This is a genomic window from Flavobacterium ustbae (genome assembly GCF_003946915.1).
In the GTDB taxonomy this organism is placed as follows: domain Bacteria; phylum Bacteroidota; class Bacteroidia; order Flavobacteriales; family Flavobacteriaceae; genus Flavobacterium; species Flavobacterium ustbae.
Genome location: NZ_RPOC01000004.1, coordinates 1 through 115,343 on the forward strand (window position 1 = coordinate 1; position 115,343 = coordinate 115,343).

At 34.3% G+C, this 115,343-nt stretch carries 91 protein-coding genes and 1 tRNA gene (1 of these 92 running past the window's edge); 51 read left to right on the plus strand and 41 right to left on the minus strand.

What is annotated here, in order from left to right; genetic code table 11:
- Nucleotides 1-309: 309 nt before the first annotated feature.
- On the plus strand, nt 310-1,332 hold the full coding sequence (locus EG814_RS07320) for an LLM class flavin-dependent oxidoreductase (RefSeq protein ID WP_125720435.1): 1,023 nt from the start codon (nt 310-312) through the stop codon (nt 1,330-1,332).
- Nucleotides 1,333-1,438: 106 nt separating this feature from the next.
- On the opposite strand, the gene EG814_RS07325 is transcribed toward EG814_RS07320, so the two are convergent.
- Nucleotides 1,439-2,227, minus strand: a complete 789-nt coding sequence (locus EG814_RS07325) for a polysaccharide lyase (protein WP_125720437.1) — start codon at nt 2,225-2,227, stop codon at nt 1,439-1,441.
- A gap of 317 nt (nt 2,228-2,544) precedes the next feature.
- Here EG814_RS07325 and EG814_RS07330 point away from each other — a divergent pair, with 317 nt between their 5' ends.
- The 3 genes from EG814_RS07330 (at nt 2,545) to EG814_RS07340 (ending at nt 6,300) form a co-directional block, all read left to right on the plus strand.
- On the plus strand, nt 2,545-3,903 hold the full coding sequence (locus EG814_RS07330; RefSeq protein ID WP_235830925.1) for a DUF3108 domain-containing protein: 1,359 nt from the start codon (nt 2,545-2,547) through the stop codon (nt 3,901-3,903).
- A 272-nt stretch (nt 3,904-4,175) separates the two neighbouring features.
- On the plus strand, nt 4,176-5,465 hold the full coding sequence (locus EG814_RS07335; protein WP_125720439.1) for a hypothetical protein: 1,290 nt from the start codon (nt 4,176-4,178) through the stop codon (nt 5,463-5,465).
- Between the two features lie 136 nt (nt 5,466-5,601).
- Nucleotides 5,602-6,300, plus strand: a complete 699-nt coding sequence (locus tag EG814_RS07340; protein WP_125720442.1) for a DUF1826 domain-containing protein — start codon at nt 5,602-5,604, stop codon at nt 6,298-6,300.
- 85 nt (nt 6,301-6,385) lie between these two features.
- Here EG814_RS07340 and EG814_RS07345 read toward each other — a convergent pair whose 3' ends face one another.
- Both EG814_RS07345 and EG814_RS07350 read right to left on the minus strand, forming a co-directional pair.
- A complete protein-coding gene (locus EG814_RS07345) occupies nt 6,386-6,922 on the minus strand; it encodes an NAD(P)-binding domain-containing protein (protein WP_125720444.1) in 537 nt (178 codons plus the stop codon).
- Between the two features lie 136 nt (nt 6,923-7,058).
- The gene (locus EG814_RS07350; RefSeq protein WP_125720446.1) at nt 7,059-7,301 is read right to left on the minus strand and encodes a hexameric tyrosine-coordinated heme protein; all 243 of its coding nucleotides are present in this window, start codon (nt 7,299-7,301) and stop codon (nt 7,059-7,061) included.
- A 292-nt stretch (nt 7,302-7,593) separates the two neighbouring features.
- On the opposite strand from EG814_RS07350, the gene EG814_RS07355 reads away from it, so the two are divergent.
- The 4 genes from EG814_RS07355 (at nt 7,594) to EG814_RS07370 (ending at nt 9,824) form a co-directional block, all read left to right on the plus strand.
- Nucleotides 7,594-8,094, plus strand: a complete 501-nt coding sequence (locus EG814_RS07355; RefSeq protein WP_125720448.1) for a cupin domain-containing protein — start codon at nt 7,594-7,596, stop codon at nt 8,092-8,094.
- 45 nt (nt 8,095-8,139) lie between these two features.
- Nucleotides 8,140-9,024, plus strand: coding sequence for a dihydrodipicolinate synthase family protein (locus EG814_RS07360; RefSeq protein ID WP_125720450.1), 885 nt, complete (start codon nt 8,140-8,142; stop codon nt 9,022-9,024).
- Between the two features lie 127 nt (nt 9,025-9,151).
- Nucleotides 9,152-9,385, plus strand: coding sequence for a thioredoxin domain-containing protein (locus tag EG814_RS07365; RefSeq protein WP_125720452.1), 234 nt, complete (start codon nt 9,152-9,154; stop codon nt 9,383-9,385).
- A 169-nt stretch (nt 9,386-9,554) separates the two neighbouring features.
- Entirely contained in the window at nt 9,555-9,824 is a 270-nt protein-coding gene (locus EG814_RS07370) for a DUF2024 family protein (RefSeq protein ID WP_125720454.1), read from the plus strand.
- 7 nt (nt 9,825-9,831) lie between these two features.
- Here EG814_RS07370 and EG814_RS07375 read toward each other — a convergent pair whose 3' ends face one another.
- Nucleotides 9,832-10,584 (minus strand): SDR family oxidoreductase, encoded by a 753-nt coding sequence (locus tag EG814_RS07375; RefSeq protein ID WP_125720456.1) that lies wholly within the window; start codon nt 10,582-10,584, stop codon nt 9,832-9,834.
- Nucleotides 10,585-10,864: 280 nt separating this feature from the next.
- Between EG814_RS07375 and EG814_RS07380 the strand changes: the two genes are divergently transcribed.
- The 3 genes from EG814_RS07380 to EG814_RS07390 all read left to right on the plus strand — a co-directional run bounded on the left by EG814_RS07380 (nt 10,865) and on the right by EG814_RS07390 (nt 14,438).
- On the plus strand, nt 10,865-11,584 hold the full coding sequence (locus EG814_RS07380) for an imm11 family protein (RefSeq protein ID WP_125720458.1): 720 nt from the start codon (nt 10,865-10,867) through the stop codon (nt 11,582-11,584).
- A 219-nt stretch (nt 11,585-11,803) separates the two neighbouring features.
- Nucleotides 11,804-13,228 (plus strand): amino acid permease, encoded by a 1,425-nt coding sequence (locus EG814_RS07385; protein WP_125720459.1) that lies wholly within the window; start codon nt 11,804-11,806, stop codon nt 13,226-13,228.
- Between the two features lie 661 nt (nt 13,229-13,889).
- Nucleotides 13,890-14,438 carry an REP-associated tyrosine transposase gene (locus tag EG814_RS07390; RefSeq protein WP_125720461.1) on the plus strand — a complete coding sequence of 183 codons (549 nt, stop codon included), beginning with the start codon at nt 13,890-13,892 and terminating at the stop codon, nt 14,436-14,438.
- Nucleotides 14,439-14,683: 245 nt separating this feature from the next.
- On the opposite strand, the gene EG814_RS07395 is transcribed toward EG814_RS07390, so the two are convergent.
- Complete coding sequence (locus tag EG814_RS07395; protein ID WP_125720463.1) at nt 14,684-15,055, minus strand: winged helix-turn-helix transcriptional regulator; 372 nt, start codon at nt 15,053-15,055, stop codon at nt 14,684-14,686.
- Nucleotides 15,056-15,178: 123 nt separating this feature from the next.
- On the opposite strand from EG814_RS07395, the gene EG814_RS07400 reads away from it, so the two are divergent.
- The gene (locus tag EG814_RS07400; RefSeq protein ID WP_235830926.1) at nt 15,179-15,973 is read left to right on the plus strand and encodes an SDR family oxidoreductase; all 795 of its coding nucleotides are present in this window, start codon (nt 15,179-15,181) and stop codon (nt 15,971-15,973) included.
- A 43-nt stretch (nt 15,974-16,016) separates the two neighbouring features.
- Nucleotides 16,017-16,337: a nuclear transport factor 2 family protein gene (locus EG814_RS07405; protein WP_125720464.1), complete on the plus strand. Its 321-nt coding sequence runs from the start codon at nt 16,017-16,019 to the stop codon at nt 16,335-16,337.
- 129 nt (nt 16,338-16,466) lie between these two features.
- On the opposite strand, the gene EG814_RS07410 is transcribed toward EG814_RS07405, so the two are convergent.
- The 6 genes from EG814_RS07410 to EG814_RS07430 all read right to left on the minus strand — a co-directional run bounded on the left by EG814_RS07410 (nt 16,467) and on the right by EG814_RS07430 (nt 20,932).
- On the minus strand, nt 16,467-18,185 hold the full coding sequence (locus tag EG814_RS07410) for an FAD/NAD(P)-binding protein (protein ID WP_125720466.1): 1,719 nt from the start codon (nt 18,183-18,185) through the stop codon (nt 16,467-16,469).
- Nucleotides 18,186-18,283: 98 nt separating this feature from the next.
- Nucleotides 18,284-18,805 carry a DUF421 domain-containing protein gene (locus EG814_RS07415; protein ID WP_125720468.1) on the minus strand — a complete coding sequence of 174 codons (522 nt, stop codon included), beginning with the start codon at nt 18,803-18,805 and terminating at the stop codon, nt 18,284-18,286.
- Between the two features lie 127 nt (nt 18,806-18,932).
- Nucleotides 18,933-19,097: a hypothetical protein gene (locus EG814_RS20970; RefSeq protein ID WP_164515290.1), complete on the minus strand. Its 165-nt coding sequence runs from the start codon at nt 19,095-19,097 to the stop codon at nt 18,933-18,935.
- A 30-nt stretch (nt 19,098-19,127) separates the two neighbouring features.
- Complete coding sequence (locus EG814_RS07420; protein WP_125720470.1) at nt 19,128-19,439, minus strand: hypothetical protein; 312 nt, start codon at nt 19,437-19,439, stop codon at nt 19,128-19,130.
- Between the two features lie 149 nt (nt 19,440-19,588).
- A complete protein-coding gene (locus EG814_RS07425) occupies nt 19,589-19,990 on the minus strand; it encodes a VOC family protein (protein WP_125720471.1) in 402 nt (133 codons plus the stop codon).
- A 189-nt stretch (nt 19,991-20,179) separates the two neighbouring features.
- Nucleotides 20,180-20,932 carry an SDR family oxidoreductase gene (locus EG814_RS07430; protein ID WP_125720473.1) on the minus strand — a complete coding sequence of 251 codons (753 nt, stop codon included), beginning with the start codon at nt 20,930-20,932 and terminating at the stop codon, nt 20,180-20,182.
- A gap of 149 nt (nt 20,933-21,081) precedes the next feature.
- On the opposite strand from EG814_RS07430, the gene EG814_RS07435 reads away from it, so the two are divergent.
- The 4 genes from EG814_RS07435 (at nt 21,082) to EG814_RS07450 (ending at nt 27,179) form a co-directional block, all read left to right on the plus strand.
- Nucleotides 21,082-21,495, plus strand: coding sequence for an AraC family ligand binding domain-containing protein (locus tag EG814_RS07435; protein WP_125720475.1), 414 nt, complete (start codon nt 21,082-21,084; stop codon nt 21,493-21,495).
- An 11-nt stretch (nt 21,496-21,506) separates the two neighbouring features.
- Nucleotides 21,507-21,980 (plus strand): helix-turn-helix domain-containing protein, encoded by a 474-nt coding sequence (locus EG814_RS07440; RefSeq protein WP_125720477.1) that lies wholly within the window; start codon nt 21,507-21,509, stop codon nt 21,978-21,980.
- A 134-nt stretch (nt 21,981-22,114) separates the two neighbouring features.
- Entirely contained in the window at nt 22,115-22,855 is a 741-nt protein-coding gene (locus EG814_RS07445; protein ID WP_125720479.1) for an SDR family oxidoreductase, read from the plus strand.
- Nucleotides 22,856-23,156: 301 nt separating this feature from the next.
- A complete protein-coding gene (locus tag EG814_RS07450; protein WP_125720481.1) occupies nt 23,157-27,179 on the plus strand; it encodes a PAS domain S-box protein in 4,023 nt (1,340 codons plus the stop codon).
- Between the two features lie 117 nt (nt 27,180-27,296).
- On the opposite strand, the gene EG814_RS07455 is transcribed toward EG814_RS07450, so the two are convergent.
- Nucleotides 27,297-28,565: a DUF4374 domain-containing protein gene (locus EG814_RS07455; RefSeq protein ID WP_125720484.1), complete on the minus strand. Its 1,269-nt coding sequence runs from the start codon at nt 28,563-28,565 to the stop codon at nt 27,297-27,299.
- A gap of 24 nt (nt 28,566-28,589) precedes the next feature.
- Entirely contained in the window at nt 28,590-30,731 is a 2,142-nt protein-coding gene (locus tag EG814_RS07460; protein WP_125720486.1) for a TonB-dependent receptor plug domain-containing protein, read from the minus strand.
- A 130-nt stretch (nt 30,732-30,861) separates the two neighbouring features.
- Between EG814_RS07460 and EG814_RS07465 the strand changes: the two genes are divergently transcribed.
- Together EG814_RS07465 and EG814_RS07470 are read left to right on the plus strand one after the other, a co-directional pair.
- On the plus strand, nt 30,862-31,899 hold the full coding sequence (locus EG814_RS07465; protein WP_125720489.1) for a helix-turn-helix transcriptional regulator: 1,038 nt from the start codon (nt 30,862-30,864) through the stop codon (nt 31,897-31,899).
- 319 nt (nt 31,900-32,218) lie between these two features.
- On the plus strand, nt 32,219-34,216 hold the full coding sequence (locus tag EG814_RS07470) for a BCCT family transporter (protein WP_125720491.1): 1,998 nt from the start codon (nt 32,219-32,221) through the stop codon (nt 34,214-34,216).
- 126 nt (nt 34,217-34,342) lie between these two features.
- Here EG814_RS07470 and EG814_RS07475 read toward each other — a convergent pair whose 3' ends face one another.
- Nucleotides 34,343-34,804, minus strand: coding sequence for an Lrp/AsnC family transcriptional regulator (locus tag EG814_RS07475; protein WP_125720493.1), 462 nt, complete (start codon nt 34,802-34,804; stop codon nt 34,343-34,345).
- 155 nt (nt 34,805-34,959) lie between these two features.
- Here EG814_RS07475 and EG814_RS07480 point away from each other — a divergent pair, with 155 nt between their 5' ends.
- Nucleotides 34,960-35,952: a bile acid:sodium symporter family protein gene (locus EG814_RS07480; RefSeq protein ID WP_125720494.1), complete on the plus strand. Its 993-nt coding sequence runs from the start codon at nt 34,960-34,962 to the stop codon at nt 35,950-35,952.
- Nucleotides 35,953-36,122: 170 nt separating this feature from the next.
- Here the strand turns inward: EG814_RS07480 and EG814_RS07485 are convergent, their stop codons facing one another.
- Together EG814_RS07485 and EG814_RS07490 are read right to left on the minus strand one after the other, a co-directional pair.
- Complete coding sequence (locus tag EG814_RS07485; protein ID WP_125720496.1) at nt 36,123-37,151, minus strand: methionine synthase; 1,029 nt, start codon at nt 37,149-37,151, stop codon at nt 36,123-36,125.
- Nucleotides 37,152-37,181: 30 nt separating this feature from the next.
- Nucleotides 37,182-38,234, minus strand: coding sequence for a DUF1852 domain-containing protein (locus tag EG814_RS07490; RefSeq protein WP_206430293.1), 1,053 nt, complete (start codon nt 38,232-38,234; stop codon nt 37,182-37,184).
- 510 nt (nt 38,235-38,744) lie between these two features.
- Here EG814_RS07490 and EG814_RS07495 point away from each other — a divergent pair.
- On the plus strand, nt 38,745-39,335 hold the full coding sequence (locus EG814_RS07495) for an MEDS domain-containing protein (RefSeq protein ID WP_125720498.1): 591 nt from the start codon (nt 38,745-38,747) through the stop codon (nt 39,333-39,335).
- 106 nt (nt 39,336-39,441) lie between these two features.
- Here the strand turns inward: EG814_RS07495 and EG814_RS07500 are convergent, their stop codons facing one another.
- Nucleotides 39,442-40,500, minus strand: a complete 1,059-nt coding sequence (locus EG814_RS07500; protein WP_125720500.1) for a cadherin repeat domain-containing protein — start codon at nt 40,498-40,500, stop codon at nt 39,442-39,444.
- A 170-nt stretch (nt 40,501-40,670) separates the two neighbouring features.
- Between EG814_RS07500 and EG814_RS07505 the strand changes: the two genes are divergently transcribed.
- From EG814_RS07505 to EG814_RS07520, 4 genes are read left to right on the plus strand one after another with little or no spacing between them, the layout of a single operon-like run.
- Entirely contained in the window at nt 40,671-42,929 is a 2,259-nt protein-coding gene (locus EG814_RS07505) for a TonB-dependent receptor domain-containing protein (RefSeq protein WP_125720502.1), read from the plus strand.
- Nucleotides 42,926-43,072: a hypothetical protein gene (locus tag EG814_RS07510; protein ID WP_164515291.1), complete on the plus strand. Its 147-nt coding sequence runs from the start codon at nt 42,926-42,928 to the stop codon at nt 43,070-43,072. Before EG814_RS07505 ends, EG814_RS07510 begins: the two co-directional genes overlap by 4 nt.
- 51 nt (nt 43,073-43,123) lie before the next feature.
- On the plus strand, nt 43,124-44,320 hold the full coding sequence (locus EG814_RS07515; RefSeq protein ID WP_125720507.1) for a GTP-binding protein: 1,197 nt from the start codon (nt 43,124-43,126) through the stop codon (nt 44,318-44,320).
- A 27-nt stretch (nt 44,321-44,347) separates the two neighbouring features.
- The gene (locus EG814_RS07520; protein ID WP_125720509.1) at nt 44,348-44,710 is read left to right on the plus strand and encodes a DUF1214 domain-containing protein; all 363 of its coding nucleotides are present in this window, start codon (nt 44,348-44,350) and stop codon (nt 44,708-44,710) included.
- Between the two features lie 355 nt (nt 44,711-45,065).
- Here EG814_RS07520 and EG814_RS07525 read toward each other — a convergent pair whose 3' ends face one another.
- Nucleotides 45,066-45,374 (minus strand): hypothetical protein, encoded by a 309-nt coding sequence (locus tag EG814_RS07525; protein WP_125720511.1) that lies wholly within the window; start codon nt 45,372-45,374, stop codon nt 45,066-45,068.
- Between the two features lie 345 nt (nt 45,375-45,719).
- Here EG814_RS07525 and EG814_RS07530 point away from each other — a divergent pair, with 345 nt between their 5' ends.
- Nucleotides 45,720-46,838 (plus strand): alkaline phosphatase, encoded by a 1,119-nt coding sequence (locus tag EG814_RS07530; RefSeq protein WP_125720513.1) that lies wholly within the window; start codon nt 45,720-45,722, stop codon nt 46,836-46,838.
- Nucleotides 46,839-47,146: 308 nt separating this feature from the next.
- On the opposite strand, the gene EG814_RS07535 is transcribed toward EG814_RS07530, so the two are convergent.
- Nucleotides 47,147-48,652, minus strand: coding sequence for a S41 family peptidase (locus EG814_RS07535; RefSeq protein ID WP_125720515.1), 1,506 nt, complete (start codon nt 48,650-48,652; stop codon nt 47,147-47,149).
- A gap of 56 nt (nt 48,653-48,708) precedes the next feature.
- On the opposite strand from EG814_RS07535, the gene EG814_RS07540 reads away from it, so the two are divergent.
- Nucleotides 48,709-49,086, plus strand: a complete 378-nt coding sequence (locus EG814_RS07540; RefSeq protein ID WP_125720517.1) for a hypothetical protein — start codon at nt 48,709-48,711, stop codon at nt 49,084-49,086.
- Between the two features lie 115 nt (nt 49,087-49,201).
- Here EG814_RS07540 and EG814_RS07545 read toward each other — a convergent pair whose 3' ends face one another.
- Both EG814_RS07545 and EG814_RS07550 read right to left on the minus strand, forming a co-directional pair.
- Nucleotides 49,202-49,993, minus strand: coding sequence for a glucose 1-dehydrogenase (locus EG814_RS07545; RefSeq protein WP_125720519.1), 792 nt, complete (start codon nt 49,991-49,993; stop codon nt 49,202-49,204).
- Nucleotides 49,994-50,048: 55 nt separating this feature from the next.
- The gene (locus tag EG814_RS07550; protein WP_125720521.1) at nt 50,049-50,627 is read right to left on the minus strand and encodes a TetR/AcrR family transcriptional regulator; all 579 of its coding nucleotides are present in this window, start codon (nt 50,625-50,627) and stop codon (nt 50,049-50,051) included.
- A 229-nt stretch (nt 50,628-50,856) separates the two neighbouring features.
- Here EG814_RS07550 and EG814_RS07555 point away from each other — a divergent pair, with 229 nt between their 5' ends.
- Entirely contained in the window at nt 50,857-51,576 is a 720-nt protein-coding gene (locus EG814_RS07555; RefSeq protein ID WP_125720523.1) for a hypothetical protein, read from the plus strand.
- Nucleotides 51,577-51,694: 118 nt separating this feature from the next.
- Here the strand turns inward: EG814_RS07555 and EG814_RS07560 are convergent, their stop codons facing one another.
- The 3 genes from EG814_RS07560 to EG814_RS07570 all read right to left on the minus strand — a co-directional run bounded on the left by EG814_RS07560 (nt 51,695) and on the right by EG814_RS07570 (nt 55,364).
- Nucleotides 51,695-51,892, minus strand: a complete 198-nt coding sequence (locus tag EG814_RS07560; protein WP_235830928.1) for a PepSY domain-containing protein — start codon at nt 51,890-51,892, stop codon at nt 51,695-51,697.
- Nucleotides 51,893-51,944: 52 nt separating this feature from the next.
- Complete coding sequence (locus tag EG814_RS07565; RefSeq protein WP_125720525.1) at nt 51,945-52,982, minus strand: succinylglutamate desuccinylase/aspartoacylase family protein; 1,038 nt, start codon at nt 52,980-52,982, stop codon at nt 51,945-51,947.
- A gap of 1,317 nt (nt 52,983-54,299) precedes the next feature.
- A complete protein-coding gene (locus EG814_RS07570) occupies nt 54,300-55,364 on the minus strand; it encodes a mechanosensitive ion channel family protein (RefSeq protein WP_125720527.1) in 1,065 nt (354 codons plus the stop codon).
- A gap of 627 nt (nt 55,365-55,991) precedes the next feature.
- On the opposite strand from EG814_RS07570, the gene EG814_RS07575 reads away from it, so the two are divergent.
- From EG814_RS07575 to EG814_RS07600, 6 genes are all read left to right on the plus strand, one after another.
- Nucleotides 55,992-56,438, plus strand: coding sequence for a hypothetical protein (locus tag EG814_RS07575; RefSeq protein WP_125720529.1), 447 nt, complete (start codon nt 55,992-55,994; stop codon nt 56,436-56,438).
- A gap of 36 nt (nt 56,439-56,474) precedes the next feature.
- Nucleotides 56,475-57,773 (plus strand): leucine-rich repeat domain-containing protein, encoded by a 1,299-nt coding sequence (locus EG814_RS07580; protein ID WP_125720531.1) that lies wholly within the window; start codon nt 56,475-56,477, stop codon nt 57,771-57,773.
- A 62-nt stretch (nt 57,774-57,835) separates the two neighbouring features.
- The gene (locus EG814_RS07585; protein WP_125720533.1) at nt 57,836-58,933 is read left to right on the plus strand and encodes a TlpA family protein disulfide reductase; all 1,098 of its coding nucleotides are present in this window, start codon (nt 57,836-57,838) and stop codon (nt 58,931-58,933) included.
- Between the two features lie 300 nt (nt 58,934-59,233).
- Nucleotides 59,234-60,706 carry a DUF1254 domain-containing protein gene (locus EG814_RS07590; protein ID WP_125720535.1) on the plus strand — a complete coding sequence of 491 codons (1,473 nt, stop codon included), beginning with the start codon at nt 59,234-59,236 and terminating at the stop codon, nt 60,704-60,706.
- Between the two features lie 175 nt (nt 60,707-60,881).
- The gene (locus EG814_RS07595; RefSeq protein ID WP_125720537.1) at nt 60,882-61,265 is read left to right on the plus strand and encodes a response regulator; all 384 of its coding nucleotides are present in this window, start codon (nt 60,882-60,884) and stop codon (nt 61,263-61,265) included.
- A 355-nt stretch (nt 61,266-61,620) separates the two neighbouring features.
- A complete protein-coding gene (locus EG814_RS07600; protein ID WP_125720539.1) occupies nt 61,621-63,984 on the plus strand; it encodes an arylsulfatase in 2,364 nt (787 codons plus the stop codon).
- 515 nt (nt 63,985-64,499) lie between these two features.
- Here the strand turns inward: EG814_RS07600 and EG814_RS07610 are convergent.
- The 4 genes from EG814_RS07610 to EG814_RS07625 form a co-directional block, all read right to left on the minus strand.
- Nucleotides 64,500-64,862: a Dabb family protein gene (locus EG814_RS07610; protein ID WP_125720541.1), complete on the minus strand. Its 363-nt coding sequence runs from the start codon at nt 64,860-64,862 to the stop codon at nt 64,500-64,502.
- A gap of 4 nt (nt 64,863-64,866) precedes the next feature.
- A complete protein-coding gene (locus EG814_RS07615) occupies nt 64,867-65,322 on the minus strand; it encodes a VOC family protein (RefSeq protein ID WP_125720543.1) in 456 nt (151 codons plus the stop codon).
- Between the two features lie 69 nt (nt 65,323-65,391).
- Nucleotides 65,392-65,961: a Crp/Fnr family transcriptional regulator gene (locus EG814_RS07620; protein WP_125720545.1), complete on the minus strand. Its 570-nt coding sequence runs from the start codon at nt 65,959-65,961 to the stop codon at nt 65,392-65,394.
- A gap of 1,415 nt (nt 65,962-67,376) precedes the next feature.
- A complete protein-coding gene (locus EG814_RS07625; protein WP_125720547.1) occupies nt 67,377-68,024 on the minus strand; it encodes a hypothetical protein in 648 nt (215 codons plus the stop codon).
- Nucleotides 68,025-68,207: 183 nt separating this feature from the next.
- Here EG814_RS07625 and EG814_RS07630 point away from each other — a divergent pair, with 183 nt between their 5' ends.
- The 6 genes from EG814_RS07630 (at nt 68,208) to EG814_RS07655 (ending at nt 86,870) form a co-directional block, all read left to right on the plus strand.
- Nucleotides 68,208-68,909: an outer membrane beta-barrel protein gene (locus tag EG814_RS07630; protein WP_125720549.1), complete on the plus strand. Its 702-nt coding sequence runs from the start codon at nt 68,208-68,210 to the stop codon at nt 68,907-68,909.
- A 10-nt stretch (nt 68,910-68,919) separates the two neighbouring features.
- The gene (locus tag EG814_RS07635; protein WP_125720551.1) at nt 68,920-69,651 is read left to right on the plus strand and encodes an outer membrane beta-barrel protein; all 732 of its coding nucleotides are present in this window, start codon (nt 68,920-68,922) and stop codon (nt 69,649-69,651) included.
- Nucleotides 69,652-69,681: 30 nt separating this feature from the next.
- A complete protein-coding gene (locus EG814_RS07640) occupies nt 69,682-71,649 on the plus strand; it encodes a T9SS type A sorting domain-containing protein (protein WP_125720554.1) in 1,968 nt (655 codons plus the stop codon).
- A gap of 79 nt (nt 71,650-71,728) precedes the next feature.
- On the plus strand, nt 71,729-81,622 hold the full coding sequence (locus EG814_RS07645) for a SpvB/TcaC N-terminal domain-containing protein (RefSeq protein WP_125720556.1): 9,894 nt from the start codon (nt 71,729-71,731) through the stop codon (nt 81,620-81,622).
- Nucleotides 81,623-81,624: 2 nt separating this feature from the next.
- A complete protein-coding gene (locus EG814_RS07650) occupies nt 81,625-82,197 on the plus strand; it encodes a hypothetical protein (RefSeq protein WP_125720558.1) in 573 nt (190 codons plus the stop codon).
- A 1,547-nt stretch (nt 82,198-83,744) separates the two neighbouring features.
- The gene (locus EG814_RS07655) at nt 83,745-86,870 is read left to right on the plus strand and encodes a P-loop NTPase fold protein (RefSeq protein WP_125720560.1); all 3,126 of its coding nucleotides are present in this window, start codon (nt 83,745-83,747) and stop codon (nt 86,868-86,870) included.
- Nucleotides 86,871-87,180: 310 nt separating this feature from the next.
- On the opposite strand, the gene EG814_RS07660 is transcribed toward EG814_RS07655, so the two are convergent.
- Together EG814_RS07660 and EG814_RS07665 are read right to left on the minus strand one after the other, a co-directional pair.
- Nucleotides 87,181-89,229 (minus strand): UvrD-helicase domain-containing protein, encoded by a 2,049-nt coding sequence (locus EG814_RS07660; protein WP_125720562.1) that lies wholly within the window; start codon nt 89,227-89,229, stop codon nt 87,181-87,183.
- Between the two features lie 4 nt (nt 89,230-89,233).
- On the minus strand, nt 89,234-90,898 hold the full coding sequence (locus EG814_RS07665; protein ID WP_206430294.1) for an ATP-dependent nuclease: 1,665 nt from the start codon (nt 90,896-90,898) through the stop codon (nt 89,234-89,236).
- Nucleotides 90,899-91,089: 191 nt separating this feature from the next.
- Here EG814_RS07665 and EG814_RS07670 point away from each other — a divergent pair, with 191 nt between their 5' ends.
- Together EG814_RS07670 and EG814_RS07675 are read left to right on the plus strand one after the other, a co-directional pair.
- Entirely contained in the window at nt 91,090-91,341 is a 252-nt protein-coding gene (locus EG814_RS07670) for a hypothetical protein (protein ID WP_125720566.1), read from the plus strand.
- Entirely contained in the window at nt 91,328-91,492 is a 165-nt protein-coding gene (locus tag EG814_RS07675; protein WP_125720568.1) for a PTS sugar transporter subunit IIBC, read from the plus strand. The genes EG814_RS07670 and EG814_RS07675 overlap by 14 nt, the downstream gene beginning before the upstream one ends.
- 189 nt (nt 91,493-91,681) lie before the next feature.
- Here EG814_RS07675 and EG814_RS07680 read toward each other — a convergent pair.
- Nucleotides 91,682-91,755 (minus strand) — tRNA-Arg (locus EG814_RS07680).
- A gap of 114 nt (nt 91,756-91,869) precedes the next feature.
- On the opposite strand from EG814_RS07680, the gene EG814_RS07685 reads away from it, so the two are divergent.
- The gene (locus tag EG814_RS07685) at nt 91,870-92,382 is read left to right on the plus strand and encodes an adenine phosphoribosyltransferase (protein WP_125720570.1); all 513 of its coding nucleotides are present in this window, start codon (nt 91,870-91,872) and stop codon (nt 92,380-92,382) included.
- Between the two features lies 1 nt (nt 92,383).
- Here the strand turns inward: EG814_RS07685 and EG814_RS07690 are convergent, their stop codons facing one another.
- Genes EG814_RS07690 through EG814_RS07705 form a run of 4 tightly spaced genes read right to left on the minus strand, consistent with a single transcriptional unit; the run spans nt 92,384 to nt 94,858 of the window.
- The gene (locus EG814_RS07690; RefSeq protein WP_125720572.1) at nt 92,384-93,034 is read right to left on the minus strand and encodes a response regulator transcription factor; all 651 of its coding nucleotides are present in this window, start codon (nt 93,032-93,034) and stop codon (nt 92,384-92,386) included.
- Nucleotides 93,018-93,806 (minus strand): sensor histidine kinase, encoded by a 789-nt coding sequence (locus EG814_RS07695; RefSeq protein WP_125720574.1) that lies wholly within the window; start codon nt 93,804-93,806, stop codon nt 93,018-93,020. The genes EG814_RS07690 and EG814_RS07695 overlap by 17 nt, the downstream gene beginning before the upstream one ends.
- Nucleotides 93,779-94,426: a hypothetical protein gene (locus EG814_RS07700; protein WP_125720576.1), complete on the minus strand. Its 648-nt coding sequence runs from the start codon at nt 94,424-94,426 to the stop codon at nt 93,779-93,781. Before EG814_RS07700 ends, EG814_RS07695 begins: the two co-directional genes overlap by 28 nt.
- Before the next feature lie 6 nt (nt 94,427-94,432).
- Nucleotides 94,433-94,858 (minus strand): hypothetical protein, encoded by a 426-nt coding sequence (locus tag EG814_RS07705; protein ID WP_125720578.1) that lies wholly within the window; start codon nt 94,856-94,858, stop codon nt 94,433-94,435.
- Between the two features lie 250 nt (nt 94,859-95,108).
- On the opposite strand from EG814_RS07705, the gene EG814_RS07710 reads away from it, so the two are divergent.
- The 3 genes from EG814_RS07710 (at nt 95,109) to EG814_RS07720 (ending at nt 100,170) form a co-directional block, all read left to right on the plus strand.
- Entirely contained in the window at nt 95,109-97,124 is a 2,016-nt protein-coding gene (locus tag EG814_RS07710) for a hypothetical protein (protein ID WP_125720580.1), read from the plus strand.
- A gap of 74 nt (nt 97,125-97,198) precedes the next feature.
- Nucleotides 97,199-99,346 (plus strand): hypothetical protein, encoded by a 2,148-nt coding sequence (locus EG814_RS07715; RefSeq protein ID WP_125720582.1) that lies wholly within the window; start codon nt 97,199-97,201, stop codon nt 99,344-99,346.
- Entirely contained in the window at nt 99,346-100,170 is an 825-nt protein-coding gene (locus EG814_RS07720; protein WP_125720584.1) for an N-acetylmuramidase domain-containing protein, read from the plus strand. Before EG814_RS07715 ends, EG814_RS07720 begins: the two co-directional genes overlap by 1 nt.
- Nucleotides 100,171-100,460: 290 nt before the next feature.
- On the opposite strand, the gene pheT is transcribed toward EG814_RS07720, so the two are convergent.
- The 5 genes from pheT to EG814_RS07745 all read right to left on the minus strand — a co-directional run bounded on the left by pheT (nt 100,461) and on the right by EG814_RS07745 (nt 109,520).
- Nucleotides 100,461-102,881, minus strand: coding sequence for a phenylalanine--tRNA ligase subunit beta (gene pheT / locus EG814_RS07725; RefSeq protein ID WP_125720586.1), 2,421 nt, complete (start codon nt 102,879-102,881; stop codon nt 100,461-100,463).
- Between the two features lie 135 nt (nt 102,882-103,016).
- Nucleotides 103,017-103,880, minus strand: coding sequence for a bestrophin family protein (locus tag EG814_RS07730; RefSeq protein WP_125720588.1), 864 nt, complete (start codon nt 103,878-103,880; stop codon nt 103,017-103,019).
- Nucleotides 103,881-103,906: 26 nt separating this feature from the next.
- On the minus strand, nt 103,907-105,217 hold the full coding sequence (locus tag EG814_RS07735) for a TolC family protein (protein WP_125720590.1): 1,311 nt from the start codon (nt 105,215-105,217) through the stop codon (nt 103,907-103,909).
- Between the two features lie 37 nt (nt 105,218-105,254).
- On the minus strand, nt 105,255-108,353 hold the full coding sequence (locus tag EG814_RS07740) for an efflux RND transporter permease subunit (protein ID WP_125720592.1): 3,099 nt from the start codon (nt 108,351-108,353) through the stop codon (nt 105,255-105,257).
- Nucleotides 108,354-108,461: 108 nt separating this feature from the next.
- Nucleotides 108,462-109,520, minus strand: coding sequence for an efflux RND transporter periplasmic adaptor subunit (locus tag EG814_RS07745; RefSeq protein ID WP_125720594.1), 1,059 nt, complete (start codon nt 109,518-109,520; stop codon nt 108,462-108,464).
- Nucleotides 109,521-109,984: 464 nt separating this feature from the next.
- On the opposite strand from EG814_RS07745, the gene EG814_RS07750 reads away from it, so the two are divergent.
- From EG814_RS07750 to EG814_RS07765, 4 genes are all read left to right on the plus strand, one after another.
- Nucleotides 109,985-110,584 (plus strand): TlpA family protein disulfide reductase, encoded by a 600-nt coding sequence (locus EG814_RS07750; protein ID WP_125720596.1) that lies wholly within the window; start codon nt 109,985-109,987, stop codon nt 110,582-110,584.
- Between the two features lie 29 nt (nt 110,585-110,613).
- A complete protein-coding gene (locus tag EG814_RS07755) occupies nt 110,614-111,468 on the plus strand; it encodes a hypothetical protein (RefSeq protein ID WP_125720598.1) in 855 nt (284 codons plus the stop codon).
- Between the two features lie 82 nt (nt 111,469-111,550).
- Nucleotides 111,551-111,895 carry a hypothetical protein gene (locus tag EG814_RS07760; protein WP_125720600.1) on the plus strand — a complete coding sequence of 115 codons (345 nt, stop codon included), beginning with the start codon at nt 111,551-111,553 and terminating at the stop codon, nt 111,893-111,895.
- Nucleotides 111,896-111,959: 64 nt separating this feature from the next.
- Nucleotides 111,960-112,565 (plus strand): PAS domain-containing protein, encoded by a 606-nt coding sequence (locus tag EG814_RS07765; protein WP_125720602.1) that lies wholly within the window; start codon nt 111,960-111,962, stop codon nt 112,563-112,565.
- A 258-nt stretch (nt 112,566-112,823) separates the two neighbouring features.
- Here EG814_RS07765 and recG read toward each other — a convergent pair whose 3' ends face one another.
- Nucleotides 112,824-114,932, minus strand: a complete 2,109-nt coding sequence (recG, locus tag EG814_RS07770; RefSeq protein WP_125720604.1) for an ATP-dependent DNA helicase RecG — start codon at nt 114,930-114,932, stop codon at nt 112,824-112,826.
- A gap of 318 nt (nt 114,933-115,250) precedes the next feature.
- On the opposite strand from recG, the gene EG814_RS07775 reads away from it, so the two are divergent.
- On the plus strand, nt 115,251-115,343 hold the start of the coding sequence (locus tag EG814_RS07775; RefSeq protein ID WP_125720606.1) for a hypothetical protein. The gene runs 333 nt beyond the window's last position; the window shows 93 of its 426 coding nt (coding positions 1-93); it begins with the start codon at nt 115,251-115,253; its stop codon lies beyond the right edge, outside the window.

Consider the following 115,343-nt stretch of genomic DNA (forward strand, 5'->3'; position numbering starts at 1 on the left):
TGGAATCTGCTTCATTCTTGAAACATGTCCATCTGAATAATGCTTCTTTAAAACCAATTCTACGCATTCTAACTTAAATGCATAGTCATACTTTACTTTTCTTTCCATAAAAATGCCCCAAATAGTGTCTAACTTTTTGGGGCATGTTCATAACTGTTCGGCTTTCTTTTTTATATCAAAAGTCAACTATTTTTCTGCCTACTTTGGTATCAATTTTCTTGATTGTTGTATATACAAATATTGTAGTGAAATATAGCATTTATTCAATTTTGATGCGTATCTTTGAGAGAATAAAAAAATAAGCCATTTATGAAAAAAATAGGATTTTTATCATTTGGACATTGGAATAATAATCCAGCATATCAGACTCGTACAGCGGCAGATACTTTATTGCAGTCTATCGATTTAGCAGTAGCTGCAGAAGAAATCGGAGTAGATGGCGCTTACTTTCGAGTGCATCATTTTGCACAGCAATTAGCATCACCTTTTCCGTTGCTTTCGGCTATTGGTGCTAAAACGAGCAAAATTGAGATCGGAACAGGCGTGATCGATATGCGGTATGAAAATCCAATGTACATGGTAGAAGACGCTGGATCTGCCGACTTAATTTCGGGAGGGCGTTTACAGTTAGGTATAAGTAGAGGATCACCAGAACAAGTTATTGACGGCTGGAGCTATTTTGGTTATGAACCAGAAAAAGGAGAAACCGATGCCGATATGGGCCGTAAAAAAGCCTTAGAATTTTTGGATAAACTGAACGGAGAAGGATTTGCAGAACCAAATCCGTACCCGATGTTTCCAAATCCTCCTGGATTGCTGCGTTTAGAACCACATTCTGAAGGATTGAGAGAACGAATCTGGTGGGGCGCCGCGTCTAATGCAACAGCGATTTGGGCTGCCGAAAACGGAATGCATCTTCAGAGTTCTACGCTTAAATACGATGAAAACGGAAAACCTTTTCATGTGCAGCAAGCAGAGCAGATTAGGTTATACAAAGAAGCTTGGAAAAAAGCAGGACATGATCGTGAAGCAAGAGTTTCGGTAAGCCGTTCTATTTTTGCCATAGTAAACGAACAAGATCGATATTACTTTGGAGGACAAGGAAGAGGCGCCGATAGTTTTGGTTATATCGAACAGGATAAAAGAGCCATTTTTGGTAAAAGTTATGCTGCCGAACCTGATAAACTAATTGCAGAATTGGCTCAAGACGAAGCAATTCAGGAAGCAGATACAGTATTGCTTACGATTCCGAATACTTTGGGTGTCGATTACAATGTGCATGTATTGTCTTCTATTTTAGAACATGTTGCTCCTGCGTTGGGTTGGAGATAGGTTTTAAAAAAAAACTGTAAACTAAAACAACTTCGATGCTTTTACTAAACATCGAAGTTGTAGGGTTTATTTTTCGGTTCAAATTGTTTTAAAAATTTATATTATGCTATAATGCATCCCAAGAGGCACTTGGGTAATAGATAGAACTTGTTACTGGAGCTTTCCAATATTCTTGGCTACCGCCACGGAAAGTATGAAGACTTACAGCATTTACATTTCGTTTTGCATTATTAGTCACCCAGCGAATTTTTTCATTCAATATTTCTGTACCATTTACATAATATTTCACGTATCCGTCTGTATTAGATCCAGTATTTAGTTTTACAGATATCTGGCAGTTGTAGGTTACATTTTCTTGTATGTAGTACTTTTTGCCAAAATCATTACCGTATTGTCCAGGCTGATCTCTGTAATACACGTAAGGCTGAAGATACGCGCCACTTCCTTTAGAAGAATTAGATCCATTAGGGCAATACCACATAAATCGGGCACTTCCACCATTTCCGTCCCATGCTGCGTCGCCACCGGTATTCTGGTCTCCAATTAAGATTCCGTATCCGCATTTACCGCCACGGCTCCAATAAAATCCAGAATTAAATCGCATTTGAAACCAAACGGTATAAACGCCAGTAGACCAAACTCCATACGAAGTGCATAATCCTCCCGGACATGATAGCGTATTCGTTTGCAGTGTGATCGTTCTTGCTCCGGCTGTACCCCTTGCTGTAGCACCGCCTTCTAAAGCAGAATTGGCAGAAATAGTATCTTGGGCAGCAACTTGAGGCACTTCTTTTTTAGCAGTTTGAGGCACTTCTAAATCTTGTTCCTTTTCGCAGGAATTAAATACTAGTGCTATGGTAAATAGCAGACTAGTTAATTTTAAGATTCTTTTCATCTTTTAAATTTTAAGGTTAGTAAACAATTAATAGTTAGTAAAATAGTAGTAGTAAGGATTTGATACCGAAAGATGTAAAGTTGATTATTATAAATTTATCGGAGGGGCAATTAAGTACGATTTTACGTATACAATAATCCGCGAAATGAAAAATTTGAAGAAAGTGTCTTGATTTTAGCTTAATTGCTTAATTTTCAATAAAATGGAATTTTTTACAAATAAAAGCGAAGAAAAATTTTTATGAAAATACCAATGAAATCAGGTATTGTTTTCTCTATTTGACATCAGTAAATTTGTCCCAACCAAAAAAGTCAATAATGAGAGAAAATACCACAAATAGTTCTTTATTAACGAAATTGCGATTTTTAAAAAATAAAAGAGTAAGCTTAGTAAAACAAGTTTTTGTCGTAATAATGCTGGTTCCGTTTGCTGCATTTTGCCAAAAAGCAATTGTTCCTGGCAGTAAAGACATCAATACAAAATACATCAAACCGGGAAAATCATTATATACGGTTTATTATGTTAAAGATACCAGCTGGACAAAACAGGGATCATTAACGTATGATTTTACATTAGAGAACAATCAGTTGAAATTGTCGAATGTTTATACGCCAAAAGACAATAGTAGAACTACTTCACACATTTCTGTAGCAGATGCTCAAACGCTGAAACCCATTAGTTATAATGGAGACAGAAAAGAAACAAAATTGAACCTCAGTTTTGATGAGATAATTTCAGGAAATTTTTATTCGAAGAAAACCAAAAAGGATAAAAAACTGAAATTGAACGGTAGCGAGCCTTATTTTGATTTCAACTGGACCGACCATCTAATTGGCACATTGCCATTAGACGTAGGATATAAAGCCCGTTTTCCACAATTCTATTATAATGATGAGTCCAAAGTTTATGTAGAATATTATACGATTAAGGAAGTAAAAAGTTTTAGTTATTACTCTCCAAGAACAGGAAAGCACGATTCTTGGCTGGTAACCGTTTTAGAAGAAGCTTCAGGAGGTATTTATAATTATATCATAAACAAAAAAGACCATCGTCTTTGGCGTCGCGAAATGTCGATGGGCAAAAACATGTGGGAAGTTACAGTTGATGAAGAACTGGATTATCAGCCTATTAAAAATAAATTTGATAAAGAACTTGCAGTTCAACAGATTTCGAAAGGAAACAGTGTTGTCATAGGTACGGCTTATGCACGAGCAGATTCGGGAAAGAGACTAGGTGGTTTGGTTAATATGGCTAAGAAACAATATGCTCCAAGAGGTACCGAAATTACACTTTTTCCAAGTTCTGAGTATTACGAAGAATGGGTAGAAGTCAACAAGAAAATTCGCAAACAAAATAAAATGCCAGAAGTTCCTTTGAACCGTGATTTTGGTTATTCTGTAAAAAAAACCAAAGTGTATGATGACGAAGGACATTTTGAATTCGCAGATCTAATGCCAGGAACTTATGTTGTAATGGCGAGTTTCGATTTTTCTAATTCTTACAATTATTCGTATGTGAGCGGTTATACCAATTATTATAACTATTACGGGTACGCAGGCTCGACTACCAATTATGGTTCGGCAAGACAATACTACACAGACAAAGCAAGAATTGAGAAACGTGTAACTATTGACAAGGATGGAGAAAAAAAAGAAGTCAATTTAAAAGAAATGTAGCGCTTTTTTTGGATCAAAAAATAATATCTACGATTGGTAAAATCCCATTAGAAAGCATTTCCTACAAGTAAACAGTTTTTATTTTAACTCTAAGTAATTAGACCGCGTTCAAAGCGTTTTTATTGTTAATTCACGGTTATTAATTGTTAAAATGCAAAAAAAGTTATGGATTTTAAAACTAATGTAGTTAAATTTGTAGAAGACGCTTTAATGATAAGTGAAAATGTATTTAATGCGTCAAAGATTTTAATAATATCATAAGCCCCAAGATTATGAAAAAAATTACTTTAATGATATGCTTGCTGCTTACAGCTGCTGGTGTACAAGCACAACAAGAAAAAGGAATCATTGGTTATAACAACTGGTTAGACAACTGGACTGAATTTAAACCTCACAAGTCTGATTCTAAAGAAGCAAATCAAATTTTAGCAGGTAACATTACCGTGAATACAAAATTGCTGAAAAGAAATGTCTACATTCTTCAGGGAAATGTTTATGTTACAAATAATGCTGTTCTTACTATTGAACCAGGAACTGTGATTATTGGAGATGCCGCTACTAAAGGTACGTTGGTTATCACCAAAGGAGCACAGATTATGGCCCAAGGACAAGAAACAGATCCTATTGTATTTACCTCAAACAGCAGTATGAGAAAAGCTGGAGATTGGGGTGGATTGGTAATCTTAGGAGATGCTCCAATTAATAAATTTGGTAGTGTAGGATCTTATAATATGGATCTTGAACCTTCTCTTACTGTATACGGCGGAAATAATGAGGCTGGTAATTCGGGTGTGTTGAAATATGTGCGAATTGAGTTTGCTGGTAAAAAAGTAAAAGGAGCAGATAGTTTCAATGCGTTAACAGTGGCAGGTGTAGGAAATAAAACTGTTATTGAGAACATTATGGTGAGCTACTCAGGAGGTGATTCTTTTGCGTTTTATGGTGGAGATGTAAATGCTTCTCAACTAGTTTCTTACAAATCAATTAATGACGATTTCAAATTCACGCAAGGCGCTCAATGCCGTTTATTCAATTCTCTTGCTGTAAGATCTTCTTATTTGTCAAGTAATAAGGATGGTTCTAGATGTCTTGAGGTTAAAGGATATGAAAAGAAAAGCGAAACAGATTTTACTAAAAAATCTACTTTAGTTTCTGCTTCAAACGTTACGATGCTTAACGATAGCGAAAATATTAAGGCTGATATTCAGTCTGGATTAGTAAAAGAAGCTGTATATGTGGCTGAAAATGCTTCTCTAGAATTAAAAAGAAGTGTTGTTTCTGGATTTAACCCTGCAGTTTTACTAGACACTAAAACAGAAATCAATGGAGAAAATCTAAAGAAAATTAAATTTGAAGAAATGTTTTTTAATCAGTGCAGCGGTAACATCTTTAAAGAAGGTACTACTGATAATGCAGATTTAGAAAACTGGTACGGTAACAGCATTTTCTCAAATGTATATTCTCACACAGATAATAAAGAAACTTTTGTTGATGCCTACAACCCAAAAAGACCAGACTTTAGACTTCAATTAGGAAAAATTACTGCTTCAAGTGGTAAATAAAAAATCAAGCCGAAGCTACAGCTTCGGCTTTTTCATTTAAAATTAAATAACGGATAAAAAGACATTCTTTTTGTCTTTTATAAAACCACTCTTTTATTAGCAGTGGTTTTTTTATTTTTGAACTAAATTAAATATTATGAACTCTATATTTTCTGAAAGTAGCCAAATTGGTGTCGTATCTACTTTTTCTGAACTCATTCATACCAATTTCCATGGAGAAATGAATGCCCTTTGCTGGCACAGAAATCTGGATGGCGATTTTAATGAAATTGTAGCTAAGCTGTCTTTAAAAGAAAATATAACAGAAATTTCTACTGAGGATTTAATTGCGCTTCAACTCTCAGAAAAGGGAAATTCAGCAAGAGAAGTAATTTTAAACGATTTGCAATTATTAACAGATTTTGGAGCTTCGCCGTCTCTTAATTTATTGAAATGTTATGAGCGTGATACCGAATTTGATTTCATATCTACCGATGTGTATTCCTTTCATGTAGATCGTTCGCCTATTGCAACAGATACTTTTTTATGTACTTACCACGGAGCGGCAAGTGATATTATTCCTAATTCGCAGGCAAAACAGAAGGTTTTAATTCCAGAAGTACGAGCAAAGTTAAAAGAGCTTCATGATGGACCAGATGAAGAATTTGAAGACTTTTTGAAGGAGAATTATTTTGATTTGCATTATCAAGTAAATGAAGATGCAGAAATTATTAATTTAGAAAAAATGCATTTATGGCGTTTGGCTGTAGATCATCCAAAACAAAAAGTGCTACCTTGTATTCATAGAGCGCCAGTGGAAAATTATGGAGAATATAGACTGTTGTTGATTTGTTGAATGTAATTATATTTTTTGTTTTTCGAAATTGAATTTTTTAGGTAAGTTTTTAAGAAAGTAGTCTCAATACTGCTTATTGAATAAACTACATATTAAAGTTATATTCAACAAGTTCGGTACTGGAAAATCCGAGTTTATCCAAAAAACTACGCACTTTCTTTTTTACTTCTATGTTACCTCCGCTGAATAATATTCGTGTATTTTTACTCAATTTACTTTCTTTAGCAGTGCTAAAATTAAAGATAGAAAATAATTTAATAATATGTGCTTGCGGAAATAAGGCACTAATAATTTGAACAGCCGTTTTTTTAGCAGGCTCTACATCAGACATTTCGTTGCTAAATAAATAATTATTAGTATGAAGAATAATTTTATTATCTATTTTACGGAGTGGCTCTAAGGTTTTCTGAAGATGCTCCCAAGGTAAAGATACAATAAGTATATCTGCATCTGCTGTTTGTTCTAGTATCGATAGTTTTATGTTGCCATCGAGAGTGCCAATTAAGTCTAGAAAGAGCGCATGACCTCTCGGATCGGTTATTGACACTTCAAATCCTGCCTGAGCTGCTCTTGTTCCTAAGTCAAGTGTTGCAGTACTGATTCCAATAATTCCTACTTTCATATATTTCTATTTTTTAAAGTATTTTTTGATATCTAAACAGTCTGTCAAATTCTTCTTAAATGAATTAAGTGAAAATATTAAAAATGTGCCGTATGGAGATAAGTATAATTACCTGTTTTTCTAATCTTTATAATTTTTATTTGTCTAGCCAAAAATTATTTGCCTTTGCAATTGTAGCAAATTCCATTGCGACTGTTTGTCCAATGGCAATAAGCATTCCTGCATCATAAGCATATTCTGAACGCAGCTTTTCTCTTATTTCTGCATCAGGTTGAGTGACTTTAATTATAAGGCGTGCCATTTTGATTGCCAATGCTCTTCCTTCCTCAGGAGTTTTTGTAAGTAATGTATTGCCAGGTATTAAATGAATTGTTTCCATTATTTAGGTTTTTTAGAAGTTAATAAATTGAAATACGATTGGTAAATAATATGGTAAGCGAATTTTATGCCTTAAAAATAAATGTGTCATTAAAGTCTATTTATGATGCATTAGACTATTTCAGTTGTTATATATAGAGAATGTTTTTTCGATTTTACCATATTTCAAGAATATATAAAGTTTAATTTCTTTTAATCTGGACTAGTTATTTTAATAAAAACTGTATCAGTTATAAGATCCAGTTCAAATCTATTTTTGCAGAGCAATAATGCACTAACATAAATAGATAAGCATGTCAAAATTAGATGAAAAAACAGAAGCCGTTAGAGCTATTCACGGCGAACAAAAGAATTTTAGTTCAAAAGATTTCCACCAGACTTTTGCAAGACCGCAATACCACAGACCTTCACATCTTATTCATAAGAATGTAGAAACTGCCGGAGTGCATGACCAATTTTCTACAGAACGCAAACATCCCGTATTTTTTGTAGATCTGCCAAGCAAAAACGTAAGTCTTACGATTGGCGGATTGCTTCCTGACCAAATGACAAACCGACACCGTCATACCTACGAAACGGTGCTTTATGTGATTGAAGGCGAAGGATATACAGAAGTAGAAGATGAGCGTGTAGAATGGAAAGCTGGCGATGCCGTATATATTCCTTCATGGGCTTGGCACAGACATAAAAATCTAAGCAGCACAGAATCTGCTAAATATATTGCCTGCGAAAATGCACCTCAGCTTCAAAACTTGGGCGTAGCACTTCGTGAAGAAGAAGGAAGAGATCTTTAATCTGTACTAATAAGAATTGCAGAAGTCATTACAAAATCCATAAAAATGAAAGAAATACTTTTTAAAGGCGTGATTGCCTATCCGATAACTCCATTTGATAGTAATGAGAGAGTTGATATTACACTTTTTAAAAATCTTGTAGAACGTTTAGTACAAAGCGGTTCTCATGGAATTGCCCCTTTGGGTAGTACAGGAGTACTTCCTTATTTGAGTGATGAAGAAAAAGAAAATATCACCGAAACTACTATTAAACAAGTTGCTGGCCGCGTGCCAACATTGGTTGGTGTTTCAAATCTTACGACAGAAAAAACAATTTATCATGCACAATTTGCCGAAAAATCTGGAGCCGATTCTGTAATGATAATACCGATGAGCTACTGGAAATTGACTGACGATGAAATAGTACAGCATTATGATGCAGTGGCTTCAAAAATTGGTATTCCGATTATGGCCTACAACAATCCAGCAACAGGAGGTGTCGATATGTCTCCAGCACTGCTGAAAAGATTATTAGAAATTCCAAATGTTACCATGATCAAAGAGAGTACTGGTGACGTACAGCGTATGCATTATCTAAGACGGGAACTAGGAGAGGAAGTTGCATTTTATAACGGATCGAACCCTTTGGCTTTAGCTGCTTTTACCGCTGGCGCTACAGGTTGGTGTACTGCCGCTCCAAACCTAATTCCTGATTTAAATATTGGTTTATACAATGCCATTCAAGAAAATGATCTTGAAAATGCACGCGAGCTTTTTTATAAACAGTTAGATTTATTAAAATTTATTGTAGCAAAAGGGCTTCCTCGGGCTGTTAAGGCGGGTCTGAATATTCTTGGAGAAGACGGAGGACATTTGCGAAATCCGCTTAAACCATTAACAGAAGCAGAAACAGCCGAACTGGCTCGAATGCTGCTTAAGGGTAAAAATTAAAACCAAATTACAGCATTAGAAATGATCCAGATTAGGATGATTTAACTCCATTCTGGATCAGCTGCCCGTTAGTAGTCCTAACTAAATTTGTCGTGACAATAAAGTCAAAAATTTAAAAACAAAAAAAATGAAAAAATCTGTTTTTTACCACGCAGGATGCCCTGTTTGTGTAAGTGCTGAGCAAGATATTATTGCTCTAATTGGAGAAGAAAATGTTGATGTAGTACATTTCGGTAACGACAAAAGCCGAATTGGAGAAGCTGAAAATGCTGGTGTAAAATCTGTTCCAGCTTTGGTTACGCCAAACGGAAACGTGCTGCATATTAACTTCGGAGCATCAATGGAAGAAGTTAAAGCTTAATTATATTGCCTAAAGGCATATGTCAATACTGAGGATGGGATGGAGGTGTTAATTAGATATAGCTTGTAGAACCGAAGGCCATCTGAAAGGAAACAATAATAGAAATCGAATTAGGAAATAAAAGAGTCAAACCTATTGATTTGGTTTGGCTCTTTTTATAATAAAAAATATGAAAGTAGCAATTTGGGATACTTACGTCCAGAAGAAAGATGGCAGTGTAATGCATTTTGACATTATTGTGCCGCATTTTGTAACCGATGAATTGGTTATTATAGACAAAGGAAAACTTTATCTTAGTAAAAAAGGGCAGGAAGGCCAGCCGCTCACATCAAAAGAATGCCATTATTGCCATATGGGCATAGCAACAGATGTTATGAAATCTGCTATAAATGCTCAAGGTTATTATATTCTAGAACTTGAAAATTGCAGTCAGTTTTAGAAAAAGGCTATTTTGCTCCGTTCATAACCTGTAGCGCTGTTTCGGGAGATGACAAATATAATTTGTAAAAATCTGCTGTCGCTCCCACATGAATTTCATACGTTTCGCTTTCAAGTGCTTTTTTTAGTTCCAAAGCAACTTCTTGCGGACTAATCCCGTTTTGACCGCCAATATCTTTAGAAAATGATGTATTTACTAAAGGAGGCATTAGTTCAAAAACTTTTACAATAGGTTTTTTATCTTGTTTTTCGAGCGAAATACGCAAAACCTGCGAGTAAGAATGAAGCGCCGCTTTACTGACTGCATATCCGGGTACTGCCATTCCTGGAGAAAATGCCGCTATAGAAGAAACATTGACAAACGCAGCTTCTTGTTGGCGTTGCAACAACGGAAGAAGTTTTTCTGTCAGCCTCACAATGGAAAGGCAATTGGTCATGATCTCTTCGCTTGCTTTTTCGAAAGCACCCGCATTTTCATCTGTAAGCTTAAAAGAATAAGCTAGTCCAGCATTATTAATCACAATGTTTAAATCGGGAAATTTATCATTAAGCTCTGCAGTCAAATTATTTACATCATTAGCATTATTAATATCAGCTACAATTGGAGTTACATTGGGCAGTTCTTTAGCTGCTTTCTGGAGTTTATCGGCTGTTCTTCCCGTGATTATTACTTTATTATCTGCAGAAAATAATCGCGCCATTTCTAAGCCAATTCCTGATCCTCCGCCTGTTATAAGAATTGTGTTGTTTAATGTTTTCATAATTCTAAAAATTAATTAGTTATTTAAGAAATAAGAGTAAAACTTTCAAAGTTTATTAATGTATTCTTTTTGAGTTGCAATCTTTATACCTCTATAATGAAGTGGTGAAAATCGTGGGGTTTCTGGCTTTGAAGGAAATGAAATTTTGTTTAATGTCGTAAATGGCGTTTTTTTTGGCGATATTTAGCGAAAGTCGGCGTTGATAGGCTTTGAAGTTAAGGGTGTCAAAATTTGCTTATATTCGTAAGAGAATCGGAGTTTTAACCAATTAAATTTTTAAATGAAATTTTACCGCATAAATAATTCATTGAATTCTAATGTATTGGGGCATTATCCACAAGTTAAAGATATTCATTATAAATGTGATGTTTGGGACGAACCTAAATTTATAGAGCATAATCAGTTTATACAAATGGACTTTGAACCAATAACAGCAAATGCGGTTTTACATGAAAAATCAAAGATAACAGATTTAATTAATGTCTCAGGAATGGGATTCACTAACAGATTATTAGTAAGCGAAAAGTTAAAAAATATCCTTGAAAGCTATAGAAAAACAGGCATACAATTTTTTGAATCAAATTTAATTTATAAAAATAAAGAAATTGATAATTACTGGATTTTGAATTTTTTTGAGTCTGATATGCATTTTCTAAATTTCAACAAATCTAAGGTTTATTTGACAGAAAACATTTTTGATAAAATAAGAGAGTTGGAAATAAAAAATGTGAATGACTTTCTTAATATGAAAGAAATTATCGAGGATGAGGGGCTTCCGAAAGGTATATTTATTGAGACCTTTACACTAGAGAATACTATAGATGAAGATTTTTTCTTTTTAACAAATGTGCAGGGAGGAGTCACTTACATTGTTTCAGAAAAAATTAGAAATAACGTAGAACAAGAAAATTGTACTGGAATTGAGTTTATGCCAATAGAAATACAATTATCTCAATGGTTACAGGGAGGAGAACGTGAAAAGTTTTATGGAAAGGTTTAATTTTTTTAATTAAAAAAACTTAGCAAAAATAGAATTACTTTAAAATTGAAATTATATCAAGATTGGTCTGTTTTTTATGATATTTAAATTTGAAACTTAAATTTTTATATTGGGATTTTGGCAGATACAATAGAACGAAGCTTTGTGCGATTCCTTTTTTAACTTATCTTCGCTGATTATACATTTCCAAATACATTTAATTCCTTTAAAACCTAATCTGTGAAAGAAAATCATAATGCTGCAGACGAAAATCAGCTAAAACGTGGACTAACTAATCGACACATTCAGTTAATTGCCTTAGGCGGATCGATAGGAACGGGTCTTTTCCTTGGCATCGGTCCAGCGGCCGTATTAGCAGGACCCTCTGTTATTTTAGGATATGCTATTGCCGGAATTATAGCTTTTTTTATTATGAGACAGCTTGGCGAAATGGTGGTTGAAGAACCTGTATCTGGAAGTTTTAGCTATTTTGCCTATAAATATTGCGGTTCTTTTGCGGGTTTTGCATCGGGTTGGAATTATTGGATTTTGTATATTTTGGTCAGTATGGCCGAACTTACAGCTATTGGTGTTTATGTTCAGTTTTGGTGGCCCGAGATTCCGCTTTGGGCATCCAGTTTATTTTTCTTTTTGGTTATTAATGCTTTAAATTTTGCCTCTGTCAAAGTGTACGGAGAAACAGAATTTTGGTTTTCAATCATAAAAGTTGTCGCGATTATTGCGATGATTCTTTTTGGAACTTATTTACTATTAAGTGGAACGGGCGGAGAACACGCTACCATTCATAATTTGTATAACGATGGAGGTTTCTTTCCAAAAGGCTTCTTCGAAAAAGCGGCAAATGGAAATTATCAAGGTTTATTGTCCGCAATGGCTTTAATTATGTTCTCTTTTGGTGGTTTAGAACTTATTGGAATTACCGCTGCTGAAGCCGAAAATCCAGAAAAAAACATTCCGAAAGCAACCAATCAGGTTATTTACAGAATCCTTATATTTTATGTAGGTGCATTGGTTATTTTATTTGCTTTGTCGCCGTGGCAGCAAATTACGACAGACAGCAGTCCGTTTGTAATGGTTTTTCAAAACTTAAACGGAATGGAATTTGAGCTTTTTGGCCACAAGATATTCTTTACAAGCCTTATTGCCAATGTGCTGAATTTAATTGTGTTAACCGCCGCTTTATCGGTATACAATAGTAGCGTTTACAGTAATTCACGTATGCTGTTTGGTTTAGCAGATCAGGGCAGTGCGCCAAAGTTTCTAAAGAAATTGAACAAACATTCGGTACCCGTAAATGCAATTTTAATTTCTTCTTGTTTTGCGGCTATCTGTATTTTAATCAATAAAGTAATGCCAGAAGAAGCGTTCGGTATTTTAATGTCTTTAGTAGTTTCTTGTCTGGTTATTAATTGGGTAATGATTTCGTATACTCACCTTCAATTTAGACGTGCAAAAGATGCAGAAAACACCATAACGAAGTTTGCTTCTATATTTTATCCCGTAAGCAATTATATCTGTTTCGTCTTTTTATTAGGCATTTTAGTCATTATGTGGATGACGAATATGGAAATATCTGTAGAATTGATTCCGATTTGGCTGGGGATTTTATTTGTGTTTTATAAGGTTTTTAAAAAGAAGCAATAAGATAAATTTTAATCAAAATATTTTTAAACGAAAGATAATGCAGTATCGCTTAGAAGTTCCAAAGACTTTACATTTTAGTTCTTTTCGTTACATCAACTTGTTGTATGCTGTTCCTATAATTTTCTTTTTAATTATAGGTTTTGTAAAGTTTTGTTTTTATCTGGATCCCATATTGCAATTACGTTTGCCGGTGTGGCTTTATATGACTACCATAATTATTAGTCTTTTGTTTTTTATCGTGCTTGCTGTAAAGTTGTTTTTTGTGCTGAATCTACGCAGAATAAGTTTGCAAATCGATCACGAAGGATTTGTTATTAACAATAAAAAAAACGATAAAAAGTATTGGAGCGAGGTAAAGTCGTATAATTTCACAAAAGACAAATATGAATCCGGATCAAATAGTGCCGCTTCTACAGTGATTATTTCTTTCGGATTTATGAAAATTTGTATTATTAATTGTTCTACATGGACTTTGTTTAGTAAATCACGCAGAAAAGAAGAAGAGGATGCTTTTTTACAATTTAAACAAGCTGTTGTTTATTTTTGTGATTGAAATGACTGAAGTCTTTTCTAAAGCTATGAAAACCGAATGATCCTTTGCTAGCGCGAGCGTCCCGCTCGTGAACGTAAAGTATTTCTTATATTTGTTCAAAATATATAAATGAGCAGAAAATATAAGTTTGGAGAAAAAATGGGAGCATATTTTATAAGCTTTGCTACTGTTTATTGGATAGATGTATTTACAAGAGAAGAATATTTTGGAAAAATAATTGAGTCATTAGATTATTGTCGTAAGCATAAATCTATGGAAATTTACGGCTATTGTATCATGCCAAGTCACATCCATTTAATTTTCAGATCCAGCAATGGAGATCCTTCAGGTCTCATTCGCGATTTTAAAGGGTTCACTTCCCGAAAAATGCTCAAAACAATTGAAGAGAATCCGCAAGAAAGTAGAAAAGAATGGATGCTATGGATGTTTGAAAGAGCTGGCAAAAAAAACAGCAATGTAAAATTTAGACAATTTTGGCAACAGAATAATCATCCTATCGAAATTTGGTCTCTAAAAGTTTTTGAGCAGAAATTAAATTATATTCATAATAATCCTCTGGAAACAGGTTTCGTTACTAATCCTGTAGATTGGAAATATAGTTCAGCAAGGAATTATGGCGATAATGATCAAACTGTTTTAGAAATTGATATTAATTGATAATCGTTGCGGGCACGAGCGGGACGCTCGCGCTAGCGTAGTGATTGAAATTTACTGAAGTCTTTTCTAAAGCTATGAAAGTCGAATGATCAAACTGTTTTACCCCGCTAGCGCGAGCGTCCCGCTCGTGAACGTAAAGTATTTCTTATTCATAATCGTTGCGGGCACGAGCGCGACGCTCGCGCTAGCGGAGGAGACGATTGCGCTAGCGGAGTCAGCTTACATATCAACTAAAGCTAATTAATCTAAACATCATCGTATCCTGGGAATTTTTTAATTATCAAAGCCCTTAATCTTTCCTTATTTGAGTCTCCCCATTGACCTAAAGAGCCAATTATAGGAATTAAACTTTCGCCAAATTCTGTTAAGCTGTATTCTACTTTTGGTGGCACTACAGGATATATTTTCCTTACAACAAGTTCATGTTCCTCCAGTTCATTAAGCTGAATATTCAATACTCTTCGCGAGGCATCTGGAATTTTTCGCTGTAATTCGCTTGGTCTTTTATGCCCTTCATTGATAAACCATAGCAGGCGTATTTTCCATTTACCGTATAATACTTCACCTATCAGGTCAAGTCCACAGTTTAAATTTGGTATTGTTTTTCGTTCGTACATATTGTAAAAGTACTAGTATGTATTGATTTGCACAATAGGGGAAAAATTTTTCCCTATGTGAATCGTATTTCCGTACTTGTGAGAAAGTTCCTTAGTCCTGAAATTTGTACAAAACAAATTAAGATGAAACAAGAAATAAATTATCAGAACGAGTTATCGGGCAAAATTGCTCTGGTAACAGGAGGAACAAAAGGAGCGGGCAGAGCTATTGCCCAGCGTTTAAAAGATGCAGGTGCTACCGTTATTATCATTGCAAGAAACCAGCCAGAAATACCCGATGCGGGTTTGCATTTTATTTCGGCAGATTTAAGTAAAGGCGATACAGCTGATAAAACAGCTGCCGAAGTATTCGAAAAATTTGGCAGACTTGATATTCTTGTAAACAATCTTGGAGCATCTGAAACTCCTGGCGGTGGATTTGCTGCTCTAACCAACAAAGACTGGGAAGAAACGCTACAGGCAAATTTATTAGCTCCAGTTCGATTAGATCGAGCATTTTTGCCTAAAATGCTAGAAAACAAAAACGGCGTTATTATCCACATCGCATCGATTCAAGGAAAACTGCCTTTATATGATTCCACTCTTCCTTATGCCGCCGCAAAAGCAGGGCTAATAAATTATAGTAAAGGTCTATCAAAAGAGGTTTCATCAAAAGGTGTACGTGTGCTGACTGTTTCTCCCGGATGGATTATGACCGAGGCATCAGTAAGAATGATGGAGCGTATTTCTGAAAGCAGCAATGTATCTCTTGAAGAGGCAGAAAAAAGTGTCATGGATGCTTTGGGAGGAATACCATACGGAAGACCTGCAAAACCTGAAGAGGTTGCTGAATTTGTAGGTTTCTTGGTTTCTCCCAGAGCTGGCTACCTTACAGGTACGGAATATGTGATTGACGGAGGTACAATTCCAACAATTTGATTAGAGAAAACTGCTAAATTATTAATATTAAAATAGACAGATTATGAACTTACCATTAGTAATACAAGATTTAGTAAACGCACAGAATAGTTTTAACAGCACTCATTTTGCTGATTGTTTTTCAGAAACAGCAGTAGTTTTTGATGAAGGAAAAAATTATACAGGAAAAGCGGAAATAAGAAACTGGATAGAAAAAGCCTCTAAAGAATACAAAGCGGTAATGAAACCCATTAGTTTTGAAGGTGATTTTAAAAACGCGAGTTTGAAAGCCGAAGTATCAGGAACATTTCCTGGAAGTCCTTTAGTTTTGACCTATAATTTTGAGCTTGAAGCAGAGCATATCCAATCATTGGAGATCCATTAAAAAACTGAAAAGTTATATATCTTTACTCAGCTTTCTGAGTTAAATTAGGATATATTAAACCATGATAAAAAGAGCTTTCTATAAAGCTCTTTTTTTATGTTTTCAACCTTACTGATTTTATTATGAATATTACAATTCACTAAGAATAGATTGAGTGATAAAAAGTGAAGCTGCTTCACAGAAATCAAGCCCCGAATAATCTGGATTGAATCCTCCTATATAAGGTACCGCCATGATATAAATATTAGGGTTGTATGCGCCATACTGATCAATAATCTGGTAATTGTCATTAATCGCAATTCCAGAAACTTGTAAGAAGCTATTGCCATCATTATCCCTTTCAACAACATGACCGTTTTTTTCTGCTTGCTCCGCCATATCGTTAGACTTGAATTTTAATCGGGCAGGGCTAACGGCCTTTTGAGAAAGAAGAGTCTTAAACGGAAAATCGTCAAAAGACAAATGTGGCTGTCCGATACAATCAACAAAAGTGTTGAAATATACAGATTGGAGATCTCCGTTTTCATTTTCATACTTGTACAGTATACCGCCGCCGTTCTGAGGTTCAACGGTGCTGTTATTACCAACAGAAACCATATCCAGTACATCAGCATGATAAAGCGCCAGAAGTTCTTCACATGATTTCTGTGGCACAAAGGCTATAACAATTGAAATTAGAGGCATCAGTACTTTCTGTAGTCGTTGCATATCTTCTGCAGAAAGATACTTGGCGGGATGATTCATTGCAAAACTCAGTACGGCAAGCATTTCTTTCCAGTAAATAGATTCCTGTCTTTTTATCGATTTCTCTGCCTGTGCATATTCTGCTTTTAAAAGCTGAAAGGGATCTAGACGTTCTCGTAGTTCCATCATTTCTTCTACAAATTCTTCAATGGAAAGATTTTTGATTCGCTCATAAAATTCTGGATCTTTTTCGCGAAAAACTTCTTTAAAATTGTTTTTGAAAACAAAATCAAGTGATAAGAAGCCATCATTATTTTTGCGATGTTCTTCTATTTCTTCATTGGTCAGCAAAGAATCATTGGATAAATGTGAATCTTCTAAATGAAAACGCACCGCTGGAAGCATCCCATTTCTGGAGTGAATAATTAATTTAAAATCTGGACAATCTTCTGCTTTTTCGTAAATAATAATTCCATCTTCTTTTTTAATGAATTTTCCATTATTTCGTGCAAGTGTCCTAATGGCATCAATTGCAGTAAGCGATGAACCTCTGACCGCAATGGGGTGATTCAATTTAATGGCTAGCTTTGATGGTGGGTAAGGTGCATCAAAATAACCTTTTACCTTACCTTCGTAACGTTTCGGCCAGTTATGACCAGTACATATTACCGCAAAATCAAATTCAGTTTTGTAATCTGGAGTTTCTATAGTAACACTTTCATCATCTTTATTGTAGATAATGTCGTTTACATTAGTATTATAATAAATAGTTGTAGAAATTCCTTTCAAAGCAGCGATTTCCTGAAGGAGTTCAAATTGAGAAGAAAGATAATAGCCAAATAAGATTCTAGGCAGTACTTTATATTCGTTAAAATTATCTGGATTTATATTAAATCTTTCTAATAAATCTGCAGGTGCGGTTTGAATCCACTCCTCAATTGAATTTACAATCTGCGGAATTTCATTGTCTGACACATTCGTTACATGTTCTTCATTTGAGCCTTCGCTACTGTATGGCATTCCTGCACCAAGCATGCTTTTTCTTTCATATATAGTAATTTCCAGATCTGTACTGCCAGATTCTACCAATCTTTTATAAAGAAATAATCCGCTTGGTCCGCCTCCTATAATAGCAATTTTTTTCTTGTATGTATTTTTCTGCATGAATATATTTTTAAGATCGAATTTAATTTTCTTTTATGCAGGATACTTATAAAATTATTAAGTATTTGTTGTAAAATTTCCCTTTGAAACAAAAGCTTTTACTCTATTTTAATATTTAAAGTGTCTAGTGAACTTGGACCTTTGCTATCTCCTTTCTTTATAACAGACATAGTGCCGTTTATTTCCATGATCACAGCTTTTACATCGTGGATTTGATCAATGCCCGCAACTCTTATCGCCGCGTAAATTTCATCTTTCGTAATAGCTTCCTTTTTCATTGTTTCTTCAATAAATTTATTATTATAGAAGACGGGGTGCGGAACTGCATTCATTATTTTCTCCATTTTAGAAGAGGATCTTGCAAGCCATGCAAAAACATACTGCAGGATAATGATCAGTAATAAAACAGCAACTCCCTCTGTCATAGGAATTATTGCTAGCATAATATCTGAAAGGGTAGATCCCAGTGCAATTGAAACAATGAAATCAAAAGCACTTAGTTTAGCAAGTGTTCTTTTGCCCGAAATACGTACAAAAATAAAAAGAGTAACAAAAGCTGTTACTGTGGTAATGGTAACTCTGCCAATGCTTTGCCAGTCTTCAAAAAATAAATCTGCCATCGTATAATTTTTAAATCTTTAAACATTTGATTTTTTTATCTAAATGCAATTAAATTTAGCTTATAATTCAAAAAAAATAGGGCCTGAACGATTTAGTTACAGGCCCAATTCTTTTCTATCTCACTGATCAGTCAATTTTATAACCGTCGTCACTGAAAGTGTCTGGTTCGCCTTGTGCTAGGCCATTATCTTCCTCAGAGTTATTTTCATCATATTTTCTGTCGGCTTCTTTCTCGCGATTTTCTTCTTTTAAATCATTTTGATATTTGCTGATTGAATTGTCTGCTATCATAACTATTATCTTTTAAGTGCTTGTAAATTTTTAACTATTCAGGATTGGAGTGTGAGTAGTAATGTCCTGTTTAACTTCTTTAGTATCATCAGATTCCAAATGGTTTTCAATACTAGATTTAATCACATCTTTATATTTTGCCAATCCGATTCCGATAATGGGAATAGAAAGTTTCCCAACAAAAGAAGCTAAATCTTTTTTCCCAATATTATCTAGATAAGTCGATAACAATAACGATCCTAAAGCACCGTATAAAATATAATGACCTGGTATATTAGCAATTTTGTCTTCGATTAAATTTCTGATTTCCTCTAGATTTTCTTCATTAATTAAATTTTCCATAATGTAAATTTTAGCTAGTTAATAATGAAGATAAAGCTACTTTTTTTAGCCATCTAAGTCTTATATAATTCTTATTAGGTATTATATAATTATTTTTTATTTCATTTTAAAAATGAGTCATTTTGTTTGATAATTAATAGATAGGCAACTTATTCCTGAATATTGTTTTTTAATGCATAACCAATCTCCCAAACATGCCCAAAAGGATCTTTTAATTTTCCAATTCTCCAATCTTCTTCGGTTCTTATCGGACAAATTTCTGTTGCGCCAAATTGTAGTGCATTTTCAAATATTAAATCTGCATTTTCAGTTTCTAGAATAATTTTAATTGGCGCATTAAAGGTATGATTGATATTAACATTATCATTATCGCCACAAGGTTCTTCATCGCTAAGATAAAATTCAGCGCCCTCGATTGTAATTACCGAGGATATTTTGTTGTTTTCCAAGTCAAATCTTTCCGATTCGATAGCTCCAAATGCTCTATTATAAAATTCAACCGCTTTTATTCCGTCAGTTACTGTTAGGAAGGGCTTAATACTTGTTTTCATTTTTGTCATTTTAAATGCACACTAAACAATTTATTCTATGATTTTATAAATGTAAAGAATTGTTATTCATTAATTTAATTATTACTGAATAATAAACCTTGTTCCATGAAATTAGTTTTTCATAGAATAAACTGTTTGTAAAATTCGAATCTGTATTAAAGTACATCTTGTATTTCACCTTGATCAAGATTATCTTAAATTTCCTGAAATTAAAATCCAATCTTCATAAGAAATCTTTCCATTTGTAAAAGCATGTTGTGCCACTAGTGTTTCCGATTCAATTGCTGCACCCGAATATGTAGCTGTCACATCTTTTACTACTTCTGTTGGATCATTTTTTTGGGTTAAATAGTGACCAATCCATTCGTTGATAGGCCATTTTTTAGGCCCGCCGATTTCTAAAATGCCCATTTGAGGTTTTTCTGTAACTCTAGATGCTACAAACGAAGCTACTTCTGAACTGGCAATAGGCTGAATTAAATTTTCTGATAAATATATTTTGCCGTCCACCGTACTCATTGCGGCAATTCCTCCTGCAAATTCATAAAACTGTGTAGCCTGAATAATGGTGTATGGAATATCTGATGCACTTATTAAATCTTCCTGAAGCTGTTTGGCACGAAAATAACCGCTTTCTTGCAGTTGGCTTGTTCCAACAACAGAAAGTGCAATAATGTGCTGTACACCGCTTTTTTTTGCTGCGTTTAGTATATTTTCGCTAGAAGTTTTGAAAAAATGCATTACATCTTCATCTGCAAAAGAGGGAGAATTTGATACATCAATAACAACATTTGCATTTTTAAGTGCCTGATCTAGTCCTTCGCCTGTGAGTGTATCTACTCCAGTTTTTGGAGATGCTACAATAACTTCATGCTGCTCTTTTAAAAGATTGGTAACCTGACTTCCAATTAAGCCTGTTCCTCCGATAATAACTATTTTCATTGTTTTGATTTTTAAATGATTACAAAGCAAAGTTAACGGTTTGAATGGAGCAGAATCTTGAAGTAGTTCAAGAAATAAAGTATAATACAAGGAAGAGAATTTTTATTTCTTAATTTTAAAATTCGTATTTCTATAAATTGGAATGAAACATGGCAAATTTTTCTACAGTTTTGAATAAAACCGATCAAGGCATGCAAATAATTTTGCGTAAGTTGGAAGGTATTGAGGGGTTTATAATTAAAGCCTTTGATGAATCATCCGATGATTTTAATGATGCTATTCATCCGCACAGGCATGATCATTATACTGGTATGCTCGTTGAAGAGGGTGAGGTAGAAGTGCTTTTAGATTTTGAACCTTTTAAAATGCCTGCGAAAACCCTATTTATTTCTCCGCCCTGGCAGGTGCATCAGGTTCATAAGTCATCTCGAGCCAGCGGATGGTATTTTTCTTTTGAAAATGATCTTATAGAACAATCTGTGCGAACAACTTTGGATAAGTCTTTAGAAGAAATCATATCTATTGAGCTTACAGAAAGCGAATTCAACTGGTTTAAGTCTTAGTACTTTTAATAATGTCACTCGATAAGTTGAATCAGGCTACATATAAGGACGTTTCTCATCCGCTTCTTTCAGCATTTGTTGCTCAGGCTGGATTAAGCTATCAAAGTAAACAGCAGATTAATATAGCTACTACTGCATCACGCTCTGTTATTATAACAAAGAAGTTCATGAATCTAGTGCGGCATAATTATCATCATTTAAAAAAACCGGCAGATTATGCTTTTAAACTTCATATCAGTGTGACGTATTTGAATGATACTGTAAAAAAAACAACGAATCTCTCAACCTCTTTGATTATCCAAAAAGAAGTTTTGAGAGAAGCACAGCGATTGCTTTATTATACTGATAAAAGCATAAAGGAAATATCAGATTTGCTTGGTTATGAAGATGAAAAATACTTTATGCGCATTTTTAGAAAAAAAACTGGTTTTTCACCTACTGAATATCGAAAACATAATGCTCCTCCAATCGATTATTTATTCTAGAGTTGGCATTAAGTTGTTTTTTTTAGTTAATGCTGTTTGTCCACCTTATACAGCTATTCATGTATTTTTTGGTTATTACAAATTATTCAACTTTGCAATTATAAATAATTTTTAAACTCATAAAAGCATATAAAATGAAAATTCTAGTTATAGGAGGGACAGGCTTAATAGGAGCTAATGTTGCAGAAAAATTGATAACAAAAGGGCATGAGGTTATAATTGGCTCGCCTTCAAGAGGAATTAATATCATAACGGGAGAGGGACTTTCTGAATCTCTAAAAGGAACTGATGTTGTAATTGACCTTTCAAATTCTTCATCGCCAGAAGAAGAGAATGCACTTAATTTTTTTAAAACAGCAGGAAAAAATTTAGTCGAAGCGGAACAAGTGGCAGGTGTTAAGCACCATTTAGTTTTATCAATTGTAGGAATAGATCATGTTCAATACATAGGTTATCTGCGTGCTAAAAAAAAACAGGAGGATATTATTAAAAACTCTGGCATACCCTACACCATTATTCGATCGACACAATTTCATGAGCACCTTTCAACAATTATAGCTGTTCAAGGAGAAGATGATAATGTATATGTTTCTACTCTAGATTTTCAACCAATAGCAGCTGAAGATGTTGCCCGATATGTGGTGCAGCTGGCTTTAGAAAAAGCTAAAAATGACACAATTGAAATTGCTGGCCCCGAGCTTGCTCCTATGGACGAATTTGTTTCCAGATATATAGATTTTACCGGACAGAGTAAAAAGGTAATTTCAGATAATGATAATAAATATATGTTTTTCGATTTTCCAAAGTCAGTTTTGGTACCTGAAGGAACTTACAAAAAAGGAGAAATTTATTTTGATGATTGGGCTCAGAATTAAAATTATTTTTTTTACCTCATTAACCAATTTGAAAGTAAAATGCAGGTTTACTATAAGCCTCATTTTACTTTGAAAATTGATTCACGACCATTTTCTTTTATTCTTTTAATTTAGGCTGTTTTTATTGTAATGTAAGTTAAAATTGAACTTCAAAAATCATATCATATTCTTACTATATTTTGTTTTTTTTAAGCCTTTTTTAGCCTGTTATTTTTTTTAGCGGTCATCATTTTTTTGATTAGGCTGCTGATTAAATAAATCTTACCTTTCCCACTGAAAAAACAAATAAAGAAGTAGTAGGGTGGCGTCATTAGATTTTAAGGAATATAAGCATGCATTTTTGAGAACGGGCGGTGAGGTTGCAAGACTTATAAATAATTTTGAATGGCACAATACCGCCTTAGGATCTATTGATTCATGGAACGAAAACTTCTGTTCGGCATTGAGCATTATGCTTGGTTCAACAGTTCCTTCATTTATAGTATGGGGTGATGAGCATTATTTCTTTTATAATGATTCTTTTGGCCCTTTTTTAAAAAATATTGCTGATACTTCTGTTTTAGGAAATCCCGCAGAAGAAGTACTTTATAAGGATTGGCAGAAAGCCGCTCAAAAATTAAAAGAGATGGCTTCTGGTCAGATAGCTAAATCTGAAGATAATATTACTACATCGCTCATTCATAATGCTCTTGTAAGAGATGTTTATTTAACACTTAGTTACAGTACTGTTTTTAATAAGGAAGGTGTAGCACAAGGAATTTTTGTAACCTGTATTGAAAGTTCGGCAATTATGCCTTCATTAATAAAATCCGGAAGTGCGAGATCACAGCTTAATAGTGTCTTGATGCAGTCGAATGCTGGAATTGCACAGGCCAATACAGAAGGGCGTATTGTTGAAGTCAATGAGCGTTATTGTCAAATGCTGGGTTATAGCCGTGAAGAAATACTGCAAATGAATTTAGGAGAGCTTACACATCCTGATGATTTGAAGCTCAACATGGTATTATTGCAGGACTGTATTGCTTATGGAAAGGATTTCTTGATGACAAAACGTTATATCTGTAAAAACGGACAAGAAATTTGGGTCAATAATAGCGTTTCATTAGTTATAGATTCTAATAATGAAAAGTATATAACGGCAATTGCCATAGATATTACAGAACAAAAGGAAAAAGAAAAAAAGCTTGCATCCAGCGAAAATCGTTTTAAAAGTCTAGTTGAAAAAGCACCAGTTGGAACCGCTTTATTTCGTGGCAGCGAATTTTACATCGATCTTGCCAATGATGTTATGCTGGACTATTGGAAAAAAAGTAAAGACATTATTGGCAAGCCCATAACAAATGTCCTTTCTGATATTACCAATAATGAGTTTTTTGAACGTCTGCAACAAGTATACCTTTCAGGTACTGGATATAAAGTTACAGGAGCTTTGATTGTCAATAAAAAAAATGGCAAAAAGAATTATTTCGATTATTCGCTAACACCGCTTTTTGATGAAAAAGGCACTGTTTATGCAATTCTTCATATGTGTTCAGATGTAACATTAACTGTTAAAACACAACAGCAGATTGCTGAAAATCATAATGAATTGGCTTCTATTTTTGAACAGTCTCCAGTAGGAATTGCTACTTTGAGTATTGCTGATGATTTAGTTTTTCAGAGCGCAAATGCTTTTTACTGCGAATTGGTTGGCCGCAATAAAAAAGAGATTATAGGTAAGCCTCTTTTAGAAGCGCTTCCAGAGATAAAAGGGCAGGGTTTTACCGAGCTCCTAAGAGAAGTTATCAATACAGGCAAAGCTTTTATTGCTAAGGAAGTTGAAGTACAAATGCTTCGTAACGGCAAACTCGAAAATATTTATGTGGATTTGACTTATCAGCTTCATCATAATCTGGAAGGCTTGCCTAATATAGTTCTCGTAATAGCTATAGACGTAACAAACCAGGTCTTAAGCCGCCGTAAAGTAGAACAGAGCGAAGCCAAAATGCAAAGCCTTATTGCTGCTGCTCCAGCAGGTATTGGACTTTTTGTAGGTCGCGATCTTGTAATAGAGCATCCAAACCAGACTTTTATTGATATTGTTGGAAAAGGACCTCACATTGAAGGGCTTCCATTAAGAGAAGCTATGCCTGAACTTATCACAGAAGGGCAGGAATATCTGAAAATTCTAGACGATATTTTTACTACTGGTGTTCCGTTTATTTCTCCTGCATCGCTTGTCAAAATAAATCAGAATGGGGTTTTAAATGATAATTATTATAATATATCTTATACTCCTATTTATAATACTGAGGGTGAAATATATGCGATTTTGGATATCGCTATTGATGTAACAGCTCAGGTAAAGGCGCAACAATCTAAGGAAGAAAGTGAAGCGCATCTGGAATTGCTTAGAGATACTGTTCCAGCAATGATTTTTTATCTGGATAAAGATATGCGTTACCGTTCCTATAATTCTGTTTTTATGGAATGGTTTTCGGTTGGCAAACAAGAGGCAATAGGAAAAACAGTTCGAGAATTTATTGGCGAAGCTGCTTTTGCCAAAACACTTCCGCATCTTATGGTGGCCTTTGGAGGAGAACAAGAACGATACGAAATGTTTGCGCCTTCAAGAATGGGGGTAGCCAGATGGTTGAGTATCGTATATACACCGCACAAAAACAAACAAGGAGAGGTAATTGGTCTTATTGTACACGCAACAGATGTTACCCATAGCAAACAAACAGAAATGGCACTGCGTGAAAGTGAATCTAAACTGCGTACAGTACTGGAAGCAGCTCCAGTAGCGATTTGTATGTTTGTCGGTGAGCAGTTGCGAATAGAGAATCCTAATCATCCTTTTATTATAAGTATAAATAAAGGAAGTAATATTCAGGGTTTATCACTTAGAGATGTACTGGCAGAGACTAATTCACAAACATTGCTTCAGGATGTACAAAATGTATATCGTACAGGAAAAAGTTTTAGCGCAGACGGAATTCCCGGAATTCACTTTAAAGAAGGAGAACCAACCTATTACAATATTAGCCTTACACCATTATTAGACGAAAATAATCAGGTTTATGCTGTACTTTATGTAAGTTCAGATGTTACAAAAGAAATTGCATCTATAAAGAAAATAGAGCAGGCAGAAGAGGCTCTGCGATCAGCAGTTGAAATTGCAGAAATGGGAACATGGTCAACAGATATTGCGACGGGCATAACGACCGTTTCAAAACGCCATGCAGAAATGTTTGGCTTTAAACATACTACCCTGCATATTGAAGAAGCAAGATCGGTTATAAAAAAATCAGATTACAATAGAGTTACTACAGCATTTGCTGCCGCACAACAGAAAAATACAGGCGGAAAATACGAATCGGAATATAAAATTATAAATGGTATTACTGGTCAGGAGCACATTATACATTCTGTGGGACAAACTCATTTTAACGAAGAAGGTATTCCTCTTAAAATTAGCGGGACAGCAAAAGATATTACGCTGCAGCGCGAATTACAATTAGCGCTTGAAAATGAGGTAAAGTTAAGGACTAGTGAACTTGCTAATGTACTTGAAAAATTAAAAGATTCAAATAAAGAATTAGCCCAGTCCAACCATGCCCTCAAACATTCTAATGAAGAACTTGCGCAGTTTGCTTATGTAGCCAGTCATGATTTACAGGAACCTCTTCGTAAAATCAGATTTTTTGCTGACATGCTAGAAAATGGCAGTTCGTCGCTTAGTGCAGAAGACATTATAAAAAAAATTGGAACATCGGCAGAGCGCATGCGACAGCTTATTGGTGATCTGCTTGCTTTTTCTCGTCTTATCCAGCCAGAAAAAAGCTATCAGTCGGTAGATTTAAACACGGTTATAGAAAATGTTTGGACAGATTTTGAATTGATGATTCTGGAGAAAAACGCTTCGATTACTATTGAAAATCTGCCGATCATTCAGGCTTCAGGTCTACAGATGAACCAGTTGTTTTACAACTTAATCAGCAATTCGCTAAAATTTACCAACCCAGCAGTTGCTCCAGAAATTAAGATTAGTTCTTCTGTTGTTACGCACGAGTACGCAAGCAGTTTTACAAATAGTCCATTGCAACCCGTTGACTATCATCATATCATTTTTAAAGACAATGGAATAGGCTTTGAAAAAAGCTTTCAAAATCAGATTTTTGAAATCTTTAAAAGACTTCATCCACAAAATATTTATCCGGGATCGGGAATTGGTCTAGCATTATGTAGAAGAATTATAATGAATCATCAGGGTGTCTTATATGCAGAATCTGAACCAGGAAAGGGAAGTATGTTTCATGTTTTTATTCCAGATATGAAATAGAAAGGTCTGCTAAAGATGCCTATTCATTTTTTGATTTTTCTTTATAAAAAAACTATATATTTTAAAGTACAGATTAATTTCGGAACTTTAAAATATATAGTTTTTAAGGGAAAAAAATTATTTAGTTACAGGAAGCCAGTCTAAGCTTGTAAATCCTCCTGGTGTATCTAGAGTTAGGGCTTTAGTCATTGTAGCAGTTTCTGCATCAAATTTATAGATCGAACCACTAATAGAGAAAGTAGCCATATCAATAATATTAATTCCTAAATATCCTGTTTTACCATCCAAAGGAGAATAGTTATTGCTGTATTCAGTAGTACGGTAAATTGATGCTGGATCTGGTGCTCCAGTTACCGCTTTGTAAGTAGAATTATAAACATTTACAATAGCAAAGCTGATAGGATTGCTCAATCCCATTGTGGTACCGTATGTATCTGGATTGTCACCCATTGTTAGTAAGAAATTACCTTTTCCAAGATATAATTTTTGGAAAACATATTTACCTCCTGAAGCCGCTGTTATATTAAAAAAGTATGACTTATCGTATTCTGTTGTTCCTTTTTTAATTTTCATAAAAGCTACTGGTGTTTTAGTGCTGTGTGCTCCAGTTTTATCTGGACCAAGTTTTGTACCTAAAACATAAACATCTCCAAGTTCATCTACTTCAAGACCGCTTCTAAAATAAGCACCGATAGATCCTGTACGCGCATCTCTAATTACTTTTTCGAATTTCATATCAGGATAACTGTACACCGCAATCATGGTACTGTCTGTATACGAACTTCTAAATGTTCTCGCACTTTCAATATTCCAGTACGATGCAAAAACTTTATTTCCTACTTTTTTAAGATCAGTAAAAAATGCTTTTCCTCCGTTACCTGCTAATTTGTTAGCATTAATCTCACCTCTAGCAACAATTTGTTGGGTTTTAGTATCTAAGCGGTACCAGTTGTTGAATTCTTCTTCTGGCTGCCATGCGTTTTTCATCATCAAAATATCGTCTCCAATTGTGCCAAAAACGTGCATGGTTTCTGTTTGAAAATCGGTTACTTTTTCAAGTTCTTTTAACGCATTAACTTTATAAGCTGTAACAGCTCCCGGTGCAGACCCTCCAAACATAAAGCTGTAAATAAAACCATTATGTGTTAAATAGGTGCGAGAAGCTCCGTTTTGCTCTATTCCTTTTCCTGTTGTTGTCAGTGTACCGTCTAGAGTAGAATTGGTATACAATAAATCAGCTCCGGCAAGACCTTTTTTTGCAGTTAAGACAAACATACCTTCTACAGGCTCATTTATTACTGGCTCTTCGTCTGAGTTATCATTGCTGCTGCAGGCTCCTAAAAATAGAGAAGCGCATAGTAAAGCTAAAAGTTTAGTTGTTTTCATATTTGTAAATTTGTTAATGGATAATTAAGATTTATTAATAAAATATCTAAGCTTGAGGAAAAAAGCTCTGCCAGGTTTCTGAAGGCTGAAATTGTCGTACAATTTGTTGTCAGTAAAATTTCTGCATTCTAAACCAATATTAAATCGGCCGTTTTTTAAGGTGTACAGCAAATTAAGATCGTGTGAGAGCTGTTCTGGAACCATATATTTGGTTTTAGCATCACCTTGACTTTCCCAATAGAGATAAAAATCATGTACATAAAGCAAATTGTAGCCTATGCTAAATTTGTCATTGGTTTTTAATACATTTTTAAAAAACAACGATGCATCTGCATTGCCAAATAAATAAGGAATATTTGGAATTCGTTCTCCATAAGTTTCGCTTTTAATCTGAAAAGAAGCAGGAAGATCAGCACGATAGCGCTGTTTGTCGCGAATATCCTGATAGCTTGCATTTAATCCCATTGTAAAAAATTGTCCGTAAGAATATCTGGCTTCTGCTTCTAGACCTGTATTAGAAACATCCATAAGATTTCCTGCAACCAATTTATTTTCCACATTATTAAAAGTGTAATAAATGAAGTCTTTTGCATAATAATATACCGCCGCTCCACTCACATAGAAATTATGATTATTTATTGGCAGGGTATAATTAAATCCGACGTTGAAATTGTCGCTTGTTTCGGGTTTAATGTTCCAGTTTCCTTCCTTGTTTACAAAGTCACCAAAGAGATCTTCGCTTTCAGGCAGTCTATTGGTTTTTTCGTAAGAAAACTTGATTTGCAATTCGGGTTTGATTTGATAGGAAGTTGCTAGACCATAACCCATTTTGTTGATATTCGAACTAACATTTCTATATATGGTATCCAGCGGATTAAGAATAGTGGTCTCTATCAAGGTCGTATTGGCCTTTTGATTGAGGTTTTTGGCAAATACGGTAGCATTCCATTTTTCTGAAATGAGGTACTGATAACTCAAACCTGCTATATTCTTATCTGTTCGCTGCGGAATGTTGTAAGGTTTTTGGTCAAAAGCCACTAAGTTTTCGGTTTTTCGGTTAAAATGGCTGTAAACATTATTCAGCGCCAAAGAATGCTTATCGTTAATTTTGTACGATACCGTTGCCGAAGCATTGGCTGCGTTGTTTTTAAATACGTTATGCGCATACCATAATTCACCGCCTTTTCCTTTATATTGTATAGAATCTCCGAGCCATCCGTAACGCGCATGTACGGTGTCAATACTTTGCTCTTTGCCCAAATTGTAATTGGCATTTATGATAACATCCAAATCTTTGGCTAGAAAATCTTTCTTTAGGTATTTTAACGAAGGCATTAAAATATCTCCTTTGGTGTGCCAGGCGCCAAAAACTGTACGCAATTGCGCACCGGTCTGGATTTCTTTATAATATTGCCCTAATGTGATTCCGAATAGAAGCTGGTCTGCCCATTTTTTATCTAACAGTCCTATTTTCAAAATAGCAGTTTCGTTGTGATACTGATCGTGAAAACGTTTAACCACAGTATTTGGATAATATTTTCCAGTATGAACATCTGCGGCATCTACTGTAACTTTGAAATTGTTGTCGGAATAGTTTTGAAAAGCATTCAACTGCACCGTAAATCCTTTTTTTGTGGTAAATGCAGTATTTAGATTCGTACGATGTGTGTTAAAAGAACCGTAAGAATAAGAGAAGTCAAGATAATTCTTCAGTCTGCTTCCCGTAACAATATTAACAGCACCTCCTAAGGCATCACTTCCCAGCCATACCGGAACTACTCCCTTATAAATTTCAATGCGCTCAGCAAAGTTTACAGGAATATTATTGATCTGAAAAGAAGAACCAAAGTTGTCCATTGGCACGCCATCGAGAAAAAATCTAATTCTTTTTCCCGAAAAACCATTAATCGAAAGATCAAATCCAGAACCAACACCTCCTGTCTGACGGAGACGAGCACCAGAAACGCGATCTAAAACACTAGATATATCTAATGACGAATTGTGTAGCTTTTTCGCATCAACGGCAGTTACATTAAAAGCTTGCTGATTTACTTTTTGAGTAATAGATTTGCTGATAATAGTGGCAGTCTTGAGCTTTAAGGTATCTGAAGAAGACGAGGCGTTCTTTTTACTATGATTCTCGGATTGTCCGTGTAATGATAGCATATTAAAAAATGAGAAAAAAAGTATCGATATTCTTACGTATCGAACGAAATGATTAGGTTTCAAAATAAATGCGATAACTAATTTTATTTATACTGAATATAAATTATATTTGAAGCGTAAAATTATATTGGTGACCAAGTATAATAATTATGAATATGGAAATATTAATTATGAATGCGGAATTATTATGGCTTACAAGTTTCTAGGTACAGATTTTAGTGATTTTATTACTTCTAGTGAAGAAGTAAAGGTTTCTTCGATTCAAAAAAACATTCATAATGTTGAACTGTCTACACCGAAAGGCAACATGTATTACAGAACTCAAAATCTTCAGGAAGACTTTTTTATACAAGAGAGCACTTATCGTATGCAGGAAGATATTACCATAAATGGAAGAGGAGATGACGCACTTCTAGAAATGCAGTTTAATTTATCTGAAAATGGAATTTATTATAAAGACAATTCTAACAAAGATCAATTTACGCCAGCAAGATCAGGGAATATTATGTTTCTTTCTGCTGAAGAAAATCAAGCGGAGATTTTATTTCAAAAAGAAGTACAATACAATACTTTTGACATCCATCTTCCAATCCATTCTTTAAATCATTTTGCTGGCGAATCAAAGTTAATGGACAGTTTCATTTCTCAGATTCAAAAGGATACCAGTGGCCCCCTTACTCAAAAGTGGGTCTCTATAAATTCATATATTTTCAATATCATTCAAGAGATCAAAGGGTGTTTGTTTGAAGGTCTTTCAAGAAAAATATACTTAGAATCAAAAGCGTATGAGTTGATTGCGCTACTTTATGAAGGCACTCAAAAACCAGCACAACTCTCCGAATTGTCAAATGTAGATAAAGAAAGACTGCACGAAGCGGCATCTATTATCCGTGATAATTTAGAAACTCCGTTTAGTATTATTGAACTTGCGCGTAAGGTTGGTATCAATCAGACTAAATTGAAAACAGGTTTTAAATCATTGTTCGGCAGTACTGTTTTCGAATATATGCAAGATATCAGAATGAATCAGGCAAAAAGATATTTGCTAGATACTCAAAAGCCTATTCATGAAATCAGCGTCTTGGTTGGTTATCATAATACATCAAACTTCACTACAGCTTTTAAAAATACATATGGTTTTACGCCTAAAATGTTTAGAGGTAAGTAAATTTTTATAAAGATTTTATTTATTAGAGAAAAAACAAAAAATAAAGCATTCTTTTTAGAGTGTTTTTATATTTTTGGATTTGTAATGACATAAGTCAAGATTCTTTAATGAATAAACAGTAATCAAAATCAAAATTTTGAATGCTGTGATGCCGCTTTATTACTTAATTGAAATGTTTTGTATCTTTAGGTGAATTTTTAATGGCCATTATTAATTAGGTGGCATTTTAGCTTCATGTTTCTTCTTCATTTTCCATTCGGTTTACGATCTTAAATTCGGTATAAACCTATTTATAATTATATTTTAAATTTAAATAAATATGAATCATACATTCAGTAAAGGTGTTACGATACCGAGTTTGATTTTCATTTTAGGCGTCTGCCTTCTTGCTGCTACTTTTCCTTCCGCAACAGAAGATGTTTTAAACTCGATTAAAAATTTCATTTTTATAAATTTAAATTGGGTTTATATATGGGTTGTAACGATCATTGTATTATTTCTGATTTATTTGATGTTCAGTAAATTTGGAAAAATAAGGTTAGGAAGAAACGACAGTAAACCAGAGTATTCTTTTTTTTCTTGGATTTCTATGCTTTTTGCGGCAGGAATGGGAATAGGTTTAATGTATTTTAGTGTCGCCGAACCCATTCAGCATTATTCGAATGAGATTTTTAAAGGAAACCCAGATATAAATAGCGCTAAGAATGCACAGCTTTACACTTTTTTTCACTGGGGCATACATGCTTGGGCGATTTATGCAATTGTAGGGCTTTCACTAGCTTATTTCTCGTATCGTTACAAATTGCCACTTTCACTTAGAAGCTGTTTGTATCCGCTTCTAAAGGAAAAAATCAATGGTAAATGGGGAAATGCCATAGATGTATTTGCACTCTGCAGTACTTTTTTCGGAATTACAACCACATTAGGATTTGGCGTTGTACAGATTAATTCAGGACTTAATATTCTTAATCTACTGCAAGGAAACAGTTTTATTTATCAGATAATTATTGTTGCCGTTCTGGTATCCATTTCTATTTTTTCAGCCGCAAGCGGATTGGATAAAGGCGTGCGAATACTCAGTAATGTAAACATTCTCGCAGCTATTTTTTTAATGCTTTTTATTCTTTTTGCTGGACCTACAGTTTTCATTATCGGAAGTTTTACAGAAGGCGTGGGGAACTATTTTAGCAATTTTTTTAATCTTACATTCAGCACTCATGTTTATGAGGAGAATACATTGCCGTGGTTTTACAAATGGACAATACTCTATTGGGCATGGTGGATTTCCTGGTCGCCATACGTAGGACTCTTTATTGCTAAAATTTCTAAAGGAAGAACAATTCGGGAGTTTATTGCCGCTGTGTTGATTCTGCCAACAGCATTTAACTTTATCTGGATGTCGGTTTTTGGAAACAGTGCAATATGGTTTGACCAATACAAAGCTGGTGGAGCATTAAGCAAACTTGCAGATAATCCCGACGTTTTAATGTTCCGTTTTCTAGATAATTTTCCTCTTGCAGGTTTTGCGAGCCTATTGGTTATTTTAATTATCATTATTTTCTTTGTTACTTCTGCTGATTCGGGTATTTATGTAATGAATGGAATTTCAACCAGAAACGCTAAAGCATCACCAAAATGGCAATCTGTAGCTTGGGGGATTCTTCTAGGTGCTTTGGCTCTTATAATTTTAAAAGCCGGCGGACTAAATGCACTCCAGAGCATGACTTTAATAACAGCGTTGCCTTTCTCAATTATCATACTGTTTTTTATAGTAAGTCTTGTCAAAGCATTAATTATCGATATGGAGTATTACGAGCGTGAATTTTCTGCAGTTACAGTTCCGTGGTCAGGAGAATTTTGGAAAGAAAGACTTCGTGGCATTGTTTCTTTCAGTGATAAAGCTAATGCGGAGAAGTTTATCAAAACCACCGTTAAAGCTGCATTTGAAGAGCTTAGTGAAGAATTTAAGCAAAATAATATCGAAGCACATATCAATCATTTTGAAAATCCGCTCAGAATTGAAATCGAAATTCATTACGATGTCGTGAATAACTTTATTTATGGAGTTCAAGTTCAGTCCAGAGCTGTTTCCGATTATTTAGTAACCGAAGAAAACCTCCCAGATTACGAACCTTCCAATAATTTTTATCCTGAATCGTACTTTGGAGACGCAAGAGAAGGATATGATGTTAGGCTGTTTACAAAAAATGAACTAATTAGTGATGTGCTGAAACATTTTGAAAGATTTATGGAAATTATTTCAGAACATCGTAATTCTATGTTTATAAGCATAAATGCAAATCAGAAAATGGAATAGTAAGTTAAATAAAATTTATAATTGCCTTTTATTCTCAGATTCTGATTTGTAGATACTTTGATGGTTTTTTTCTCGAGAGATTTTTACTATGGTCTCGGAATTCTATTTTAGTTTTTGGTAAAGAATTTATAGATTTATGTTGTGTAGGTTTTTTATTTCTGACATTACAAAAGTGCTCTGCGTACTGCCAATACTTTCAACTGAACCTAATTTATTAAAAACGAAATTCTGGTAATGTTTCATATCCTTAGCAAAAACCTTAAGGATGAAATCATAATCTCCTGAAATATTATAACATTCCACCACTTCATCAATTTTCATAATATCCTCAACAAAACTGTTGCCGATGTTACGATCATGCTGTTTGAGCTTAATATTGCAAAAAACGATAAATCCATGTCCAAATTTCTCATGGTCAATTAAGGCGATGTATTTTTTGATGTACCCATTGTTTTCTAGCCTTTTTACGCGCTGCAATACAGGAGTTGGCGACAGATTTACCTGCGCAGCAAGTTCCTTAATCGTAAAACTGGAGTTGTTTCCCAGTATTTTTAGCAAAAGCAGATCGGTAGTATCGAGTTCTTCCATAGAATAAAAATCTTTTTAAGTTTCAAAAATACATTTTAAAAAGTAAATAACACTTCATTTGTGTTGTAAAACAGCTGAATTCTCTTAAATAACAACATCGGATAGCTTTTTTAGTCATATAAGATAATTTTGCGCAGAAATTAAGCTGAATAAAAATGAATAAGTTATTAAAAATATTAAGTAAAGCAGGTTTTGACGGTTTCTTATTAATGATAGGCACTATGATTCTGCTGGCTTATTTTTTGCCAAAGCCAGGCATGATCAAAGAACCTATTTCGTTGGAAGAAATTGCCAATGCAGGCGTCTCGCTGATTTTCTTTTTTTACGGTTTACGGCTGAGTGTCGAAAAGCTAAAAGCTGGGCTTGTAAATTGGAAAATGCACATTATCGTGCAGTTGACAACCTTTTTGTTTTTTCCGCTCATCGTTCTAGCATCTCGTCCTTTTTTCGTCAACACTGACTTCGAGCTGCTTTGGCTAGGTGTATTTTTTCTGGCTGCCTTACCGTCTACCGTTTCTTCTTCTGTGGTAATGGTTTCTATTGCCAAGGGTAACATTCCCGCAGCCATTTTCAATGCGAGCATTTCAAGTTTGATAGGAGTAGTGGTTACGCCCATTTGGGTTGGGCTGTTCATCTCTTCTGCAACGGGAGATTTTGATGCCACTGATATCTTTGTAAAGTTGATTCTTCAAGTCCTGCTGCCTGTCATCATCGGTATCAGCCTCAACTCACGTTTTGGCGCCATTGCCGAAAAATATAAGAAACAGCTAAAATATTTCGATCAGGGAATTATCCTCACCATCATTTACACGTCTTTTTGTAAATCATTCTCCGAACATATTTTTGAAGGCTTCACTGCCGTTGAACTTGCCGGACTCGCCGCAGGAATGATAGGCTTGTTTTTTGCTGTATTCTTTTGTGTTGGACTGCTTAGCCGTTTGTTTGGCTTTTCAGAAGAAGATCGTATTACGGTTTTATTCTGTGGATCTAAAAAATCATTGGTACACGGCACTGTAATGTCTAAAGTACTTTTTCAGCACAGCACAATTACCGGAATCGTATTGTTACCGCTTATGCTTTATCATGCTTTTCAATTGATTGCGGCCAGCATTATCGCTCAGCGCATGGCCAGAAGAAAGGAAGTATAATTTTATTTATAGACGGGAACTAAATATTTTTAGCACTTAATATCAAAGGAAAATTCTTCAAACTTGATTGTTTTTTTGTAACAAGCTGTTTTAAAATAAAAGAAAATCCGTAGAGTTGCGCTTTACAACTCTACGGATAGAAGGATCAAAAAAGGGATTAATTCATAGAACTAGACTCCAAATTCTCTGCGTATAATTTCTGCTCCTGCGCTTAAAGCACTCAGCTTGCCTCTTGCCACGTTTCGGGACAAAGGAGCCATACCGCAGTTTGTACTAGGGTAAAGATTTTCGATATCTACAAACTCAAGAGTTTTACGCAAGGTATCAGCAACTTCTTCTGGTGTTTCAATGGTGTTTGTTGCCACATCGATTGCGCCAACCATTACTTTTTTACCGCGAACAAGTTCAATTAAATTAAAAGGCACACGCGAATTGTGGCATTCTAATGACACAATATCAATTTTAGATTTTTGAATTTTTGGAAAAATTTCCTCGTATTGGCGCCACTCAGAACCTAAAGTCTTTTTCCAGTCGTTATTGGCCTGTATTCCATAACCGTAGCAGATATGAACAGCGGTTTCACATTTTAAACCTTCAATGGCTCTTTCTAATGCTGCCATTCCCCAATCGTTTACCTCATCAAAGAACACATTAAATGCCGGTTCATCAAACTGGATAATGTCTACACCAGCTTCCTGCAGTTCTCTTGCTTCTTCATTCAGTAATTTTGCAAATTCCCACGCCAATTTTTCTCGGCTTTTATAATGGTCATCGTACAAGGTGTCTACCATTGTCATTGGGCCAGGTAATGCCCATTTTATAGGTTTATCGGTTAGTTTGCGTAAATATTTAACATCTTCAACAAAAACTCCTTTTTGACGTGCAACCTCACCTACAACAACAGGAACACTTGCATCATAACGGTCACGAATTTTTACGATTTTACGATTTTCAAAATCTACACCGCTTAAATGCTCGATAAAAGTAGTTACAAAATGCTGGCGTGTCTGTTCGCCGTCACTAATTATATCTACGCCTGCCAGCTGCTGCTCGTGCAAAGAAATGCGCAAAGCGTCTTGTTTCCCTTCAATTAACTGATCTCCTTCTAATTTCCAAGGTGACCAAAGTTTTTCGGGTGGTGCAAGCCAAGCAGGTTTTGGTAAACTTCCAACAATTGAAGTTGGGACTAATTTCTTCATAATAAAATATTTTTAATGTGCTGTAATTAATTAAAGATCAAAATTGGCAGACCATTGTTCTAAGGTACTTTTGTAAGGGGTAATGAAATGCTCTTCTGCATATTTACCCTGCTCAATTGCCATTCGGCTGCGCTCTTCACGGTCATAATCAACACGAGTCAATGAATAATCTTCGTGTTTAAGACTAGGTTGATAGATTTTTCCAGCCACTGAATTTGCATTGTAAATTTCAGGACGATAAATCTTCTGGAAAGTCTCCATCGTACTGATTGAACTGATTAGTCCCAGATCAGTATAATCAGCAAGTAGATCTCCAGAATGGTAAAAAGCCATCGGTGCCACACTGTTCGGAGGCATGAAAAAACGAACTTTTAAACCCATTTTAGAGAAATATTCATCAGTGAGAGAGTACTGATCCTGCAGATACTCAAAACCCAGAACAGGATGTTGATACTCAGTACAAGTATAAGTTTTGTTGCTCGATACACTTAGACAAATTATTGGTGACATCTTAAAATACTCTTTATAAGTAGCTGAATTCACAAAACACTTATAAAGTTTTCCATGCAAATCACCAAAATTTTCAGGAATAGAAAAATTAGGTTTATTTTTATTGTACTCGGTCAATAAAATACTGAAATCATAATCACGAACATAAGAAGAAAAATTATTTCCGGCGATACCTTCGATACGCTGGTTAGTCTTACGGTCAAAAATATTCGTTTTTAAAACTTCGATCAACGGAAGATTGTTAATACGATTCTTATCGTCAATACTCATCGTTACTGTGATGATTTCAAGTTCTACAAGATAACGATCAGCTTTAGGATTATCCGAATGAGCCAACGCATTGAATCGATTGTTAATCATATTCAAAGCATTACGTAAGTTTTGCTGACGATTATTTCCTCTAGCCAAGTTTGCAAAATTAGTCGTAAGACGCGTTTTACTTGAGGGATGATAGTTTTCATCTAAGCAAGTGCTCTCTAGCTTAAACGCAAAATCAGACTTGATTGTATTACCTGTGTTTTCCATATATTTCTTTTCGTTAATTCTTGAATCTCCTAATAGGATCGCTTCCATTTTATTTGGTATAGTTATTTTGTATTGCAAATTTTAAAATAAAAGATTAATAACTCAAATTTTGATCAATAATAAGGTAAATACTCTATTTTAATTGATTTTTAAGGATAATTAATCTTTTTCGGAATATAATAAGGAAGGAAAACAGATAATTATTCTGCTGAGACTTCGGCAAGATTGACCTAAAGTTGAGAATTAATCAATTTTAAACTTCGTTAAGCAACGAATAATAAGATAGGAGAGTATAAAAATTGAAGTAAATTTGGCTTTTGAAGTTTGTTTTAGTGCGATTCTGAAAGAATTAAAAGTAAAAAAGCCAGATTTATTTATCTACAAAGACATTTGGTTTAATGACCTAAACGGAATAAATATCAATATTTTACGGATGATTTAAAGAAATTGGTTTGTGATAATGATGTCCTTTTAAGGATTGAGGTAAAAACGCAACAGTTTTTTTTCTACTATAAAAAAGATCAATTCCAATAAATAAGTATTTTGTATATTTGATCTATGATAAAACAGAAAACTTTTTCGGTATGTGGAGAAACAATGCAGGCTCCAATGCACATTTGCGGTTTTTTTGATTCTAAAGAACAGCAGTATGAGGTAATAATTCCTTATATTATGGAGGGCTTAGAAGCGAATGAAAAAGTGATTAATATCCTTGAAGGAAGCCGTCATGGAGAACACTGCCGATGTCTAGCAGATAATGGTATTTCTATTACTGAAAATCTAGTAAACGGCCAGTTGGAAATACTTGCTTCAGAAAATACCTATACTAAAGATGGCGTTTTTGCTGCAGAAAAAATGTATAAAATGCTTGAAAGTAATTTATTATCGGCTTCAAGAGCGGGTTATGAAAGCGTTAGAGCTTGTGGAGATATGGTATGGGCTCTTAAAAACTTGCCAGGAACTGATGAATTATTAGAATACGAAGCCAGTTTGAATGAGCTAACTCCAAAGCATTCCTGTTCCTTGATTTGTATGTACGATACGAACAGTTTCAGTCCAGAAATGCTTGAAGATATATTGCGTACACATCCTTATGTGATTCAGGACGGAAAGATCAGTAAAAATATAAAATATGTAGAAGCTTTGTAATTGACATTGAGACTTTCAAATCTTCTCGATAATCTTAAAATAAAAAGCGGGACAAAAGAAAATATATCTTTTGTCCCGTTTTTTATTAATTATTTGAACAGATGTTTTATACTTTAGACATATTTAGAGTTAAAGTCGTCAAAAACTCAAGTCCGGTAGTTGTGACCGCTTTTACGGTGATTTCATAGGCTCCCTCAGTAAGTAAATCGCTTTTCTTCACGGTAATTGATCCCGTTTTCTCGTTTATAGAAAATATACTTTCTGCATCTGTAAAGGTCTGACCGTCTTTTTTAATGCCGTTTATAACAAATGAAGATTTGTAATTTTCAGGAGAAAAAGCAGGTGCAGCCGAGACATATCCATTTGATAAGGCAATATGTAAATTATTCAATAGGATAGTAAGATCATATTCTGGATAATAAGTGCCGTAAAAGAATTTGATTTTCGGAATAAATACTACACGAAATGTTGTAGAAGCAACTGTGAATCCGTCTTTAAGAAGAATTGGTGTCACATCATAAGCTTTCTCAGCTTTTTTATCAGGATCTCCAGCATTAGATGCAAATTTTAAAACGTTTGAACTAAATGTAACTTCTGTTCCAATAGAAGATGGGTTTTCGATTGCCCAGTTCATATTAGCCGTAATATTCTCTGGAGTCTCAAGCTCAAAATTAGCAGCATCGCCATAAATTACATAACCGACTGGAATCGATGTTTTATTATCAATACCCTTAATAATTAGTTTTGCTGGAATGATTTTAAAATCAATTGTCTGTTTGCCTTGAAAATTTTGACTTTCAGAGCTTGCATTTACAATAATTTTATAGCTGTCAGGAATTTTTATTCCGGCACTAGAAACAGCACCGTTTGGATAAAGCAGCGTAGTGTTTACACTAATCGCTCCCGATTCCTTACTTACTGTTACCGCTTTAGAAAGCTTATCATTTAAATTTTCAGAGGCATTTACTTTTACATTTTCGTTTAGACTGAAGTCTAGACTAATCTTAAGATCGGATGCGTCTAAAACACTCGAAGGCAATGCAATGTTCTGCTTTTCACCATAAGTTATAGAAGTGGCAGGAGCGAGATTCATGTCAATTTGTTTTTGAGGTGTCTGCTCATTGTCACTGCTACAAGCTGTCATCGATAAAGCCAAAAGCGCCATAATTAATAGGCTAGCGTAGTTTTTTGTTTTTTCATATTTAAAATTTTTGCCAAAAGTATAGTATAAAAATATTTATTGCAACAAAGTTGCGATATTTTATTGCAATTTTGTTGCATTAGTGTTTTTAAGCATTATATTTGCGCCCAATATTTACCAAATTCAGCGCTATCATGCCCAGTAAACACCAACTTTTACCTTTATTTTTTCTTGCCTTTAACCTCCATTCATATTCGCAGAATAAACCAGCCGACACCGTTAAAACTAATGTTTTGAATGAAGTCATCATTAACAATATCAGTAAAATAGATATCTCTAATTCAAGAAAAATTTCAAGAAAAGAACTTTTAAAAAATCAGTCTGCAACCCTTGGAGAAACACTGAGTCATATCCCAGGAATTCAGAATTCGTATTTTGGACCGAATTCAGGAGCTGTAGTAATTAGGAGTCTCAGTGGCAACCGTGTTAGAGTTTTAAACAATGGAATGGCCTTGAATGATCTTTCAGGAATAAGTCCTAATCTTAATTTAATTTCCGATATGGATAATCTGCTAGGAATTGATATTCATATTAATGACGGAAATGTTCTTTTTGGTGGAAGAGCCATCGGCGGTGCAGTGAACTTAAAAGACAATACGATTCCAAAGCAAAAAGCGCCTAAGTCTATATCTGGTTTTGTGAGAGCAGAAGGAAGCACTAATCTCGGATACAAACAATCTTTTGATCTTAACGGAAATATCGGAAATAAATGGGTTTGGCATGCCGGAGGTATGAACAGATGGAACGATGATATTAAAATACCTGGAAATACAAAAGCGCCTATTGCTTATGATCCCAAGATAGATCATCTAACGGCAGATATGGCGCAGGTTAATGTAGAAAAAGAGACTGTTAGAAATCTTACTTTGTATCCTTATATCAGTCAATTTGTTTTAGAAAAGATGAAAGATCCGCAGTGGGATTTGAGCGAAGCCGATCTCTATACTTTTGAGGAAAGATCCTTTGTAGACGGGGCTTATGTAGAGAATCCGAAAAACAGTCTCTACATAGCAGGACAGCCAGAAGGAACGCCATTTTCGACAACCATAGTAAAAAGTATAACTGATTATGCTCCTGTAAAAAAGGGAACAATGCCCAACAGCCATGCCAACAGCCACGCAGTCAATTTGGGAACGGGATATGTAAGCGAAAAATTCAACATTGGCGTGGGATTTCGCAGATCATACGGCTTTTATGGAATTCCGGGATTTGCACTGCGTACGCTTCCGGGACACACACATACACACGATGACGGCTATACGCATGAAGTAGAAGGAGAAAGTGTTTATCTGCCCATAAATACGAAATCAGAGAGCAATAGCTTTTTGATGGAATCGGAGTACCGACCTCAAAATGGAGGAATTACTGCAATAAGACTGAATTATATGTTTCAATATGCTCAGGATAGCGAGTTTATTGCAGATTATCTGGCTAACAAATTTGCCGCATCACGACAAGTGGTTAGGGTAGAGGTGGATCAGCAGTCTTTGAAATTTTTAAAGGGACTGTCAGGTGCAGATGTTTCTGTTGCAAATATTGATGTAAAAGGAGAGCAGCGATATCTTCCTGATAATAAAAGCCGTGAGTATGGGATATTTACGTTGCAGCAATTGGCATTCAAATTTTTAAAGCTCAATATAGGGTATCGACATGATCTGGTTCAAAGACGTGCTATGCTTACAGAAGGCTATAAGCCAAGCAGGGGATTGGCAGGAGGAAAACTTTCTGACAGGGATTTTCATCTTAATCAATTTACTTCGGGAGCGCAGATCAATATCAGTACATATACCTATTGGAGAGGTTCTTATTCTCATTCTGAACGTGCTCCAGATGTGAACGAATTGTACGCAGGAAACAATCATTTTGCTATTATTTTGGAAGAAAATGGAGATGACCGCTTGAATAAAGAAACTGCGAAAACTATAGAACTGGAAGCAGGATTTAATTATAACGGATTAAAACTTTCGGTTACGCATTATCGAACCATGCTGGATAATTATTTATATCTGGCTCATACAGGCATGTCGCGTTCTGGAGGCTTTTTGGTTAAAGAATGGCGTCAATCTGATACAGAACTCAACGGATGGGAGTCTGAAATGGCTTTTAATCATAAGTTTAGCGAAAATTTAAATATGCAGCTCGGTTCTTATTTTGATCTGGTCAAAAATGTAAATGTTTCTGGCGATGATATGAGAAACTGGGGCGAAGGAGATTATATGCCCAATATGCCTACAAGCAGGTTTGGATTTTCAGCAGGCATCGGCTTTAAGAAATTTGAATTTAATGCAGCATTTGACCGCTATCTTGAACAGCGTTATCTGGGAAAAATATTAACCCAGAACCGCCTATGCCTGCTTATTCGCTGCTTTCTGCTAGGCTGGGCTATCATATGAATTTTAAAGAGTATAAGGTAGAATATTTTGCTGCTGGAACCAATCTGCTCAACGTAGAAGCGAGACCACAGAATTCTTTTTTAAAGTATTTAGCACCTCTTCCTGGAATCAATATCTCTATAGGATTAACAGTTACTATTTAATCAAACCCTTTTTCAAATTAAGAAAGCATTCAAAAAAATAAACATTAAAAAATGGAATTAAAGAAAAAATTGCCTGTAACTGTACTTAGCGGATTTCTAGGAGCAGGAAAAACAACGCTTTTAAATCATGTGCTGCATAATAAGAAAGGACTTAAGGTGGCCGTGATCGTAAATGACATGAGTGAAATAAACATTGATGCCCAACTTGTTGCAAAAGAAAACACACTTTCAAGAACAGATGAGAAACTCGTGGAAATGAGCAACGGCTGTATATGCTGCACGCTTCGGGAAGATTTAATGCTAGAAGTGGAGCGCCTTGCAAAAGAAGACCGTTTTGATTATCTGCTGATAGAAAGCACGGGTATTTCAGAACCTGTGCCAGTAGCGCAGACTTTTAGTTTTGCTAGTGAAGACGGTAAAACCGATTTATCGCGTTTCAGCTATATTGATACAATGGTAACGGTGGTAGATTCTTTTAATTTTTTCAGGGATTTTAATTCTGACGAAATGCTTCTTGATAGAGATTTAACAGATGATGATAATGACAGCAGAACAATAGTGAATCTGCTAACGGATCAGATCGAATTTGCAAATGTTATACTGCTCAACAAAACAGATCTTGTTCCTGATAATGTCTTAAGCATTTTAGAAGCTGCCTTAAGAAAACTTAATCCAGAGGCAAAAATTATCCGCAGTACGTTTGGAGCAATTGACCCTATTGAGATTCTCAACACAGGACTCTTTGATTTTGAAAAGGCGCAGATGGCAGCTGGATGGATAAAAGAACTGGAAAATGAACATGTGCCAGAAACGGAAGAGTATGGCATATCTTCTTTTGTATTTAGAAGCAAAAAACCTTTTCATCCGCAAAGATGGTATGAATATCTCAATTCTGGTTATCCAGAAACAATTATTCGAGCAAAAGGACTTTTCTGGTTAGCTTCTAAACCAGATGTGGCTGTAAATTTCAGTCAGGCAGGAGGAAGCATGAGAGTGGAACAAGCAGGTGTATGGTGGTGCAGTATGCCATTTAATGAACGTATCAGATATGGCACATTTCTAGATAACCAGTCCGATATTGAGAAACAGTGGGATAAGGATTGGGGAGATCGTAAAAACGAAATGGTTTTTATCGGGCTAAATTTTGATAAAGAAAAATGTCTTAGAGAACTGGAAAGCTGCCTTCTAACAGATAAGGAATTAACGTATTGGAAAGGAAAAAAGTGGGTTGATGAATTTCCTATCTAAAGAAAAGGGTTTATTATTTAGGGACAAATTTCAACCTGCAGAGATGCTGATGGTGATTATCTTGACGGAAGCAGACAGTATGTTTTGCATTGGCCGCCAAATATTCCGGTGGTAAATTTTTGGTCTGCAACGGTGTATGATGCAAATACTGCCTCGGGACTTGATAACGGACAGCCTTTTCCATCTCTGAATATGATGGATAAACCAGCTAAAAATCCAGATGAGTCTATAGATATTTATTTTGTTCCAAAAGCGCCGGCTGGTAAAGAAAAGAACTGGTTAGCAACAGTTGAAGGAAAAGGCTACTTTGTTATATTCAGATTATATAGTCCAAAAAAAGAATTTTTTGATAAAACTTGGAAACCTGATGATATTAAAAAAATGAATTAATTAAGTACTTAAAATCTGATGTCAGTTTAGGGAATATTTTTTAGTTTTTTTGATTCTTAAATTATTGTAAAAGAACATAATAAAATCAGATATTCTATTTGTTGAAATTACGGATAAAGAATTACAAGTGATAATTTGAATTAGTTGAATGTAAATCAGGCAATGCCTTTAACATAAGTGAGCAAGTAGATTAAAAAAATATCGATAATGCCAAAAACTAAATAAATTGAAAATAGAAATTAAATCGGAGCATAGTAATTATGCTCCGATTTTTTATATCAGATGATCTATTCAGCTTAAATTTTAACCAAAAGTCGCTAAACGTATAAGGATTAAAACCTCCTTGATAAGATCATTATTTAGGAGAGAGTGTAAACACCCCATAATTTGTAACATTCAATAACGCGTTAAACATAATACTGTCCGAATATTGCAGATACTCATAAAGTTTGTCAAGATATTGTCTGTCGTTGGTTATTTTATACATTTTTGTCATTACTGGCATAACCATGTAGGGACCGAATAAGTTCTGTATTTCATTTCCAGTAAGCATGTATGCTTCTAGATTTCCTTTATGATAAGCGGCATTATCCCAAAATGAAGTGGTTTGTGGAGAATTTTTAGATTGCCGATACGTATTCACTTTTTCAATTATTTTTCGCACCTCTTTTGGTTTTTTGTTTTCCTTTTAAATGATGTTAAAAGACAAAGCACGCTATATAAAATTTTATACCCGAAGTAACGAACAAATCAATAACATCCAGATTTTCGCTATGTATTGAATAATCATCCGAATTGTATTTAGAAATTATTAGATAATTGCAACCTTGATGTTACTGTTTTCTTATGAATTTGCTTTAAGTTTAAATTTTGGTTATCAATATTTTCTGTGGTTTGTTTCAGTAGTTTGCTAATCAGTGTTTTATTGGTTTTCTACTAATGCGTGATATTTAGCATCATTGGCTTTCAATGTATTTAGAATTAAATTTACGGACTTATAATTAGAACTATGAAATACATAAAAAACTTGATTTTTGCAGGCATGTCAGTGGCTGTTTTGGGTAATCCTTCACAAATAATTGCTCAAAAAAAAGAACCTTTAAATATTATATTTATGGTAGGAGACGGAATGGGAGTGGCCCAGGTATCTTCTGCTTTTTATTTTGGTGAGGGAAAACCCAATTTTCAGCAGTTTCCTATTGTCGGACTTTCAGAAACATCTTCTACAAGCAGTAAAGTAACTGATTCTGCTGCAGGAGCCACTGCTTTCGCATCTGGACAAAAAACTTTCAACAGAGGTATTGGTGTAAGTAAAGATACGATCGCTCTACCAACCATTTTAGAATCATTACAAGATAAGGGTTACCAAACAGGACTTATTAGTCTGACATCTATAACACATGCAACCCCTGCGGCTTATTATGCGCATGTTAAGGATCGAGATATGCATGAAGAAATTGCTTTGCAGCTTGTTGATGCAAAAGTGAATTTTTTAGCTGGCGGCGGTCTGAAATTTTTCAACAAAAGAAAAGATAAAAAGAACTTATTGAACGATTTTAGCAGTGCAAATTACAAAATAGATACGCTTAGCCTTTCGAAACCCAATTATAAAAAAGACAATATTTATTTGCTAGCTCAGGATCCGATGCCCAATAAGATCGAAGGCCGTGGCGATTTTTTAGCTGATGCAACTGGTCTTGCTTTAGATTATTTTTCTCATAAGAAGAAGCCTTTTTTCCTGATGATTGAAGGTTCTTTTATAGATTGGGGTGGACATGCAAAAAATCCAGAAATGATGGTTAAAGAAGTTCTTGATTTTGATAAAACCATTGGGGTAGTAATAGATTTTGTAAAAGCACATCCTAATACACTTTTGGTTGTGACTGCTGATCACGAAACAGGAGGTGCTAATTTAGGCAAATACTATGAAGTTAATGCAGCTACCGGCAAGTCAGAGCAGATACCTAGCAAACTTCAGGTGAATTTTTTCACGGATCAGCACACGGCAACTTTAGTACCAGTTTTTGCAATGGGTAAAGAAGCAGATCTGTTTTCAGGACTTTACGCGAATAATATGATATATTGGAAACTTATAGAGGCACTAAAGAAAAGCGGATTGAAAATTTAGAAAATCGAATAAAAGTCTAGTCTAATTTTAAATGACTTTAAAGAAAGTGAGAATTGGGGAATAAAACATTTGTTTGCCTCACTAGATAGCAATTAATAAATTGATTTAAATAAATTACTTCGTTAGCTTATTTTGGATAGATTAAACGAAAAAAAGGCGCCAATTGGCGCCTTTTTTTGGCTGTAGTGACTTACTGAACAATTTACAAATCATATTATAAATCAATGACAGCTTGTATATTGGTTTATTTCGAGTGGTCTAAGCTGTTTTTTGTTGCAATAATTCTTTATATTGAAAATTTAATTCTTTTATTTATTGTTTTTCAATCTTTTAAAATCCTCAATATATAAACCTTTTGCAGTATTTGTAGGGTTGAATGTAGCAAGATTGTCAATTCTTAATGAAAAAGGAGGATTGGTGCTTTTTGCTGCAGTTCGCATGGTTTGGCCTGTAATTAATTCGAGAGCTTTATTCAAATAAGGATCTTTTACGTTTCCAAATTCAACCAAATTTAAGAAAATGCTATATGGATTAATTTCGTGATCAGGTCTAATTTTCACTGGATTAGGATCTTTGTCTTTGTTATAATATGAAAATGTAATGGGTTGCAATTGCCATTTGTGTTTAGTGCTTCGATTGGCATACGAGGTATAATTAGAAGAAGGAGAATCGTATAATGTGTTGGAACCTACAAATTTGCCAACCGTTTCTTCGCCTATTGTAATTACGTTAATGTATTTTTTTAGACATTGTATGGTGAGCTCGCTTGCAGAAGCAGTTTGAAAACTTACCAGCACATATATATTTGTCAAGGTAAGGCTGTTTATATTTTCTTCTCTCTGAAAAGTTGGCTTATTATCAACCAGGTTAAAAATGTTTACTTTTTCAGAAAGATTTTCATAGCCGTCTTCATTATTGTGTTTATCATTGAAGTCTAAGTAAATATATGGTTTGTTGGTAAAACTCCCGTTAATCATTTGTGCTAGGGCAACTGCAGTTTCTAATGAACCTCCACCATTGTATCTTAAGTCTAAAACCAATTCGTTAATTCCATCTAATTTCATTTTAGCGAAAGCCGCATTGAGTTCGTCATTATAGTCTGACTTGAAACCATTAAACACCAGATAACCAATGTTTTTTCCTCCATATGTTTTCTTTTCGTAATAAGCAACCGGGTTTTCATCAATATCAGCTTTTGTTACAGATACAGTTCCTGCTTTGTCTGTGGTTAGCAAACCGCTGCTTGTAAACTGCACGCTTGCTGCCAGAGTAATGGTGATTTGTGTGTTTTCTAGTTGATTATAATTGCTTGCAGTAAGCTGGCTTCCATTTATTTTTGTAATAACATCCCCTCTTTTCAATCCCGCCAAAGCTGCTGACGATCCAGGTACAATGTAGTTAATTAAGGCTACCATATTGGTGTTGGATGCATCTTTAGGATAAATGGCATAATTAAAACCGCCTTTTTTTTCAACTTCAGCAATTTTTGAAACCTGTACGACCTCATTACTGTTTTCAATCCAGGAGAATCTATCAACAGTCCCTCTTTGATATAAAAGTGAGTAGAAAAGCGCATCGGGAGTTTTTCCATTGATAAAATTGTTATATGCAGCAGTAGAAGTGATTTTGCTGTCAGACAAATCGGCAACGTTGGATTGCCAGTAATACCATGAATTCATAGCTTTCCAAACAAAGTCGTTAATCTCGTCAGGCTTAGTAGTTGTGGTTTCTTTAGTGTCAGAATCAGAATCTTTGCTGCAAGCTGTAAAAATCAATCCTGCAAGTAATGTTTTAAGAATATATTTTAATTTCATTATTTTTTCAATCGTTTATTTTAAGTTAAATTTGTGGGTGCATAAACGATAAAAGTATGAAAAATAGTATTCCTAAAGCCTTCCTTTTATTTTCTTTTGGACTTTTTTTTCTTTTTTCATGTTCCAGACAACTTTTAGATATCAAAAATCAAACCTATAAAAGTTATAACACAAATAATGAAAGAGGATATATAGTTAGTTTTAAATTAAATGACACTGCTGTTGTTCCTAAATCGGTTGTGATTAATGGTATTGTTCAGGATATATCTAATTCAAATAAAACTGGAGATATTTATTATGTAAATGTTATTGCACAAACTGCCTTACTTCATAATTACAAAGTAAAATTAGATAATAAAGAAAATGGTATCTATTTTGAGAAAAATTCAAATATATTTTTTCAACCTGTAAAATTCAAATTAATCACAGACTAATTTAAAAAGTTTGATTGAACCTGGTCGTGTGTACTTATAATCTGCATTAAAAACCATGTTAAAATAAAAACGTATCACAGCATATGCTCTGATACGTTTAATAAACTAAATTGATTTATGAATTACCATATAGGTTTGATTCTCCACCATCGATTGCGATGGTCTGTCCATTTACATATTGGCATTCATCGCTAAGCAAAAAAGCTACAAGATTTCCAACATCTTCGGGTTTTCCTAGTCTTCTCGTAGGGTTTCTTTGTGCGTAAGTTGTTTCTGCCGCTTTAGGATCTTCTGGATTTACTTGTTTAAAAGCTTCGGCTACCATTGGAGTCAGAATTGCTCCGGGTGCAATTGCATTGGTGAAAATACCATCTTTACCATATTCGATTGCTGCATTTTTAGTCATACCAGAAACGGCATGTTTACTTGCTACATAAGGCATCTGATTGATTACACCTCTAATTCCGCCCACAGAGGCAACGTTTACAATTTTTCCTCCGCCGTGTTGCTGCATGACAGGGATCACGTATTTCAATCCGTAATAAACACCCATAAGATTGATGTCAATTACTTTTTTAAACACATTGATGTCGTAATCTACTAACGGCGCCTGTTTTCCTTCGATACCTGCGTTGTTGTAAAATCCGTCGATACGGCCAAATGCTTCAACCGTTTTGTCAACATAATTTTTAACAGCCTGTTCATCTGAAACGTCGGCAACTATAGTTGTAATTTTTGCACTTGGTGCAACTGACTGAATTTCTGCTTTTGCTTTTTCAAGTGCTTCTGCATTATAATCTACAATAGAAAGATTGGCTCCTTTTACTGCTACGGCTTTACTTGCTGCTAGTCCAAGGCCCATGGCGGCACCTGTAATAATGATTGTTTTGTCTTTAAAAATGCTCATAATATGTGGTATTTAAGAAATTATAATTGAAGATTTGTTCATTTAAAGTCTAAATTTAGATCATGCCTCTCCAAGCCATATCAAAGCAGTCATCGATAACTTGCTGTGTTAATGGAAATAGCTTTTGGATGATGCCCGTTGAGCAGGAGCGTACAGCACCATCAAAAAAACTAATGAGTATAATAGCGTCTACTGCTTTTATGATGCCTTCCTGCTGTCCTTTTTCCAAAAGATCATATAAAGGTTTATTTTGTATTTCATACTCGGCAAGCTGTTTTGAAAAATTGATTTGTATATAGCTTGACTGTACGTATTGATCGATAAACACCGTTTCAGCATAGTTATTAAGTCTGTAATTAAGCATATTAATATAAATCTGTTTTAGTGATTGCCTGATGGGTACATTGATATCAAAGTCACGATACATCGCCTGTGTCATTTTATCTTCAACCGCTGCATAAGCAAGCTGTACCAATTCTTCTTTGTTTTTGAAATAGATGTACAATGTTCCTGCGGCAATTCCAGCTGTTTTGCTTATGCCTGAAATTGTTACGCTCGCTAATCCTTGTTTGCCTGTAAGTGCATATACAGACTGTAGAATTTTTTCTCTTTTATCTGGATCTAAAGGTCTCATGTAGTAAAGTTAAATGAAAAAATATTCATTTAAATGTAGAAAAGTAAATTATAACTTTTATTTAAGACTAATTGATATGCTTTTTAAGCAAAAAAATATCCTATAATTTTTATTCTTTGAGTTATTCTGTTTTAATTTGACAGAGACGGTAAATCTGCATTCCTTAGTTAGGAATGCGAATTTTGAAGCGTAATTTAAATTTTAATAATCTTTTAGTATCAAAGACTTGATGATTTATACCAAAGAAAATTTTCCAAAAATAGCTGCCGAACGCGATTTGTTTATTACTATTTTAATGTATGGAATGTTTGGACTTTTATTTATTGCTATGCTTGCTTTATTGGTAGCAATTCCATTAAGTATGCAGCTGGAGCACAATAGCCGCTTGTCTAACAATGAGATCATCTTCAATGTTATCTATTTTCCTTTGGTTCTTTGGGCTATTTGGGGACTTTACAAAAACTACCAACGCCATAAGCTTAAAAAGGTAATTCTCATTTATATTGATCGTGACGGTTTACATCACCAGCAATTTGATGGTACAGTTAAAAGTGTTTTGTACAAAGAACTGGGAAAAAGTACAGAGCCATACGTAAGTGATATTGATAGAAGAATAGGGACAAAATATTCTCCAAGCTATATTTTTGGTTTTAAAGACGGTGTGCGGGTTCCAATTCATTTTTCTACTGCAGAAAATGGACTTTCGTTTGTTCCGAAAAATAAATATCAACTGATTGCGCATTTTCTGCAAGGAGCAGCTTTGTTTTGTCCACACTTAAAAATTTCTCCTGCTGTTTATTCAGATTATTTTATTGATCCCGATACTTTAGAATTCAGTAAAAAAGCCCAGAACATTACGTATTTTATAGTTTTTATAGTATTGGTAATCGTCCTTCTCGGTATCGATTTGCTTACAAAATATACAATGGGCTTTTCATTATTGTTTTAAAACACGTATGTTGGAAAAGTTTAAATACTATTTTGGAGCTTTTTTTCTTCATTCTTCCCGTCCTGATCAATAAGTCGGGCAATAGGCAGGGTAACGGCAAAAAGACAGACTAAAAATGTCAAAAATTTTGATCGGATAACATTAGATGCTTTCTGACCGCTCCAACTTTATAAAGTTCAGGATTAAAATACTCGTCAAGTTCTTCTTCAAATACAAATATGTTTCCTGTGAGTGACACTACAAACACAATCAGCCCAGACGCGAGTCCGAGCCAAAGGTGTAGTAAACCAATAATTTTTTTAAATGTCTTATTCATTTTATTACAAATAATATATTTTTTGCTGACGTGTTTCTGTAGGTTTTAAAAACTAAGAACCAATAAAAAAAAGCATATCTCCTTTATTGACAGGAGGTGTTGCGATTTTACTGAGAATTGTCCCGCTTTTTGGAGCCGTTATGATTTTAACATTTTTGCCAAAGGAATTGGTTATGTATCCTATCTCTTCTTCCTGCAGTACTTTTTGGCCTGGTTTACAGCTGCTGCGGAAAAAGCCCTGCGCAGGACTAAGTACATAGGACTGATGGATGTATCTTGTCTTTTTAGTAGGTACGGCTACTTTTTTTTGGGGCTCATACATCCCAAGCTTTCCCATTATATTATAGAATGCGGTTTTGGCCGATAGCTGAATTGTTTTTTGGCCTTTTACGGCTGTACCCATGTGCATGCTTAGGGATGGAATGCCCAAACGTACAGACTGTTTGAAGGCATAAATTGCAGGTTGGCCCGACTGAATTTCAAACGGGTAGCTTACAATATAAGGAAAACCGGTGGCTTCGCAAAGTTTGAAGGACATTCGGGTCTGCTCTGCAAATTCTTTATTTTCATAATAGCCTATTAAAGCAAGCTCTGCTGTATGATTCCCACCGCCATGCACTTCAATGAATATATCTGTGGCATCAAAAATTTTAGTTGTGATAAAATCTGCTATGACTTCAGTAATGGTCCCTGCGGCATTTCCGGGAAAGGATCGGTTTAAGTCTTTTTTATCCACTGGATTCTTGTCAGGGTTACGGCTGAAGAACGATTCCATATTAAGTACCGGAATCAATATAAGATTGCCTTTGAGTTTTTCAGGGCTGATCTCTTTTCGTAATTTCGTAATGGTTGCAATTGCTGGATAGTCAGTGCCATGAATTCCCGCAACTATAGTCAGCGTTGGGCCCTTTAGTTTTCCAATGATTAAAGTGGCAGGAATTTTGGCTTCGCTGCCGTCTGGAGCATGAATACGAAATACGGTATCTCTTTTTGTTAAGGATTGCTGTGCCAACATTTCTTTAAGGGAGTGATTTTGTGAAAAGGTCAGCTGGAAGACTAAAGACAGCAGGATAAAAAATATATTTTTCATTGGAAGGATAATTTATTTCTATAGGTCCGCCTGCATAATTGGCGGAGGATATTTATTGTAGTTAGGTATTTTAATTTAGAAGTGATATTAAAGGGTTTAATGTTTTTTGGAAGCTGAACTTTCATTGCAGGAGTATCCGAATTAAAGGATGAGCGGACTGGTAAAAAATCCCTGCAGCGCATTCATTTTAAATTTTAATTCAAAATATTATGTCAGAATCATTTTGCTGCAGGGAAAAAATAAAAAATTAGCATCATTATTCTATTACTTACAGAAAATTGTAATAATAAAAAGATGTTATAAACTGCCAATAGATAGTTTAGTGGCAGGCAAAATTAATGCACCTTGAAAAGTTTCAGCAAAAGCATACCGGGTCCTAGTACCGCTAAGGAGTATAGCCGTAATTACGGAGAGATAAATGTTTTGCTCAATATAATTATAGCATTAAGCTCCAGCAAAGCGGTTTGATATAGATATGCTTTCCAGTTGTTTCTAGAAAGGATATAATAAGTGCAGGGAATTTAGCAAAGCCTTGTTTAAGCAAGGTGCTAGTTTAAAAAAGGGTGCACTTTTAATGTTGTGTATATAAATATAGGTCAGGGTAAAGCCAAGTGTTTTGTTTGGCCTAATCTCCTTATGTTTGATTTTTCTATCCACAATAGTGGAACTTATCCTGATTTTCTTTTTGCTGTGAGCACTGGCAAGGGAAGATTTTTTAACATGTGTATTCCAGGAGCGAGTAAGCTCCGGCCCATTGAGAACTATTTCCGAAAACTTGTGCATTTCAACACCGTGCAGCAGCCGGAGCGTTAAAAGGAGAAGGATGAAAAAGTTTTTGGCTGAGTGCATTACTGATTATCGAGTTTTGCCAGTTTTACTGTTTAAGGCAAATATAATGCTATTAAAGGGAAATAACATTACGATAGACGATAAAAGTGCCTTTGACTGGACTAATCGAGCGCACAATAATTTTCTGCGAGTTTGGAGCATAATCTTGTAAAGCAGGAATTGCTTACCAAATTAGATTACATCAATTGCGAAATTATAATGCGTCTCATCTGATCAAAATTCCGATTTATATTCACATTATTAAGTTAACGAAAATTAGAGAAATAGTAGTGAGTTCTCTTTCTGTAGTTTTTTATACTATAAAAATTCTTTTTTATAGAACCTTACAAAACTTCTATTTTTAACAGAGCTAATAAAATTAAAAGAACTTGCTTATAGATAACATAAAACCAGGAAAAATCAATTTGTTTTTTCCTGGCTTTTCTTATTAAGTAGGTTGTCAGCTTTGTATGATGCTTTTAGATATTCTTAAACAGATGCGGTCTGCATTTTTTCGATCTGTATTGTCTGCGTCGGGTAAGCAAATTCAATTCCTTCATCGGCAAATGCGCTAAAAATCTCAAGATATACTGCTTGTTGGGAATTCATGTAAACATTGTAGTCGGGATCTTCCACATAATACACAAACTCAAAGTTAAGACTGAAATCGCCAAACCCCGAAAAATGGCCCCTGTCATAACTTAGTTTCTCTTTTGCTTCAATAATACCTTTGACAATATCGGGGATTTGACGGAGTTGCTGGGCAGTAGCCTGATAAGTTACTCCCAGAACAAAGACAATTCTTCTTCTCTCCATACGCTTAAAATTGCGGAGCCTTGAGTTTGTAAGATCAGTGTTTGAGCAGACAAGTTGTTCTCCATTGAGTGTTCTAAGACGTGTTGTCTTTATTCCGATATATTCAATAACGCCACTGTCATTTCCAACAGTCACAAAATCGCCTATTTCAAAAGGGCGATCGAAAAAGATAACAAAATAGCTGAAAAGATCTCCAAGCACAGCCTGAGCTGCAAGTGCAATTGCTATTCCGCCCACACCAAGACCGGCTACGATAGTTGTTACATTATATCCCATATTGTCAATAAGGAAAACCGCGCCGAGTATCCATATAATAATGTTTACTATTGCTATTAGTCCGCCCGCCTGTTTTTCTTTGCTTTCACTGTCCTCATCGCGCTGTATAAAGGACAGTACGAATTTCCTAAAGGCCGCAATTATTATTTTTATCACAAAGAAAGTAATCGCCATCAGGTATGCAGTATGCAGAACACTCATTGTTTTCCCTCCTATAGATAATATCTGAACTGAAAAATAAACAGTACTAATATACAACAGAGGCAGTATGTTATTTTCTATGATATTAAGTGCAAATTCGTCCCAGGATGTTTTAGTTGAAGCGGCCCATATTTTGAGTCGCCTGAAAATATAAATTTTGAATATTTTTATCAGAACGAATATAAATATAATAATAGCTGCAGCTTTTAGCCAGTTGTAAAGAGTGTTTCCAAGAAAAACCATACTTAAAATCTCATTCATAATTTATGTTTTATTTCAATTAATATTTCGCAATAGCAAATAAGAGCGCTGCCACTTGTAAAGCGGTGAAATTACCAGATGGGAAGCATATGGACCCGATAGGATTTGAAGGAATTTACGGTTGTACAACAAAAGTCTACTTGCAGGTAAAACCGTTTTTTGGCGCTATATGCCAGTGTTTTCGATATGTATAAAAGCTAATTTAAAATTTAATGGCTGTTTGTGCAAAAAAAAGATGTTTTATAATTGTTAATAAAACATCTTTGTAAGCAAAGTAGTAAAAAAGTATTTTTTAAACTTCCTGTGAAGTAAAGCTCAACATTAGTATTGTAAGATTTGGGATTAAATTCGACTAAACTTTGGCTCAGAAGAAGAGATAATTAGATTGCAATTATATGGAAAAAATCAAAGGTGATTTCTGCAGCAGTTCTGGGGAGATTTGACGGCTATGATAAAAGAGGAATAAATCAATTTCTATTCTTTCTTGAATAACTTCATATTGCAATTTTATTTGGTTTAATGCTCTCTTCAGCTTTTTTGTAAAAAAAAATATGAAGTCCAGTTAATTAAATTCTTAGCTTCGTTGCCAGTTTGAAAATTGAAAAAAAATAGTATAATAATTATTACATGACTTCAAAATTTATTTTATTTCTTATCTTATTAATCTCGACTTCTTATGGACAAAATATTACAGATCCTCTGCCGGAAGCTGAAAAAGAACTTAATTCTTGTATCAAAGCCAATAGTCATGAAGAATTGAATTGCAGAAAAGAATACTATCATGAGCTTCAATTCTGGGAAACAGAAGTTTTCAATGCTGTTTCAGAAATCGTTTACCGAAATAAAACTGAAGAAGAAAGAGCTGCATTTGAAAAAAAACAAGCGGAATGGAAAGAGACAACATATTACTATTTTGCAAAGACCATGAAGGAGTTTCAAGTGAAGCATCCTGGTAAATTTGTGTGGGATAATGATCCTGCTTTAAAACCCGATGCCAGACTTTTTTATCAAAAAAATGCCAAATATTATAAAGATAGGATTTCTTATTTATTAGGTTTAGTAAAAAAGAAATAAAAGTTGTCAAACAAAATGTATTAATAAAAAAAAAAAATGAGAGTGTTAATTACAAAAAGCTATTCATCAAAAAAGAGTAAAAAACAGCGAATTTATTTTACTGTATTCTCATTTATTATTTTGCCTTTTTTCAATACAATCTTAGCTCAAGATGCAAATAAATACACATTAATTCCTGATATTAATTTTGAAAAAGCTTTAAGCGATTCTGGTTATGATCATGGTGTGCCAGACGGAAAAGTTCTTACTGCTGATATCGCAAAAGTAACGGAACTTCATCTTAGAAATCGTGATATAAAAGATTTAACCGGAATAAATGATTTTGTTTCATTAAAGATACTGATTTGTTTAGAAAATAAGCTAACCAAGTTGGATTTATCTGGTAATTTGGCATTAACCACTTTGAATTGTGAAGAAAACAAATTAACCATATTGAATATTAGCAGAAATGAAGCTCTCATATCTTTGAATTGTTCAAATAACAGGATAACTGCATTAGATTTAAAGCAAAGTGTGAAATTGACAACGTTAAATTGCTCCAGAAATCAATTAGATATACTTGATATTTCCAAAAATATAGGTTTGCGTGAACTGCGATGCGGAAAAAATAAATTGACTTCATTAGATATAAGCAAAAATACAGTTTTAGCTGATTTTGACTGCAGTACCAATCAGTTAAAGACATTAGATTTATCGCATAATATTAATTTGAAATTTTTCGGATGTTCTGAAAATCAAATAACAGATTTGGATCTTTCGTCAAATCTATATTTGTCGAGTTTTGTTTGTAGTAATAATCCATTGAAGCAGCTAGATCTAACACATAGTATTTATTTGAGTTATTTAGTTTGTATGAATACGCCACTGACCAGCTTGGATTTAAGCAGAAATATTGCTTTGAATAATGCTTATTTAGACGAAAATAAGCTGAAGTCTCTCGATGTCTCAAAAAATATCAATTTGACATATTTGAGTTGCAATAAAAATCAGCTTGCCACACTAAATGTTTCCAATGCTCCATTAAAAGAGTTGATCTGTTATAGTAATAAATTGGTTACTCTTGATATTAGCCAAAACTCATTGTTACTTAATTTAGAGTGTTCAATGAATCAGTTGGTAAATTTAGATATTTCGCAGAACCCAAAAATATATGCGCTGTATTGCCACTCAAATTCACTGACGAGTTTGAATATTAGTAATGGAAACAATCAAAAAATGAATTTTTATGCCTATTTTAATCCCAATCTTAAATGTATTCAAACGGACAAAGATATAGTTCCTCCGTTTAACTGGCGAAAAGATGGAATCGCGAATTATAGCTCAAATTGTAAATAAATGCTTTATTAAGTAGAAATTTATAAATTTTTCGATTAACAGTTTGCCACAATAAATATATTATGAAAATTAAAAATGTAGTAATACTAATTTTAATATTACCTTTTTTTTATTTTAAATCCTTTGCAAATAAGAGAGAAGGAAAAATAACGGCCGACCTTTCTCCAATTAAAAATTATTTTGATCATGTCGTAATAAAAATGACAGGCTATGCAGAATTTGGAGATTCTGTCGAAACAATTGATACCATAAAGGCTATAGGAGGGAAGTTCGAGTATCGTTTTTCTGTTCCAGAAACAAGAATGACAACTATTGTGCTGTTAAAAAATAATGAAGAAATAACTGATCTTGCAGTCAAAGACGCAGCGCTTTCTGAGGAGTATGGCTATGATGGAGAGTTTTTAGTTGGAAACGAGGATATAAAACTCACTTGTACCTATCCTGAATGGATTGGAATGCCTTATGTTCAAGTTTCTTCTATAGGTTTAAAAGAGCACAAGTCGTACAGTTGGTTGAATATACATGATTTAAATTATCACTATGTAAATAAGGATTTTATTAAAAAACATCCTGATAGTTACAGTGTATTGCAGGCCGTTTATTTTCAAAGGGGAAGCTTGCAAACGGATGATATAGCTAGTATGATCGAATTATTTTCTGATGAATTGAAGCATTCTGGAAGTTATGCTGCCATAAAAAAATACCTAAGCAAAATGCAAATGTTGCAAAAAGGTGAATTTGCAACAAGTTTCAATTGGTTTGACATTAACGGTGTTTCACATGATTTTAAATCGGTTTTAAATGACAAAAAATATGTGCTAGTCGTTTTCTGGTCAAGTGATTGCGAGTCGTGTAGGTATGAGATCAAATTTTTTAAAAATATAGAACAGCAATATGGAGATAAAGTCAGTATCGTTTATTTAAGTATTGACACTGATTTTCAAAAATGGAAACAAGCAGTTGAAGAAGAAAAAATGACTTGGTATAATTTGTCAGGACTTCCAAACAGTAAGAAGACCGTCGCAGAAAACTATTATATTGATTACGTTTCAGAATTTCTATTACTTGACACCCAAGGAAAATCATTAATGCCGGATAGCTGTCATCTATTTTTTGAAATTGAACGTTTCTTGAAAAATGAATTGAATCCTTCAAAATAAATAGAGGAAATTGAAAACGGGAATCAATCGGTTTTCTAACCGATTGAGTAGCAAATAGTAAAAAGGAAATCTTAGAGTAAAATATCAAATTATTTAACTAATGAATAAGATAGAATTATTTTGGCATTACTCTATTTATTTGTTGACGATTTTAAAAATTATATAAAACGGTTACATGGAACTGAATTAACTTGCAAAACTGGTTTCATTTTATAATTTGCAACGTGTTTATACATAGAAATAATTTGAATGTAGTCTATATAAGTTAATTTTAGAAATCACATTTAAATCTAAAATTTCATGAAAAAGTTTTTATTTGTTGCCACCATTTTTTGTGCAGTACTTTCTTGTGACAAAAGAGAAGATAAATCTTTAGAAACAGTCCCTAAAGAAAATGATAAAACAGATTTATTTGCAACTGTAGCATCCAAAAAAGATCCAGTTATTGAGGTTGCTGGTACAAATGAAGTGCAAAAACTAGGTGATTATTACGCTGCAAAAACCATTGGAATATTGGCTTATCAATGGGGATATGCACCGGTTCGAATGGAAGAAACTATGAGGGAATATGTAGATGTGCCAAATCCAAAGCCAAGTACCAGTTATAGAGCGCCATTAAATCAAATAGGCTGGGCAAGATCCCTGCCAACCGCATCCGATGCCGATATGCCGACAGCAAATAACGATACTTTTTACCTGAGTGCTGTGGTAGATTTAAAAGAACCGATGGTTATAATAACTCCTGATACAAAAGATCGTTATTATGTTGTTGATGTTTTTGATATGTACCAGAATCTTATCAGTTATATCGGAAGAAGAACAACAGGTACAAAGGCAGGTAAATTTGCTATTGTGCCTCCGGGATGGAAAGGTAAAATACCTCAGGGAGTTACCAAAGTGATAAATGCTACAACGCCAAAAGTATGGCTTTGGGGCAGATTAGCTGTGAAGGAAGGAGAAAATCTAGATGAACTTCATAAGCTTCAAGACCAATTTAAATTAGTTACTCAAACTGAGTTTAATGGAGGTTCTCCAGCAAAAGCTAATTATAGCCTGCCTTCACTACCACAGATCGATGCAAAGGATAGTCTTGGATTTTATAAAAAACTGGCTTTTGCTATGTCACAAAATCCTATTGCTGAATTTGACAAAGGGTTAGTAGGGCAATTTGAAAAAATTGGACTGACTCCTGGTAAATTTGATCCATCAAAATTAAATAAAGACCAATTAAAAGGTTTATACGATGCAACTTTAGAAGCTCCGCTTACTATTATTGCTTCGGTAAAATCTGCCGCAGCAGTGGTAAACGGCTGGCAGTGGGTAACAAAACTGGATAGCTTTGGTTATGATTATGCTTTGCGTTCAATGATTGCAGGACCTTATTTAGGAGGGCAGGGAGAAAAAGAAGCTTTGTATCCAATTCGCTATACAGATAGTGAAAATAATGAACTTGATGGTAAAAATGTTTATAAAATGACTTTCACAAAAGAACCTCCCGTAAATGCATTTTGGTCTTTGACAATGTATGATGCAAACAATAAACTTTTTGTTAAAAATGAATTGAATCGTTATAAAATCAGTAACGATATGAAAGGTTTTGTGAAAAAAGCTGATGGTACTTTTGAAATTACGATTTCGCATTCAAAACCTGCCGATACTAATAATTGGCTTCCAGCGCCAAAAGGACAATTTTATATGATATTAAGATTTTATCAGCCAACAGAAGAAGTTTTAAGTGGCAAGTATAAAATACCTGAAGTGATTAAACAATAACCTATTTATGATTTGTTTGTTTAAGAAAAAATGATATGGCAGATGTATGTATTTAAGATTGCAACTGAAAACGCAAAAAAGATTAACAAAATTTTTAAATAAAAGTAAAAACCAATTTTGAAAAAGAATCGTAAATAAGCTGATTATAAGTTTTATATAATATAAAAAGAATAAAATGCTTTACAGAAATATCCTGCTTGTAGATGACGACGTAGATGACACCCAATTGTTTTTAGAAGCACTAAAATCTATGCAGACAGCTGCTGTATACCGTACTGTATCAAATCCTAAAACCGCGCTTGCAGAATTAAGAACTGCTGAAGAGCTTCCTGATCTTATCTTTTTGGATTATAATATGCCTATGATAAACGGTCTTGATTTTCTGAAACAGATGAAATTAGAAAAGAAATTGGAACAAATAGAAGTAGTTTTAATTTCGACTCCTCCTGAGGAATTCATGTATGCTTGGCTAAAAAAAAATGATATTTCTGTTGAGTACATTCCAAAACCGGATAATTTTGACGAAATTAAAGCTATGTTCAGACGATTTGTTAAATAATCAAAATCTGCTTGGTAAGCCAGACATCAAAACAGATAAGTTTTGCCTTGTAACTGAATTTTTAAATTTCAATTATACTTTTCGTTGTTGACCTTTGCAAAATAAATATTAGTTATAAGATTATTCAGGTCAGAATTTGATTATTCTATTTTTATAGTTGTATGGAATAAAAAATATTTATCTATTTATATATTGTTCTTCCATTGAAGCTAAAAATTGATTTATTTTCGAATTAAGATTAAGCTAAAGCGAATTTTATTTAAGAAAAAACATGTTGCATATTATAATCTGCAACATGTTTTTTTTATTATGTTTTAGTTCATTAGGTAAATTTGAGATATATAAAAAATTAGCTATGAAAATTAAAATTGTTTTATTCGTTTTAGTGTTGTCAATTATGACATCATTTAAAGTATTCGCCCAGACTACTCAGCCAGGAGAAGTTCTCCCAGACAGAAGGCCTGGTACATTTAAAGGAAAAATTGGAGAAACAACTAAAGATTCAAAACCCGATTTTCCGATCACACGAGAAGCGGCAAAAGATGCTCCTAATGTTGTTCTGATTTTATTGGATGATGTCGGTTTTGGAGCCTCATCGACATTCGGGGGACCAATAGACACTCCAACTGCAGACAGGCTGGCAAAAGAAGGTTTACGATATACCCAATGGCATACAACCTCATTGTGCTCGCCAACTAGAGCTTCTTTGTTAACTGGCAGAAATCATCATGAAGAAGGCTTTGGAGTTGTTGCAGAGATGGCGACAGGATATCCCGGCTATAATGGTATAATGTCAGATGAGACTGCAACAATTGGTACCATTTTAAGAGATAATGGTTATAACACAGCGTGGTTTGGAAAAAATCACAATACTCCAGACTATGAAACCAGTCAGGTAGGCCCTTTCACGCAATGGCCTGTCAATATGGGATTTGAGTATTTTTATGGTTTTAACGGTGGTGACTGTAATCAATACGCACCGCCTTTAATAGAAAATACACAGCCAATATCTCCGCCAATAGACGATCCTGACTATAATTTAACAAAGGATTTAACCGAGAAATGTATAGGATGGATTCGACGTCAAAAGTCAATTGCGCCTAATAAACCTTTTTTCGCTTATTTTGCTCCGGGCGCTACTCATGCTCCCCATCAGCCGCCTAAAGAATGGATTGAAAAATTCAAAGGAAAATTTGATCAGGGCTGGAATAAAGTAAGCGAAGAGACTTTTGAGCGAATGAAAACAAAAGGAATTATTCCTGCGAATGCAAAATATAATCCAATACCTGAAGAAGTGGGTGTATGGGATAAAATGAATGCAGATCAGAAAAAAGTATATGCGAGAATGATGGAAGTATATGCAGCATACCTTGCTTATGTAGATTATGAAGTTGGTTTGCTTGTAGATGCAATAGATGAACTGGGAGCAAGAGATAATACACTAATTATTTATGCAATAGGAGATAATGGGGCGAGTGCAGAAGGAGGTTTCAGCGGAACATTAAATGAAGTGGCGGCAGATTTGAATAGTTATCGTCCTGATGTAGTTAAAGATGCTTTAAGCCGTTTAGATCAAATTGGTGGGCCAGACACTTACAATCATTATCCAATAGGATGGGCGCTTGCCATGAATTCACCTATGAAATATGCAAAAAGAGAATCTTCTCATTTTGGAGGAACCAGAAATGGACTTATTATTTCCTGGCCAAAAGGAATCAAAGACCAAGGCGGAATTCGAACACAATTCAGCCACTGCAATGACATTGCTCCAACTATACTTGAGTCTTGTAAACTTCCCCAGCCAAAAGTGGTAAACGGTGTTAAACAAAAGCCGATGTCGGGAGTAAGTATGTATTACACATTTAATAAAGCAAATGAAAAAGCTCCTACCAAACACGTAACACAATATTTTGAAATGGGAGGAAACCGCGCTATCTATGATAATGGCTGGGTTGCTGCAACAACTCATAACACAAGGCCGTGGCTGGATGAATTTAAAATAGTTCCTCCGGACCAGGATGTTTGGGAGCTATACAACATTACTAACGATTTTACAGAACATGATGATTTAGCGAAAGAAAACCCTAAAAAGCTTGAAGAATTAAAGTTAAAATGGAAAGAAGAAGCCAAGAAATATCAGGTGCTTCCTTTTGATGACAGCACGGTACAGCGTATGGACGCAAAAACGGCCGGGAGGCCAGCTGGTTCTATAGGCGGTCTTACCCATCTTACTTATTATCCTGGAACAACAAGAGTTCCAGAAGGAAGTGCCCCAAATGTAAAAAACAGATCATACACTATTACAGCTGAAATTGATATTCCGCAGGGAGGTGCTGAAGGAGTTTTGGTCACACAGGGAGGTTTATTTGCCGGTTATGTATTAATGATTAAAGATGGAAAACCTGTATTTATTTATAACTGGCTGCAAGAACAGATTACAACGATTGAAGGTAAAGATAAGCTTAGCACAGGAAAACATACCATAAAATTTGATTTTACCTATGATGGCGGTGGAAGAGGAAAAGGAGGAAATGGTGTTTTGAGTGTTGATGGAAAATCAGTTGCGCAAAAACATATTGAAAAAACTATTCCTAACCGTTTTTCATTTGATGAGACTTTTGATGTCGGAGAAGATGCTGGAACTCCTGTTACCCGTGATTATAAAATTCCGTTTAAGTTTACTGGAAAATTAAAACATATTGTAATTGATCTTAAATAGATTATAATGTTTATATTTTGATAGTTATTTAATCCTGAAATTGAAAGAAATAAAGAATTTAAAAAGTCTCAATGTGATTGAGGCTTTTTTTTGCTTTTAAAATTGAGTGATAAATTAATTTTTAACGCGGTTTATTAACAATTAATAATCGCATTGTTAAGCATTTTTTGCCTGAAATGTAATTTTTCCTGAAAATTTCACTTTTGAAGAAAAGAAAATCCGCACCGCCCGAATCAATGAAATGGTCAACTACATCTACTTGGTAAACAATAGATTACGAGCAAAAAAACGGAACAAAAGATGATATTTATCTTTTGTCCCGAGTAGTGACGAGGACAGGACAAATTTCAACATCATTTTTGGATGATTTGAAGTTATTGGCTTACCATATGTAATGTCTGTCTTCCATTGGCTTATTGAATTTGGTTTAGATGTCCTGTTGGGGATTGTCACAAAAAAATATTTTATTTCTTAAATAGTTTTAATAAAATATTTTCGAATAGTCACTTTATTAATCAATAATAATCAAACACTAAAATTTCTTCCAAAACCGGTTTAATATAACTGAAAGCTAGTTCTTCAGTATTGTCTGATTTACTGAATATTTTCAACGATTTTTGATATTTGAGCCGGGCTAATTTCACATTGGTAAATCCTTTTGCCATATCTGCAAAATTTTCTCCAAAAGAAACATCTATAAGACTTGAAACAATACCATACTTTTTTAAAAAGTCACTTCTAAAGTTTTGGTCCTGCTTCAATGATGCATCCGATTTGAATTTGAATAACACTACGTTTACAGCCCTTTGGCCGTTCGATTTGTTTTGGTTTTCACTTGCCTCCAAGCATATGGCTAAGCCTAAAAATAAATGCTTCATTTTGTTAGTTAGCTTTTTCTGCTAAATCCCAAATATAACCAAATGGATCTTGAATTCTTGCTTTCAAATCTCCCCAAAACTGCATTTCAGGTTCAGTAACAATTTTGGCATCCTTATCTTTTCTAATTTCCTTAACCAATGTTCTTACATCATCTACATACAAGTAGAAAACAAAAGGAGGTACTTGTCTTGAAGTATTTGGAGCCGTCGCTTGAAAATCCCAATTTTCTTTATTAAGCACAAAATTGTTTCCACGATAACGAATTCTCGCAAACAGTAATTCGCCGTTATTTTCATCTGCCAACTCAGAGATGGAAACCATTTCCATTACACCAGTGTAAAAATCTATTGCACTTGCTACATCTGGTACGCTGATAGTAGCTGTCAGCCAGTTTAATCCAGGATGTGGATGTGTGCGATGTTCTACATTCTGAAACCAATTTAATTTATCTTTTTGCATGTCTTAATTATTTAGTACTGCAAAGATCGCATGCAAAAAGATTGGATTTTTTGATGTAGATCAAAATCGTCAGCGTTTACGTATTCTGCTTAAAGTTTCTTGTGTTACACGCAAAAAAGAAGCAATATGACCAAGATTAATACGTTGTACTAAACTGGGTTGCTGTTCCATAAGTGATTGATAACGCTCCAAAGCACTTTCAGTATGTAGTGAAGTAATTCTATCTTCCAATATAACACACAGTTCCTCAGCTATTTTTCGGCCAATAAGATTTAACTCTGGGTAGAGTTCATATAAAACCTCTAAATCATCCACAGCAATAGCGTATACTTCTGAGTCTTCTAAAAACTGTATATACTCAGGTGAAGGTTTATTGGCATACATAGGCATTATTGCGCCGAAAATTTGATTCTCTTCTCCAAACCAAACATTAATTTCTTTTTCGTTCCGATTAATATAAGCTCTGAAAACACCTTTCTTTACCACAAAATAGCTTGTTAGTAATTGCCCTTGTTTTAAAAAATGATCGTTTTTTTTCTTTACAAATATTTTCGTTTTTTGATCAATAGCCATTTCGGCAATTGAACTCAGCGTTCCATATTTCTTAAGTTGTTGAATTAATGGATTAATACTATTCATAGCTGCTGGAAAATGATTGTGAACTGATTCTCAAATATCATTAATGCGTTCCTTGATGTTTAAACAAATCCAAATTTATCAATAATTTGTTATTGAAATAAAACAAAAAAACAGAATAAATCAATTTTGCCTCTTTTGAGGTCGGATAATGAGATCTTATATCAATTTTTAAATGATATTTAATTATTATTTGCACAACTTAGTTTAGTAAATTTAGTCTTAAAATCAGCTCTTTTAGCGGTGTTCGAATCCTGTTAAGTTATAGAATAACAACTAAGTTGTCATGTTGTTTTTCCTTTTAAAAATATTCTTTTGCATTTACTGTTTTGTTTTGAGAGTTTTTTGTGAAGAAGAATATAGAAGAAAATATGCTCTAAAGTTACTTTACGTAATAGTGTAAATAAAAAAAATGGCGCCCACTGTCTTCAATTGGCGCCATTTGGCTGTTAAGTGACGGGAACAGGACAAATTTCAACATCTTTTTTGGATGATTTGAAGAAATTGACTTTCTATATGTAGTGTCTGTCTTCCATTGGCTATGTAAATTTGGTTTAGATGTCCTGTTGGGGATTGATGCAAAAAATTATAAAAACTCAATTGGTTCATACCAGTAAACTAAAATACAATTCTACAAATATTATGGAGGATTTGTAAAGATTGTTTTAAGTTGTGGCGGGATTGTCTTTCTTTGGCCTTATGAAATAATTAATTGTTCCATTGGAGCTAAAAATTGGTTTATTTCTCGGCCAGTCTTATCGGTGAATCCAATGGAGGATAAATAGAATTTCAGTCTTTTTCTAATCAGTATCAGATTTTATTTTTTGGTTCAATGATGTTCGTTAGTTCGTTAGTTCGTCTTTATTGTTTTAGCTGTAGGGTAGATCGAAGACAAATGCAATTTCCAATACGCAATGAGATATTAGTTTTTTAGTCTTTTTTTTGAGCTTTTCCCGCTATGCGTTGCAATCTTGTGTGCCGAACAGCGGCACATAAGTATTTCCACTGCTATCGGGGGCTAAAAGGCTGAATCCATTTTATGTTTAGGTTTTCAGTTTTTAGTAATAATTTGAAATAGTGTTGACAAAATGTATAAAATTCGAACCTAAGCTTGTTAGACCATGAATCAGCTGGATTTTTAATTTTCCAACCTGCGTTCAGGCTGAACATACCGATCTATAACCCCGATTTTCATAATTTTTAGATTTAATTTTATTTCGGACCATTTAAATATGGAAAGACCTGCGTCGGGAGAAAATTATCTAAAACAACTACTAATTTAAAGATACAAAAAATTATAGGATATACATCGCCGGTTTTGGCTTGCGGAATATCTTTTCAACGGCAGTGATTTCAAAACACAGAGGGTTTGTACCCAGGTTTCTTACCTGCTGGATTTCCGCTCATTATGGATAAGATCATGGGCAGGTATTGTGTTCAAAAATCGCTTTGAGCTGATCGATTGCCTGCGTTTGGCTGAAATCTGTTTTTGGTATGGCGTCCATTATCTGCGGGCAGTCTCCAAAAGCTTCAGCGGCCATTTTACGGATTAATGAATCGGTGCCTACAGCCAGATTACTGCCGCTGGATTCTGAATAACCAAAAACGAGTTCTTCACTGTCTTTCTTTCCAAAAAAATAAGCAGTATTTCCATAAGTAATCACTCTGCTGGTTCCTCCTGCATTGGGCCTGTTACTGCCTGTTTCTGTAATATAACCGATTCTTGCATTTTTATCATAGATCATGTAAAACCACTTTTTTTTACTTGATCTCGAAAACTTTCCACTTAAAATGTTTGCTGTTACAGCATATAAATTTTCAGCTATATAGGTGGTACCATCAGCATCTTCAAACTCAATTCTTTTGATTTCTCTGCTTGCTATTTTTTCTATTTTACTTCCATCATCAGTTTTGAAATTAACTTTAGAATCAGTGCTTTGCACTTTTTCTGCCAAGCCTTTTTTAATAACCCCATTTTCCATAAATAAAGTTGCTCTAAGGTATTTTGCCTGTAGAGTACTACTAAACAACATCAAAATAAACAGAAAAAAAATAGGATGTTTCATGATCTTTTTAATTTATGAAAGAAATATGTAGAGTGATTTTTCTATGAATCAAGCAAATATAGAAGTAATCTTCAAATTATTTACTACATGAAATCAGGTATATTGTCGGATTTATCGCCTGTTTTGTCTGCTTTTTGTTGGTCAAAAGTATATTTAATATTTATATTCGCAAAAATTTTTTTAATGAAAGTAATATTCCACTTAATAATTTTCAATTGTTTTTTTAACATAAACCTTTACAGTCAAAATGAAACCAATATTACCTACGGATTAAAAGTGGGTGGTATTCATTCCTCCTTTAGTAATCTGCCTGAAACGATAAAAGGCCGTGATAATACTTTTAATAACAGTACTCTGGAAAGCAAAGGCAAATATGGTCTTGAAACGGGATTTTTTCTTAACTGTAAACTGTATGATACTCGTGTTGCTATACAACCTGAAATCTTATTTAGACAGTCTGGAGAAACCGTGAAATATCGAGATGTTGTTGGGAAAGAATTTGAACTTGGACTTAATTATGCTTATTTAGAAATAGGTGCTTTATACAAAGTTTATCCTTACGAAGGTTTAAATCTAGGATTTGGAGCTTTCTACGGAATCAATTTATCTCCTAATGATATTAGTTATTCCTCTAATGAAGCGGACGGAATGTATGATGTAGCAACAAGACAGTTCTACAAAGATGGTCTTGATGGTGCTGGTGATTTTGCGCTTTGTTTTGCATTGGGTTATGAGCTTCATAAAAGTATTCACTTCGATTTTCGCTATTATCTGGGTGTAAAAGATATGGTTAAAAGCAATGCATCTTCTTTTCAGTTTATAGAGAACCAAAACAAAAGCAGTGTTTTTTGTTTTTCTGTAGGCTATAGTTTTCATAAATGGTAATTAAAAAATAATGAAAAAAATTATTCTTCTGTTTTTATTGATAAGCACAAAATCAGTTTTCGCGCAAAGCGAGAGAGAAATTACATACGGCCTTTTTGCGGGAGGTATTTATTCGAAAATGTCCAATCTTCCAGACGTTATTGTGCCAAAAGGTATTTACGACGGTTACACTTTAAAAGAGGAAGGAAAATTTGGAGGAGCTGGCGGTTTTTTCATTAACTGGAAATATCCTTATGCAAAATTGGCAATTCAAACTGAGGTTTCTTATTCTGGTCAGTCAACAGATTTGAATTATGAAGATATCAAAGGACTGAAATATAAAATGACTTTTGCTTTCAACTATATTAATGTGGGGGCACAGCTTAAGTTTTATCCTTACAAGGGATTTTACATTGGAGCGGGTCCATATGTCGGATTTAATATCTCGGGTGATAATATCAAATATTCATCAAATGCACAGGAAATATTTGCTGAATCAGGAGTTCCTTTTGAAACAGATGCAAATGTTCAAAAAGTACTTAGAGAATCTTTGAGCGGCAAAAATTACTTCTACGGAATGCTTGCAGCAGGATACGAATTTAGCTCTAACTTTTCTATTGGAGCACGATATGCCATTGGACTTTCGGATGCTTTAATGACGGAAGAAAATGGACATCGCTACAGCGAAAACAAAAACAAAGTCAATAGTATTTCATTGATTATAGGTTACTCTTTTGACTTTGATGATTTAGGGAATTTTTAGAAAAACAGTATCGTAACAATCAGTTTTACTATGAATAAAAAGATTTTTTTACTGGTAATTTTAATCACAGTATTTACTGTAAGTCTGACATTCTCGCAGCAAAAAGTACTGCCTGGAGCTGTTCCAGATCCTTTTTTTTGGTTAAAATCTAAAAGTGCAGGCGAAAGTTATTACTGGGAGAGTCTTGTAGACAATAAAGAAGCAAAAGTATCTCTTCAAAAACAAGATGGAGCTGTTTTTAATTTTAATCCAAGTATTGTTTTTGATACTGCCCATGATTCATTAATTGTTCCGTTAGGCGTTAACAGCAAAAGACGTCATACCCTTTTTATGGTGTATAAAGTAAAAGACAGTTTAAAGGAACAGTTTTTATGGACCATAAATGATCCTCAAAAAATAATAGCTACGGCAACAAATAAAAGATTGGTCGATTTAAAGAAATATTCTTACCAGTCCTATCAGGAAAAAATCAAACCCCATAAAGCCAATATTCATTTCTTTCAACAGCATGTTACTGATAGTGTTGCAAAGTTGTCATCGCTTATTATTGGCCAGAAATCAAAATCAGAAAAACTACCGCCAGAAGATTTTAAAGGAAGCATAAGCGAAATTTTGGTTTACAGCCGTGTTTTAAATGGTTTAGAAACTCAAAAAGCAGCAAGTTATTTGGCTGTAAAATACGGGATTTCACTTTCCCAGTTTGATAATAAAAACTATTTAAACAGTAAAGGAGAAACTATTTGGGATGTCGATAAACATAAAGGATTTACATCTTCTATAACCGCAGTTGGTCGTGATGATGCCAGCGGATTGCTGCAAGTAAAGAGCAGTAATATGGCAGAAGAAGGGCTTTTGACAATCGAAATGAAAAGTAAAACAAATACGATTCCTAATAATTACTTTACTTTTTGGAGTGATAATGGCAAAAATCTTCTAGTTAAAAAACAAGAACAAGGAGAGCCGATTGGAGTTTCGAGAGAATGGCAATTGGATTTTACAAATCCATCAGATTTGAGTTTAGACTGGTCTTTTAACCCATCTTTTATAAAAGGAACGCTGCCTAAAGATACTTATTACTGGTTATTGGTTGATTATTCGGGAAAAGGAACTTATGATGAGAATGATTCAGAATATATACGTTTGGCTAGTACTGCCAGTACAGAGAAATTAGTTTTAAATGATTTTGATTGGAACAAACATAAATCTGGAACAGCAAAATTTACTTTAAAAGTAGCACCAGAAATGTTCAGCAGAGTCTGGATTACAGAATCCATTTGTGGTGTAACAGGTTCAGGTGAATTAAATTATACTATTGAAGGGGGTGAAGCGCCTTTTACCGTTACTGTTAAAAAAGAAGGAAGTGAAGCCGTTGTAAAACAATGGAATCAGGCTGCAAAAAGTCAGAGTGGAGTACAGCTTTCTTCGGGAACTTATGATTATATCGTAAAAGATAAAAGAGGCAATCTGTATGCTGAAACTGTATTTGTTGCCGATAAAGAAGGAACTTTTCCTAACCTGAAATCGGAGTATTTATTGACAGATGGTAATGCGGTGCTTTTGGATGCAAGTGAGGGTCTTCCAACGGGAAATTATCAATATGAATGGTTTTACGAAGGTAATTTTGTTGATGATAATCCAAAAATTCTAATAGATCAAGCCGGCGATTACGAGCTGAGATTGATAAATGATCTAGAATGTAAAACGTCTAAGAAAATTAGTGTGCTAACAGACGGTCAGGAAATTACAGATCGCAGTGTTTTGATCTTATATCCAAATCCTACACCCGACGGCAAATTTGCTCTTGCAATGCAGTTTCCTAAAAAGACGAATGCCACAATAAGTATTTATTCTTTGACAGGATCACTTTTAAAAGAAAAAAAATACAGCCAGATCGAAACTTATCTGCATGAAGATACTATCACAGCACCTTCTGGAATGTATCTGGTACAGGTAAAATCAGATTTTGGCACTAAAGCCTTTAAAGTTATTGTGAAATAATTCTACAGTCGAAGAAAAGTTCTTCCTGCAGAACGAAATATAATATAAAGCGATTATTAGTAATCGATTAACCAGCTCTATGAAAAAGAAAATTATATTCCTGCTATTTTTAATAGGTACATTTTTGTTTGCTTCCAATTTAGGTGATTATAAAATTCCTTCTTTTATTACGGATAAGTTTTCAGAAAAAGAATCCGCGACTTCAGAATCAAAATCAGATGCAGCTATTGAGGTAAAGAATGAAAGTGAAGGCACAAAATTATTTTCTGCTGATATTGAACAAGGTATTATAGGAATCAACAGCCTTGATGAAGTTGATGATGCATATGATAATGTTTTTCATCTTAAAATTGATGAATTACCGCAAGCTGATGAAAATGCCTATCTGGAATATGATTTGTTTGGTTACGATGAGACAGCATCGATCTCAAGAAGTCTAAACAATGAACCAAGTATTGGAGGACAATTTGTATCGCAAAATAAAGCCTGGACCAAACAAGCCGAATTATTATCTGAGAATTCTCTTCGAACTGGTGATAACGTTTTATTGTTTACAGCGCCAGAAGGAGTTTCAAATGGATATAAAATTAAAAACGTACGAATAGTATATAAAAATGTTCCAGAAGAAAATAATTTTAAACTTCTGAAAGCAGCAAATAAATTGTACATAAAAGGGACAAATTTTCCATCCAAAATAAAGAAACTTACCATTGCAGGAATTTCTATAGATATAAATCAGCCAGAATTTGAATTGGTTTTAGATGCAGAAAATACTACTCAATTTATTCCTGTGCTAAAAGAGACTGTGACAGGTCTGATTTTAAAAGAAAAAATAGAATTAAATCAGTTTTTAAAAGTAGAAAGTTTCAGACCAATTGAAAATGCCAAAGAACGTGTCTTTAAGAATATTAATTTTGAGACAGCCAATAATTTAGAGTACAAAAACTTTTCTGCAGTACTTCCAGTTGGTGCCTTAAAAAACAATCTTACCATTTCGGTAAGTGGTTTAAGAAAAATAGATATTGCACCTTTAAACGCTTCAATGGTGAATGTTACTAATGGGAATGCAGGATTTAGATTACTGCCTCATGGAACCATTTTTGAAAAAGCAGTTACACTTTCACTTCCTTACAGCAAAAAGGCAATTCCAGAAGGATATACAGAAAAGGATATAAATGTATTTTATTTTGATGAAAACAAACGTCTTTGGCAGGAAGTCAGCAAAGATTCGTTAGACATTAAACAGGGATTAATTACAGCAAAAACAACACATTTTACCGATTTTATTGCAGGAATTGTAAAAATGCCGGAATCTCCAGAAACTTCTGGTTATACACCAACAAGCATAAAAGATTTAAAAGCAGCTAGTCCGCTGGTTGGAATTCAATCTATAGAACCGCCCACTCCAAACGTACGCGGAACTGCAAGTACTTCTTTTCCTATTGTCGTTCCAAATGGAAGAGGAGGAATGCAGCCTTCTTTAAAATTACAGTATGATAGTGATGGTGGCCATAGTTGGGCTGGAATGGGCTGGGATGTCTCTGTTCCTTCAGTAAGTATTGAAACGCGCTGGGGAGCACCACGATATGATGCAGCAAACGAAACAGAAAGTTATACTATTAGCGGAGAAGCTTTAATACCAAATTCGCACAGGGTAGAATGGATTGGAAGAACACCAGATAAACAGTTCTTTCCAAGACGCGAAGGTGCTTTCCAGCAGATCATTCGGAAAGGAGCATCACCAAAAGATTATTATTGGGTAGTAAAAGATAAAAGCGGAAATGCTAGTTATTATGGAGGTACAATGTCTGGACTTTCAGTAAATGGTGTGCTTCAAGACGCGAACGGAAACATTGGGTATTGGGCACTTTGTCTTCAAGTTGATTTGAACGGAAATACAGTAGAATACGAGTATGACAAAAGAGATGGAGGTATTTATCTTAAAAAAATATATTATACAGGTTTCGGTTCTCAAAAAGGAAATTACAATGTTACGTTTGTAAAAAATGGTGATTTAGGCGAACCGAATCGTCAGGATGTACAGCTTTCAGCAAGATTAGGTTTTAAGCAGTTAAACAATCAATTATTACGAAAAATTGAAGTGCGTTACAAAAACGACATGATTCGCAGTTATGAACTGCAATACAAAGAAGGAGCTTTTAAAAAGACTTTGTTAGAATCGGTTTCAGAATATGATACAGAGGCCAAGTTGTTTTACACCAATAAATTAGACTACTTTGATGATGTTCGTGATGCTTCAGGAAAATACAATCCGTTTGGACCTGAAGAAAGCTGGAGCGTACCAAGTGACAATTTAAAAAACAACTCTATTCCGTCTTTTACTAATGCTTTGTTTTCGGGAAAACATTCTCTGGTAACCAGTACAGAAGGATCTACAACAGGAGTAAGTTATAGGCTGGGTCTGGGGTTTGCTACTAATGCCGGAAGTTTAAAAGGATTTACTATTGGCGGTCATGGAGGAAATAATTGGGGAAATTCTGAAACTATTGCCACTTTAGAGGATATAGACGGAGATGGATTGCCAGATAAAGTATTCAAAAATAATAATGGTGTTTATTATCGAAAAAATTTGGCCGGAACTGGAAAGCTGGCTTTTGGAGATCTTCAAGAACTTAATATCAGTGATGTAGGATTTTCAAAATCTAGTTCGTTTAACTGGGGTGTCGATTTAAATATGACTTATGGAAATATTGGTTTTGATCAACAGCGTTCCAGTAATAAAACCAAAGCCTATTTCATGGATTTTAATGGAGATGGTCTTGTTGATTTTGTTCGTAATGGGCAGGTATATTACAACCGATTAGAAAATGGAATCCCGACTTTCAAGAATAGCAGTGCGGGTACGCCGTCACCAGTTTTTGGAGGAGGAAATATTACTATTCCAGGTTATACAACTATTTCTTTGGAAGAGATAGAAAAACAAAATCCGCTTCACGATGTTGTGCGTATGTGGGAAGCTCCTGTAAAAGGGATAATTTCGGTATCACATCAATATCAATTAGTTCCTGAATCTACTCCAGAACGAATTAAAAGACGTGAGGAATATGTAAATAATGCTGGTGAAGACAAAGCCGATGGGGTTCATTTGTATTTTCAAAAAGGAAATACAGTAATTTGGAACGAAGCAATTGCGGCTACAGATTACGGTACTAAGAGCAAACAAAATACGGCCATTGCTGTAGAAAAAGGAGAACGATTGTATTTTAGAGTTAGCTCTGTTAAAGATGGGAATTTTGACACTGTAAACTGGGATCCAACCATTACTTATTCGCAGATTAAGCACTTTGACAGGGGAACTAATGGAAATATAACCGAAAGTGATTTTACCGTTCCAGCTTCTTTACAAGATGTAAACGCGTATTCCTTGGCCACTTATCAAGCAAGTACCGATTTTTTCAGCAGCTCTAATGAAGGCGGAGTTGTGCCGGTAGCAGGAAATGTCGTTTTGAAAGGTATTTTAAATAAACCTGTTACCTCAGATCACATCAAACTGGTTATCAAAAAAACATATTTAGATTTGTCTCAGATTCCAGTTATTCTTTATGAAAAAACTTTCTTAGCCAATGAGGTTAGTTCATTCGATTTGTCATCAATTACGCTGCCTGCATTTGAAGCTGAGACTATGGTATCATTGTCCCTACAGACAGAAACCAATATCAATTGGCAGACAATTTCTTTTACGCCGACTGTTACTGTTCCTGCTTATCCGGGAGAATTGGTAAAAGAAGTTCCCTTAGGAGTTTCTCATTTGTTTTACAACAAACGAGAAGGAAATTATAATATGACTGGTGTAACTTCTACTTCGTCAGGAAAAGTAAAACTAAGTATTCTGACTCAGGATTTGACACTCGCAACTCCTGCTCAATATCCAGGTAATATTAATGATTTTGATGGAGATGTTATTATTTCTGCTAAACAAAATAATACATTATTAACACGTAATCGTTATCAAATTACAGGAGGTATTTTGAGTTTGGTAAATAATACATTTGATAATTCCGTTACGTATCCGGATGCTGTTTTGGGAGTTCCAATTCAATTAGAAATGACAGTTTCTAATGCACGATCTATAACAATTATTAAAAATTATCCAAAAGCTGATGCCTTAAATATTCAAGTTCAAGTTACAGATATAGTCAATGCTTCGGTATGGAATCAAGCTACAGATGATTTTAGTATTTATAGTCTTTTGAATGACGATGAAAGAAGTTTAGGATTGTATTATCGTCAATGGTGTGGATTTGCTATTAATGGAAATTTAGCATCAAATACTATTGATCAGACACTTCTAAAAAAATCAGATGCCTACAGCACAACACCCGATTTAGGAAATACAGATCCTGAAAGTTATGAAGGAACTGACTATGAAGTTGCAAAAAGTTATTTTGTATCATTAAATCCGTCTTACACTAAAGCAAAATGGGAAGGTTTAGAGGAAGGAATATATATACAAGGACAAATAATAGGTACATCAAGATTGGGAGAAGATGATATTTCGGAGTATACTGACTTTACACTTCCTAATCTGCCTGGCGGCAGTACTTCTGCGCTGGATATGATAAGCGAAAGTAAAAGTAAAAGTCTTTCTGCAGGAGCATCTGTTGGACCTGCCAATGTTGGTTATAGTAAGTCGATTGATGGCGACTCTTACGTAACACAAACAATGAGCGATTTTAATGGAGATAAATTTCCAGATTATATTCGTGGAGAAAATGTACAGCTTACAGCTCCAGTTGGGAAAATTTCCAACGAAGTAGTCAATATGGGAGATAACTTCAGCCATTCTAAAACAAGTACTGAGGGACCAAATTTTGGAGGAAGCTACAGTCACGGAGCTCCATCAAATTCAATTAGTATGACCATTGGTAAATCTAACGTAAAAAGAGATGCTGCTAAAGAAACCGCGTCAAAAGAGGCAGAAAAGGGAGGTAATAGTATTGCAGTAAGTGCTTCTCAAGGAAAAGGAGAAGATCATGCGGCAATGATTCATAGTGATATTAATGGGGATGGACTTCCAGATAAAATTTCAGATTCTGGTGATGTTTATTTGAACACTGGATACGGATTTTTACCAGCAGAAAAATGGAACCACAACAGTTTGAATGGAGGAAAATCAACAGATTGGAGCGCTGGTTTAGGTTTTAGTATCAAACAAGGATCTATTTCTGGTGGAGCCAATTATGCAAGATCACAATCTGATAGTGAAGAATCTCTTATGGATATTAATGGTGACGGACTTGCTGATAAAATTAAATATGAAGGAAGTAACATGCAGGTTTCCTTAAACTTAGGTAATTCTTTTGCAGCACCCGTTGTCTATCCGAAATATTCAGAAATGAATCAGAATAAAGGAGTAAGCTACGGAATGAATGCTAATTTCTCAATAGACATTGTTATTTGGCTGCTGCGTATTACACCAACTCTTGGAGGAAGCCAAGGATGGAGTACAAACCGTTCTGAAGGAACTTTTATGGATATTGATGGTGATGGAAATTTAGATTATGTGGTTTCAAAAGAAGATGGACATTTGACAGCGCAATTATCAAATATCAGAAGGACTAATAAATTAAAAGGCGTTACCAATGGCGCAGGAAATAGCTATACGGTAGATTACGAACTAATAAAACCAAGTTACGAAAACCCATCAGCTAAATGGGTTTTACAAATGGTTACAGTTTTTGATGGACATGTTGGAGATGGTATTGATAATTCGATAGCTAAATTTAGATATGAAAATGCTTATCATGATCGTCGCGAAAGAGAGTTTTATGGTTTTGAAAAGGTAATCGAAGAAGAAATAGATGCGTCTGATAATTCATTATTTTCGACAACGGTTCAAGAATATCACAATCACGATTATTTTAGAAAAAATCTTTTAAAGCGCAGCTATACTTTAGATAAGGATGGCAAAATACGCAAAGAGTCTGAAAATGAATACAGCTTAGTAGATGTTGCTACACAAGCCAGTATTTCGGAATCTGAATTAAATTTACCATCATGTGACAATAAAAGAGTTTTTGCTGGATTAATTCATACCAACGAAAAAGTTTACGAAGCAGGAGGTGAATATCTAGAAACGAATATTTTCAATACTTATGACGCAAACGGAAACATCATTCAGTACGAAGATTTAGGAAATGGTTCAGCTGATGATAAAGTTACAGCCAAAATAGCATATCATGAAAGCACTAATCCATATTATGGAGGTATAGCAAAACAGTTAGAAGTTTACACAAGTGAAGGATTAAGACGTAAAAGAACCGCGGCGGTAAATCCTGCAACAGCAGAAGTAACTCAGATAAGCAATTACAGTGCAGCAGATAAAATTGCTGTTACTGACATTGTATACGACACTTACGGAAATATCGAAAAAATTACTGGTCCTATCAATCATAAAGGACAGCGTATGACTTTGGAATATGTATTTGATTCAGAAGATCACCAATACATGACCGAAATAAAAGACGCCTTTGGTTATCAGAACAAAGTAGAATTCGATTACCGTTTTGGAATGCCTCTTAAAACAACAGATCGTAACGATCAAAGTACTATTTATACTTTGGATACAAAAGGTCGTGTGTCAACAATAAAAGGCCCTTATGAAATTGCTTCAGGCAGACCATACACGATTGCTTATGAATATTTTCCAGAAGCAGAAGTTCCGTATGCCAAAACTAGAAATTATGATCCAGAACTTGACAAAGACATCGAAACCTACACGTATACAGATGGATTAGGAAGACCTTTGCAGGTAAAGAAAACAGCAAGTTTATTTACACAGTCCGGAAGTCCAGATCAGGAAGCTCACGTTGTTTCGGGGCGTATAATTTATGATGGATTAGAAAGACCAATAGCCACCTATTATCCAACGACGACGACTACGATGGATAATAATTTTAGTACAGCAATGTCCAATGTTGAGCCAACTAAAACCGATTATGATGAGGTCGGACGTCCAATAAAAGTAACATTGCCAGATGGAAGCACCAATACAACATCTTATACCATTATCAATCATGATGGACTGTCAGTACTAAATACAACACAGACAGATGCTTTAAACAGAACAAGTTCAACTTATACAGATGCTGCAGGGCAAAATGTAGCCGTTGTACAAAATGATTTGGTAACAAAGATTGAAAATAATGCTCTGGGAGAAACGGTAAAAGTAACGGATGCCATTGATCATATTACCAAAATGAGTTACGACTGGGTAGGAAAACGGATTGAATATACACATCCAGATGCTGGAACAACAACTATGGAATATGATTTGGCAGGAAATTTAACTAAACGCATAACACAAGATTTAAAAAATACCGTTCCAAATGGTGGTGCTGTAGAATATGTCTATAATTATAATCGTTTAGAATTTATAAAATACCCTAAGAATCCACAGAATAATGTACAATATAATTATGGAAAAGCTGATGGAACTCCATCTCGACGAGGAAGAGTGTGGTTTGTACAAGATGCAACTGGAGGACAAGAATTTTTCTTTGGTAAATTAGGAGAGATAGAAAAAGAAATTCGCACACTTCGTATTACGCCTACAGATGTACAGACTTATATTTCACAATTTGAATACGATACATGGAATCGTATCCAGAAAATGACATATCCTGATGGAGAAGTAGTAGAATACACTTATAACCGCGCTGGAAATCTGCAAAGTATGAAAGGTAAAAAAGAAAGCCATACTTACGATTATATCAAGCAATTAAGTTATGATGAATTCGAACAGCGTAAATACCTGAAATATGGTAACGACACCGAAACGAATTATACTTATGATGCCGTAATGAGAAGATTACAGCAGTTACAAGTAAGAAGCGGAGAAAGACAGGTCTTAAACAATGCTTATGGTTATGATAATGTTGGAAATGTATTAAGTATTAAAAATACAGCTCCAATAATAAACAACAGCTTAGGAGGAACCTCTTCTCAAGAATACCAATATGATGATTATTATAGATTAAAATCGGCAAAAGGTTCTTATCAAGGAGAGTTTACCAAAGCCAGTTATGAACTCAATATGAGTTACAATAAAATGCATAATATTACCAAAAAAGATTTGATGCATACCGTTAATAATGAGCAAAAAGGATATGTTCTAGATTACGCTTACGATAACGAATTACATCCGCATGCGCCGAGTAAAATTGCTGAAACAGCTAAAGAAGATCCTCGCGAATATCTATATGATGGAAACGGAAACCCAACAAGTTATACAGAAACTCAAAGTTTCAGAAAAATGACTTGGGACGAGGAAAATCGACTAATGGGAATTAATGATAATGGAAGAATTTATCAATTTTCTTATGATAGTAATGGAGAACGTGTAATTAAAAGTTCAGCCGATTCTCAAAATGTTGTAATAAACGGAGAAAACGCCGCTACAATTATACATACAGATGATTATACAGGATATGTAAGTCCGTATTTTGTAATAAGAAAAGGTAAATTTACCAAACATTATTTTGAAGGAAGTGGACGAATTGTGAGCAAATTGGGTAACGGAACTTTTGCCCAGCCGTTAGGTTTAACAGCAGGAGGAGTAAATTATACCAATCTTAGTGCAGAACAGCAAAAGGCGTTAGATGCTTATGTGAAAAGTTTAGGTTTACCACCAGGACCTCCAACACAGCAAGGAATCTATGCTACGCCAGAATTTACAGGGAATCCGTATCCAAGTGAAGTACTTAAACCTGTAGAAGAAAATCAAGAACCTCCAGAAGGATGGCCTAGAAACCCAATTTTTAATGCTTCGGGAGATGTTCCTGGTCCGCCAGTACAATTTGGCCCTCCAATAGAACCAACTACCGTACAAGCAGGAGAAGGTTTTACAGGAACCGGAATGCCAGAAAATGATATTTTTTATTTTCATGCTGATCATTTGGGAAGTACTTCCTATATTACAGCCAAAAATGGTTCTATTTCACAGCACGTAGAATACATTGCTTTTGGTGAGATTTTGTTTGAAGAACATGCAACTTCGTTTTCGTCTCCTTATTTGTTTAACGGCAAGGAATTAGATAGAGAAACAAACTTAACCTATTATGGAGCAAGGTATCTCGATATGAAAGCTAGTTTGTGGTTAAGTGTCGATCCTTTAATGTTTAAAGAAGACTTTTTTGATGAGCCAGAATCGAGTAACGGAGGAGGGTTTAATTCATTCAACTTAACATCTTATGCATTTTCATACAATAACCCTGTAAAATATGTAGATCCAGATGGAGAATGTCCTAATTGTGCCACTGCTGCCGCAGGAGCATTGATTGGCGGTATTATAGGAGGTGCCATAGAAGCAGGAACCCAATTATACAAAAACGGTAAAGTAGATAATTGGAAAGCTGTGGGTGGTGCCGCGGTACAAGGTGCTGTTGTAGGAGGAGCCGCAGGATTTACTGGAGGAGCCAGTTTATTGGTAACTGCAGGTGTTTCTGGTGGAGCTAATGCCGTTGGAGGTGCTGCTAGTAGAGCAATTCAGGGACAAAAAACAACCGTTAGAGATGTTGTAGTTGATGGAACCGTAGGAGCTGTTTTAGGAGCTGGAGGTAAATTGGTAGGGAATGCCGTTAAAAATTCGACGAATAATTTATCACGAAGCGCTAAAGGAAAATTAGGAGAAGCCATTACAGAAATCAAATACAAAGGACGTGGTTATGTTAGACCAGGTAAAGCTGAAGTTTTGACCGGAGGAAAAACTCCAACAGGGAGGGAGTCAAAAGCAATATTTGACCATGATATGAGAAATATTTTTACAGGTAGAAAAATAATAGTCGAAAGCAAGTTCAATACATCTGGATTGACCAGAAATCAAAGGACTGTAATTAATAGAGGAACTAATGTTATAATAGACAGAACTACAAGCCAAGGACTCGGAAACGCTGCAAAGACGGCAACTGTTGGAGCAGGTGGTGGTGTAGCTGCTCAAAGAAACACAAATTAAATATGAAAGATAATCTCAAAATATCAGATAAAGAAGTTCTAGATGCAAGGAATGCTATTTTTAAAGATTATGGTATTCCTGAGTTGGAAAAGAACGGCTATGCAAAATCGCCATTTAAAACTTCTTGGTTTGGGCAGTACGATTCGAATATTCGTGGGTACTCCTACGAATTATGTAAGTTGACAAATCAAAATCAGTTGCATTTTATTAATGCTAGTATGCTTAGAGGGGAAAAAAGGATAAAAATCAGTTTGAATATTTTTGAACTCAACGAAAAATTAAATTCACTTGATGACTTGAAAGATTGTGATGGAATAAATTTTAAGCTTCCACCAAACGACTCAACTATTATGGAATTGAGATATGACGATTATAAGGGGCCGCCTTTGTTTCATATGCTATTTTTACCATCGTATAAATTAGGAAACATCAAATCTAAAAGCAGTTTTGATAAAGAAGTTAGGAAACTGGCGGATCTGGTGGGTAAGGACATGGCCAATATTCGATCCTTTGAGCGTAGGTGGCATGAACTGCACCGGCCGCGTACGACCGATTTGGAGGGCAATGTAATATAGGCAGCGGCTAGGTAGTGTTTCAAAGTTAGTGATATGAGATTTTAAAATTGTAACCTTTTGCTATTGAATAAATTTTAGAAATAAATAATTTAAAGATGAGCAGTAAAGCTCATCTTTTTTGTTTTAATATTGCCTTAGTTAGTTAGTTAGTTAGTTAGTTAGTTAGTTAGTTAGTTAGTTAGTTGGTTAGTTAGTTAGTTAGTTAGTTAGTTAGTTAGTTAGTTAGTTAGTTAGTTAGTTAGTTAGTTAGTTAGTTAGTTAGTTAGTTAGTTAGTATTGTTTTAGCTGTAGGATGGATTGCAGACAAATGCGATTTTCAATATGCAATGAAATATTAGTTTTTTTTTGAGCTTTTCCCGCTATGCGTTGCAATCTTTTGTGCCGAACACCGGCACAAAAGGATTTCCACTGCTATCAGGGCTATAAAGTTGAATCCATTTTAAGGTATAAACCAATATTCTGCTTCAGTACAACAGCACTTATATTTGAAGAAAATTGAGAGCGGGAAATAAAAAAAATTTGAAATGAGTGGGTATTTTCTGAAATTGAACAGCGATTAGAGTGAAAAATAAGGATATTATAAAGTCATAATCTTTCTTCATTCTGGGGTTCGAATCCTGTTAAGTTATCGAATGGCAAATCAACTATTTGTATTGTTTTTCATGAAAACATATACAATTATGCAGCTGGCTCTTTATTTTACTCTTACTTTATAGAAAGAAAATAACAGTAAAAATGACTCAAAGTACTCATGTTTAGTAGCACAAATAAAAAATGGCGCCAATTGTCTTCAATTGGCGCCATTTGGCTGTTAAGTGACCTCGACAGGACAAATTACAACATCATTTTTGGATGATTTGAAGCAATTGGCTTACTATATGTAAATGTCTGTCTTCGATTGGCTTTGTAAATTTGGTTTAGATGTCCTGTTGGGGATTGATTCAAAAATTGTAAAAACTCAGTTTGTTTGCGGTATTAATCTAGGGTACAATTCTATATCTAGTATGGAGGATTTGAAAAAATTGCTATGATTATGATAGAATTGTCTTTCTTTGGCTCTATGAATTACTGTATGTGATTTAGGTTTTGTGGCACAAAGGTAATACCTTTCATCATCATCATTAAAGAGGTGGCATTGACTTTAAGGTCGGCTGAGAATATCAAGCGAATATCCAGTGATGCCTCCTGATGTGATTTCATAAATTTCTAAGAACCTATAGGACTGGTTAAGGAGAAGAATATAGCGCCATGACCGGGCACAGGGAAGCAAGGGCAAAAAGCAACGCAATAAAGTTCGGCATGCCCAAACATTTACGGGCGAATTTCCGAAAGCTTTCCTTTTGCAAAGTATTGTAATATTGCAGCTAGAAACATTAGATTCAACTAAGTTTTAATCTTTTTATTTTTATCACCTAATGACCGATCTTAAAGTTTTCTGGATTCCAGTTTTTTTCATTATTTAAAAGGATTATTCTTTTTAAATCTTAAAGAAAAATCCTAACAATCTATTTTATTTTTTTACTTTAGTTCCCCATATAAAATAAACTATGATTGACCTTTACCAAATTGAACTAAATCCTTCACCTACCGACTTTAACTTTGCTTTTGTGCCAATAAATGTGCAGGGCTCGATCGGAATTCTTAATTCCCAAATATTGCTTGCATTTGGCTACAACAAGAAAGTTTTAGATGGACTTAATCTTAAAGAGGGATATAATCTTTTTCCTGTTAATGAATCCCAAATATTGTTTATAGTTACCATACAGGGACAGAGAAAAACAGATGAGCTGATAAAAGAAAATCTTTCCAAAGCCATAAAAATGTACGCTCATGAGCTTAAAGGTAAAAAAGTATTTCTGCCTCTTTTAGGGACAGGCAAAGCAGGGCTGTCTTACGATAAGAGTTATGAAATCATAACAACTGTACTTAGTGAGAATCAGGACATCTTAAAATCAGTGTCGGCAGAAATTACAATAGCGATACCAGCTGATGAAATGGGCAGGGATTTTTATGATCATCTAATTTTTGAAGAAACAATAGATGGAGCTGATATAACAATGACGCTTCAAAATTCCGGTCAGCGTTTTTTTCTTGTTGACTCCGACTGGGAAGGCAAAGAGCAGGGAAATCGTTTTTATGAACAGGGAATTTGGGAGACAGGTTATGATGAAAAATATGTCCAGTTGATTAATTCCATAAAAGAAGGCGATTTTTTGATCCATAAATCTACTTATCCTCAAAAGAAAAAAGCATCACTTTTATGCTTTAGGGGTTGGGGTGTGGTAACTGGAAATCGAAGAGACGGTACAACAGTTGACGTTGAGTGGATTGAGAAGGACCATAGAATCGACATCAAGGATCTGGGATATTATCACAATACGATAACAGAGCCCTCCTTCAAAGATCTGGAGAAGATATTTCAGGCTTTACCGCAGTTTATGATTCATGACTTGTTTGCCAGTGTCTTGGATTCCGATAAGGAGGAGTCTCATCATATCGCCGGTCTGGTGTGCGATGGTGATACGGGGATTGATTATCTAAACATAGGACCTGACGTCAATGCTTTTTCATTAGTTCTCGCAGCGAAGTCTTTTCAACCTCCGCTTGCCGTGGCTCTTTTGGGCAAGTGGGGCTCGGGCAAAAGTTTCTTTATGAAAAAACTCAGAAAAGAGATAGAAGATTTATCAGCGAGCCGTACAGGGTATTTCTGTGAAGGCATTGTTCATGTTCATTTCAATGCCTGGTCCTACATGGATGCCAACCTGTGGGCCAGCATCACAACCAATATCTTTGACGAGCTGAATTACTATATAAGCAATGACAGCCTAGCTAAATACAATACAAGGAAAATCGAAGAGAAACTGGTAAAGGATCTTTCCGCAGCCAAAGAAGAAGTAGAAGGGCTTAAAAACCAAAAACAGGAAATAGACAGTCAGCTTCAAAAGCTTAATGATAAAAAAAGCAAAAGTAAAAATGAGCTTGACAAGAAAATAAAATCGCTTCGAAATAAGTCACTGAGGTCAGTTCTTGAAGCAGTGGATGTGCAGTTTAAAGTTAAAGATCAAGTTAGCGATGCGCTAAACAAAAACCCTGGTATAGCAAAGGATGTTGAACATTTTAAAAAAATTGTTCCTGAAGAGTATTGGGTGAAACCTGATGAATTCTATGAGAAGGCAAAAAGCTTACCCACTTATCTGAAGCTATTTACAACTGATAAAAATTCTAAATTTAATTGGGCTTGGGTATTTGTAACTCTTGCTATTATTTTTTTAATACCTGTTGGGCTTGGAATATTTGTGGACTTTTTTAAACTTAATGTAATTTCGGTGAATCCTTCGCTTTGGATCCTGATAACTGCTGCGGGCTCCTTATATGTTCGGGCTGTGAAAACGTACAGGAAATTTCAGCCATTTTTAAGGAAAATGTGGTCTATAAAAGAAGATTATCTAAAACAGCGCGATATTGCAATTGAAGAGTTTAATCAACAGGAAAAGGCACTACTACAGGAAATCGAGTACAGGACAAAAGAACTGGACTCCATAAATACTCAGATTACCAGTGTAACTGTAGTTAAATCTACCATTGAATATAAGATTACCAATGCGCTTACTACCAGTACGCTGTATGACTTTATTGAAAAAAGGTGCAACAGCGATGACTATAAAAAACACCTTGGTCTTGTTTCTATCATAAGAAAAGATTTTCAAATACTCAGTGAACTTTTTACAGGCCACAGGGAAGAACTGCTTAAATCCGGAGAAAGCGCGCAGTTCCGTGCCTTGTTTGAAAAGCCTCTGGAGCGAATCGTCCTTTATATTGATGATTTGGACAGATGTCCCGAGGAAAGGGTTGTAGAGGTATTGGAAGCAGTAAATCTGTTAATGGCATTTCCGTTATTTGTGGTTGTGGTAGGAGTAGATCCTGTATGGGTAAGAAATGCCCTTACGGTCAAATACCTGCAAAAGTATGATGATGGAAAGAATGGTTATAAAGGAATTGATCCATCTGATTATCTGGAGAAAATATTCCAAATTGCTTTCCATCTGAAAACTGCAGATGACAGCGATATCAAGGATATGCTTAGAGGGCTGTCTGAGGTACAGGAACTACCGGAAGTAAAAAAAGCAGATCAAACGCTCAGATCTGATCAAAATATAAATGTGGAGGAGACCTTGGAAAGTAATGATCCATTACCAGAAATTGATTATCCAATAATTAGAAAGCAGCAGATTCGTAAAGAAACAATTGTAAAAGCTTTAAGTTTTACTGAGGAAGAGCGCAGTCTTATAGAAGAGATGTCCCCCGTATTGGGCAGTAATCCACGACTTATCAAAAGATTTGTTAATATCTACAGGATTATAAAATCCCATGAGTACATGAGAAGTGCTGAAATTGGCAAAGATGATCTCGAAATGGTTTTATTAACTCTAGCGCTATCGTTAAGCAGATACAGACCGGTGATGACATCAATACTCCATCACTCCCAAATTCCTAAGACAGTTAAACTAGTTGATTTTCTTTACCCTTCAACTGATTCTGATAATGAACCAGATTTAAAAGATTTAAAAAGTGATTTATTAAAGATTCTTGCTGCTCACAAACAAGAGATGCTTAAAGTTAAATTAACGGACTTCAATAAAAATGCTTTTTTTGTAAAACGATTTGCTTTTTAAATAATTATCGAGCAGAAGCAAGCTTTTATAGAAATAATATACCTAAATCAAGATACTCATTGACATTGTAGTGTGTGAGCTGTTGAAAGTGGAAAAACCGATTTTTTTTTGGTTTTTCCACTTTCAGACCTTTTCCTTCTTTTTACTTTTATTCCTTGAACGGATTTGGTATAAATTTTTCTTCATTAGATTCAATCCTTAAGCAGGGCTAGAGAGAATCTGTAAGGTTATGTGATGCACCGAAGCTTTAAAGCCGTTTCTTTTAATTAGCTAGAAGATGAATTATCCTTTTTTCAGTAAAACTTTTGATTCAATATGATTTTACATCAATAAAAATTTGTGACAATGCATCTTTAAAATCGGTAACATCATCAAGATATAATATTCTCAGATTTTTAATTGCTCTAGAACATGCTACATATAAGAGGTTTTTTGTCTGCTCAAATTCTTCATAATACTCATTTTTTGCCTCTGATGCATTTTGAATAGCCATAAAAAAATTTTTGAAATACATTCCGTTTCGTCCAAACGCATTACCCATCAATATTATAACATTATCAAATTCAAGTCCTTTTGTGCCATGATAAGTGTGATAAACTACATCAGTTTCATTTTCTCTTAGTATATATTTATACCACAATTCAAATTCATTAAGATTAATGTTTAAGAAATCTTCAATAGCTTTTGCGGTCGAACTAGTATCCTCTTCTTTTAGGTTGGGATAAAGTACTTCGGACAGGTAACTTTTGACTGATTTATCTGGAAAGCCTTCAAAATCAAATAATTGATTTATCAATTCTTTGTGTTTTATGTTTTTTGCAGAAGTATAAATATCTGTGATAGAATCTAACAATTCATGTAACGTATTGCCCTTAATATTTTGCAACGAAGAAATAAAAACTCTCAAAAGTCCTATATTCATATCAGAATAGATGTACTCTTTTAAAACTTCCTGTACCGGTGTGTATGTGTTACTTAATTTGGATTTAAACTCTAGAATCCTAAATATAAATAATGGAATTTCTCCTAATCTGACTTGATTGTCACTAAGTAGTTCTGTGTTTAATTGCTGGTAGGCAACTTTATATTTTTTTGTATTTGCAAAGAAGGCATAGATATTACTGAAACCACTGTATTCTGCAACACTTTTGTTTGTCAATACAAAACAGTGAAGTTTATTTCGTAAAGAAATATTCCATTCAGATTTATGTTCCTCTATAAATGCACCAACTCTATCATTTTGTCCAGAATAAAACTTTACACTACCGCCTTTAGAATCATCATAGATTGATGATTGCTTTATTTCATCATTTCGTATTGTATTAATAATTGTAACCACTTCTTCAGTAGATCGACGATTAAAAGGTTTTATAATTGTTTTAAGATTTGGATGCACTTTATTAACATTTTTTCCAATTCCCCCATCATATATATTTTGAGCAGGATCTCCAAAGTAGCCGACAAAAAAAGGATGTTTAATCTCCTCAGATCGCTCTGTCAAAATTGACATGATTTCGACAACTTTTTTTTCAGTGTCCTGATATTCATCAATCAAAAAATAAGGATGCTGATCAATTATTATTTGCTGTAATACATTATGATTTTTTATAATTTTAATTCCGTATTCTAAAAGTGTATCGTGACTGATTCTCATCCAGTGTAAACGATCTGAATTGTATGAGGCATTGTATTTTACTTTTAAATATCCTTCCTCTTTGACATCTATAGAACGTAAACAAGCTGCATAATTGTTTATTTTGTAAATAATTTTAATTAGATCTTTAAAATCGGAATAATTTTTTAGAATGTTTGGAAAATCTCTCAGTTGAGTACCAAATATTTCTCTGAACTTACTTGCATTTTCATCTTGGCTCTTGTAGAAAAGTTCTGTTTGCGAAATCATTAAGTCAAATAATCCTGATTTTTGCTCGTTGTTTAAATTTCTATATGCAGCAAATTTGCTATCTGTATCCAGCTTATTATTTAAGATACTGATTTCTTCATTCAATTTATATTGATGAATTTTCACAAGCTCCTTTTGATAATCTTTAATAAGTTCCCATATTCTTTCATGTATTGTTGAAACCAAGACCAATTCGCTGTTTCCAAGTCTGTTTTTAACTTCTTCCACGGCAACATTTGTATAGGTGATGCAAACAATTTTTTGATTATGTACTTTTAGCCTTAAGCCATGTGTGTTGATTATATGTTTTAAACTTTCGACAAGTGAGTATGTTTTTCCTGAACCAGCGCCAGAGCTAAATATAATATTCTCATTTTTATCAATTGAATTAAAAATTTCTTGCTGAATATCTATCTCCTCCTGTTTTTTTTCTGATGATATAATTGATAAATTCATATTTTTAGGCAATATTTAATTTTGTAGAAAGCCAAGTTAATCCTTCAGTAACATATTGTGGTAATAGTGGAAGTTCAGTAGCTACATCTGAAGTAATATATTTATAAAGTAATTTATTTGCAAAATCACTTTTACATCCAGCTAATTTCCGCTGAAGTTTGTATGAATTATTTTTTATTTCTTCCTGATCACTATTACTACCAACAATGCTGTTATATATGTCAGGTTTTAATTCCTTTATGGTATCTTGTAAAATAAGATTATTGAAATTGGTTAGAATAAATGCTTCTTCGAAACTGGTGGCATAAAATCCATTAATTTCACTCTGAAATGCTATTTTTAAATTTTCCTTTATTATTGTTGGAGGTAAGTTCGTTAATAACTCTTTTTCGCTATTATATTGTTTTATCGTTGCATTTGTTGTTGTCTTTGTATCCAAGCTACTGATCTGTGTAAAAGCTTCTTTTTCAGTGTCAGTTCTTTTAATATCTAAATCAGTAATTACCAAAGCTGGTACATTTAATAATTTTATTAATTCATGATAGACAAGACCGTGGGCTCCATCTATATTAAAAATAGAGATATAAAATTTATTAAGCTTATTTTCATTATCAAGGTAATATCTTAGAAGTGTTTCTTCAGTGATACCCTCCACAAGGATAATCGCATCGGAAAAAAACAGTTCTGAAACTTTATATTTTATATGTTTTTTTAAAAACTTTAAATTATTTTCATCGTTTTTATCTCCCAACTGTGGGGTAATTTTTTTGTCATTAAGTGAAACTACATTAGAATTTTGTTCTAAAGTTGTGACATAGTTAATATTATTGAAAGAATTGCCGCTATGAATTTTACTATTGAGGATATGCGATGAGTGAGTGGTAATAATAAGTTGGCTATTTATTTTTTTATTGTTGCTCTTCAACAAAGATGAAATTGCCTCATTTATATTTTTAATAAACAATTCTTGCATCTGGGGATGCATAAATGTTTCAGGTTCTTCAATTGATATTAGATTTACTTTACTATTGAAAGAATCCTCAGGATATTTTTCCATGTACTCGATTAAATCAGCAATAATCATCATCAAGTTCGTGTATCCCAAACCAAATTGAGTTTCAGGAATATTATTACCGAATTCGATATATTCATATTTTATAAGATCATTCATTAATTTCTTAAATGAAATATCAGAACTTAAGATCATTTCTAGTTTATCTGAAGATTCAATTGCGTTTAAAGAGGTATTGATTCTATTGCTGTGTTTATCTTTAATGTTTGAACTTAGTGTTCCATTAATTTTTGATATTATCCCTTCCAGTTCCTTTTTGTCCTTCTTGCCTTGAGTAGATTTGTATCGATATTCTACAATTTTACTGAACGCTCTTGATAAGCATCTTTCATTTTCTACATTGTTGGCTTTTATAGCTTTTATTTCAATAAGCTCTTTTATCCTAAAAGATACTTCATTTCCATTAATGTGGTAATATTTTATTTTAAAGTCAAGTGACTCATTTAGCAGTTCCACAAATTTTTTAAAGAGTAACATTTTATCTTTAATGCCTTCATCTAATAGATCTTTGACGGCTTTGTGGAAATTTACGTTTTCTACTAATTCATATTTTATTAAAATATCCAATTCAGAATTAGCAGTATCTTGCAAAGTCATAAACGGAACCAAATTGGTAACAAGATCAAATTTATTTATGCACTCAAAAAGCATTAGAGAGGAAAATAAATGAGGAGGAGCTGACCCTTTCTCGAGGCAGAAAATTATTCATAGCTGGAATATTACAAATTGACGACTACAACCAATTAAGAAAAGAGAATCAAGTCAGCACTAAAAATCTTAAAAAGGAAATGCATGATATTGCCATTAAATTAAAAGGGATTGATAGAAAAAATCAAATTGAAGAAAAAGCATTAGTTGAAATCTTTCAAAGATTTTCTGAATTTGAGGCTTCAGATAAAAGACATCTTGTAAATCTTATTCCCCCGACGGAAATTAATTTTAAAACAGGAGATCTATCTTTAGGCTTAAATCAGGCATTTTTAAAAATATTATCAAAAAAAAGAAACCGAAAAACCAATAGAAAAAATGAATTTCATTGAGAGGAATGTTTCAGTAGAGAAAGCCGTTATTATTCTTTCCAAAAACGGCATTCAGGTAGATGAGAAGGAAGCTAAAATTATTTTGGAATTACTGTATTTAGTATCAAAAAATTACGATAAACCAAAAGAGAAAAAAAATCTATATCCTTAACGGGATTTCGAACCATCGTTCAGCTTCGATTAAATCTCTGATAGCGCCACTTTAAGACTGTTTTTTTTAAACAGACTAAGAATTTCCTGTGAAAAATTCGAACCGCAAATATTAGGCTGTGAAGGCTTGAAAAATCTATATGTTTAGGCATAAAAAAAGAGACAACTATTATCTAGTTGTCTCCTTAAGTGACCTCGACTGGATTCAAACCAGTAACCTTCTGAGCCGTAATCAGATGCGCTATTCAGTTGCGCCACGAGGCCTTTTTGTTATCAATTAGCTATTTTTTTGTAGCTTTGTTGATTGCTTATTGCGGGTGCAAAGATAGACATAAATGTGAGATAAACAAGGAAAAAATAACAGAAAATTAAAAAAAAATGAAGATTGAAAATTATATACGTGATATTCAGGGATTTCCAAAAGAAGGAATTTTATTTAAAGATATTACGCCTTTGCTTGGCGACCCAGAAGCGCGTACCAATTGCCTAAAAATTTTGTTGGATTCTTTAAATGGACAAAAAATCGATAAAGTGGTTGGCGCTGAATCTCGCGGGTTTTTCTTCGGAATGCTATTGGCTCAGGAATTAAATGCCGGATTTATACCTGTGAGAAAACCAAAGAAACTTCCGTTTGATACTATTGCTGCTTATTACGAATTAGAATACGGAACTGATAGTTTAGAAATGCATACTGATGCCATAAAAAAAGGAGATCGCGTTTTAATTCACGACGATGTTCTAGCTACTGGCGGAACCGCAAAAGCAGTTTGTGAATTGGTTGAGAAATTGGGTGGCGAAATAGTACAGTGTAATTTCTTAATGGAACTGACTTTTCTTAACGGAAGAGAAAAAATTAAGGAATATCCCGTTTTTGCAGCATTAACATATTAATTTATACGAAAACAATTTTATGCTTAATCGCATAAAGCACAAGTCCGATTCGGGTTTTTATTTCAAGTTTATCAAAAAGTGATTCTCTGTATCCGTCAATGGTTTTGGGACTCAAACACATTTCTGATGCAATTTCTTTATAAGTCATTTCAGTGCAGGCGTGTTTGATAAAAACAATTTCTTTTTCTTTTAAAGAAATCTTTTTATTATCGCTGTTGACTTTGTTAATCAGCATTCCAGAGACAAGCTCGGTAAAATAAAAACCCTTTTCGACGACGCATTCAATGGCTTCTTTAAAAATTTCTGGCGAAGTGTCTTTTAGCAGATAGCCTTTTGCGCCATTTGTAATCATTTTTATGATAATTTCTTCATCGTCGTTTACAGATAAAGCAATTACTTTCAAATCTGGCCTGTTGTCTTTGAGCCATTTCATAGTGCTTAGTCCGTCGAGAACCGGCATATTAACATCTAGTAAAATAAGATCAATTTCAGCCTCGTTATTTTGTTCTAGATAGTCTATAAAGACTTTTCCGTTTTCAAAACGATTTATAACTTCATAATCGCCAAAACTTTTAATGAGCAGTTCGAGAGACTGCGAAAAAAGTAAATGGTCATCTACAATTATTATTTTTCTTTTAAAGTTGGTTTTCATGGCCTTGGGTTAAAGGATATTTGATAGTTACAGCGGTTCCAGAGACGTCAGAATTTAAGATTAACTGGGCACCAATAAGCTTAGCTCTTAATTTCATATTATTCAATCCGATTCCTGAATTTGACTTTTTAACGTCATAGCCAATTCCGAAATCCTTTAAATTTAATATGAAAAAAGAATCGGTAGTTTCAATATGAACATCAAACAGATCGCTTCTGGAATGTTTTAGGCTGTTGTGGAGCGCTTCTTGAAAAATTCTGTAAATAATCAGTTCATGTTCTTCATTTATTGCCGGAACTGTTCCAATTTGTTTAAAATTGAATTTAATCTTTTTAAGTTTTTTAATTCTCTCTAAGTCCTGCTGAATAGCTTCGATAAAATTATTCTGAAGGAGATTGTCTTTGTTTATAATGCGTGAAAGAATCCGAAGCTCATCTAAAGATTTTGCAAGAACGGCTTTCAGATCTTTAAGTTCTTCTATTTGAATATTTTTACTACTTATTGCAATATTCAGCTGCATAATGGCAACCGAAATAATCTGTCCGATATTGTCATGCAATTCTTTGCTAATTTCAGATAAGGTTTGGTCTTTTATTTCAATTCTTGTTTTCACCAATTCGGATTGAAAATACAAATCAGCTTCCATTTTATCTACTAAAAACTTATTTCTCTTTTTTAAAAAATAAAAGAAAATAATAAGCAAAATGATTATTAAGGTAAAGAAAACGATACCTAGCGAAATAACTAATAATTGTATCTCTTTTCGCTCCATGTAAATCCGATTATAAAGCAGCTATGTGCCAGTAAATTTAAAATGAACACGACTAAACTAAAAATAGAGTCGTCTTGCTTAATTAAAAACCAATTGATAGCCAGCATAAAAGGTGTAAAAGGAACATGAAAAACGAGTATACCGAGAATGTACCAGAAAAACACCGATTTTTTAAAATTCAATATTTTTTCCGAATTAAAAATCTCAATTAGATATAGACAGGATAGAATTAAAATTAATAATACACCAATTGCAAAACTATAGGTAAAAGAACGGTTCATGTCTTCTTTGAAATATAGAATATTTAAGAAAAACGACACGATAAACAGAATTAGAAAAAGAACAGCCGAAATTCTATGATCTCTTTTGGTAAGTAGGGCTTTTAGAAGTAAAATATAGGCAGAGAAGCTGGCAAACATATAGAAATTGTACACATGAAAGTTGAGCAAACCAGTCCAAAAGGTAAAATAATAGCCCACAATTTCAATTACTACAGAAAACCAGATTAAAAGTACTAAAAATTTGGCTTTATTACCAGGAAGTTTTGGAAGCGCGAACAAACCAATAGTTCCTGACAATAAAGCCATGTAGATGATATAAGATCTTAAAAATTCGAACATAATTATTTAATATAATAAGCTTGGCGGTCTTCCTATGTTTCCGTAATTCATTGGGTCAAGGCTTTGTATGTCTGCAGAAGTTTCCTTCATCATCGCAAAACCTTGAATTTGGCTGCTATCCTTAGCTTTTTTGCCAGTTGGAACCAAGAATAAAGTAGTTAGTCCCGCTTTTTCTCCATGTTTTTCGTCATCTGGATAAACCCCAAAATAAAAACGGATTCCATCAACATTATAACCGTCTTTTGCGCCATTCGTTTTGATGTAATGAATATAATTTTCTAACTCTTCAAGAGAATACCAGATTGCATTGGCATCTTCTTTTTGCTCTCTTTTTGCAGATAGAGAAGCTCTTTTATTGTTGTAATTCACATTTAATTGTCTTGCAAATTCTTTTGTGATTAACTGACTCGGTTTTGCAGGTGGATTTTTCATAGTTATTTAGTGTTAATTGGTTAATATTTAGTTAACAGCTTTTTGAGGTTGTTGATTGAAGCAAAATTATCTTAAACATGAAATTCCGGCAAGGGGAAATATACCCTTTTTTATTTAGGTAAAATTATTCAAAAAAATGGGCTAAAGTGCTGTTACATAATATTTTGTAATAATAGAATTTTACATCGTCAGTTTTGAGCTAAAAACGGCAATAAAAAATGTAACCTATTAATAATTAAATTTTTAAATTATGTCACAACCAACACCTCTGGGTTATCCTCATGCAGGAGCCGGAACAGTAGAAATTCTTTTAGAAAAAGAAGATGGAGCAGATTATGCAGTACTTTTTTCACCAGATCCTAATAATATCTTATTAAGAGATGCGGGTCTTCCAATGCAGTTTTATTATTATCCAAAAGCACCACGTCTCGCCAAGCATCCAGATGGGCGATTTAAATTTGCAATGCAAGTTTTTAAATCAGCAGGAGATTCTTCAACCGTAATTGGTGCAGAAGGATTAGAAGAAGAAGCAGGAGCATACACGACTTTAACCAGCACAATAGATCTGCCAGAAGCGTTATTGAAGAAAGCAATCGACAAGTTAAAAGCAAAATTGCACACCAATTACAATAATCAGAGACAATCTAAGCTTTTTGGACTATTTTCTTATCTAAAAGGTGTCGATCGAGATTTTAATGAAACCAATGTTAGACCTATTCAGCTGACAGAGAATACGATCACGATGCATGTAGTAGGCGAAAAATCTCCAAACAATCCTTTTGGAGGAGCAAATCCGTGGACTTTTAATATTCAGGGAGAAGGAGCGGGAACTACATTCGGATTGGGAGACAATGCGCTTTCGGTACTTATGGGACGCTACAGCGCTTCGTTGGTCAAAAATGCCTTAGAATCTGGTGCCAATAATTTGGTAATCGAAAACAAAATCAAATACAAAGGCTACATGCCAACAACAACGATCAAAACGACAATCGATGTAAAAAAAGTACATACTTATTTTTCGGCAAAAGCCAATGTAAGCTGGTCATTTGTTGATGTAAACTGGGAAAGCGAATACGAAAAAATCTTAACTCAAGGCGGTATCGTAAGCGAAATCATTACAGACAATCAGTTTTCTAATGAAGAAAGAAAAAAAGTAGAAGAAGCGCTTTTTACCAAACAAAGAGATTTTGCTTTTCAAATGGTTCAGAAACAAATTTTTGATGTGCCAGAAAAACAATTCACTCCAGCAACAACACCAGAAAAACCTGGAGGATTTTTTAGAATTCTTTTTGGTGGTGGAAGCGTGGGTGTAAGTTTAAAACATGGAAGCCAAACTAGAGAAGTAAAATTCACAGACGAAATCAAATTTTCTGCCGTCGAAGTTTTAGATTCGAGCATAAGCGGAAACCTAACTCCTCTGACTTTAAAATCTGGTCCTGAAGCAAAAACAGAGCTGAAAAAATACATTACCGAAATTCAATTAGACGAAGATTTCTCAAAAGTGCAGGTAATTGCTTCTTTAAACGGAGGTTTAATTAAATTGGACAAAGACAGTGATATTGTGAATGATAGTCCAGTGAGCCAAGTTTCTATTGAAGTCGGATATCCTGACTCTAAAGGGAAACTGATTTGGAAAAGTTCTGGAAGAATGATCGCTCCAGAAGGAACTCCGTATGTAAAAAACACCAGTAAATCGGGTAAAGAAATCGATGCTATTTTTCCAGCAACTTGGAACGATAAATCGAAAGAAAAAAATGCTTTTGTATTTGATTTCGTAAAAAATAACGGTTCTACTAAGATTAAAGTAAAACAAGAAGTAATGTACGAAAAAGACAAAAGAATCAAATTGAAAGATGTAACAAGAGAGTTTGAATTTGAGGGAACTAAAATATTTGTACCGCTTCCTATTCAGAACATGATCAATTATACTTTATCTACAGAAGAATTGTATGATTGCGATACACTCGAAGTGACCTTAAAAGTAGATAAAATGTCATCTAAAAAATTCAAATTTACAGTTGATAATTTTGAAGATGCCATTCCATACAGAGCTTGGTATGAGTTGGATTACAATATTAAGCCAACAGAATACAAAGTAAAATATACTTGCAGCGGTAAAATCGGCAAGAAATCTAAAAAAGTTTCTATTTCTACAGACTACATCAAAATTGACTATCAAGAAGGAGATGTTTTGTTTGAAATTCCAACAGGAACCGACGCTCAAAATGCCGATATCGAGAAAATCAGAGCTCCATTTATGGAATAATTTTTTTGAGACATTTTGCAAGAGGGACGTAATGTCCCTTTTGTTTCTTAACTCATCACTTAAACCTAAATATTATGCCAGATTTAAATACATTTAAGCTCGACGGAACCAAATTGGTTCCTGTAAATAGATTCAATCTCGAGCCTGCCAAACCGAGCACCGTATTTACTGCAAGAGCAGCGGTAAAAGAAACGGAGTTTAAGGTAATCGAACATCCAATTATTCATTCTATAGAGATTAAGCCCATTTTAATTTTTCCGATTATCGAAAATTATTTCCCTCTAATTGAAGGAGATAAAGCCATTACAGAGAATGATTCCTTTAAGGATTATTTTAAAAATGAAATCATCTTATTTTTTCCTCAAGTCGAAGTAGAACCTAATAATGGAATGCTGTTTTATTATGAAGAAGTGCCAGGAAAATCTGCAAATGATGACGGATTGATGGGAAGAGTCACTTTAAAGTACAGCATTAAAAACAAACCATTGCAAGTCAATCAGAAGAATATTGTTTTAAATCTTAGAGAAGCAATTTTGAACTTAAAAGTAAAAAATGACATCGTTAAAGTAAACGGAATTATAAATGCTGCTACTCAAGAAATTCAGTTTGATTTAATTGACGAAGCCGTAAAAATTGCCTATTCCAATCTAGTTTCAAAAATAAGCGATTTGATGTGCAATGTCGATTTGTTTTTTGATTTTAAAGGCTATTCTAAAGTAAAGCGTAATTTTTTATTTGCAAGAGATGTGGCGATTTTAAGAAGCCAGATTACAACAAAAAAAGATCTTACCGCCAAAACCACTTTACAGCCAAAAGCAACGCTTATAAATAGTCCGCTGATGGTAAAAACGACAATGGCAGGAACAGTAGCGCCAAAAATAGCTATTTCAGAAATTAGAAAAGACAATAATATACAAGCCGATGTTCAGGAAGAATATGTAAAAAGCACTTTTTTGCTTAAAATCAATAAAACCATAAATTATCCGCGATTGCCTGATATGGATCCAAGGCTTTATCAAAACGACGATGGACCGTTTGCTAATAATCCTTTTAATTTGAATGAAGATTTTTCAGAGTTCAAGCAGATATTCGTTTCAGGGTATAATTTCAGCAAACTATCGATTTATAAGTCAATGGTTCAGCCCAATACTTTCTTGCTGATTTCTAAAACGTATAGTCTTTCAAAGGATTTAAATACAATGAAACCTTGTGTAACCACTATTTTTCATGCGCACGAAGAAGATACGGGAACATCTGAAGAAATTTCGCAGATAACTTTTGAGTTTGTCATTGGCCCAAATCTTTCTAGTTTTGATTTGGCTAAATTGAAAATAGCCTTATTGCAAAACAATTTTATCGACGGCGATCCAGCAGATTATTTTGATAAAGTGCAATTTTTGTTTCCTAATGATTTGGGAGCTGAATATGAAGTAAATGGAAATTATTTTCTTCAGAAGGCTCAAATTACTACAGATGGCAAACATTTTATATTTAAAATCTCAACCGAAAACCTTTCTGAAGCTAGCATTTTGATTAATGCTCTCAATAATACCATTTCGCAATATGCAAATATCAATTTTAAGTATAAAGAAATAAAAGATACCAGTGTTGTAGAGTTAAACCTAGAACAGACTATCGGAGAAATTGTTGATACTTTGATTGATAATGCAGCAAAGAAAATCCAAATTAATAATCAGTCCATTTCAAATTGCAAGCTCAATTCAATTTTACTGGTTTACAATCAGAATGCAACTTATTTGAATAGTGTTTTCTTCAAAAACTATCCGCAATTGATCAGCAACGATATAAAGTTTTTAGATTTTTCGGCACTCAATCCAACTGCTTTAGGTGAAATTAAAAATGTATTTTTTGATTTTGAAAACATCGAAAGCATCACTTCTGAATTTAGTCAGGTTGTTTCACAATCAACAGCTTACAATCGGTATATTCAAGTTCAGATTAAAAGCCAGGCAGCGTCAACCAGCAGAATTACTTTGGAGTTAACCGTTCAGGAAACAGGAAGTAAATTTGCTATCGAACGTTTAAAATCGGAATTTTCGACCCCTATATTGTTCAACTTTATTATAAAAAATACAGCGAACAATAATACTTGGATTTCATACAAAGTCAATTATTTTGACAAAAATGATAATCTAACAGGCTCTAAAAATGATGTTTTTGATTTCTCTAAAGCATCAATTATCACCATAAATAAAAAATAATGAGAACCATAAAAGCAGGCACAAAGTCTCCTGAAGTTTATTATTTAAACGAGCTTTTGTCCAAATTAAATTATCGTGTAGTAGTTTCCGATTATTTCGGAATTGAAACAGACAAAGCAATCAAAGATTTTCAGTTAAAGAACAATCTGGTGGTTGATGGAGTAGTGGGACTTAAAACTTGGTCGGCACTTTTAGAAAAAAGTAAAAACGGATTTTCTGCAAACAGCAAATTATTATCAGAGCAGGATTTAATTGATTTTTCGAATCAGTTTAATTTGGAACTTGCAGTTGTAAAAGCGGTTAACGAGGTAGAAAGCAACGGAAAAGGCTTTTTAATTGATGGCCGTCCGAAGATTTTGTTTGAAGGGCATATTTTCTGGCGTGAATTAGAGAAAAGAAATATCAATCCAAATGCTTACACGAATGCAAATACGCAAGATGTTTTGTTCGAAAATTATACTAAAAAACATTACGTTGGTGGAACAGCGGAATATACGCGCTTAGAAAAAGCACGTAATCTGGGTCAGGACAAAAAAATAGTAGATGCGGCAAATAGTTCGGCTTCTTGGGGGCTTTTTCAAATTATGGGTTTCAATGCGATTTCTATTGGCTATAAAAGCATTGACGAGTATGTAGAAAAAATGAATCAGAATGAAGGCGAGCATCTCAAAGCTTTCGGAATGTTTCTGGAAAAGAACAATTTAATCGGACTTCTGAGAAATAAAAACTGGGCTACTTTCGCTTTAAAATATAATGGTCCAGCTTACAAAACCAATAAATATGATGAGAAGTTGGCGCGTGCTTATGCTAAGTATGCTAGATAGTTTGTTTTTAACCGCTAAGAACGCTAAAATTCACGCAAAGTTCGCAAAGCTTTTTGTAAAATAATTTTTAATCGCGTAATCCCGAAGCTTCGGGAGCAAAGGCGCAAAGTTTTTTTGTAGTTTTTATTGAGAAAAAAAAGTTCGCAAAGCTTTCTAGATAAAGCTTTGCGAACTTATAAGTTTACAAACAACACGTAGCGTAAAAATCTTAGCATCCTTTGCGCTAAAAAAATAAACACAAAGTTTTTAAAACTTGAAACATTAAACATGAAACTTGAAACAAAAAAAACTTATCTCAACGTTGCTCCAAGTTCAGTTTCGAAAGTCTGCTGTAATTTAGACATGATTTTATCGATCTGAGTGTCGGTTAAAGTTTTAGTATTATCTTGAATAGTAAAACTCAAGGCGTATGATTTTTTGCCTTCTGGCAATTTATTTCCTTGATAAACATCAAATAGATTAACGTCTTTTAAAAGCGCCTTCTCTGTCTGTTTTGCCAGGTTGAAAATACTTTCGTAAGTCGTTTTTTCGTCAATTAATAAAGCCAAATCTCTACGAACTTCTGGGTATTTAGGAATTTCAGTATATTTGATTTTTCCAGTAATGATTTTTAAAATCAAATCCCAGTTAAAATCAGCGTAATAAACGTCTTGTTTGATACCAAAATGCTTTAAAATAGGTTTTTTAATTACTCCCATTTCAACCAAAATATCATTGTTGTACGTAATCGCAGTTCCTTCAGAATAAATATCTGACTGAACTGGCGCATTCGATATTTTTTCAATTCCTAAACGAGATAAAATCGCTTTTACATATCCTTTTAATAAAAAGAAATCTGTATTTTTTTGTGGGCTTGTCCAGCTTTCTTTGTTTCTATTTCCAGAAACCAATAAAGAAAGATGTTTGTGCTCTTCGTATCCGTTTAAATATTTGTGATAGGTTTTTCCGAATTCGAATAATTTCAAATCAGCATTTTTTCTGTTGATATTGTATGAAACTGCTTCTAAACCAGAAAATAATAAAGACTGGCGAAGTGTTGCTAAATCACTGCTCAACGGATTCAACATCGAAACGTTATGCTCTTCTTTTAACGAAGTAGATAATTTAGCGTAAGCCGCAGTTGTCAGCGAATTGGCCATCATTTCGTGGAATCCTTGCGAATTCAATTGAGATGCAATTACATTCTGCACTTTGTAATCTTCTGTTCTTGGCGAATTGGCAACAGTAGCATTAAATTTCTTAGAGAAATTGATGTTGTTATAACCGTAAACTCTCAAGATTTCTTCGATTACGTCAATTTCACGCTGAACGTCAACGCGGTACGCAGGAATGGTCAAACCTAAACCAGTATCAGAAACACTATTTACTTTAATATCTAAAGAAACTAAAATCTTTTTAATAGTATCTTTTGGAATTTCCTGTCCGATAATTTTATAAACATGGCTGAAATTCAATAAAACAGAAAAATCTTCTACTTTTTTAGGATAAACTTCCACAACATCAGAAGTAACTTTTCCGCCCGCAACTTCCTGAATTAAAAGGGCAGCGCGTTTTAAAGCATATTCTGTAATTGTTGGGTCAATTCCTCTTTCAAATCTAAAAGATGCATCGGTACTTAATTGATGTCTTTTAGCTGTTTTACGAATGCTAACTGGATCAAAATAAGCACTTTCTAAGAAAATAGAAGTAGTTCCTTCAGAAACTCCAGATTTTTTTCCTCCAAAAACTCCAGCAATACAAAGCGGACCTTTTTCGTCGCAAATCATTAAATCCTCTTTATGAAGCGTTCTTTCCACATCATCAAGAGTAACAAATTTAGTTCCTTCTTCAACTGTTTTTACAATCACTTTTCCGTTGATTTTCGCAGCATCAAAAGCGTGTAGAGGCTGTCCTAATTCGTGAAGAACATAATTGGTAACGTCTACAATATTATTTTTTGGAGTCAATCCGATTGCTTTTAAACGATCTTGCAGCCAGTTTGGAGATTCGTGAACCGAAATTCCAGAAATAGTTACCCCGCAATATCTTGGAGCCAAATGAGTGTCTTCAACATTTACGTCAATTTTAAGCGTACGCATGTCAACTCTAAAATTGCTTACAGAAGGCGTAATCAACTCTACGTTTACACCGCGCTGTAGCATTCCCGCTCTTAAATCACGAGCAGTTCCAAAATGACTCATTGCATCGGCACGGTTTGGTGTCAATCCGATTTCAAAAACTTCGTCATTTGCAATTTGGAAAACTTCAGATGCAGGAGTTCCTGGAACCAAATCTTCTGCCAAAACCATAATTCCGTCATGGCTTGTTCCTAAACCTAATTCATCTTCAGCACAGATCATTCCGTGGCTTTCCTGTCCGCGGATTTTTCCTTTTTTAATGGTAAATTCTGCACCTTCTTTATCGTATAAAACCGTTCCGATTGTGGCAACTGGTACTTTTTGTCCCGTAGCGACGTTTGCAGCACCGCACACAATTTGAACAGGAGCTTCTAAACCAACATCAACTGTAGTAACTTTCAATCTATCAGCATCAGGGTGTTTTTCACAAGTTAGAACATGTCCAACAACAACGCCTGCCAAACCTCCTTTGATTGATTCGTATTTTTCGACAACTTCTACTTCTAAACCTAAATCTGTTAGTAATTCAGAAGTCTGCTCAGATGTCCAATCTGTTTTAATAAATTGTTTTAACCAGTTGTAAGATATTTTCATTGTAGCTATTTAATTCTTGAATAAGGTTACAAATATAAGGATTGCGGTTTGCAGTAAGAAAAAAATAAGTGCTTTTTTCTAGTTGTTTATTTTAATTCAAATCGAGGGTATGCTTATTTTGAATCTTTTTAGAATTTAGATCAATTCTTCGATATGTTTTTTGATGTTTTCGGATATTTTTTTGGTAGGAAGATCGTTTTCGTCATTTCCGAACGGATCTTCAATTTCTTCGGCAATAAGTTCCAAACTTGCCAAAACATAAAATATAAAAACAACAACAGGTGCAACGAGATAACCTAAACTAACAGAATATCCGAACGGAAGCGTCATGGTGTAAAAGAAGATAAATTTCTTTATAAAAGCGCTGTAAGAGTAGGGAATAGGAGTGTTCTTAATACGCTCGCACGCACCGCAAATGTCTGTAAAAGCAACTAATTCATCATTTAACGTAATGAGCTGTTCTCCAGATATTTTTTTCGCATCATACAAATCATTGATTTTATGATACATGATTCTTTTTAATTGATTTGGTTTGTGTTTATGCTGATCAATTTCGAGTTCAACATCTTCAAACAGCATTTTGCCAGTATCTTCATCTTTCAAATGCTGACTGAGTATATCTGCATACATAGGAATGTATTTTCTAAAAAACTTTCTGTCATTTTCATCTTTTAGAATTGCTGAAAGTTTTATAGCCAGATTACGGCTGTTATTTACAAGTCCGCCCCAGAGTTTTCGGCCTTCCCACCAACGATCATAAGCTGTATTGGTTCTAAAAACAAGTAAAAGCGATATCACAAAACCAAGCATTCCGTGCATAATCGGTATACTGTGAATGTAATCGCTTTTAGTAACTTTAAAGTATTCGACTTCAAGGTAACCAACGGCGGCAGAATAAATTCCAATGGCAATCATAATCGGAAACAGTTTTCGAACGGTATCAGATTTATGAAAATGAAAGATAAAAGTAAACCAGTCTTTGGTATTGTACGAAATCATTTAAATATGTTTTGAAACAAATTTACTTAAAAATTGATATTTCCAGCCAATTCTTTTAGTGCAATTTCAGATAATTTTGCTTCGTATTGCGCGTTGCTGTAACGTACTTTAGCGTTGACATAATTGAGCTGAGCAGTTCTAAAATCGAGTGTTGTTATGGTTCCGATTTTAAATTTATCCAGCGTAATATCTAAATTTTGTTTTGCAATAGCTTCATTATTTTCTTCCAGATCAATTAATTCTAAATTGGTCAAATACGTTTGAAAGGCAGTACTTAACTGTGTGTTCAAAATTGTATTTTGCTGTTCTATAGCAAGCTGTGAATTTTCAATCTGTAGTTTCGCCACTTTTTCATTTCGATGCTGATTAAAACCATCAAATATATTCATCGAAGCATTAAAACCGTAATTTAAACCTCTAGAAGATGTCTCGCTGGTAAAACCTAAACTCGACTGGCTTTCATTAAAATTATAACCTGTTGTAAGTCGTAATATGGGGTATCGGTCTGCTTTTACTTGTTTGAGCTGTAATTCGGCTATGCGTTTATTTATAATTTGGGCTTCTAAAGCTGGATTTTGCTTTTGCGCCAAATCCATTAAATCTGCAAAAATCAATTTATTATCCACAACCACCTCATCGATAACCTTAAAATCAATTTTTGGGTCGCGTGCTAAATGCTGATTCAGTAAGATTTTGCCATTAGCGTAAGCTTCTTTTTGTCTTAATAATGCAACTTGATCTGAATTTAAATCCACTTGTGCGTTTAAGACTTCTAATTTTGAAGCTTTTCCGATACTGAAACGATTTTTGGCTAAAGTTAGTCGCTGATTCGAAATTACAATTGTAGTATCTAATGCAGACAATTGCTGCTGCATCTGTACTAAGTCATAATAAGCCGAATTTACTTGAGCAATTTTAAGCAAAATGGTTCTTTTAAGTTCTGCGTCACCTAGTTTCTGAAGTTCTTTCAGCTGATCCAGTCTAGCAAACATTTTCATTCCGTCAAAAACAGTCCATCCTAAACTTACACCATAGCTTAAACTGTTATTTTTAGCATTATCCAGCGATGTACTCGTTCCGTCCTGACGTGTTTGAGACGAATTCATGATGCTGTTATTGTCGACAACATTTGCAGTGGCTGTTGGCAGCATTCCTGCATTTCCGATAGTTACATTTGTTTCGGTTATTTTGGAATTATTTTTAGCAATTTTAATTTCAAAATTATTCTCCAGCGCTATAGTCATAGCCTGTTCAATGGTAAGAACTTCCTGTGCATTAGTCTGAACCATGCAAAAGAACAGGATAAGGAGAGTACAGTATATTTTTTTGATATTCATATTCTTTTTCTTTAACCAAAAGTATATTTATTGGTCTTTATTTAATGCTTTCTCTTTCGTATTCGTCAATATGGTCAAACTCAGGATAATGTTTTCTTGCTTTAGACCACATTAAATAAATGGCAGGAATTACAAAAAGCGTTAAGGCCAATGAGAAAATAGTTCCGCCCACAATAACAACCCCCATACCAATTCTACTCGTAGACGCAGCTCCAAGCGACATTGCAATTGGAAGCGCTCCTAATGCAATGGCTAAACTCGTCATTAAAATTGGACGTAAACGTGCTTCTGAAGCTTCTAAAATAGCTTCTAGTTTTGGTTTGCCCTGTTCTCGCAATTGATTGGCAAATTCTACAATTAAAATACCGTTTTTGGTTACCAGACCAATTAACATTACCGTACCAATCTGACTGAAAATATTCCAAGTCTGGTTGAATAGCCATAATGAGAATAAAGCTCCTGCAACCGCCATTGGAACTGTTAAAATGATAATAAACGGATCGATAAAGCTTTCAAACTGCGCAGCTAAGATCAAGAAAATAAGCAACAAAGCCAACCCGAAAGCGAAAGATGTATTTGAGCTACTTTCTACGAAATCTCGAGATTCTCCAGCTAAATCGGTTGTAAAACTTTCATCTAAAACTTTTGCTTTAATTCTATCCATTTCCTGAATACCATCGCTGATGCTTTTTCCAGGTGCCAAACCAGCAGAAACGGTTGCCGACATATAACGGTTATTATGAAATAATTGCGGCGGATTACTTTGTTCGTAAACCTTCACAACGTTATCCATCTGAATCAATTCGCCATTTCTGTTTTTTACAAACATAGAAGTCAAATCTAAAGGTTTCGATCTGTCTTTCTGGTCAAATTGCCCAATAACCTGATATTGTTTTCCGTTTTTAATGAAATATCCAAAGCGTTGTCCGCTTAAAGAAAGCTGTAAAGTTTGTGCAATATCGATGATCGAAATTCCTAAACTTTCTGCTTTTTCGCGGTCAATAGTAACGTTGATTTCTGGTTTGTTAAATTTCAGGTTCACATCTGTTGTAGAAAACACATCGCTTTTACCGACTTCATTCATGAACAAAGGAATTTTTTCTCTCAATTTATCAAAGTTTGGAGCCTGAATAATGTATTGTATCGGTAAACCTCCACGTCTGTTAACGGCAATTGTTGGCTGCTGTATTACAGAGGTTTTAGCATCAGGATATTGTTTTGTCCATTTGGTTAATTTGTCAGCAATATCTTTTTGAGAAGCTTCTCTTTCGTGAGGTTCTTTTAATGAAAGTCTGATGAAACCGGTATTTGTTGCCGATGCTCCAAAACCAGGCGCTGTAATAACTAAACTCACCTTTTTTTCTGGAATAGAATCGTCTACCAGTTTTGAGATTTCCTGCATAAAACGGTCTGTGTACTCGTATGAAGAACCTTCAGGAGTTGTCATACGCATGGTTACAGAGCTTCTGTCATCGTAAGGAGCTGTTTCTTTTGGAAGAATGGTAAAGAATAAATAAATCAATCCAAAACAAGCAATAAGAATAGGGAAGCTGATCCATTTTCTATCCATAAATTTTGAAAGTGCTTCAGCATAACTGCTGTTCATTTTTTCAAAAAAGGGTTCTGTTTTAATGTAGAATTTAGATTTTTTCTGTTCTCCGCCTTTCATTAAATAAGCGTTCAGCATTGGCGTTAAAGTCAGCGAAACGAATGCCGAAATTAATACCGCGGCACCAATTACAACACCAAATTCTCTAAATAACCGTCCAACAAAACCTTCTAAGAAAATTACGGGCAAGAATACTGCGGCCAAGGTTACCGAAATCGAAATTACGGCATAAAAAATTTCATTAGAACCTTTAATCGCAGCTTCAATTGGCGACATTCCTTCTTCTACTTTTTTGAAGATATTTTCTGTAACCACAATACCGTCATCTACCACAAGTCCTGTTGCCAGTACGATAGCTAATAAAGTTAATACGTTGATGGAGAATCCGAATAGCCACATAATGAAAAATGTAGCAATTAAGGAAACTGGAATATCAATTAAAGGTCTGAAAGCAATCGCCCAGTCTCTAAAGAATAAATAGATAATAATGATTACCAAGATTACCGAAATCCCTAAGGTTTCAGCAACTTCTAGTACCGATTTTTTTACGAAAATGGTATTGTCAAGTGCTATATTTAATTTAATATCTTTTGGAAGATCCTTTTTTAAGGCTTCGTATTTTTTATAAAATTCAGCCGAAATATCTAGATAATTGGCTCCAGGCATTGGCACAATTGCTAAACCAATCATTGGCAATCCAGACTGGCTTAATTTTGTTTCAATATTTTCTGGACCTAATTCTGCGCCTCCAACATCGCTTAAACGAACAATTTTATCTCCATCAGTACGAATAATAATATTATTGAATTCTTCTGCTTTAGAAAGATTTCCGATTGTTTTTACGGTAAGTTCGGTGTTGTTACCTGTCAGTTTTCCTGATGGCAATTCGACATTTTGTGCGTTTAACGCTGTACGAACATCAGCAACCGTACAGCCGTAGGCAGTTAGTTTTACAGGATCGATCCATAAACGCATGGCATAACGTTTTTGTCCCCAAATCTGTACGCCACTCACGCCCGGAATGGTTTCTAAACGTTGCGAAATAACATTTTCTGCATAATCACTTAATTCTAAAGAACTTCGAGAATCACTTTGAACCGTCATCGAAATAATCGCATCACTGTCAGCATCTGCTTTTGATACAACTGGCGGAGCATCAATGTCTTGAGGAAGATTTCGAATAGCTTGCGAAACTTTGTCACGAACGTCGTTTGCCGCTTCTTCTAAATCTTTGTCTAGATTAAATTCTATGGTAATGTTACTGCTTCCTTGGTTACTTGAAGATGTAATGTTTCTAATTCCGTCAATCGCGTTAACCGCTTTTTCAAGAGGTTCTGTAATCTGCGATTCAATTATATCAGCATTGGCTCCCGTATAGTTGGTACGAATAGATACCTGCGCAGGGTCAATAGAAGGAAACTCCCTAACCCCCAAAAAAGTATAACCAATAAAACCGAATAGAATAATTAATAGATTCAGTACTATAGTTAAAACAGGTCTTTTTATACTTGTAGTTGATAAACTCATTTTAGATTTTAGATTTTAGATTTCCAGATTTCAGATTTATTGCTAAATCTTGATGTCATCTTTTATCTATATTCAGTCTTACGACTTTTAACTTTAAGACTTTTGGTATTATTTTACTTGAACTTTAATTGGCGTTTCGTCTTTTAAAGACATTACCCCACTTGTAATTAAAGTATCTCCTGGTTTTAATCCGGCTAAAATTAAAATTGAAGAATCTGTTCTTGTCGTAGCATCAACCATTACTTCTTTTGCCTGACCTTTATTGGCTATAAATACCTTTTTACCGTCTTGAATGGGTACAATAGCTTGAGAAGGAACTACAATCGCATCTTTAATAATATTTAAAGGCAATTTGATATCTGCGAAAGTTCCAGGAAAAAGTTTTCCGTCGTTATTATCTGCAAGAGCGCGAATTTGAAGTGTACGCGTTGCAACGGCAACTTCTGGTTCTATTGCATAGATTTTTGCATTGTATGTTTTGTCTGATCCAGAAACTTTGAAATCGATTACTGAACCCGATTTTACTTCTGCAGCGTATTTTTCTGGGATCGAAAAGGTGATTTTCAATTTACTGGTATTAACTAATTTAGCTACTAAAACAGCTGGCGTAATATAAGTTCCTGGAGAAATAGAGCGTAAACCGACTTTACCAGAAAAAGGCGCTCTTACCGAAGTTTTTGAGATTTGCGCTCGTATTAATTGCGTTTGAGCTTGTGCAGAAGCAAGATCGGCTTTGGAAATATCTGCTTCTTCTTGGCTAATAGCTTCTTTCTCTAAAAGGAGTTTGGCTCTTCTTTCATTTTCGGCAGCTAATCCTTCTTTGGTGATCGCTTGTCTTAATTGCGCTTTTAGTTCAATATCATTTACTTTAAGAAGTACTTGTCCTTTGGTTACGTTGCTTCCCTCATTAAAAAATATTCCCTCAACAATTCCCGAAACCTCACTATGAATTTCTATTTGCTCATTTGCTTCAATAGATCCTGATAATGCTAAATTATTGTCAAAAGTGGCAGTTTTTATTACAACTCCATTAACAGTTGTTGGAGCTTTTTTGTCATTGAATTTTTTAGAGTCTTCGTTTTTACCTTTATTAGAAATAATTCTATAGGTAATAAAGCCTCCAATTGTAACAATTAAAAGGGTGTAAATGAGGTGTTTTACTTTCATAAAATTGAAGTGAATATAGATTTTAGGTTTCTGCTTTTAGTAAGCTTACAAATTTAACTTTTTGATGTGAAATCGAAAGATGTTAGCTTTTATTTAACATTTGTATGTACAAAGGTTTGCATTTAGACTATAAGCAGGCAAAAAGGTTTAATGAAAGGTTAATTTTTTTTGAATAAAATTGTTAAACAGATTAGAAAAACTGTTGTCTAAGAGCAGATTTTTCCTAGGATGCAAGAATTTTTTTGCATTTCGTCTGATTTTTTTTGCAGTTTATCGATTTTATTTGTAACATTGATATGTTAAACAAAATGTTGCGATTTTTTTCTAATACTATTTATTTGAATAGTTTTAGTGTTAAAATATGTAAGAAGAGGTTATTTTTTTGGTTTTTTATAAAATATTAAAGAGAGTCGTGTTAACAATTGTTTATTCTTTTTTGTCGGTTGAATAATAAAAAATAATTTATGAAGAAAAAATTACTTCTCAGTTTATGGTTCACATTTTTACTTGCCGCAATTGGCTATTTATTTTGGCAGAATGAGTTTCAGTACAGTCTTCCGACTCCAGTGCCAAAGAATTACAAAGCCATTGCTATGGGATCGACGATCGAACTCGGCGCGTGCTGCGCATTTGACAACAAACCTATTTTTATTCATTTTTTTAACCCCGAATGTCCCTGTTCGCGGTTCAATGTACCACATGTAAGCGATCTAATAAAAAAATACGGAGATCAGATCAATTTTAAGATTGTTGTGTTAAACAAAGAGAAAAATTTTACAATAGATGAAGTTCAGCAAAAGTTCGATGCCAAAATACCCGTTTATTTTGATGAAGCAATGGCTAAAAAATGCGGTGTATTCTCAACTCCTCAGGCAGTTTTGCTAGATCAGTCGCATACTTTGTATTATAGGGGCAATTACAATAAAACCAGATATTGTACAGATGCAGAAAGCAATTATGCGCAAATGGCGATTGATTCTCTGCTGAGCAGAAAAAACAATCCGTCATTTAATGCTTTGGCTCTAAAAGCTTACGGTTGCTCATTACCAAAATGTACCAAATAATTTTTACCAAAAACCTAAATCTAAAACCTATGAAAACAAAAGCTAGCTTAAACGAACAAGATTATCTGCACAGTTTTATGTCTACTATGACACAAAAATCGGATACTATTATTAATTATGTACTTGCAGTATATTTTCTTCTCGGTATCGGACTCTCTTTTAAATACGATACTTTCGAAATTGGCGTTGGTGTAGGAACGCTGAATCTTTTGGCCTATTATTCGGCTAAATTCTTCATGAAAAATTCCAAATTTTATCAATATGTCTTGTCTGTCGTTCTGGCAATTTTTATGGCGCAGTACATTTACCAGATGCATGGTATGTTCGAAATGCACTTTACGGTATTTATTGCCAGTACAATTTTGATTATTTATCAAAACTGGAAACTTCAAATTCCGCTTACTTTATTGGTTGTGCTTCATCACGCTGGTCTGGCTTATCTGCAAAACTATATTTATAATGATGCCAACGGACTTCAAGTTTATTTTTCGCAGGTAAATTTTGACTTAGAAACCTTGATCATTCATACGGTTTTGGCTGCTGTAGTATTTTTTATGAATGGCTATTGGGCCTTTTATTTTAAAGAGCATAGTGAAAATCATATTTCAAAAATTTCAGACGAATATGAATTGGAAAATATGAAATTGGCTTCGGCAAAATACAGTTCAATGTCGGCTACAAAAGATTACAACGATTTTATTCACAGAACAACTTTAGATTTAAAACTGCCAGTAAATTCAGTTCTAAAACTAATTGATGTTTCGAAAGGGCATACAGACAATGATAAATTGCTGACTTATCTTGATATGATGAGAGAAAGTGCTAAGAAAATTGATGATTTAGTGAATGATATTCATGTCAAATCGACAACAAATAGGAATTAAAATTCCAAATTCTAAATCCCAAATTCCAATTGGAATAAATATGCTCAAATAAAAACCAATATTAATTTTTTAAGACCCCAATATGTTTAAGTATGATTTGCCAACTGCAGTGCCTACGCTGCATAATCTAAAAAAAATTATCGATGACTTTTTGAACGAAACTATAACATTAAATTCAATTGAAAAAATTGGCGCTCAATCTGAATTTGAAATAGAATTGAGAGAAATTTTCAAAGGCTATCGAAATAATGCTAATGTTTACGATCTTGATTTTCAATACAAAAAACTAGTTCAGATTATGAATGACATTCGCCATCTCAATATTGCTGTTAACAACCAGATTCCCGAATGGCTGGAGGAGGAATTGGAAGCAGTTTTTCGTAAAATCAGAAATATTCTGCTAGTTTTAGAAATCGAGTCAAATTAAAAATAGTTTAAGGATTCATTTTATGTACTTAATTGAATTGTAAATTAATTTAAATGTAAAATTTATGGATACCAGATTACACCGTCCAACACCTTCTGACAGAGAAGTAGACTGGAATAAGAATAAAGTGCTGCTGAGTAAAACCGATAAAAAAGGAACCATATTATATGCCAACGAGGACTTTATAGATGTTTCTGGTTATGATGAATTTGAACTTGTGGGCCAGCCTCACAATATCATTCGCCATCCAGATATGCCAAAGGTTATTTTTAAATTCTTATGGGACAGTATTAAATCTAGCGAAAACATTCATGTTATTATAAAAAACATGGCCAAAACTGGACGCTATTACTGGGTTGTAACCGATTTTAAAATTATCGCTGATGGTGATGGTGAGATTGTAGGTTTTTTTGGCACTAGAAAATCGGTTCCAAACGATATTATTGTAAAGTTTATTGAGCCTTTGTATAAAAAGCTTTTGCAAATTGAAGAAACCAGCGGTATGCACGCTTCTGAAGAATATTTGGTTGGTTTTTTAGAAGAAAGAAAGAAAACGTATATGGAATATATCGATTACTTAATCGCAACAGGAAAAGACGATAAAAACAAAGTAAATAAAGGTTTGTTTGGCGGTCTTTTTGAAAAGAAAAACGATCCTAAAAAGAAATAACTAACTAATACTTCATTGTGTCTAATAAAAATATTCCCCCTTTTTAATTTGACCCCCAACAAATCTAATCACCAGAATATCATTAGAACGCAATGGAGTTTTTTTTGAAGTTTCTAAGCTACTAAGGTTCTAAGTTGCTAAGGTTTTAAGCTCACAGATTTAATTTTTAAACCTTTGAGCTTTTTATGTTTTATAAAGATACTAAGAAGCTTAGAAGCTCAGAACCTTAGTACCTCAGAAACTTAGTAGCTTAGCACCTTAACTAATATAATTCCAAATATTCTTCTTCTTAGTCATTTCGATGAAAATCATTCTCAGTATCGCATTTTCAGGTTTTTGCAGGGCAGAATCTTCTTTTAGAATTTTCATGGCATAATTTCGAGCTAGAGAAAGAATTTCACGATCTTTTACAATATCAGCAATTTGAAGATTCAAAACACCGCTTTGCTGTGTTCCCATTAAATCACCAGGACCGCGAAGTTTTAAGTCTACTTCGGCAATTTCAAAACCATCGTTGGTTTGCACCATAGTTTCCATTCTGGTTTTGCTGTCAGAACTTAATTTGTGTCCTGTCATTAAAATGCAATAACTCTGTTCGGCGCCACGCCCCACACGTCCGCGGAGCTGATGCAATTGCGAAAGCCCAAATCTTTCAGCACTTTCAATAATCATTACACTCGCGTTTGGCACATTTACCCCAACTTCGATTACGGTTGTCGCCACCATAATATTGGTTTTCCCTTCAGAGAAACGCTTCATTTCAGAATCTTTATCTGCGGGTTTCATTTTTCCGTGCAGAATAGAAATAGAATATTGAGGAAGCGGGAAATCTCTGGAAATACTTTCGTAACCATCCATCAAATCTTTATAATCCATTTTTTCAGATTCCTGAATCAACGGATACACGATATAAATCTGTCTGCCTTTTGCAATTTCGTCACGAAGAAATTTCCAGACTTTTAAACGATTCGAATCATAACGATGCACGGTTTGAATTGGTTTTCTTCCCGGAGGCAATTCGTCAATAACAGAAATGTCCAAATCTCCATATAAACTCATCGCCAATGTTCTCGGAATAGGAGTGGCGGTCATAACCAAAACGTGTGGCGGAATATCATTTTTCTTCCACAATTTTGATCGTTGCTCCACACCGAAACGATGCTGTTCGTCAATTACAGCCAAACCCAGATTCTGAAACTGCACTTTATCTTCTAATAAAGCGTGAGTTCCAATTAAAATTTTAAGTTCGCCACTTTCCAGTTCTTCGTGAATAATTTTCCTTTCAGAAGTTTTAGTAGAACCCGTTAAAATTCGGATATTGATGTTTAATGTCTTAGCAAATTCAGATAAACCAAGAAAATGCTGATTAGCTAAAATTTCGGTAGGAGCCATCAAACAAGCCTGAAAACCATTATCAATAGCTAGAAGCATACTCATAAAAGCCACAATGGTCTTTCCAGAACCTACGTCACCTTGCAGCAAACGATTCATTTGGGCGTTGCTTCCCATATCTGACCTGATTTCTTTAATTACTCTTTTTTGAGCATTTGTTAAATCAAAAGGAAGATGATTTTTATAAAATTCATTAAAAAGTTCGCCTACTTTGTCAAATGGATGGCCTTTTATTTTATGTTTTCGAATGAGATTCTTGGTGATTAATTGCAGCTGAATAAAGAACAATTCTTCAAATTTCAATCTGAATTGCGCTTTCGCTAAAATCTCGGCACTTTTCGGAAAATGGATATTGAATAATGCCGCGCGTTTCGGTATTAGTTTTAGCTCTTCAATTAAAAAAGGAGGAAAAGTTTCTGTAAAAAGCGCTTGCGTCTCCAGAAAAAGCTGTTCCATCATTTTGTTAATGGTACGGTTCGAAATCCCTTTATTAGCCAAAGCTTCTGTTGAGGGATAAACTGGCTGCATAGCCGAACGCAAACTTCTTTCGTGTTCGGTCAACAATTCAATTTCAGGGTGCGCCATACTGAATTGGCTTCCGTAAAGAGAACATTTTCCAAAAATGACCAAAGGTTCATTTAGTTTTAAACTTTCGCGGATCCATTTGTGTCCTTGAAACCAGTTTAAATCAATTTGGCCTGTATCATCAACAAAACTTGCCACAAGACGTTTTTTGTTTTTAGCAAATTCAACCGTTTTGATGTTGATTATTTTTCCAATAATCTGAACTTCAGACCCCGTATTCTGCAATTCGTTAATCTTATAATAACGCGTTCTGTCAATATATCGATTCGGAAAAAGATTAACTAAATCTCCGTATTTATGAATGCCCAATTCCTTGCGAAGCAGCTGGCCACGGCTCGGACCAACACCTTTTAAGTATTCGATTGGAGTTTCAAGAAGATTATTAGACATTAAATTATTTTAGATTTTAGATTGCTGATTTTAGATTTGGTTCCGAAGCGTCGGATTTGAATTTGGAATTTATTTAATTGGAATTTTATTCTTTTTAGAGCCAAGATGAAAGAATAAAGACAAAGTTTAGCTCTATTTTATTTATTCTATTCTCTTATTTCTTTAGAAAAGCGAAGATAGATTTTAATTGGGAAATTTGAAAATGAATTATAGTTTTCAAGTAACTGAATGTTAACTTATCATTAATTTGAAAATTACGACGCAACCATTTTAAGAAAGTAAAATCTTAATAATAGTTAACCATCAAAAACTATAAAAATGAAAAAAATTGGACTTTTAATTGTAATGTTTGTTTCTTTAGTTTCTTGCTCAAACGATGATTCTGATACTAACGCAGATGCTGTAGTTACT

Coding starts and splice junctions, on each gene's coding strand:
- EG814_RS07320 (WP_125720435.1), top strand. CDS start 310: ATGAAAAAAATAGGATTTTTATCATTTGGACATTGGAATAATAATCCA.
- EG814_RS07325 (WP_125720437.1), bottom strand. CDS start 2,227: ATGAAAAGAATCTTAAAATTAACTAGTCTGCTATTTACCATAGCACTA.
- EG814_RS07330 (WP_235830925.1), top strand. CDS start 2,545: ATGAGAGAAAATACCACAAATAGTTCTTTATTAACGAAATTGCGATTT.
- EG814_RS07335 (WP_125720439.1), top strand. CDS start 4,176: ATGAAAAAAATTACTTTAATGATATGCTTGCTGCTTACAGCTGCTGGT.
- EG814_RS07340 (WP_125720442.1), top strand. CDS start 5,602: ATGAACTCTATATTTTCTGAAAGTAGCCAAATTGGTGTCGTATCTACT.
- EG814_RS07345 (WP_125720444.1), bottom strand. CDS start 6,922: ATGAAAGTAGGAATTATTGGAATCAGTACTGCAACACTTGACTTAGGA.
- EG814_RS07350 (WP_125720446.1), bottom strand. CDS start 7,301: ATGGAAACAATTCATTTAATACCTGGCAATACATTACTTACAAAAACT.
- EG814_RS07355 (WP_125720448.1), top strand. CDS start 7,594: ATGTCAAAATTAGATGAAAAAACAGAAGCCGTTAGAGCTATTCACGGC.
- EG814_RS07360 (WP_125720450.1), top strand. CDS start 8,140: ATGAAAGAAATACTTTTTAAAGGCGTGATTGCCTATCCGATAACTCCA.
- EG814_RS07365 (WP_125720452.1), top strand. CDS start 9,152: ATGAAAAAATCTGTTTTTTACCACGCAGGATGCCCTGTTTGTGTAAGT.
- EG814_RS07370 (WP_125720454.1), top strand. CDS start 9,555: ATGAAAGTAGCAATTTGGGATACTTACGTCCAGAAGAAAGATGGCAGT.
- EG814_RS07375 (WP_125720456.1), bottom strand. CDS start 10,584: ATGAAAACATTAAACAACACAATTCTTATAACAGGCGGAGGATCAGGA.
- EG814_RS07380 (WP_125720458.1), top strand. CDS start 10,865: ATGAAATTTTACCGCATAAATAATTCATTGAATTCTAATGTATTGGGG.
- EG814_RS07390 (WP_125720461.1), top strand. CDS start 13,890: ATGAGCAGAAAATATAAGTTTGGAGAAAAAATGGGAGCATATTTTATA.
- EG814_RS07395 (WP_125720463.1), bottom strand. CDS start 15,055: ATGTACGAACGAAAAACAATACCAAATTTAAACTGTGGACTTGACCTG.
- EG814_RS07400 (WP_235830926.1), top strand. CDS start 15,179: ATGAAACAAGAAATAAATTATCAGAACGAGTTATCGGGCAAAATTGCT.
- EG814_RS07405 (WP_125720464.1), top strand. CDS start 16,017: ATGAACTTACCATTAGTAATACAAGATTTAGTAAACGCACAGAATAGT.
- EG814_RS07410 (WP_125720466.1), bottom strand. CDS start 18,185: ATGCAGAAAAATACATACAAGAAAAAAATTGCTATTATAGGAGGCGGA.
- EG814_RS07415 (WP_125720468.1), bottom strand. CDS start 18,805: ATGGCAGATTTATTTTTTGAAGACTGGCAAAGCATTGGCAGAGTTACC.
- EG814_RS20970 (WP_164515290.1), bottom strand. CDS start 19,097: ATGATAGCAGACAATTCAATCAGCAAATATCAAAATGATTTAAAAGAA.
- EG814_RS07420 (WP_125720470.1), bottom strand. CDS start 19,439: ATGGAAAATTTAATTAATGAAGAAAATCTAGAGGAAATCAGAAATTTA.
- EG814_RS07425 (WP_125720471.1), bottom strand. CDS start 19,990: ATGAAAACAAGTATTAAGCCCTTCCTAACAGTAACTGACGGAATAAAA.
- EG814_RS07430 (WP_125720473.1), bottom strand. CDS start 20,932: ATGAAAATAGTTATTATCGGAGGAACAGGCTTAATTGGAAGTCAGGTT.
- EG814_RS07435 (WP_125720475.1), top strand. CDS start 21,082: ATGGCAAATTTTTCTACAGTTTTGAATAAAACCGATCAAGGCATGCAA.
- EG814_RS07440 (WP_125720477.1), top strand. CDS start 21,507: ATGTCACTCGATAAGTTGAATCAGGCTACATATAAGGACGTTTCTCAT.
- EG814_RS07445 (WP_125720479.1), top strand. CDS start 22,115: ATGAAAATTCTAGTTATAGGAGGGACAGGCTTAATAGGAGCTAATGTT.
- EG814_RS07455 (WP_125720484.1), bottom strand. CDS start 28,565: ATGAAAACAACTAAACTTTTAGCTTTACTATGCGCTTCTCTATTTTTA.
- EG814_RS07460 (WP_125720486.1), bottom strand. CDS start 30,731: ATGCTATCATTACACGGACAATCCGAGAATCATAGTAAAAAGAACGCC.
- EG814_RS07470 (WP_125720491.1), top strand. CDS start 32,219: ATGAATCATACATTCAGTAAAGGTGTTACGATACCGAGTTTGATTTTC.
- EG814_RS07475 (WP_125720493.1), bottom strand. CDS start 34,804: ATGGAAGAACTCGATACTACCGATCTGCTTTTGCTAAAAATACTGGGA.
- EG814_RS07480 (WP_125720494.1), top strand. CDS start 34,960: ATGAATAAGTTATTAAAAATATTAAGTAAAGCAGGTTTTGACGGTTTC.
- EG814_RS07485 (WP_125720496.1), bottom strand. CDS start 37,151: ATGAAGAAATTAGTCCCAACTTCAATTGTTGGAAGTTTACCAAAACCT.
- EG814_RS07490 (WP_206430293.1), bottom strand. CDS start 38,234: ATGGAAGCGATCCTATTAGGAGATTCAAGAATTAACGAAAAGAAATAT.
- EG814_RS07495 (WP_125720498.1), top strand. CDS start 38,745: ATGATAAAACAGAAAACTTTTTCGGTATGTGGAGAAACAATGCAGGCT.
- EG814_RS07500 (WP_125720500.1), bottom strand. CDS start 40,500: ATGGCGCTTTTGGCTTTATCGATGACAGCTTGTAGCAGTGACAATGAG.
- EG814_RS07505 (WP_125720502.1), top strand. CDS start 40,671: ATGCCCAGTAAACACCAACTTTTACCTTTATTTTTTCTTGCCTTTAAC.
- EG814_RS07510 (WP_164515291.1), top strand. CDS start 42,926: ATGAATTTTAAAGAGTATAAGGTAGAATATTTTGCTGCTGGAACCAAT.
- EG814_RS07515 (WP_125720507.1), top strand. CDS start 43,124: ATGGAATTAAAGAAAAAATTGCCTGTAACTGTACTTAGCGGATTTCTA.
- EG814_RS07530 (WP_125720513.1), top strand. CDS start 45,720: ATGAAATACATAAAAAACTTGATTTTTGCAGGCATGTCAGTGGCTGTT.
- EG814_RS07535 (WP_125720515.1), bottom strand. CDS start 48,652: ATGAAATTAAAATATATTCTTAAAACATTACTTGCAGGATTGATTTTT.
- EG814_RS07540 (WP_125720517.1), top strand. CDS start 48,709: ATGAAAAATAGTATTCCTAAAGCCTTCCTTTTATTTTCTTTTGGACTT.
- EG814_RS07545 (WP_125720519.1), bottom strand. CDS start 49,993: ATGAGCATTTTTAAAGACAAAACAATCATTATTACAGGTGCCGCCATG.
- EG814_RS07550 (WP_125720521.1), bottom strand. CDS start 50,627: ATGAGACCTTTAGATCCAGATAAAAGAGAAAAAATTCTACAGTCTGTA.
- EG814_RS07555 (WP_125720523.1), top strand. CDS start 50,857: ATGATTTATACCAAAGAAAATTTTCCAAAAATAGCTGCCGAACGCGAT.
- EG814_RS07560 (WP_235830928.1), bottom strand. CDS start 51,892: ATGAATAAGACATTTAAAAAAATTATTGGTTTACTACACCTTTGGCTC.
- EG814_RS07565 (WP_125720525.1), bottom strand. CDS start 52,982: ATGAAAAATATATTTTTTATCCTGCTGTCTTTAGTCTTCCAGCTGACC.
- EG814_RS07570 (WP_125720527.1), bottom strand. CDS start 55,364: ATGAATGAGATTTTAAGTATGGTTTTTCTTGGAAACACTCTTTACAAC.
- EG814_RS07575 (WP_125720529.1), top strand. CDS start 55,992: ATGACTTCAAAATTTATTTTATTTCTTATCTTATTAATCTCGACTTCT.
- EG814_RS07580 (WP_125720531.1), top strand. CDS start 56,475: ATGAGAGTGTTAATTACAAAAAGCTATTCATCAAAAAAGAGTAAAAAA.
- EG814_RS07585 (WP_125720533.1), top strand. CDS start 57,836: ATGAAAATTAAAAATGTAGTAATACTAATTTTAATATTACCTTTTTTT.
- EG814_RS07590 (WP_125720535.1), top strand. CDS start 59,234: ATGAAAAAGTTTTTATTTGTTGCCACCATTTTTTGTGCAGTACTTTCT.
- EG814_RS07595 (WP_125720537.1), top strand. CDS start 60,882: ATGCTTTACAGAAATATCCTGCTTGTAGATGACGACGTAGATGACACC.
- EG814_RS07600 (WP_125720539.1), top strand. CDS start 61,621: ATGAAAATTAAAATTGTTTTATTCGTTTTAGTGTTGTCAATTATGACA.
- EG814_RS07610 (WP_125720541.1), bottom strand. CDS start 64,862: ATGAAGCATTTATTTTTAGGCTTAGCCATATGCTTGGAGGCAAGTGAA.
- EG814_RS07615 (WP_125720543.1), bottom strand. CDS start 65,322: ATGCAAAAAGATAAATTAAATTGGTTTCAGAATGTAGAACATCGCACA.
- EG814_RS07620 (WP_125720545.1), bottom strand. CDS start 65,961: ATGAATAGTATTAATCCATTAATTCAACAACTTAAGAAATATGGAACG.
- EG814_RS07625 (WP_125720547.1), bottom strand. CDS start 68,024: ATGAAACATCCTATTTTTTTTCTGTTTATTTTGATGTTGTTTAGTAGT.
- EG814_RS07630 (WP_125720549.1), top strand. CDS start 68,208: ATGAAAGTAATATTCCACTTAATAATTTTCAATTGTTTTTTTAACATA.
- EG814_RS07635 (WP_125720551.1), top strand. CDS start 68,920: ATGAAAAAAATTATTCTTCTGTTTTTATTGATAAGCACAAAATCAGTT.
- EG814_RS07640 (WP_125720554.1), top strand. CDS start 69,682: ATGAATAAAAAGATTTTTTTACTGGTAATTTTAATCACAGTATTTACT.
- EG814_RS07645 (WP_125720556.1), top strand. CDS start 71,729: ATGAAAAAGAAAATTATATTCCTGCTATTTTTAATAGGTACATTTTTG.
- EG814_RS07650 (WP_125720558.1), top strand. CDS start 81,625: ATGAAAGATAATCTCAAAATATCAGATAAAGAAGTTCTAGATGCAAGG.
- EG814_RS07655 (WP_125720560.1), top strand. CDS start 83,745: ATGATTGACCTTTACCAAATTGAACTAAATCCTTCACCTACCGACTTT.
- EG814_RS07660 (WP_125720562.1), bottom strand. CDS start 89,229: ATGAATTTATCAATTATATCATCAGAAAAAAAACAGGAGGAGATAGAT.
- EG814_RS07665 (WP_206430294.1), bottom strand. CDS start 90,898: ATGACTTTGCAAGATACTGCTAATTCTGAATTGGATATTTTAATAAAA.
- EG814_RS07670 (WP_125720566.1), top strand. CDS start 91,090: ATGCATGATATTGCCATTAAATTAAAAGGGATTGATAGAAAAAATCAA.
- EG814_RS07675 (WP_125720568.1), top strand. CDS start 91,328: ATGAATTTCATTGAGAGGAATGTTTCAGTAGAGAAAGCCGTTATTATT.
- EG814_RS07685 (WP_125720570.1), top strand. CDS start 91,870: ATGAAGATTGAAAATTATATACGTGATATTCAGGGATTTCCAAAAGAA.
- EG814_RS07690 (WP_125720572.1), bottom strand. CDS start 93,034: ATGAAAACCAACTTTAAAAGAAAAATAATAATTGTAGATGACCATTTA.
- EG814_RS07695 (WP_125720574.1), bottom strand. CDS start 93,806: ATGGAGCGAAAAGAGATACAATTATTAGTTATTTCGCTAGGTATCGTT.
- EG814_RS07700 (WP_125720576.1), bottom strand. CDS start 94,426: ATGTTCGAATTTTTAAGATCTTATATCATCTACATGGCTTTATTGTCA.
- EG814_RS07705 (WP_125720578.1), bottom strand. CDS start 94,858: ATGAAAAATCCACCTGCAAAACCGAGTCAGTTAATCACAAAAGAATTT.
- EG814_RS07710 (WP_125720580.1), top strand. CDS start 95,109: ATGTCACAACCAACACCTCTGGGTTATCCTCATGCAGGAGCCGGAACA.
- EG814_RS07715 (WP_125720582.1), top strand. CDS start 97,199: ATGCCAGATTTAAATACATTTAAGCTCGACGGAACCAAATTGGTTCCT.
- EG814_RS07720 (WP_125720584.1), top strand. CDS start 99,346: ATGAGAACCATAAAAGCAGGCACAAAGTCTCCTGAAGTTTATTATTTA.
- pheT (WP_125720586.1), bottom strand. CDS start 102,881: ATGAAAATATCTTACAACTGGTTAAAACAATTTATTAAAACAGATTGG.
- EG814_RS07730 (WP_125720588.1), bottom strand. CDS start 103,880: ATGATTTCGTACAATACCAAAGACTGGTTTACTTTTATCTTTCATTTT.
- EG814_RS07735 (WP_125720590.1), bottom strand. CDS start 105,217: ATGAATATCAAAAAAATATACTGTACTCTCCTTATCCTGTTCTTTTGC.
- EG814_RS07740 (WP_125720592.1), bottom strand. CDS start 108,353: ATGAGTTTATCAACTACAAGTATAAAAAGACCTGTTTTAACTATAGTA.
- EG814_RS07745 (WP_125720594.1), bottom strand. CDS start 109,520: ATGAAAGTAAAACACCTCATTTACACCCTTTTAATTGTTACAATTGGA.
- EG814_RS07750 (WP_125720596.1), top strand. CDS start 109,985: ATGAAGAAAAAATTACTTCTCAGTTTATGGTTCACATTTTTACTTGCC.
- EG814_RS07755 (WP_125720598.1), top strand. CDS start 110,614: ATGAAAACAAAAGCTAGCTTAAACGAACAAGATTATCTGCACAGTTTT.
- EG814_RS07760 (WP_125720600.1), top strand. CDS start 111,551: ATGTTTAAGTATGATTTGCCAACTGCAGTGCCTACGCTGCATAATCTA.
- EG814_RS07765 (WP_125720602.1), top strand. CDS start 111,960: ATGGATACCAGATTACACCGTCCAACACCTTCTGACAGAGAAGTAGAC.
- recG (WP_125720604.1), bottom strand. CDS start 114,932: ATGTCTAATAATCTTCTTGAAACTCCAATCGAATACTTAAAAGGTGTT.